Consider the following 115,343-nt stretch of genomic DNA (forward strand, 5'->3'; position numbering starts at 1 on the left):
CGCTACAGGAAAGCCGTTAAATAAGCCCGGTCAGGCTTAACCTACCCATGTATCAGACTGGCCAAGCCAGTGCAGAAGGGATCCCCATCCGCAATGGATACCCAGCGCAGCGGAAAGACGGTCTACAACTGAGATCAGCCGTCCTGAGCAAACTGCTCAACCGCACGCAGCACATCACGGCGACTGATCTGGCCGATCAGTTTACCATTTTTTATCACCGGCAAGCGACGTCTTTTATTAATAATAAACTCTTCGGCCACCGAGATGATGTCGGCGTCATGGGAGATCGTGTACACCTCCGGTGACATGTAATCGCCCACCTTTCCGCCCATCTCCTCTTCGTGGTAGGTCAGAGTCAGAATCGCTTTAAGACAGTCAGCCTCGGACAGCAATCCAACCAACTCACCATTTTTACCAATCACCGGGGCTCCGGTAATCCGGTATTTCAGCAGCAGATTTATCGCTTCAAACAGATCAGTTTCCGGCGTAAATGTAATCAGCTTTTCAGCCATATAATCGCTGGCTTTAACAGATCGCAACATCAAGTATCCTCCAGGCGGACAATCAGTAATCTATCGGCCGGTCCTGCCGGCGCTTTATTGTAAAGTTTTATTACTAACTCATTGATCGGCTTTATCTTAGCCCAGCTGTCAGTAACAAAACACTGTCCGAGATCTATCAATTAGGCGAATATCGCTCACCAGCCCCAGAATGAGTACAGTGGTCAGTTAAACACCACCGTCTTATTCCCATGCACCAATACCCGATCATCAAGATGCCAGCGCAAGCCCCGTGACAGCACGGTTTTCTCCACATCTTTACCCAGTCTCACCATCTCCTGTGGCTGATCACGATGGCTGACACGTACCACATCCTGATCAATGATCGGTCCGGCATCCAGCTCCTCAGTCACATAGTGACAGGTTGCCCCAATCAGCTTAACACCGCGCTCGTGAGCCTGGTGGTAGGGTTTTGCGCCGGCAAAAGAGGGTAAAAAACTGTGATGAATATTGATAATCCGGTGACGATACAGCTCACATACCGTGCTGGGCAGAATTTGCATATAGCGAGCCAGAACAACCGTGTCGGCCTCATGCTCGACTATCAACTGATGCACCCGGTCAAAGTGGGGTTGCTTATCCTCTTTATCGACCGGCACATGGTGGTATGGGATACCGTGCCACTCGACCATGCTACGCAGATCATCATGGTTGGAAATCACACAGGGGATCTCACAATCCAGCTCGCCTTCATGGTAGCGGTACAGCAGGTCTGCCAGGCAGTGAGAATCACGACTGGCCATCAGTATAACTTTCTTGGGCACCGATGAATCGGTAATCTCCCACTGCATTTTGAATGACTGAGCGATCGGTGTGAACTGCTCAATCAGTTGCTCGCGATCAAAGCTTCCAGACGCAGTAACAATTTCAACTCGCATGAAAAACCAGCCAGTAGAACTGTCAGAGTGCTGGTTAGCATCGGCTATAGAACCGCCATGACTGGAGATAAAATTACTTACCATCGCCACAATACCCAATCGATCAGGGCAAGCCAGTATCAGTCTGAATCTGCGTTCCATCGTGTCCTACTTTTCTGTCAGTTTTTAAAGTGAGCGACATTCTATCAGCTATCCGGACTCACGCCACCTGTCTCGTTAACAACCAGTGAAACCACCGGAATAAGTAGCTCTGTCATGTACAGCCCATCCTGTTGTCTGCTATAAACAGATCAAAAGACCATTTAATCTGGCGACCGGATTTAGTCACAACAGGACTCAGATCCGGACAGGGAGCAAAGCAAAGATGATCTCCACCCCCGAACGAGCCACAACACTTCAGGCCCGCAGACTGGGTATTGATACCCGACAGGAACCGATAATCTATCTCAGGGCTGACAGCCCCGTATGCCGCTCAGAAGGGTTCTCTGCCCTGTCGCGGGTGCTGGTGCATACTGAACATTGCAAGATTATAGCCACCCTCAATATCATAACCGGCGAGATGTTACGCCGGGGGCAGATCGGTTTTTCCGAATCGGCCTGGCTGAGATTACAACTGAATACTGATGACAACGTCTGGTTGACTCACCCCCGCCCGGTGCAGTCTCTGTCCCATGTACGGGCAAAGGTGTATGGCCACTCTCTCAGCAAACAACAGTTTCAGGAGATCATTAACGATATCGTTGATGGCCGCTATGCCGATGTGCATATCGCCGCCTTTATCACCGCTTGCGGCGACGATAAGCTCAATGATGCTGAGATCATCGCCCTGACCCAGGCGATGATAGACTCAGGCAGCCGCATCGACTGGGGGCAGCCGATGGTGATCGACAAACACTGTGTGGGTGGATTGCCCGGCAACCGTACCACGCCCATCGTGGTAGCCATTCTGGCCGCCAGTGGCCTGACGATGCCAAAAACATCATCCCGGGCGATCACCTCCCCCGCCGGCACTGCTGACACCATGGAAACGATGACCGAAGTCAGTCTGACACTGGAGCAGATGAAACAGGTCGTGAAACAGGAAGGTGCCTGTCTGGCCTGGGGAGGCTCAGTGCGGCTGAGTCCCTCTGATGATATTCTGATTCAGGTTGAACGAGCGCTGGATATCGACAGTGAAGGACAACTGATCGCGTCAGTACTATCGAAAAAAATAGCCGCAGGTGCCACCCATGTGCTGATCGATATTCCCGTGGGCCCCACCGCTAAAGTGCGTTCGCAGAAGGCTGCCGATAAACTGGCCGCCTCGTTCCAGAAAGTCGGTGAACAACTGGGGATTAAGATTCAGATACTCTTTACCGATGGCAGCCAACCAGTAGGCAACGGTATCGGGCCAGCTCTTGAGGCCAAGGATGTACTGGCAGTATTGCAGAACGACACCGATGCCCCGCAGGACCTCAAACAAAGAGCCCTGACGATGTCCGGCACGATGCTTGAAATGGCCGGAGTTGTTGCACCCGGCGGGGGCATAGAAAAAGCGACCACCATTCTGGAAAGCGGTCTGGCGTGGGAAAAATTCTGCGCAATCTGTAACGCTCAGGGCGGTATGAAGCAGCCCGATGAAGCCCCTTACCTGTTCAAACTGATGGCTGACAGAAAGGGAACCGTAACCCGGGTTGATAACCGTCGCCTGGCACAGGTTGCCAAACTGGCCGGAGCGCCGATCGATCCAACCGCCGGCTTAGAGATCCATGTCAAACTGGGGCAACAGGTTTATCCCCATGAACCCCTGCTAACCATCCATGCGGAAAGCTCCGGCGAGCTCAACTACGCGGTCGACTATCTGGAAAGCCACCCCGACATTATCTGCCTGAACACGGATGAGGGATCAGCAGAGGAGAACACTGATGAAAACCCTACTGATTAATCTGGAATCTGACCCACAACTGGAGGCTCAGCTCCTCAATCAACTGGATGCCCAGAAAGGCGAAACAGAACTGCGTCGCTTTCCCGATGATGAGACCTATCTGCGGGTGCTAACCGACTGCAAAGACCGTAACGTGGTGATCTTTTGCAACCTCTACCAGCCGGATAACAAGATACTCAGGCTTCTGCTGCTCAGCTATACCCTGCGCCAGATGGGCGCCCTGAAGATTGGTTTAATTACCCCCTATCTGGCCTATATGCGGCAGGATAAGCAGTTTCATGACGGTGAGTGCGTCAGCTCACGCCCGTTTGCCAGACTGATCTCTGAAAGCGTCGACTTTATGGTCACTGTCGATCCCCATCTGCACCGTTACGACTCCCTGGATGAGATATACAGCATCCCGTCACGGGTGGTTCACGCCGCCCCACTGATTGCCGACTGGATCAGGAATAATATCCGCAAACCACTGCTGATCGGGCCTGACAGCGAAAGCGAGCAGTGGGTGTCCAGCGTAGCTGAGCTGGCGGGTGCCCCCTTTCAGGTGCTGAACAAGATCCGCCGGGGCGACTACGATGTTGAAGTAACACTGCCCGAAGTCGAGCGCTGGCGTGAGCATACCCCGGTGCTGGTCGATGATATTATCTCCAGTGGCCGGACCATGCTGGAAACCATTGCCCATCTGCAACATGCCGGGATGCCCAGAGCCACCTGTATCGCCGTGCACGGTATTTTCGCTGCCGATGCCTACCCGCAGCTAGAAGCGGTCGCGGAGGTCATCACCAGTCGCTGCATCCCCCATCCCAGCAGTCAGATTGAGATCGCCCCTGCTATCGCCGCCGCAACCCGGGAACTACTGGAGGGATGACAGAGATCCCTATACCTCAGGGGGAGTTAACGCTGGACCCGGGGTTTATTGCCGAAAACGAAGCCCGCACGCTGTTCGATTCACTTGAACAGCAACTGAACTGGCAGCAGGCCCGGATCAGAATGTTTGGCCGGATGGTGAATATTCCCCGCCTGCAGTGTTTTCAGGGAGACCCGGGCATCCTCTATCGTTACTCAGGTCTGAGCCTGCAAACCGAACCCTGGCACCCACTGATCCATGCGCTCAAACAGCGCGTAGAAGCCGCCGCTAAACACAGCTTTAACAGCGTGCTGATCAACTATTACCGTGGCGGACAGGACAGCATGGGATGGCACAGTGATGATGAACCGGAGCTGGGCAGCAATCCGGTGATCGCCTCCCTGAGTCTCGGTCAGAGCCGCCGTTTTCTGCTGCGCCACCGGTTTGACAAAAGCATCTCTCAGCAAGAGCTCTTGCTCAACAGTGGCTCTCTGCTGATAATGGCAGGTCAGTTACAGCATTTCTGGCATCACAGCGTGCCTAAAACCAGCAAACAGCTGGAGGGGCGGATCAATCTCACCTTCCGGCATACTTTCACCACAGATACCCAGATGGAATAACCGATGAACCCCGTTATAGAGTTACTCAACAGTCACCGATCAATCCGCAAATTCACCGATCAGCCTATTCCACAGGAAACCCTCAACACCCTGGTACAGGCGGGGCAAGCCGCTGCAACCTCCAGCTTTATTCAGGCATGCACGGTAATTCAGGTGAATGATCAGGACAAGCGCAACCAACTGGCGGAATGTGCCGGAGGCCAGGCTTATGTCGCTGAGGCGCCTGTATTCCTGGTATTCTGTGCGGATATGCAACGCAACAAACTCGCCTGCGAAATGAACGACGCCGAGATCAACTCAGGCTTCACGGAACAGTTTATTACCGCCACGGTCGATGTCGCCCTGTTCGCCCAGAACCTGACCGTCGCCGCTGAATCACTCGGCTTAGGCATTGTCTATATCGGCGGCATCCGCAACCAGATCGCCCGGGTCTCAGAACTGCTGGAGCTACCTGAACTGGTCTACCCAGTCTTCGGTCTCTGTCTCGGATATCCGGATCAGAACCCGGAAGTTAAACCCCGTCTGCCGGTGGAAGTCGTCCTGAAACAGGACAGCTATAGTGACAGTGGCGATAAGGAAACCATCGCCGAATACGATAAATCCGTACGCGAATACTACCAAACCCGTACCGGCGGCAATAAAGAGATGACCTGGAGCGAACAGATGTCCGGCATGCTGGTTAAAGAAGCGCGGCCGCATATGTTGTCTTTTCTTCAAGAGCGGGGGTTTTTATTGAAATAATTAGGGTCTGCTAAGCCCTAGTTTCGAAGCGGCCAGTGGCTAGAACGCGGCTGCGCCGCTTAGAAAAAAACAGAACGCTGCTTCGCAGCTCGCTAGTCGCTAGACGTCACTTCGTGACTTGCTAGAAAAAGCATGGTTGCCGGGTGTAGGTTTAGGTACGTGGCCTTAAAATAACACCTTTGTAATAGGCCGTATTGCTGTGAAGCAGCACATTTAGCGGTCCAGCCCGAAGGGCGATTATTCACAAGCTTGTTATAAATCATTTCAGGTTTTCTCAATGGCTAAAAGATCTGTAACGCCAGGTTTAAGAGTGAACTCTTTGCATTTAACAAAATCTCCCACTTTGAATTCAAGGCTAACTCCCTCATCTACAGAACATATTTCATAGATATTATCAGGGTGTTTAGCTGCGGTAACACAGGAAAATTTTTTACCATCACGGACGTAAATAACAGTCATAATGGCAAATCCACTTTCCCAATTATCCTGGCCTAATTTGCATTCAGAAATATCAAAGCCATCCGGATAATAACAAAATCCCGGCTGGTCCTTTAAACGCTCTATAGCAAGCAGTGCATCTTCCTCGGAAGCATAGGCACCAATGAATTTTTCATCTTCATTCAAGTCCGACTCGTAACTATGCCAAAGTAGATAAACGATACTTTTCATGAATTTAACGCCGCTAGTTGGTGCGCTGTTAAACGTGTTCCCAGCCTATCCTTATTTATTATGCATTCTCTCGGGATGCAACATTATGAATTAGCTTTCCACGGCATATAAAGTAGTAAGCAGCTACGGAAAATAGGATAAGCTGGGATAACGCAGTAATGCCTTTGGAAACCGCGGCCTTTCGTAGTGAGTCCGCCATTGAAGCAAAATCGGACGATCTACCAGCAGCATCTGCAAGATGAAAATGCGCATAGACAGCACCAATTGCTTCAGGGATCGATATTATTGCTAGTACCAGCAAGTAGATTCCAAATATTCTAATTGCCACCCAAATCCATTCACTCTTACTCATTTTCCATCCTTAGTGCAGTCGTGATAGAGCGCCCCGTTACCGAGGCGACCCCACACAGATCCGGACGTGCGGAACTACCGCATCCGGCTCTTCAATAATATCCTTGCCCGTGTAGAACACAGACCCTCAGTACCAGTCCACGGCTAACAACCTTTTACTCACTCGCATGGGCTGGATTCCAAAATATCTTAACATCTCCTTCATCCCTGACCACGTGTAACTTTTCCGACCACTTCGCCGGTTTAACCAGATATCTAGACGTTAAGTATGAGGCAAGAAAATAAATCTGTCCCCTTTTTCAATTTGGTGGTCAATCCCACGAACGGGTCGGTCGGTGCAGGGCTTTCGTTCGTGCTTGAAAAAGGAGCTAAACCCGGTCTCTCTGGGTTCCGTCATAACCTCGCAACACTATTCCCATAAATAAGCACAGTGTGATGACAGGGCTTGTTCAACAACCGGATAAAGCCGCGGCTGCGCGCGGCCTATCCTTATTTATTAGGCCCGATGCGTGTTAAATCGTTCATTAACTTCACTACAACCCTCTTCGTGAAATAGATCAGTAGTCATCATTATTGAATAAGGTCCAAATTCATCTACAAATTTTTCGGCGTTTATGGATATATCATCTGCTGGCGAGAAATATTTATCATCATAATCTTCGGCAATAAAACCAAGATCTGTACGTTTGATTGTTTGATCAACAAGATATCCAGCAATCTGCTTCTCTTGCGTAATCTCAAGCCAAACCCTTTCTTTTGGTTGAACGATACGCACAGAAACAATATCCGTTTTTAACCACTTTGTGTACTTGGATTGTAATCTTTCCAGGATTTCAATTGCTGAAAACCGGTCTTCTTCTGACGCATTCCCGCTCTTTTGTAATAAACGAATAGCCTTATCAATGGGGTACTTAAAAAATTCACGGCTACTATTTACTCTAAAGTCTGAAATTTCATCATGAATTTTCTTTTCAACACCTTCATAGTCGTCACAAAATACCTCAAAAGCTACTTGGAAAGGAGTGGGGACACCGGTTTTGAACAGCTCTCGCGCTCTACTCCTACTATCCCTTTTTGTTCGGCCAATTTTTATTAAACCAGGCATAGATTCATTAATCAGAATGTATACATAACCAGAATCCAACATGCTCTCCTTTAAGGCCTAACGACCAAGCTCACACGACGAAAACCGCTCAGCGGTTTTTGGTCGGGTGGAGCGCTTGGTTATGCGTTTAGTTTCCGCAGCCACTATAGTCTGACTCCTTACACACAGACAGCCAATATTGAGATTTTGTGTCATTTCCATGCTTTGCATAGAGCTTACTGAGTAAAATTGCTGAGTACCCATAGCCGGACTGCTTGGTGTTCGCATATTTTTCATACCACTTAATTGCATTTTCTTCATCGTTGTATGGTGAAGAGCGCAATACATGCCCAAGCGCCAAGTAAGCTGGTGCAAACGAACCTTTGGCGGCCAAGTTATAATAATAGAGTTCTTTTTCACTATTTCCGGCATATCCAAATGACATGCCTACTGCATATTGGATGTTGGGATTTTCATCATTGGCCGCACTTAAACAATAATTGTTCAAGTGAACTTGTTTTGGGTTTTCCTTGATTGCATTAAGGCAGATTTGACTATCAGAGTCCGCAAATGCTGGGTAACTAAAAACCCATAGAGTAAACATTAACAAACGCACCATGCCAATTTCCTTTTCACGCATAACGCTGCCATAAACGGCGCGAGCTTGCGAGCGTCCGGCGACCGAAGGGAGCGAATTTAATGGCCTTGTTAGCGAATACTTTGGCAGACACTTGGAGCCTCCCAGGCTAATACGTTTATGCAGTAGTTGCAGCCAATGATGAAGTACTCTTTAGAGCCTGTTTTGGCAGCAGATGCAAATCCTTCTCTATCTCTCTCTTGGTCAAGCCACCCGCCACTGTGGATCTCATAGAACCAACCGTTGGACGATGAGCAATTTGGCCAGAATTCTAAAAGATCTCCTTCATCTAATACTCGATATCCCGCAGGAGAATCGAATGAAATGTCGATTTTATCTCCATCGATGAGAACTGTAACTATGAGAGTTTCTATATCGAATTCTATATAGACAATCTCGATATCCTCATCTTTCGATAACGGTGGCTCAAGTGCTTTACATTTCATCGATTAATCCGAATCTATCTGTATCGCTAACGCCCAGATCAGCGGGCAATTGAAGCGCAGCGTAAATTGATCCGCTGCAGCTGTTTGTTAAATTGCATTACTACAAGATTTCCTCTACCTCGCCTGACAAAAATTTCTCAGACTGATTTTCACTGATATCTAGCAGCTTTTCTCTGTACTTATTTATATCAAGGAACCAAAAACCTCTCCCACAAGTCTTGCCGGTACGACCCGGCTTAGTATTAAATGTTGTGGCTAAATAGAATTTTTCACCAACACGGTATCCCGTGGCACCAACAACTCGCGTTTCATTCTCTTTGGAGTATTCATCTATAGTTTCCTGAGTCGCAACTTTCTGGAGCCTTCTTTGAGATAGCCATTTAACAGGCCAAGACTTTCCGGTTTGATCTATTAACTGAACTTTGTATATCTCAGTTATAGAAAGACCGTCAGGTAATGAAATGCGGAATTCTTCTTTTTCACCCTCACTCAATTTCACTTTTCTCTGAGGCTCTTGACTCCATAACCATCGCCCAAATTTATGCTGCCAGTATCTAGTGGCTCTTTGTTTCCAATTTCTTGGGGTAATGAAATACTTAATACTATCAATTGACACCGGCCTTCTTCCCACCGCCCTAACTGTAATTTTATGCTTTGGAGAATTAGGGCCGTCATAGCCAAATGAAGACTCGCATTTTAGTTTTGGCTTGTCCAAGCCGTGCTGCCTAAACCGAAGCCATAAACCAAGTAAACCTGCGACAGTTCCGATAGTTCCTGTAATCGCGCCCCAAAGAGCAAGAGCTTCAGTTTGACTCATATCTTTCCTTGCAATTTAACGCTCGCTTAAGTGGACAAAAATTGTTGGCTAAACTGTGTAGCGCAGCGAAACGTAGCCAACTGTTTTTGTTCCGTTTAAAGCGCTTGTTATAACGGTTTACTTGAAGCCTTGATGAACATTCCCAGTAACTTCAAATTGATTTTGCTGAAACTCTACCGATGGAATATCAACATGGTCTTTTAACCAAGGCCACACTTCATTAGTTTTACCATTAGCCTGATGAGCTACGTAGAAAAATGATATTACGGGCTCTATGCAGTTGATAATATTAAAAATAGAGTCTTTGAAATATGCTTTATAAAACTCAGTTGCATCGATAGATTTCTGGTGGATTATCTCATTTCTGTACTCTTCAAGAGTAACAAAATGTCCCCACCATTTTTGCTTTTCTACAGCCTTAGTTTCGTACAACTCAGGAAGAATGTATTTAATCTTAGTTTTTAAACTAAGCCACCGCTCAATGGCTACTTTATCGTATGACTCTATAATACCTTTCGAGTTTTTCTTAGCTTGGTAAATGTGCCCATGAGGAATACTAAGATTAGCAAATGCTTCTAAAGCAGTATAAGCAAAGACGATTGCAGATTGAATTTCTTCAATGTAGTCGTAAACGTCTTGGGAAATAGCACTTATCGCATCTTTTTTATTTCCGGTTAGCTTAGTAATATCCAATTCGTAGCTACTGCTTTTAAATTTCCGGTCAAAAATTGCTTTTGCTCGACTTGAAGCTTTAGTGCTTACGCTCATTAACATGCCAATGTTGTTTGGAACGAAGTAACTAATCTTTCTCGAACGGTTGAGTTCGACGGTATCGATGTCTTGAATCAACATTGAACCGCTACTATCTTTTGCGAAACGAAACGTAGGCTTCGTCATTCTCAAGTCAGGTATTTTGTACCCTTCGGGTGTCAAACCAACCACTAATGAACTTTTAGATTTATTAGGACTCTTCATATTCGCCTATCGTTATAACGCCGCCAACACAGGCGACCGGAACGTAGTGTAGGCCGTCCAGTGCAATGCTTTTTTTGCATTGCACGATTGTGCTTGGCCTTGTTAAATTTTATTTCCACCATGACTCAGCTGAAACCACAATGCTTTCTTTTATCACAAACGCTCCTTTAGGTTTGTTAGCTTTTGCTTTGCACTGAAAATAAACTGGAAAACTATCGCTAATTGCTACTCCATCGCCTTTGCGTCGATCAGATGATGAGCCGTATTGGAGATCGACGTATACAGTACTCCCTCCCTGGATATATATAAAAGACTCATCAATAGCTGTCACTTGAAAGCCATCAAATTCTAAGTAATCAATAAAAGTATGTGTAGAAAGCTCATCAAGAGACTGCAGAATTTCCTCTAGCAGCTCTTTTTCTACATAATCAGCAAGCTTCTCCGGAATAAATGACAGTACTTCCTCTTTTCCTGATTGGATTATCTCCATTGCCTCATTAAAGGTAATGATAAGCTCTTTTAATTTTTGATACGCCTTTTGGGGACCAAGCCCAAAAGTTGCTTCGCCGACATGCGTGAACAAGTTTAGCGTTTCAATATGGTCTTGGTACTGTGCAATATAGTTTTTAATACCATCTCTGACATGCTCAGACAGAATGTGATCTTGAAGCCCAGCCTGCATACAGTACTTTAGCTTTTGACCACGGTTCGCTTTTTCAGGATCATCGAATGTCGGACTAAACCATATACATTTACTTACTCTTTCATCTGGAGCCTTCCGATTCAAAACATGCCTTAGAAGTTCACGCATCGCGAAGGCAAAGTTATTGAACCTCAATGGATTTGGATATGAGCAAAAATTCCTTAATGCACTAACAAACAGCTTGTCTTCAAACTCAGTTTCTAGGTGAGATCTGAATTCAATTACAAAATTATGCTTTAGTAGATTCTTTAGCTTCAAACTCAGCACCTGGTTGTAATTTTAACGCCCGCATTTGGGGCCGTAGTGAAGCGCAGCGTAACGGAGGTCCCAGCCCCGAAGGGGCGAACAACATGCGCTTGTTATGTTTTTATTTGCTCGAAGTACCATTTTGCTTGCTCCCACTCCATATCTTGCTCCATGTGCCAATCAAAGGGCCGAGGATGCCTATGGTGATCTACGATATATTGAAGATGTTCGTGAGCAATATCTGGATCATAAACCCGCCAAACGAGACGGCGTGTTTTATTCCATGTTTCACGGATTAGAAACAAAGCGTTACCACCTGCTTTTATTTCCTCATCGAGCTTGTCGCAGAAAGGATCAACGATATCTCTTTCTTCTTGAGATGGCATTCCATTTTCAATTAGATCATCGAAGTCAATAATCACGGACAAATGCCAGCTGAATATCTTTTTTGGCTCGAAGTCTTTTAAGGCTGAGTTAAAAACAGCTACACAGGGCAGACCATCCGATTTCCACTCGAGTACACCGTACTCTTCTTCTGGAAGAACCACTCTTACCTCATTGTCTTTGAGTTTTTCTTTTTTCCCGAATAGCTTCTTTAGCACGAAACTCTCCCTGAAACATAACAGCTAATTATAGTGCCGTTTGGCACTATAACTCCCAGGCACTATAAGTCCGAGAATCCGATAAGCCAAAATTCACATTCATTCTATATATCAGCAGGTTAGCGACAATTAAGAGAGGCTTTTTAAAGAATTATAGTGCCTGTAAAGGCTGCGTCCCTGCCATAAACTTGCCTCAATCATAGTATCCACATTCTGTTAAATCAAAGCGTTAGTTCAATATTTACCTTGCTCAAGGGAAAGGGGGTCCTCTGAATTGGGAGAGTTGAGATATAACAACTCCAGTACTGTCGTATATCAAAGCCAATAGTTTGAGGGAGTTATCCACAGTGAATAACGGGAAGATGTGGGTCTGTAAATGAGGGACTTTCTCTGTGACCCCGGTGTTCTTGGCGTGCCCTCACAAGTCCGGCGAGCAACGAGCAACAAAAAGCGTTAATTCAACCTCCTTTTTTCAGCCCGGTTGCTGATGTAGTTGCCGATTAACATCACTAACGCGCCTATTAAAACAGCCCACTCCAACGGTTCGCCGTAAAAAAGAAAACCCACCGCGGCGATCAGGGGCAATCTTAAAAAATCCATCGACACAACAACCGTTGCATCAATCAATTTCATCGCCCGGGTTAAGCAGTAATGGGCACTCATGGCGGTTAGTCCGACCATCAGGATCCATGGCCAGGCGTCAACGGAGGGTGTTTTCCAGTCATACAAGGCCGGGATCAGCCCTAGCGGCAGTTGGATCACCGTCATGTAAAACAGGATGCATAGCGGAGTGTCTATATGGGCTAGTTTTTTGGTCTTTATATGGGAGATCGCGTAACAGATCGCACCGCCCAACACCGCCAGAGCTGCGGGCTTCATTACCTCCAAACCTGGACGTAAAATGATCAGCATGCCCACAATACCCAGCCCAATAGCGGTCATCCGGGGGAGGGTTAATCTCTCGCCTAAAAGGAACACGGCCAGCAGGGCGGTCCACACTGGCACGGTGAACTCAATCGCGAAGACCTCGGCAAGGGGTATGAAGGCCAGCCCGTAAAACCAGCCAAACTGGCCGCAGTAATGGGCCAGATTCCTGACAAAATGTATCGATATCGCTGGCGTACGCACCTGCTGCCAGCCACTACGGTTTAACAAAAAGGAGATCACCAGCAGACCGATAACACTGCGGAAGAACAGGATCTGGAAGGTGCTGAGTTCGTCTGATAGCTCACGCCCCCCGATAGCCATTGTCATAAATGAAACCAGGGTGCCGACCATCCATAATGCCGCAATTGAAGCAGGATGCTTATTATTTCCCAAAGGCTGTTGATCCTTAATCGGTGCTTATTTAGCTCCGTAGTGGATCACGAAGGCTCGTATATGGTCAACTGCTCCCAATCCACTAAGGCTCACCAGAACGCTGCTTCGCAGCTTGCTAGTTGCGTAAAGTCCGGCCTGCCCCCACTGGAAAAACTTCAATGCCTGACGCAAAAAAGCATAGGCAAAGCGTTCACCACAGAGGACACGGAGAAGAGCAACTCATCAGATTCACTCTGTGTTCTTCGTGTGCTCGGTGGCGAGTCTGTTTTAGATTGAGACAGGGGGCTGGAGAATAAAACTCAACCAGTAGCTGCTATGAAGCAATCCTTGCCCTATAAAACACGATAAACCTTAAAGCCAGGCAGGAATATAACAGGAGTTCCAGGTGTTATGCCGCTTGCTCAGTCATTGGTGTGAGTATCCAAAGCCCATGGATGGCATTCAAATACCAGCTGTTGAGAGACGCTATCTCATCAACGCTATCGCAGGATGACAGGATTTCATAGTAGCTATCCGCCAGTGACTGTGTTCTTTCAAATAGTTCAGTTAAGTCCATACGGGTAGGTATGCTCATCGTTTACCTCCGGCGCTGTATTATCGCGCAACAAAAAATTAAGAAGCCGACTCTGCTTAAAACTGAACCCGAATATCCCAAACAATATTCGGTTATTATCTTTGCTAAAATTTTGATTGATCGATATCGCCTGCTCTATTAGCTTAATACAAACAAACAGACTGTATAATTTATATACAACCACGAGAACAAAGTCACGCCTTTTATGCTGCACCGCAGCATAAACAGCAACAATAAACTCTATCCGATTGAAATATAAGACGCTTTAATTATTACAAAATAAGCGCGACGCAACACAAACCTTTTTCATCAGCGTAAAACCAAGCTGTAGATAAGCCCCGAAAACGGTTTAAGAAGCGCATTTCCTCAGCGGGATAGGTCAAACATATTCAGGAGACAGGGACGGTAGAAGTGGATCGCTGGGGGGACTCGCCCCCTGGCCAATATGGAAGAAGCACGACAAATAACTTTATGTTTTTTCCAGCGAATCACGTAGCGACGTTCTAACCACTAGCTAGCGGCGAAGCAGCGGTCTGCTTTTCACACCTTCCCATTTTGGCATATATACAACAGACTCAGCGCTTTGTATTTGTTAGATTTTACGTCTAACAGATCCATTTTTTGTCTGAACACCCGTATTCCAGTCATAAACACAGGGTTCAGCAATCAGTTCGGCGATAAGCTTGTTTTTAAAGGGTGGTAAGAGTTATGAAGTTTGCATACGTCAACCCATTTTTAAAATCCATGGTAAATGTTCTGTCGACCATGGCCAATATAGAGTGCACAGCGGGAAAAGCCTATCTTAAACAGTCTACCAGCGCAGAGGGACATGTAACCGGGATTATGGGGTTAGCCGGACCCCATGCGAAAGGCTCTTTTGCGGTCTCTTTTACTCAGTCTGTGATTCTGGATATTACTGAACGGATGTTGGGAGAAACCCTGACGACGATCGATGAAACCGTCACTGATATGGTGGGTGAGTTGACCAATATGTCTGCTGGCGGTGCAGTGGCACAACTGTCTCAGAAAGGGTATGACCTGAATATGGCGACCCCTGTAGTTGTCAGCGGCGAATCACACCATATCAACCACTCCTCTAAAGGCCCGATTATTGTGGTGCCATTTTCGACCGATTCAGGTGATTTTTTCGTCGAGATCTCCTTTTGCTCCAGTAATTAATCTGAGGGGAATCCGCAGACGTCCTGGCCTAATTGATTGTAGTCCCCTCCCTTCAGAGCTTTTCCGACCAGCGCTCAATCCATTCGGCAGCGACCTCATCGGCGTCCGGCGTTTCACAGCTATCAATAAACAGTGCCTGTCCGACAGGCCTGGCCCCCAGATCGTGCATCAGTTCATTCATCTGTTTTCCCCCTTCAGCAAACGACTCATAGGAACTGTCTCCCAGGGCAATCAGACCAAAACGTACACCGGAGAAATCCGGCTGATGCTGTCGCAGCTGATCATAGAGAGGCTGAAGGTTTGCAGGTATCTCCCCCTGACCGATGGTTGCTGTGCAGATCAGTATCACATCCGGATTTTCGGCCACCTGCTGATAGCTCGGTTCATTCAATAATGTTGCCCGGTGCCCCAGTTGATTTAGCTGTTCGGTGCAGTCGTCTGCAATCAGACTGGCATTACCATAAGTGGAACCCACTACAACCCTGATCTCTGCCATATTCCCCTCTCTTCAACCCGACGATTCAGCTTATAGTCATAAAATCGCTATATAGTAATGAAAACCGACACAGGGTTGAATGTTGATTTTTTTAAATTCACCGTTTACCCGCGTATTTCTGTCAACTATCTTTAATAGGACAGTACCAAAAGGGGAAATAGACCATGCCGAACAACCATGTGGCTCAGCTTATTAAGAAGCTTGAGGATCAATCGACCGAAAAATCGAAACTGGTTGACTGTAATTTTGCGATAAGCGAAGAGGATAAGTTTAAAGTTGAAGCGTTAGCTGAGCTGTTTCATTGCTCCGAAGAACAACTGGTTGCCGACCTGTTGCATGCAGCGCTGCTTGAGATCGAAGAGAAGATGCCTTACCGGGCGGGCACAAAAGTTATTCGGGTCGAAGAGGGAGATCCTGTCTACGAAGATGTCGGACCGATGCCCCGCTATATGGCGATTAAAAGCCGACTCAGCAAAATCACCCAATGTGCCTGATCAGCAGCGGTACGATATAAAACGTTAGTGCAGAAAACCGCGGCGGGTCTGAGCGTTAGCAGAGAAAAGAATCAGCGGGACTTTATCCCGCTGAGTCAGACTTATAACGTTTTCAGATAAGCGATCAGATAATCCTGTTCGGCAGGATCAGTGATCGAAACGTGACGCATCCGGGTGCCCGGAACCAGTTTAGTATTATCAGAAACCCACTTACGCAGATTATCCTCGGTCCAGGTGATGCCAGATTGTTTCAGCGCTTCAGAATAGGCAAAGCGTGGCAGTGAAGCAGCCTCTCTGCCGACAACACCAATAAGACTCGGACCAAAGGCATTTTTGCTGCTATCAGTAGAGTGACATGCCTGGCACCGTTTAAACACTTCTGCACCGGCAGCAGCCATGGCTGCTTCATCGGCCTGCGCAGAAGTAGCTACCATGCCAACCATCGCGGCTGCTGATAGCAACTTAAGCATTACTTTCTTCATGATCAGGTACTCTCATCGTAATTTATACGGGTCTGAAAAGTATACTGACTGAAGCGTCTGGGGAATTTACTACTTGAGTACCCTTTTGTATCGACTGATGACCTAAATCAATGGCCCGGATAACAAAAAACGCGGCCGGAGCCGCGTTTAAATTCGCTATACTAAGTCTGTGACCAGTGCTTAAACCTGTTCAGCGATAATCTGCTTCCACTTCGCCGGCCCCGTGTTATGCACTGAGATACCACTGCTATCTACCGCCACCGTTACCGGCATGTCTTTGACTTCAAACTCGTAGATCGCCTCCATCCCCAGCTCTGGGAATGCCAGTACTTCAGCATTGGTAATCGCCTTGGATACCAGATACGCAGCGCCACCCACAGCCATCAGGTAAACCGCTTTGTTATCGCGGATAGCATCGATCGCAATCGGGCCACGTTCAGACTTGCCGATCATACCCAGCAGACCGGTGCTTTCAATAATCTGACGGGTGAACTTATCCATCCGGGTCGCCGTGGTCGGTCCCGCAGGCCCGACAACCTCTTCCCGAACCGGATCAACCGGACCAACGTAGTAGATAAAGCGGCCTTTCAGGTCAACCGGCAGATCTTCGCCGTTATTGAGCATCTCAACCATCTTCTTATGCGCCGCATCACGACCGGTCAGCATCTTGCCGTTCAGCAGTACTGTTTCACCAGGCTGCCAGCTCAGCACATCTTCCGGCGTGACGGTATTCAGATCAACCCGACGGGTGCTGGCACCCACTTCGAAAGTCACCTCTGGCCACTGATCCAGACTTGGCGGGGTCAGCACTGCCGGACCATTGCCATTCAGTTTGAAGTGAGTGTGACGAGTAGCCGCACAGTTAGGGATCATACACACCGGCAGTGATGCTGCGTGAGTTGGATAATCCATAATCTTTATGTCCAGCACGGTGGTCAGACCGCCCAGCCCCTGAGCACCAATACCCAGCCCATTGACGGCATCCATAATTTCCAGACGCAGCTCTTCAACACGATTTTGCGGGCCACGCTCACGCAGCTCATGGATATCGATCGGGTCCATCAGCGACTCTTTCGCCATCACTGCCGCTTTTTCAGCGGTACCACCGATACCGATACCCAGCATACCCGGTGGGCACCAGCCAGCGCCCATGGTTGGTACAGTCTTCACAACCCAGTCAACAATGCTGTCAGATGGGTTAAGCATCACCATCTTCGATTTGTTTTCAGAACCGCCACCCTTGGCCGCCACATGAACTTCAACCTCATCGCCCTCTACGAGTTCGTAGTGGATCACTGCCGGGGTGTTGTCTTTGGTATTCTGACGCTTGCCCGCAGGGTCAGCCAGGATGGATGCACGCAGCACATTGTCCGGATGGGTGTAAGCACGGCGCACGCCTTCGTTGATCATATCGGTAACGCTCATCTGGGCGTCCCAGGTCACGTTCATACCAACTTTGACAAATACTGTGACAATGCCGGTATCCTGACAAATTGGGCGTTTGCCTTCGGCACACATACGGGAGTTGATCAGAATCTGAGCCATGGCGTCTTTCGCCGCTGGGTTCTGTTCCTTCAGATAGGCTTCATGCACCCCCTGAATAAAATCGATCGGATGGTAATAGGAGATAAACTGCAGCGAATCTGCAATGCTGCTGATCAAATCGTCTTGGCGAATTACGCTCATTATTGACTCCGCAATGTCAGGCTTATGTCATAGGTTGAGGGCTATCTGCGTAACCCTTAACGTGCTCAGTAAAGTGTTGTCGAAGCGGTTACACGCTCATCTGGCAACGGCGGTATACGCTTCTGACTGGGTTATTCTGCAAAGCTGCCGCAGAATTATACACTAAATTAATCGTCAATCGTTGTCCGGCCTTAGTCTAAAGTTCTGTTCTGGTGCTCTGTATGCAGCCCGGCAGGGCCACACAACACAACGGCAGCCGGGTTACAGGCTAAGACAGTAAAGCAGACCAAATAACATGAAGAAACGGCCGCTGGCGGGCGGCAATGACGCTCTGCCCTGCACTTCCTGTTGCTGTTTATAGAGCAACCAGATCAGCGGCACACTGGCAAGCCACCAGATACCGCCTATCACGCCGGTAATCCACAACAGGGAGGTTACCAGCACAACTGACAGCAACAGCAGCAGGTAGAGTGTCCGGGCCCGGGTAATACCAATACGCACCGTCAGGGTGTTTATACCCGCCGCACGGTCACTATCGACATCGCGAATCTCATTCGCCAGCAACAACAGTGAGCTTATCAGGCTGACCGGTATCGAACGCCAGAACAGTGGCCAGTTCACCTCACCTGCGAGAATATAGTAACTGCCGCACACCATCAGTACGCCCATCAGCCAGAACACCAGTATCACCGCCAGCCCCCGGCGCTTGAAGTTGACCGGTTCCACGGTATATCCCAGCGCTCCGGCAAGTCCAACCAGCAGCAATAACAGCAATCCCAGACCAGCATAGCTGATCAGGTAGATACCGATCACTGCCGCCAGCAGAAAACAGACCAGTCCAAGCCTGAAATTACGCACCACCCGGCCCCGGGCAAGCGTGCTGCTGAGACGCTGCAGATCAGCATGGTCATTGATCAGGTTAACGCCGGCCTGCAACAGTAACGCCGCCAGAATAATCAGCACAGCCGCAGAGTAACTGAAGCCCGGCTGTTGCGACGCACTGACAATCCCCACCAGACAGGTGATCAGCGCCACCGAAAAGGAGAAAGGGCGCAACGCCCTGCCAAGGGAATATTTATCCTGCTGCATCAGATCCAACTACACTCATCTGTAAAAACCGGCTAAGGTGCCAGCCATGGCATAAAAAAAGGTATCTCAGGATACCTTTTTTATACATATTATCAATTAGTTACCGCTTTCAAATGCCGGTGCATTGGGCAGATCCCGCATCAGCAGGGCGTATTCCAGGTCAGCATCAATATCCAGTGGCAAACGCACTTTATGGCCCGAGCCCGGAGCACAATCTCTGGCTTCACCCTGCAGGTTCTCCAGATGCTCCAGTTTAAACTTGCGGTTACCAGACGGTGTCATCAGCTCCAGGGTATCGCCCACCATAAAGCGGTTTTTCACTTCGATATCCAGTGTTCCCTTTTGTGCATCACGGCCAATCACCTCGCCAACAAACTGCTGGTGTACACCAACAGAGTTACCGGTCTCATAGTTCTGATACTCGTCATGTACATGGCGGCGATAGAAACCTTCGGTGTAGCCACGGTTGGCCAGATTTTCCAGCGTATCCATCAGCCCCATATCAAACGGACGCCCGGCCACCGCATCATCGATCGCCTTACGGTAGGCCTGCGCGGTGCGTGCAACATAGTAGTGGGACTTGGTCCGGCCTTCGATCTTGAGTGAGTGGATTCCCATCTCAGTCAGTCGGTGAACATGCTGAATCGCCCGCAGGTCCTTAGAGTTCATGATGTAGGTGCCATGCTCATCCTCAAAGGCGGGCATATATTCACCGGGACGGGTCTCTTCCTGCAGCAGATACATCTTGCTGGTTGGTTCGCCCTCACCCAGCGCCGGCTGAACAGGCTCCTCATTCGGATCAAAGCTCTGCACCGGAATCAGATCACCATTATCACTCTGAGTCGCCTCATGAGCATCGTACTTCCAGCGGCAGGAGTTGGTGCAGGTACCCTGATTGGGATCACGGTGATTGATATATCCCGACAACAGGCAACGCCCTGAATAGGCAATACAGAGTGAACCGTGAACGAATACTTCCAGCTCTATCTCTGGACACTTCTCACGGATCTCACCGATCTCATCCAGCGACAGTTCACGGGACATAATAATCCGCTCGATACCCGCCTGATGCCAGAACTTCACACTGGCCCAGTTCATGGTATTACTCTGTACCGACAGATGAATCGGCACTTCGGGCCACTGTTCCTTCACCATCAGAATCAGCCCGGGATCTGACATAATCAGCGCATCCGGCCCCATCTCGATCACCGGACGCAGGTCATCAATATAGGTCTTCAGTTTACTGTTGTGAGGCATGATGTTACTCGCCACATACAGCTTTTTACCCTGCGCATGGGCGATATTAATGCCCTCATGCAGGTTATCCAGATTAAAATCGTTGTTACGCACCCGCAGACTATAACGTGGCTGACCGGCGTAGACCGCATCGGCACCATAGGCAAAGGCGTATTTCATATTGCGCAGCGTTCCCGCTGGCGAAAGGAGTTCTGGTTTAAACATTTTTCACAACATTGAAAAGTTAGGTTCTGCAGCTGGCTCAGGCCATATCCTGCAAGGGAATTGTAAACAGCGGCGTGTAGATAGATCCGCGCTCGCCCGGTTTGCTCTGAAACAGAATCACTGAGTCTGCCAGGCTGAAGAGGTCCACTGTGGGCCACTCTTCGGGCGGTTCAAACTGATTTCGGGCGGGCAACCGTCCCAGCGTGATATGAGGTTTAAAATCTTCCTCTTTAAACTCGATACCCGCTTCCAGAGCGATCTCCATCATCGACCTGTTTAGCGCACTCAGCTCTTCATCTTCCTGACTCATCGCTGCAATAACCGCCAGCTGACGACTCACCGGGTAATACTCTGCAGTATTAATACGCACCTGAAATGAGCGGACTTCAGCCAGCTTATTACGTGCGATATCTTCCAGCTGATCGATCTGTTCCAGAGAGATCTCGCCCAGAAAGCACAGCGTCAGATGATAGGATTCAGCATCAACCCAGTTTACTTCTATCTGCTTGTCAAACTGACACAGGGTATCAGCGTAATCAGCCAGCCATCGGGCCACAGAACCCGGCAGGGCCAGCGCAAAGAACGCACGAATATCCATTAAAGCGTTATCTACCTCATCAAAAAAGACTGACTATTCTGCCCGTCCCCGGGCCGGATCGCAATCACTAACCTGTATAAAAAATCGACAATTTTACCCTCGGCCACGCTGGCGCACTGTTTCCTGCACAGGTAAGGCCTGAATGCGCGAAACCCAGCGTTTCACAGCGGGATAGTCCGCATAGTCAAAACCGGCCACTTCAGGCCATGAGAGAACCGTTGCACCATGAAAATCAGCCACGGTCAGCTTACCAGCCACCAGATACTCTTTATCCTGCAGGTGCGACTCCAGTACGGGTAAGAAACGCATAATGGCCTGCCGTTGAACATCGATAAACGACTCATCGGGTTCACCATCGGCATATTTAACCGCCAGCAGCATATCCAACGCAGGCACTTCGATCTGATTACTGATAAACAAACTCCAGCGATACAGATCCGCCTCCTGCTCAAGGGTATCCACCCACAACAAGCCATCGCCATATTTGCGGGCCAGATAAAACAGAATCGCCTGACTCTCCCACAGCACCAGCTCACCATCCACCAGCGTTGGCAGCTTTCCGGTCGGATTCAGAGCCAGATATTCAGGCGTGCGGGTTGGTTCACTGCGAGGGGCCATAGGAACGTTCTGGTAAGCAACCCCCAGAGATTCGAGCACACACATCACCATATTGGCGCGGGAATAAACACCACCATAAACCGTTATCATCAAATCACCCTGTTAAACTAAGCGTTATCGTGACTGCAACTGTTCGACTTTCAACTGCAGGTTGTTCAGTTTCTGACGGATCTGTAACAGCTCGTTATTCACCACCAAACGGGAACCATCAATCGCTTTTACGGCCTGTTCATTCACCTTAACACGACGTTCGAGTCCGGCCCCCTGCCCCTGACTCTCTTTAAGGGATATCACCTGTTCTGCCAGTAACGCCATTTTCTTCTTCTGATCGGCCTGTTGCAGATCGATCGATTCACTCAATGCCTGAAACTGGGTGCTCAGCGCCGCAGCACTCTGCCTGATAGCGGCCACCTGCTTAGCATTTTCGCTGCCTTTTGCCTCAGATGCGGCTAACTGCTTATCCAGTTTGGTCAGCTCCCCGGTCATCCCCTCAAGGGCTTTCGACTGTTTATCCAGCTGAGCTGAAGCCTCATTTAACTGTTTTTCCAGCTCGGCAATCTTAGGTGTATTACGCTGATGAGCAACCACCCAAAGCTTACCGTTCTCGGAGTTTAACTTGGTAATTTCCGCATCAAGCCGGGAAATAGCTGTACCAAATTTACCGGAGTCGGCCTCCAGGCTGGCGAACTTTTGCTGGTTGATCTCAGCCTGCTTCTTCACCTGATTCTGCAAAGACTCTCCTGTCTGAGCGGCGCTGTCTCCAGCCACCAGAAACAGTTTCTGCAGTTCAATGATCTTCTCATCAACAACTTTGCGTTCGTTCTCTAAAACCTGCAGTTGCTGATGCTGCATGAAGTTCCAGTACGCCAGGCCTGCCACAGCGACCGCCAGTAACAGGATAATCAGATAGCTGAGAGCACCACCACCGGAACTGACCTTTTGCCCCGTATCCGGATGATTCCCCTTCACACCTGTTTTCTGAGGTGTTTCAGTCTGCGGCTTTTCCCCGGGAACTTTGATTGCTGGCTCCCGCTCCGCCGGACCAAAGCTAGGCAGCTCCAGATCTTTATCCTGATCGCGCATTAATGTCTCTCTGTCAGATAGATAATTCAGTTCAGCACTGCCGATATTACACCATCTGACAGTTTTTTGGCCAAAAGAAAAGCCCCGTGCAGAACACGGGGCTTTTCCGAGTAGCGTCGCTTAGGAGCAGATGATCACATCATGCCGCCCATACCGCCCATACCACCCATGCCGCCCATATCAGGCATGCCTGAACCGCCTTCAGATGGCAGGTCAGCAATCATCGCTTCGGTAGTAATCATCAGACCAGCAACAGAAGCTGCTGCCTGCAGTGCGGAACGGGTCACTTTAGCCGGATCAAGAATACCCATCTCGATCATATCGCCGTACTCACCAGTCGCAGCGTTATAACCATAGTTACCTTCACCCTTTTCACGGATGTTAGCAACAATCACAGAGCCTTCATCACCAGCGTTACCAACGATCTGACGCAGAGGCGCTTCAAGGGCACGGAATGCCAGCTCGATACCAACGGTCTGGTCATGGTTGTCACCTTGCAGCGCACCCACTTTGTCCATCGCACGGATCAGCGCAACACCACCGCCAGGTACAACACCCTCTTCAACCGCAGCACGGGTTGCGTGCAGCGCGTCTTCTACACGGGCTTTCTTCTCTTTCATCTCAACTTCAGTGGCAGCACCCACCTTGATAACCGCAACACCGCCTGCCAGTTTAGCAACACGCTCCTGCAGTTTTTCACGGTCGTAATCAGAAGAGGTTTCTTCAATCTGTGCGCGAATCTGGGAGACGCGAGATTCAATCGCAGTATGCTCACCGATACCGTCAACAACGGTCGTATTCTCTTTAGTGATAGCAACACGCTTAGCCTGACCCAGCTGCTCCAGAACCGCCGTCTCAAGATTCAGACCAACCTCTTCAGAGATCACAGTACCGCCAGTCAGAATAGCGATATCTTCCAGCATCGCCTTACGACGATCACCGAAACCTGGTGCTTTAACCGCAGCAACCTTAACGATACCACGCATGTTGTTGACGACCAGAGTGGCCAGTGCTTCGCCTTCAACATCCTCTGCGATAATCAGCAGTGGACGGGAAGTTTTAGCAACCTGCTCCAGAATCGGTAGCAGATCACGAATGCTGGATACTTTCTTATCAACAATCAGCATGTACGGATTTTCAAGCTCAACGCTCATGCTTTCCTGGTTGTTGATGAAGTAAGGAGAGAGGTAACCACGGTCAAACTGCATCCCCTCAACGACATCCAGTTCATTTTCCAGACCAGAACCTTCCTCAACAGTGATAACACCCTCTTTGCCCACTTTGTTCATCGCTTCAGCGATGATGTCACCCACCTGGGAGTCAGAGTTAGCAGAGATAGTACCCACCTGAGCAATCGCTTTACCGTCAGCACAAGGAACAGCCATCGCTTGCAGTTGTTCAACAACTGCAGCAGCCGCTTTATCGATACCGCGCTTCAGATCCATGGGGTTCATGCCAGCAGCAACAGACTTCAGGCCTTCATTTACAATAGCCTGAGCCAGAACAGTTGCAGTGGTGGTACCGTCACCGGCAACATCATTGGCCTGGGAAGCAACTTCCTTAACCATCTGTGCGCCCATGTTCTCAAACTTATCCTGCAGTTCGATCTCTTTTGCTACGGATACACCATCTTTAGTGACGGTAGGAGCGCCGAATGCTTTGTCCAGAACAACGTTACGGCCTTTTGGCCCCAGAGTTGTCTTAACTGCATCAGCCAGAATGTTTACACCCGCCAGCATACGTACGCGAGCATCGTTACCAAACAGTACTTCTTTAGCCATTTTTAAAAATCCTGTGTCTAAAAAAATTCAATCAGAAATTCTTACCAGAGAACCGAAATCAGTTTTCCAGCACACCGTAAATATCGCTTTCATTCATGATCAGCAGCTCTTCACCATCAACTTTAACGGTGTTAGAACCGGCATACTGACCAAACAGTACAGTGTCACCAACCTTAACAGCCAGTGCCTGAACTTCACCGTTACTGGTAATACGACCAGTACCTACAGCGAGAACTTCACCCTGGTTAGGCTTTTCAGCAGCAGAACCTGGCAGCACGATACCACTGGCAGTAGTTGCTTCTTCTTCTTTACGGCGAACAACCACACGGTCGTGAAGTGGACGAATTTTCATTGAATCTCTCTCCTGATCCGTTGATCAAAAAAAGTCAGTTTTGTTTTATAAAGTGCAACCACTGAAAGCGGCTACAAATCCTTGGATGACTCACTAAATGGGGGCAGCAAAAAGCATTTCAACACCCCGGCAAAAATATTTTTTAATCTTCGCGGCGAAAATCGCCATCGATAATATCGCCATTGCGGTCTGTATTCTGAGAACGGGGAGAGTCTGGCCGATGGTTGATGATATCTTCCGGAGCAACACCATTTTGCCGATGAGACATCGCCACCACTGTAAAACGACTCATAACCTGTCGGGCAAGCGCCTTACGGGTATAGGGGATCAAACAGAGAAAACCAATCACATCGGTCACGAACCCTGGGGTAAGCAACAATGCGCCCCCCACCGCCAGTACAATCCCTTCAACCATCTCATTGCCGGGTATCTGTCCCGCGTTCATCCGTTGCTGAGCCCGGGCCAGTGTAGATAACCCCTGATAGCGCAACATATTCACCCCGATAAAGGCGGATAAAAGCACCAGACCGACGGTGTACCAGGCACCAATCGCCTGACCAACATTGATCAGCACGGTAATCTCAATCACCGGGATAATAATAAACAACAGTAGAAGAAAGCGCATAAAGCTCCCATCCTGCATCAGACGACTACGTCCGCACAGTTCAAAAAAATTTCACTCTCTGCTTTTTTGCCCTACAGGGAGCCTGGTTAAAAAAATGCCGAACATTCAACATAGTTAGGGACGAATTTGTTTTTTTCAACCCCCTGTAACCCCACACGCATTCGCAGCATTACGACTAAAATACTATATAACCACATCAAAAAACTTGCACAAATTATTACTTAAAAATCATACACTTACGCAAAATAGGACACAATATTGACAATATAAGCCATTGTTTATTATGAATTTTTAACAATACCCCTTTCAGGCAGTAGACATTTGTGCAGAAGCGTTATAAGTTCTAACGCTAAGCATTTTGCAACGCACAAAAAAGCATAATAAGAAAAAAATAAAATATAGAAGATAAGGTAGTAAAACTGATGGAACTTAAAGATAAAGTAATCGTTATTACCGGTGGTGGTCGTGGTCTGGGTCGCGCTATGGCACTGGAACTGGCTGAAAAAGGCGCAAAACTGGCGCTGGCTGACCTGGACCAGGAAGGCCTGGATGAAACCGTTGGCCTGTGCATGGAGTTCGGCGTTGAAGCCCGTGGCTACATCGCTAACGTATCTGATGAAGATTCTGTAGTTAAACTGTTTAACGATGTTGCAACCGATTTTGGTGCGCTGCACGGCCTGGTAAACAACGCCGGTATCACCCGTGACGGCCTGTTCATTAAAGTTAAAGATGGTGAAGTTGTCAGCAAAATGAGCCTGGACAACTGGAACCTGGTCATCGACGTTAACCTGACCGGTACATTCCTGTGTGGCCGTGAAGCAGCGATCAAGATGATCGAACTGGGCAATCAGGGCTGCATCATCAACATCTCCTCTATCTCTCGTCATGGCAACATGGGGCAGACCAACTACACCGCAACTAAAGCAGGCGTAGAAGCGATGGCGGTGACCTGGGCAAAAGAGCTGGCTCGCTACGGTATCCGCGCAGCGTCTATTGCGCCAGGCTACATCGGCACTGAGATGGTGATGAGCATGAAACCTGAAGCACTGGAAAAAATCGCTTCTGGCATCCCTGCCAAGCGCCTGGGTAAACCTCAGGAGATCGCTAACACTGTCGCTTTCATCATGGAAAACGACTATGTCAATGGTCGCTGCATCGAAGTCGACGGCGCACTGCGGATCTGATCAATCTCTTCGTTGAAAATAAAGCCGGCAGATACGCCGGCTTTTCTGTTTTTCAGGCCCACAACTCATTTCAACCAGTACCAGGCTAACTGACAGCATTGCGACATTTTAAGAACCCTGTAAGCTGAGGCACAAGCCAACACCGGCAAACCATCATGGACGTAAAATGACGATATACAAATCAGCTGAGGGTGAACAAGCCGTTCAGGAGTACTACCAAACGTTCATCGATCACTGGCCAGTGGCTTGCCAACAAATAAAACTGACCACCCGCTTCGGTGAAACCCATCTGCTGACCTGTGGTGATAAAGCACTACCACCACTCCTGCTGATGCATGGTGCCATGGCAAACGCCACCGCCTGGTTTTTCGATGTCGAAGAGTGGTCAAAACATTTCAGGATATATGCCATCGATATGATCGGTGAACCGGGGCTGAGTGCACAGATTCGCCTGCCTATGGACAGTGATGCTTATACCCTGTGGCTGGATGATGTGATGCAGGAGACCGGCCTTACTCACGCTGCAGTGGTGGGAGAATCCCTGGGTGGCTGGCTGGCACTGGATTACGCCTCCCGCCGACCGGAGAAAATTACCCAAATAGCCCTGCTGGTACCAGGCGGTGTAGGCCCGCAACGTAAATTCCTCCTCAAGGCACTGCCGCTGATGTTGTTAGGAAAATGGGGCAAACGTAAAGTGCGGGAGATGATCTTCGGCGCTGAAGAGAACAACCCATCCCCTACTATCCTCAGATTCAGGGAGTTCTTCGCGCTGATCATCCAGCATGTTAAGCCAAGAATGGATAAACTGCCGATCATCAGCGATAAAGCCCTGCAAAATATCCGCGCCCCGATGCTGGCAATTATTGCCGGTAAAGATGTTCTGCTCGATTCCAAAGCCACCCAGAACAGACTCGAAAGCAATGTCGCAGATGTCAGGGTAATCTGCCAGCCGGATGCCCGGCATCTGATTCGGGAGAGGGGAGCCATCTTAGAATTCTTATTAAAAGCAGAGGCGAGACCGTCGCTTGAATAAAAGCAGTGGCTAGACCGTCGCTGCGCGACTAGCTAGACGCGACTGCGTCGCTTGCTCGTGGCTAGGAGAGCCTTCTTAATAAATTGAATACGTTAATTAAAGTTCTCATTTCATAAGTTATGAACTGGTTTTAGCTCGCTTTATACCTTTTTAGCTACTTATGACCAAAGATCAATCTTAAATATAGTAGTAAGCTTGGTCTCATTACAATCCCCCCCAAAACAAGCAACAACACATCATATTGAAAACAAAGCCCATAACCCTCTGCCATAACACCCAATTTTGCGATAAGACTAAAATATTCTTTCTCAGAACTGAAAGGACAACTATCAGATAGTAATGACGTTAAACCTATTAGAAAAACAGCCAATCCGATGCCGGAGAAGGCCAGGCTACGTCCAAAGATATGATTCCTCGTTTTAACATAGCCTGCTTGGAAATAGTTTGAATACCAAATAATTAGTAGCCCCGAAAAAGTTGTGATCAAGGCAAACAAACCTATTTTTGGAATAAAACCCGTTGAGGAATAAAGCAGCAGGAAGCCCCCAAATGAGCTAAACAGACATAGAAAGAATAAAATAAACCACTCATCGGAACTCCATATCCTTAGCGCTCAGCCATTTTTTATTTAAATCTGACAACAGTGACGAAAATTAACTCTATCAAACCTAAACAGCAATAGTAGAGTCTCTTTTATTCTCGTGTTTTCTAGAACGGAAAGCGTCGCTTGCTCGTGGCTAGGAGAGCCTTCTTTATGACTTTAGGGAGGCTCTTAAAAGAATAAGCGTTGTAAGAAGGTTACTGTTGTAAAAATAAGAACCTTCGAATCGATTATTTTGCATCATCCCATTCCATTGGCTGAAATGAGATACCGTCTTTTGTACCTACAGGGCCAGACTCAACAAAGCCAAACCGCTTATAGACCGGCACTGCATAGATAGATGAGCGCAAGGAAAAACGTTTGCTTTGACTAGATTCTTTAGCCTTCAGCCATAAGAGACGAGAGATCCCCCTTCCCTGAAACGCTTGTGCTACAAACAGATGGTAAAGATGACTACCTCCTTTGACAGAGATATAGCCCATCAGTACTCCTCCCTCTTCATAAACCAGATTAAGATACTCGGGACTGGAAACCCTGACAGCAAATGCCGCCTCCGTAATCGACTCCCTAAACCACACCGGCAGTTCTTTGCCTGGTTCGTCGAGGTAAAAATGCGATAGCGAAGCAACCAAATCTGCGATCTGGTGCACATCACTTTCAACTGCTATCCGAATACTCATCTATTATGTAAATTCTGGGTTATTTTCATGAATGCCACAGCAATCGTTTACTCTTTTTCTAAACGAGCAAGTGGCGAAACCACGTCTGGCAGCCGCGAAGCGGCGTTCTAACGAGTCGAACTTGTTCGACGGTCTAGCTCGAAGAGCATCTCTGCTTTCCGCTCTTTATTCGCAAAGCTGTATTCAAAGCTGTTGCGAGCCAGTTCCACTGCTTGCTCACGCGTCATTCCCAGCCCCTTTTCAAGGGCGATGAAGTTTTCGGTAAGGTAACCGCCGAAATAGGCCGGATCGTCGGAGTTTACGGTGACTTTCACGCCCTGCTCCAGCATCTGCAGGATGTTGTGCTGGCTCATATCGTCAAAGACTTTCAGTCGGGTGTTCGACAAAGGGCATACGGTGAGTGCAATCTCTTCCCGGGCCAGGCGCTGGATCAGTTCTGGATCGTCTATCGCCCGTACACCGTGATCAATCCGATCCACCTTAAGTATGTCCAGTGCGTCGATCACATTTTGTGCAGGCCCCTCTTCACCCGCATGGGCAACGGCTAGCAGCCCCATTGCCCGGGCTTTGGCAAAAACCCGCTCAAACTTAGCTGGAGGATGGCCTTTTTCTGAGCTATCAAGGCCTATACCGATAATTTTATCCAGATAGGGTTCGGCCTGTTGCAGAGTTTCGAACGCGGCATCCTCACTGAGATGGCGCAGAAAACACATAATCAGACCGGAGCTAATACCATACGCGGTTTCAGCTTGCTCCAGCGCCCGGCTGATACCGTTAATCGCCGTTGCGAAAGGGATACCCCGGTCGGTATGGGTCTGAGGGTCGAAAAAGGGTTCGATGTGGAGGATATTTTCGGCCTTACAGCGTTCAATGTAGGCCCAGGTCAGATCATAAAAGTCCTGTTCGGTCTGCAGTACTGCAGCACCCTGATAGTAGAGATCGAGAAAATCCTGCAGATTACCAAAATCATAGGCTTCACGCAGTTGTTCAATCGATGCATACGGGAGCTCTACGGCGTTACGCTCGCCCAGAGCGAACAACAGTTCAGGTTCCAGTGAGCCCTCCAGATGCAGGTGCAGCTCTGCCTTTGGCAAGTCGTTCAAAAACTGATCCATCAATCACCCCAATCGCTTAATTCAATACTGTTATTATCATTACACAGTAGTAAAAATGAAGTTCGTCCGGTGCGCAACCACTTAAGGGCTTTTTATTCCTCTCCCTGCAATACCCCTCCTCTCTTTTACCCATGTCCTGGGTTATGGACCGAATATTGCAGCAGACAACACGCTTTACCTTACATTGTCATGAACTGGCCAATGCAACCGTTAACGGCGGGAGAGAACAGGCAGACAAAAAACATTGCAGCAGGCCCTGACAGATAGTTGATCAGAGCATATCAACTGTGACCATCGGGTTCAGGATATACCAGGAGTATTTCATGACAGATCAGCAGGCCCCACAGGAATCTACCGGCACCGATAAGCGCCAGGATAATGTTTTATGGCTACAGTTGTGGAAAGATCAGCGGACCGACTTTCATCAACAGCAGGTGAGTCCGCTGCTGCCGCGCTTCTGGAATAACCAGACCGTCGCCAAAAACGCCAGGGTATTGGTGCCTCTGTGCGGCAAGAGTCAGGATATGCTCTGGCTGGCAGCCCGGGGACACCGGGTGATCGGTGTTGAATTAAGTCCACTGGCGGTAAAAGCATTTTTCAGCGAAAACAATCTTAAGGTTAAAAAGTCCCGTGTCGGTAACTTTACCTGTTGGCAGTCTGGACTGATTACGATCTGGTGTGGCGATTTCTTCTCTTTACAAAAACATCAACTGGGAAAAGTAGATATCGTTTTTGATCGCGCCGCTCTGACTGCCCTTTCCGGGGCTATCCGCCAGCAGTATATCGGCCAGTTGTGCCAGTTGATCGGTATAAACTGCCAGATTTTTCTGCTGACGGTCGAGGATATCGACAATCACAGTCAGCAAAGCCCGGATATGATAGATAGTGAAATTACTGCGTTGTATGCCGGACAGTTTGATATATCGCTGATGCACACAGAAAGCGCCTGCGTCCCTGAAACGCACCCGCAAACAGCAGGTTTTCATACTGAAAGCAAAGTTTACCGACTCACCTACAAGCCTGTTCCGGCTTAGTTATCGCTCTGAGGCTCTGCTACCACCTGATCACCGTTCCAGGGAGCCACTTTCAACAACAGCAACATCCCGGGAATCGCCAACAGGGCACAGATATAGAAAAACAGGTGCCAGCCCACGGCATCCACGACATAGCCTGTAAACGCATTAACGAACGTCCGTGGCAACGCCGCCAATGCAGTAAACAGAGCAAACTGAGTTGCAGCAAACGCAATACTGGTGGAACGGGCAATAAAGGCGGTAAACGCGGCAGTACCGAGCCCAACCCCCAGATATTCCAGACTGATCACCACCGCCAGTATCAGTTTATCAGGCCCTGACTGAGCTAATAACGCGAACCCCAGAATGGTCACCACCTGCACTACGCCAAACAACCACAGCGCCCGGTTGATCCCCAGTTTTATCATCCATAATCCACCGAGAATCCCACCCACAACAGAGGCCCAGAGTGCCGAAGCTTTCGCGATAACTCCGATCTCTGTCAGACTGAAGCCCATATCGATATAGAAGGGCGTCGACAATGCGGTGGCCATGTTGTCACCCAGTTTATAGAGGAACATAAAGCTGAGAATCTGCAACGCCCCGGTCCAGCCCAGACGGGTGATAAATTCATGGAACGGTTCGATCACCGCTTCTTTGAGGGTTTGTGGGGTCCGGGGCGCCATCACCGGTTCCTTAACCACCAGCGTCATGATCACCCCCAATAACATAAACCCGGCAATGATAACGAACACGCTGCTCCAGGGCAGGATATCAGCCAGCACCAGCCCCAGCGCACCCGGCACGAGTCCGGAGATGCGGTACGCCTGCACATGCACCGAGTTGCCCCAGCCCAGCTCCTCTTCAGGGAGCAGTTCCCTACGATAAGCATCCAGCACAATATCCTGACTGGCGCTGAACAGGGCGACCGCCGTGGCCAGATAGGCGATAGTCATGATCGACATAGCCGGATCAAACAGTCCTAAACTGGCAATAGACCCCAGCAGAGCCAGCTGCATCATCAGCATCCAGCCACGTCTGCGTCCCAAAAAAGGCGGCACATAACGGTCCATCAGCGGTGCCCACATAAACTTCCATGTATAGGGGAAAGTGACCAGCGCAAACAAACCGATCTCTTTCAGACCCACCCCCTCTTCACGAAGATAGGCAGGCAGCAGCTGAAACAATACATACAACGGCATACCGGATGAGAATCCGGTAAAGATACAGATCAGTGTCCGCTGGTTTAATACCGCTTCTGACCAGTGTTTACGAGTCGGTGCTTTTACCGCGTCCACTTAATATCCTTAGTGCTAATCCTGGGGTGAGATCAGAGTAACTTACATAAAGTAACGGCAGCTGAATGCTGCCGTATTAATGGAAAATCAGTCTCTGAAATTAGTGTATTGCAGCGGCAGTTCCAGATCTTCACTGCGCAGCATCGCCATCACTTCCTGCAGATCGTCACGCTTTTTACCCGTCACCCGCACCTGATCACCCTGTACCTGAGCCTGAACCTTAAGCTTTTTGTCTTTAATCATTTTGACAATCTTTTTGCTGAACGGCTGATCCAGCCCCTGTTTCAGGGTTACCAGCTGACGGGCGCGCATATTGGCGGTATGCGGCTCACCTACATCCAGGCTTTTAATATCCACTTTGCGCCCCACCAGTTTGGTACGCAGAATATCCATCATCTGTTGTAACTGAAAGTCGACCTCCGCCTGCAGAGTGATCACATCACCTGCAAGCTCAAATTTCGCATCAACTTTATTAAAGTCATAGCGGGTCCCCAGTTCCCGGTTAGCCTGGTCTACCGCATTACTCACTTCATGCATATCCAGTTCAGAAACGATATCAAAAGATGGCATCGAAAATACTCCTTAAAGCAGGTCTGCCGCTTGCCTGCGGCCTAATATGTTTTATCCTGCCTATCATACCGTTATGATGGTGATACACATACCCCATTTCGGCATAGGACTCTGAACATATGCACTGGCATATTCTGGGCGCTGGCGCGATAGGCCTGCTCTGGGCAGCAAAATTACGCACGGCTGGCCATCAGGTCACACTGATTTTACGTACACAGGACAAGCTCTCTCAGTACAATGAAACGGGCCGGTTTTCGATCACCCATGATGACACAATCCAGTGGTTTGATACCCAGGCACAACTGGCTGACTGTGATGATCCTATCGATTACCTGCTGATCACCACGAAGTCGTTTGCGGCAGCCGACGCATTCGCCTCAGTCAAACAGCGCATTTCGGCCGGCACAAAGGTTTTACTGTTGCACAACGGGATGGGGCCGCAGCAACAGCTGAGAGATGAAAACCCTGAAGTGGAGATCTGGGCTGGCAGCACAACTGATGGCGCTTACTTTGATCAGCCCTTCAGTCTGATCAGGGCGGGCATTGGCGAAACCCATATCGGACGGCTGTCTGATGGTGACAATGACTGTCTGTTTCAGGAGCTGCAAGGGGTTGATCATCAGCTGCGCCATGCAACCGACATTGAAACGGTACTGTGGCGTAAGCTGGCGATTAACTGTGCGATCAATCCACTTACCGCGTTGTTTAACTGCCGCAATGGCGAGTTGCTGAAATATGATGACCGTCGGGCCGCAATGGCGCAGATCTGCAAAGAGGTCGATGAGGTCACCAGTGCGCTGGGGATCTCCCTGTTTGACCGCAAACTGATGGAGGAAGCCTGGGACGTGGCAGAACTAACCGGAAACAACCACTCCTCGATGCAACAGGATATCAGCCACAACCGTCCCACAGAGATAGAAACCATCACCGGTTATCTCTGCGAGGTTGCCGATCAGGCCGGTATCGCCACACCCGCTAACCGCTTAGTGCTCGAGGCCGTCCGGGGGCTGAGTGAGGAATAACAGCGCTTCTCTCTGTGCGGTGAGACACTTTAAACTATTTATCGGTTAACAAGGATCTTAACATGGCTAAGAAACATTCAGAGATGAGCCCATCAGAGCGCCGTCTGTCGCAAGGTTTGGGAGAAGACTACCCTTACGATACAAAGCTCTCCAAAAAGAAATATATAAAAGAGAAACAGAAGCTGCAGATCGAGTTGCTGAAAATGCAAAACTGGATCAAGGAGACCGGTCAGAAAGTAGTCATCATTTTCGAAGGACGGGACGCAGCAGGCAAAGGGGGTGCCATTCAGCGCTTTACCGAGCACCTTAATCCCCGGGGAGCCCGTATCGTTGCCCTGAACAAGCCCTCCAGCACCGAACAGGGACAGTGGTACTTTCAACGCTATCTGCAGCACCTCCCCAATGCCGGTGAGATCGTGCTGTTTGACCGTTCCTGGTACAACCGGGCGGGTGTGGAACGGGTGATGGAGTTCTGTTCAGAGGAGGAGTACAAGCTGTTTCTGAAACACACACCGATGCTGGAACAGATGCTGGTCGAAAGTGGTGTACGTCTGTTCAAATTCTGGTTTTCTGTGAACCAGCGGGAGCAACAACGACGCTTCGATGAGCGCCGTGAAGACCCGCTGAAACACTGGAAACTGAGCCCCATGGACCTGGCATCAGTAGAACGGTGGAAGGAGTACACCAAAGCCAAAGAGGCGATGTACCACTATACCCATACAGAGTTTGCCCCCTGGACAACCATCATGTCGGATGACAAGAAACGCGCCCGGTTAAATGTGATGAAAATCGTTCTGAACGCCCTGCCCTATGAAAACAAAGACGCAAAGGCTGACCTGACGCCGGACAGCAATATCGTTGCCGATGCCATGGATCGCACACCTCAGTTCAGCAAAAAACATATACCTGAGATTGATTAGAGAAATAGATTAGCGGCCTTCATAAACACCTGACACATTTTCATTTGACCCGGGCGCAACCGCAACATAGAGTAGCGCCTCGTTCTACTGGTGCCCGACGCTGACTCAACAGCCAGGGTTAATCGGGAAGTCTGGTGCGCTCCTTAACAGAGCAATTCCAGCGCTGCCCCCGCAACGGTAAGTAACTGCGAAACTGACATATGCCACTGTAATGGGAAGGCGTCAGTGACGGATCAGCAAGATGCTGATCAGGTTACCAGCCCGGAGACCGGCCAGTAGTCAGTTCACTCTTTAAGTGCACGGTGGGTGCGCTAAACAGGAAGTACAATGAAAATGTCCCCCCTTTATCCGGCAGTGCTGATGGGCACGTCGCTGATCTCTGCTACGGCTGTGGCGCAGGAAACAGCACAGCAAAACACCCTCGATACTGTTGTTGTATCGGCTAACCTGATTGAACAACCGATTACAGAAACTATCGCCTCAGTATCCGTAGTGACCGCTGACGATATCCAGCGCTCTCAGGTGGATTCTGCTAAAGCAGCAATCAACCTGTTACCCGGTGTTAATTTCACCAGCAGCGGTGCCCGCGGTCAGTCTGCTGCGCTCTACACCCGCGGAACTGAATCCGATCACACCCTGATTCTGGTTAATGGTATCCGCATTGGGACACCGACAGCGGCCGGTACCCGACTGGAACTGATTCCGGTGGATCAGATTGAAAAAATTGAGTTTGTCAGAGGCCCCCGTTCGGCCCTCTATGGCTCCGATGCCATTGGCGGAATGATCCAGATATTCACGAAAAAGGGGAAGCAAAATGCCTCCGGCTCAGTTGCCCTGACTCTCGGTGATCAGGGTACACACAAGCTATCTGGCACCTATTCTCAGCCCTATAGTGACACTGGCAGCATCTCGGTTGCACTCTCAGCCGATCATCACGACGGTATCGATGTTAAGGATGATGCAGAGTTTGATAAAGACGGTTATCGCAATCTGTCCGCGAATATTGCCATTGACCAGCAGTTGACTGAGCGGGTTGACCTGAATCTCCAGGCCATCAAATGGCAGGGTAACAGCGAGTTCGACACAACCTGGGGAGGCAACGAGTCCGATTTTGAGAATGAACTCTACTCTGCCCACATCCAGTATTCGGGTGATAGTTTCGATAGTGCCCTGAGCGCCGCCTATGTCAAAGATGACAACCTGACTTACGGTAACGGCATCAGCCGCAGGAATGGCTCCCGCTATGTCACCGAACGCCAGCAAGTAAACTGGCTTAACACGGTCTACATTAACAACACCTCTATTTCCGCCGGGCTGGATTATCTGAATGATGATCTGGCCGACAGCACACAGAGCTATACAGTGAGCAGCCGGGACACCAAAGCGGCCTTTGTCGGTCTGCTTCAGGAGGGCGATCACTATCAGGCTGAGTTAAGTGGCCGCTTTACCGATGATGAACAGTTTGGCGAGAATACCACCTACAGTGCGGGATATGCCTATCAGTTTGATCCGCTGAAAGTAGCCATAAGCCACGGTACAGCATTTAAAGCCCCTACCTTTGATGACCTGTATTATCCCCTGAGCTTTGGCTATCAGGGAAATCCAGACCTGAAACCGGAAGAATCTGAAACCACAGAGATCAGCATTTCAGGCAACGGCGTCGCCCTCTGGGAGATCAGTGTTTACAAAACCGATATCCGCAACCTGATCAGCATAAATGATAGTTTCACCACGGTGGAAAATACCGACAAAGCAGAGATCAAAGGTGTAGATGCCAGTTACCAGATAAGCTATGGCCACTGGAACCACACTCTGGCCTACCAGTACGTGAATGCCAGAGATGCAGCGACAGGAAAAAAACTGCGTTTCCGACCACAGGAAACCGTTAAATGGCAGATTCACTACGCCGCTGACCAATGGTCCGCAGGTAGTGAAATCATCTGGGAAGGAAAACGCTACAGCAACGCCGACAACAGCAGTTCACTGCCCGCGTTTGCCGTGCTAAACCTCTATACAACCTATCAGGCAACCCCTGAATGGACACTTGGAGGCCGGATTGAAAACCTGTTCGACAAGGCGTATCAAACCAATCCCGGGTATAATAATCAGGATCGCTTGCTAACCGTTTCGGCCCGATATAGCTTTTAATTGAGCTGTTTTTAATTCAGCTTAAGCACGTCACCCGGAGGCTGAATAGTTTTATTCGGCCTTTTTTATTTAAAGGACACTCTGATGGCCAACCGTCTGACCAGAATCTACACCCGCAGCGGCGACAAGGGCACGACCTCGCTGGCCAATGGCAGCAAGGTAAATAAATACCACCCGCGCATCGAAGCCCTGGGGGATACCGATGAACTGAACTGCCTGCTGGGCGTTTTACTCGCCGAGCTTGCCGCTCAGGAACCGTTAAGGATACTGTTGCTACAGTGCCAGAACGATCTGTTTGATCTGGGGGGTGAACTGGCTGTGGCCGATCCGGGCTACACCGTTATCGACACTGAAGTGATAACGCAGATGGAGCAACAGATTGACGCCCTCAACAGCCAGCTGCCGCCCCTGAAGGAGTTTATCCTTCCGGGCGGCAACCGGGCCGCAGCACTGTGCCATCAGGCACGTAGCGTTTGCCGCCGGGCTGAGCGACGGATGGTGGAACTGGCCGACCAGGAAATGGTCAACCCGTTAAGCGCTACCTACCTGAACCGCTTCTCGGATCTGCTGTTTGTCGTTGCCCGGGTACTGGCACGACAGAACGGCGGTGAAGAAGTATTATGGCAGCCGCGCAAACCTGCTCATAAACCTGAGCAACAGGGCGGGTAACATAAGTCCGCAGGGGCCGCATTTTATGATGTGGTTATGATTAGCCAATATAAACAGTAAAAGAGAGAAACCGATATGTTGCGTTTTATCGCTCCACTGACAATTGCCCTTTTAGCCTCGTTTTTAGCACCACTGGCTCAGGCAGACTGCGCTGATGAGCAGACCTGGTGCGAAACGAAGTGCGAAGTTAAACATATGACCGATGACGCTGCCGTGACCGGCTGTAAATCCAAATGCGTCGCTGCGCGGGCAGCCTGCAGCACCAAAGCAGGTGCCGAAACAGCGTGGGATGCGACCAAAAAAGCCGCACAGGACACCAAATCGTTTTTCAAGGGTCTGACAGAGTAATACTCAGACAGAGTACCTGAGACTGCATAGCTACTGCGACTCGACGACCATCCGCGCCTGCTGCAGCACTTCGCACATCTGCTGTGCACCGTCCAGCAAGCGCATGGTTGGCCGGTATAGCAGATCCTCATTGAGGCGATAAAACTGGCCATCCCGGGTAGCCGACAAAGTGGGCCATGCCTGCCATTGCTGCTCCCAGCCATCCGGGAGATTTCTCCCCGTCAGAATCACCTGCGGATCCGTCAGCAGCACCGACTCTACCCCCAGACGGGGAATCGCCTCCCGATGTCCGGCAAACAGATTTTCCCCACCACACAAGCGAATGACCTGACTCACCATCTGTCCCTGGTTAACAGTCATCAGCGGCTGATTCCAGAGCTGATAAAAAACCCGTAGCCGGGTTCTGCCAGAGTATTGTTGCTGTAGCGTTTGCAAACGTTCCTCAAACAGCGTCGCCTGATGTTCGGCTTCAGGCAGCTGTAATAGCTGCCCCAATGCCCGCAGGTTATAGGGAATGTCACTGAACACTTTAGGATCTGAGTAGTAAACAGGAATACCCATCTGCTCCAGGCGTTGCAGCGGAAGATGCGGATTACCTCCCGCCCAGGCGACCACCAGATCAGGCTTGAGGGCGATAATCGCTTCAAGATTAAAGCTCTGAGAATCGCCGATCACCGGTATATTCAACGCTTCAGCAGGATAATCGCTGTGACTGACCACACCAGAAATATAATCCCCAGCACCAATAGCAAACAGGTTTTCGGTAATATGCGGCGACAGCGCGATAACCCGCCGGGCCGGTTGAGCAATATCAATCACCCGCCCCCGGTTATCTGTCACACTGATACCTGCTTCAGATGTCGCAACAGATAAAAGCTGGCTGCATACTAAGAGGATAAAGCTGGATAATTTGAACCGCATACACACTCGCCGGGACAGAGTTTCATTAAGAAGGTCCGATTCTACTCTACCCGGCAGAGAAAAAATGCTCTTGCAGCCATTGAAGCAGCAGATGCCATTATTTTTTATGTTCTTTGAACAGTGAACCAGGGTGAGTAAATTTTTATGCAGATTCAGGAACCCCATCAGGACAAACGCTTTGCTCTGTTTAACCTGGGCTTCAGGCCCTTCTTTTTATTCGCGGCGCTCTCTGGCCTGCTACTAATGCTTCAATGGCTGATGTTGCTGGGATCAGGTCAGGCGACCTACCGCTATTACCAGATCAGTCAGATATGGCATGGTCACGAGATGCTATTTGGCTATGCCGCGGCAGTGATTGCCGGATTTCTGCTGACGGCGGTGCGCAACTGGACCTCGATCCAGACCCCCTTCGGTGCAAAACTGGCAGGACTCTTCCTGTTCTGGCTGGCGGCCCGGCTGCTACCACTGATCTCCGAGTTTATTGTGCCGCTACCTGCGCCATTAATCGCGGTGACTGACCTGTTGTTTCTGCCGCTGGTCGCCCTGTCTATCGGGCTGCCGATCATCCGCTCCGGCAATTACAAAAACCTGATTTTCACGGTTATTCTAATCGCCATGAGCTTTGCTAATCTGTTGATTCACCTGCAACTTCTGGGCATTACTGAATCAACTCTGGCTCAGGGAATGGATCTGGAACTGGGACTGATCGTAGTCGTCATGGTCGTCATGGGTGGCCGGGTTATCCCTTTCTTTACTGAACGGGCACTGGCATTTGAAGCAAAGCGCTTCAGCTGGATTGAGAAATCAGTAATCCCGATGGCATTTGGCTGGCTCATCGCCGACCTGCTCCAGTTCAACTCTGTTGCCCTTCTGCTTGCAGCACTCAACGCAGTGCTGAACCTGATACGCCTGACAGGCTGGTTCAAACCACGCATGATACGCAACCCGCTCATCTGGATTCTGCATGTCGCCTATCTGTTTATACCCCTGGGTTTTGCCCTTGAAGCGGTCAGCGGAATAACTCAGTTATCGCCATATATCACCACCCATGCGTTCGCCGCCGGGGCGATCGGATCGATGACCCTCGGCATGATGGCCCGGGTATCGCTGGGGCATACGGCCCGGCCATTAAAACTGGCTAAAATAACCGTTATTGCGTTTATCCTGATGGTTGCTGCGGGCTCAGTCAGAGTCTTTATGCCGATGATTCCGGAACTGCACAGCCTGGCGATCCATCTCTCCGGTGGACTCTGGATTATCGCCTGGGGGCTGTTTCTGATCCCCTATACACCGATTCTGTTGAAACCCCGATTAGATGGACAGTTTGGATGACCCGATTAAGAGACCTGCCCGGATTAGGACCAAAATCTGAAGCCTGGCTGACAGAGGTTGGCATCAACACTCCCGAAGCGTTGCGAGAGATAGGCGCAATCCGAGCGTTTATACGGCTCAAAAATGAGTGCAGTACCGCTCCCAGTTTGAACTTTCTCTACGCGATGGTTGGCGCCATTGAAGGCGAAAGCTGGCTAAAAATAGCTAAACATGAAAAGAGCCGTTTGCTAACAGAGTTGGAAGGCTACCGGGAATTGGAAGCACTGTTTCAGGCAGAAGGGATAAAACTCACCCCGCCATAGCGCTTTAATAAAAGCTCAGTAACTAAAAAAGGAGACATTTTAAGTCTCCTTTTTTGCTTTTCCTGGCAAGGAAAGCTCAGCTTTCCATCTAACCACTAGCAAGTTACGCAGTGACGTCTGGCAAGCTGCGCAGCGCCATCTCACTTATTGGGATCAACCAACGTACGCCCCTGAATCTTACCCGCCACAATATCCGCCGCAGCCTGGGGCAGATCGGCCAGTCCGATTACACTGGAGATATCGCCTAAAGCGTTGTCAGGCAGATCGGTTAGTAGTCGGTTCCATGCCTGGGTGCGGATATCTACCGGACACATGACTGAATCAACTCCCTGTAAGCGCACATTGCGCAGAATAAACGGCATGACCGTCGTTGGCAGTTTATAACCGCCCGCCAGACCACAGGCGGCAACAGTGCCCCGATAATCGGTCTCAGCCAGCACCCGGGCCAGAATAGTATCCCCGACAGTGTCGATTGCACCTGCCCAGCGCTGCTTTTCCAGCGGCCGCGACGCTTCAGCCATCTCAGCCCGGGTCAAAAATTCGCTGGCACCCAGGCCACGCAGATACTCGTGGCTGGATTCCCGTCCAGTCACCGCCGCGACGGTATACCCCAACTGACTGAGAATCGCCACCGCAACACTCCCGACACCACCTGCCGCGCCAGTAACCACTACGGTCCCACGATCCGGGGTAATTCCCCCCTCCTCCAGCGCCATCACGCAGAGCATCGCAGTTAAACCCGCTGTGCCGATAGACATCGCCTTGGCGGCATCCATTCCCTGAGGCAGTTTTACCAACCATTCCGGTTTCATCCGTGCATACTGGCTATACCCGCCCCAGTAGCGTTCACCAACACTCCAGCCGGTCATAATGACCTGATCACCGGCCTGGTATTGCGGACTACGGGACTCAGTGACAACACCCGCAAGGTCGATCCCCGGCACCATGGGAAACTTATGAACGATTTTCCCGCTCCCCGTGATCGCCAGTCCATCTTTATAATTAAGTGAGGAGTAGCTTACTTTAACCAGCACATCCTCATCGGGCAGATCACTCAGATCAAGCTGTTTGACTGCTGACAGGGTTTTCCCCTCCTCCTGCTCCAACACCAGGGCATTAAACATAATTTACCTCACTTTACCTTGTCATGGTTTATCGGGTGGTTGCTGCCTGCCAGAAGATCGCTTGATGCAGATGGCGAGAAGCATTCCGGACACACGATCCTTTTTAAATCAGGTCAAAAAAGGCATGCGCCTATTTGTCTTACAAATTAACATTAAGACAATTTACACTATATTTATTTGTCTTACAAATTAACAATTAGTCGTTTATGTGAAATAATCGTTCTCTTACTGTAGGAGAGATTCGTGAGTTTAGAAATAGAGCCCGTTGCCCAGCACAGTCTGCCCAGGCAGATTGCTGATCAGATCCGTCAGGCCATCATCGATGGTTCACTGAAGGCTGATGATCGCTTACCCACCGAGGGGGAGCTGGCGGTACGTTACCAGGTTTCCCGCCCGACCATCCGCGAGGCGCTCAAACGACTGGGGGCCCAGAACCTGATCCGTTCCCGCCGTGGCCCGACCGGCGGAACCTTTATCAACCGACCCTCTGCCATGGATCTGAGTGATGCCCTCACCAGTGCTACAACACTGTTAGTCAGCATGGATGCTTTCTCTATGGAGGATATCGCCCAGACCCGTTTACTGCTGGAGAGCAACTGTCTGAGGCTTGCGGCAAAACATATCAGTGAAGCGCAACTTGAACTGCTGCAACGGGAACTGGAGCAGCAACAAGATACTACTCTTGCGCCAGAGCAGTTTTGTGCCTCCGATGTCCGCTTTCACCGTCTGATTGCAGAAGCGGCGGACAATGCCCTGCTGAGCTTTATCATGTTCAGCGTTATTGAGGCGCTGCAACCGATCAGTAATATGGTGACATCGCGCTACATGGAACGCTCTGTCATTATTGACCAGCACACCCGTATTCTGAACGCACTGCAGCAAAAAAACGGCGATCTTGCCTGCGAGGTCCTCGCCGAGCAAGTCAGTTACCTGACTGAAATGACGCATCAGGCAAAACGAAATAAGCTGGGGAGCAGCGCTTAGACCTGCCCCTATGACCCGAACCGCACCGATCCAAATTAACATAGGATTTGCCTGTTATTTGCGTTATTCTTCAGCTGTGAATCAGAGTATTTAAGGAGTTAGCGTGGAAGAGAGCAGCGTCTGGATTATTGGTATTGTGACCCTTCTTGCAGGGACGTTAATTGGCTACCTGATGGGGCGTTCCGGCGACACGTCCAGCCAGCAAAAACTGGTCGATCAGCTCAATGAAGCCCAGCGTGACCTGAGTGAATACAAAGAGAAGGTCAACGGCCACTTCGAGAAAACGGCTGAACTGGTTAACAATCTCACTGAAAGTTACAAGCAGGTTCACCAGCACCTGGCTCAGGGGTCAGAAACACTCTGTATGGGTGAGCACTCACCGGCTCAGCTAAGCAGTCAGCCTCAACCGAAGATTTCCGAACAGGTAAAAGAGGAACCCGAGGAAGAGGAAGCAGCAGAGAAAGAGCAGATTCCAACGGTAACAGATCAGGTTGATACGCCCGAAGATGAGCCGGAAGTGGTTGAACCACCCCGCGACTACGCGATTAAAAGCCCCGACGAAGAGGGGACTCTGTCTGAGAAATACGGACTGAAGAAAAAATCAGAAACCGATGAGGATATAGAGATCCCCCCCCTTGTGAAAGATCATGTTCCCGGTAACAGCTTGCGCGACAGCGATGAAAAACGCTCTGCCTGAACCCCCTCAGTTGAACAGTCAACAGAGTAACTGATTTAGAAAACCGGCTGATGCCGGTTTTTTATTACCTTTTTCATCACTTACCCGGGTGTACTGACAATCAGACCGGATTATCAATATCCACGAAGTGATGTTCCAGATCAAACTGCTGCGCCAACGCTTCTGCCAACGCCTGAACACCGTAGCGCTCAGTGGCGTGGTGACCTGCTGCAAAATAGTGAATACCCAGTTCTCTGGCACTGTGAACCGTGGGTTCCGATATCTCGCCGGAGATAAAAGCATCCAGTCCCAGGTCCGCGGCCTTTTCGATATACCCCTGTGCAGCTCCGGTGCACCAGCCAACGGTTTCAATCTGCTCCGGCCCTCCCTCTATATGCAACACCTCCCGTCCCATCGCCTGTGCTATCTGACGGTTAAAATCGTCCACTGAAAGCGGGCTCGGCAGGCGGCCAGTCAGACCGATACTTAAAGGGTTGTCAGGATCAAGCCCTCCGGTAATCTGTAATCCCAGCTTATCGGCCAGACAGGCATTATTACCCAGTTGCGGATGCCCATCCAGTGGCAGGTGGTATGCCAGCAGGCTGATATCATGACTTAATAGTGTTTGCAGCCGGCGCTTTTTCATACCGGTGATCACCTCTGCCTCACCCTTCCAGAAATAACCATGATGAACCAGAATAAGATCAGCGCCCAGTACCACCGCCCGATCAAGCAGGGCCTGACTGGCGGTTACGCCGGAGACGATACGTCGTACCTGCCCACAGCCCTCAACCTGCAAACCATTAGGGCAATAGTCTCTGTATTTCTCAGGGGTTAACAGTGTGTTGCAGTAAAGAACCAGTTGTTTCAGCGATACAGCCATAATCTTTTCTTTATATTCCCAAAAGCAGTTTATTATCCGTATAATTCTAAAACAGCTGATCAACTTTACCACTGTTTATAAGGCGCCTTTAATTGATTCAACGCTTGGCTTTTCTTATCTGGCCTATTCTGTCCGGGATTATTGCCGCGGTAGCACTGCTTATCTACCTGCCGGATATGTTTACGCCACAGGCAAATACCGTGCAGATCCATGAAGCGGATAACCTCCCCGGCAAGGCACAGGGCCCCTTTTCCTATGCCGATGCGGTTGAACATGCCGCTTCAAGCGTGGTCAACATCTATACCCGTACAGTGGTTCCCAATAACAACCCTCCTCTGTATAACGATCCGAATATTCAAAAGCACTACAACAAGAACAGCAACAAAGAACGGATTCAATCCAGTCTTGGGTCTGGCGTAATCCTAAGCCCGGAAGGCTATATAGCCACCAATAACCATGTTATTTCCGGCGCAGACAGCATTGTCGTGGCACTCAAAGATGGCCGGGAAGCCACGGCCAAGGTGGTGGGTAACGACCCGGATACCGACCTTGCGGTGCTTAAAATCGATCTCCCGGACCTGCCCAGCATCACTATCAGCTCATCGGCTAACCTGCGTGTGGGAGATGTTGCGCTGGCTATCGGTAATCCGTTCGGCGTTGGCCAGACTGTCACCATGGGCATTATCAGCGCCACCGGCCGCAATCAACTGGGTCTTAACACCTATGAAGACTTTATCCAGACCGATGCAGCAATTAACCCCGGTAACTCCGGTGGTGCCCTGATCAATGCCGCAGGCAACCTTATCGGCATCAATACGGCTATATTCAGCCGCTCTGGGGGGTCTCAGGGAATCGGTTTTGCCATCCCCTCGGATCAGGCAAAGCAGGTGATGCAGGACCTCATAGAACATGGTCGGGTGGTGCGCGGCTGGGTTGGGGTGGAAGCCCAGGAGATCACCCCGGATCTGGCTGAATCGTTCGGGCTAAAAGACACTAAAGGGTTAATTATTGCAGGTATTTTCCGGGATGGACCGGCCCATACGGCAGGTTTACTCCCCGGGGATATCCTATTGGAGATCGGTGGCAAAAAGATTATCAACAGCTACAACTCTATGTATAGCGTCGCCCGGATGCCCCCGGGAACAGTACTGCCGGTCAAAGTGTGGCGCAACGGCGAAGTACTGCAACTGGAAATTACCGTCGCCGAACGTCCCAGCGCGACAGAGGTTAGTACCGAGCCGGAAAACACCAACGGCCAGAACTAAGCTTCTGGCAGTTCAGATGAGCACAAAAAAAGCCCCTTAGGGCTTTTTTTCGCTTTCCCATCCGAAAATTACTGCTTAATACGATATTCCGCTGAGCGGGCGTGAGCGGTGAGGCTCTCTCCACGGGCAAGTACTGAAGCGACTTTGCCCATCTCAGAAGCGCCCGCCTCTGAAAACATGATCAGTGAGGAACGCTTCTGGAAATCATACACTCCCAAAGGCGATGAGAAACGTGCGGTGCCTGAGGTAGGCAGTACATGATTAGGACCGGCACAATAATCTCCCAGCGCTTCGGCCGTATAACGCCCCATAAAGATAGCGCCAGCATGCTTGATTAACGGCAACAGCGCCTGAGGGTCCTCGACCGAGAGTTCCAGGTGCTCCGGAGCGATACGGTTATTCACTCTGGCCGCCTCTTCAAGATCTGCAACCTTAATCAGCGCGGCACGGTCTGCCAGTGAACAACCGATAATCGCTTGCCGTTCCATGGTGGGGAGCAGCTTCTCAATACTGGCACTCACCTGATCGAGAAACGCAGCATCGGTGCTGATCAGGATAGGTTGGGCATCTTCATCATGTTCCGCCTGAGAGAACAGATCCATCGCGATCCAGTCGGGGTCGGTCTGGCCATCACAGATCACCAGAATTTCGGATGGTCCGGCGATCATATCGATTCCCACCGTGCCATATACCGCCCGTTTGGCAGTGGCAACAAAAATATTGCCCGGGCCAACGATCTTATCCACTTTAGGGATAGTCTCGGTACCATAGGCCAGCGCCGCAATTGCCTGGGCACCGCCGATAGCAAACGCCCGGCTGACACCCGCCAGCGCAGCCGCCGCCAGCACCAACTGATTCACTTCCCCATCCGGAGTCGGCACCACCATAATCAGCTCTTCCACCCCAGCCACATGGGCCGGAATCGCATTCATCAATACGGATGAAGGATAGGAGGCCTTACCACCGGGCACATAGAGGCCCGCCTTATCCATCGGAGTAACCTTCTGTCCCAGCAAGGTACCGTCTGCTTCCTGGTACTGCCAGGATTCCCCTTTCTGCCGTTCGTGGTAATCGCGTACCCGCTGAGCCGCGATAGTCAGCGCTTTATGCTGATCTTCAGGCAGGTTATCCAGTGCCTGCTGCAGGTCCTGCTGAGTGAACTCAAGCTCCTGCATTGAACTGACGTTAAGCCGGTCAAAACGGTTGGTAAACTCAACCACCGCGGCATCACCCTCGGCTTTAACCCGCTCAAGAATATCCTCGACAGTCCGGTTAACCTCTTTATTGGAAACCGACTCCCATGCCAACAGTTTATCCAACTGATCACTGAAATCAGCCTGTTGACTATCTAATCTTAAAATCTCTGGTTTGGTCATATCTGTTCAGACCTTTCTTTACGCGCATCGACTGCTGCGGCCAGTTGTTCAATAATCGGTTGTATCTGCCGGTGCTTCATTTTTAAAGCAGCCTTGCCGACCACAAGGCGGGAGCTGACGTAGCAGATATCTTCCATTGGTACCAGGCCATTGGCGCGCAGGGTATTACCGGTATCCACGATATCAACGATGCGGTCCGCAAGCCCCATAATCGGAGCCAGCTCCATCGCGCCATAGAGCTTAATGATATCGACCTGACGCCCCTGACGGGCGAAAAACTCCTTGGTGATATTGACGAATTTGGTAGCAACAGTCATCCGGCCTTCCACTTCGCCTGCGTCCTTCATACCGGCAACCATCAACCTGCACCTGGCAATATCCAGATCCAGGGGTTCGTACAGCCCTTTGGCTCCGTACTCCAAAAGCACATCTTTACCAGCAACCCCCATATCGGCACCACCATGCTCAACATAGGTTGGGACATCGGTGGCACGAATAACGACCAGTTTGATGTTGTCATGATTGGTATCGAAAATCAGCTTGCGGCTGCTGAAAATATCCTCAGCCGGAATAATGTCCGCTGCCTCTAACAGAGGCAGCGTGTCTTTGAGAATACGCCCTTTAGATAGCGCAATAGTCAGGTTCTGTTTCATATCAGCTGTTTCGTTACCACTTAAAAAATTCAGTCCAGGCATACAGCCTACACTGTTAATGCGAAGCTCCTGTTAACCCGGAACCCGCCTGATCTTTGCACCCAGTAGCTGCATCTTCTCTTCGATACATTCATAACCACGGTCTATATGGTAGATACGATCAATCACCGTATCCCCTGTCGCCACCATAGCCGCGATCACCAGACTTGCTGAAGCCCGCAGATCGGTTGCCATCACCGGTGCGCCGGTCAGCACTTCACGCCCCTCGGTAATCGCAGTATTCCCATCGATGGTGATTCTGGCGCCCATACGCAACATCTCCTGCATATGCATAAAGCGGTTCTCAAATACTGTCTCTTTGATCACCCCCACCCCTTCGGCAATAATGTTCAGTGCCGCAAACTGAGCTTGCATATCGGTGGGAAATGCCGGATAGGGTGCGGTTGTGATATTCACCGCCTTTGGCCGCTTGCCCTTCATATCGAGGCTGATCCAGTCCGGGCCGCACTCTATCTCAGCGCCCGCTTCCTGCAGTTTCTGCAGTACCGCATCGAGAATATCAGGACGGGTATTTTTAACTTTAACCCGGCCGCGGGTGGCGGCTGCAGCGACCAGATAAGTTCCGGTTTCAATCCGGTCCGCTACCACCGAATAGGTGCAACTCTTCAGCGAAGCGACTCCGTTGACGATAATCGTATCGGTGCCATGGCCCGAAATATCGGCGCCCATAGCGATGAGAAACTCCGCCAGATCGACGATTTCCGGTTCACGGGCGGCGTTTTCTATAATTGACTGCCCCTCTGCCAGCGCAGCTGCCATAAGGATATTCTCGGTGCCCGTCACGGTGACAATATCGAAAAACACCCGACCGCCTTTCAGCCGACCATCGCAGGTAGCACGGATAAACCCCTCTTCAACGGTAATCTCAGCCCCCAGCGCTTCCAGACCCTTGAGGTGCAGGTCGACAGGACGGCTGCCAATCGCACAACCACCGGGCAGGGAAACTTCAGCATGGCCGAAGTGCGCCAGAAGTGGTCCCAGCACCAGAATCGACGCCCGCATCGTTTTCACCAGCTCATAGGGTGCAATGGTCGATGTCAGCGTCCGGGTATCGATCTCAACATTGAGCTTTTCATCAATAGTCAGCTCCACTCCCATCTGCCGCAGCAACTCGAGCATGGTGGTGATATCGTGTAGATGAGGCAGATTACTGACAGTAACCGGTTCATCGGCCAACAGAGTCGCTGCCAGAATAGGAAGCGCTGAGTTCTTCGCGCCGGAAATGCGTACGTCACCTTCCAGGCGGTTACCACCGGTAATAATCAGTTTATCCATTAAAATAGGGTCTCTAAGTACTTCAGTTCTGTTCTGCCCACTGGGCACGGGTAAAGGTTCGGATAGTCAGGGCGTGAATACTGCCATCAGCGATCTGATCCGCGAGACAGGCATATACCATCTGTTGCTTTTTAACTGGCCGCATCCCTTCAAAAACATCCCCGACCACAGTCACCTGAAAATTACAGCCTTCGCCTTCAGGGAATACTTCACAACCTTCCAGTTGTTCTTCCAGAATCTGTTTTACGTCTTCGATTTGCATGCACAATACCAATGAAAATGAGGGAAAATAACAGGCCGGCTATGATAGCGGAAAATGCAACAAAAGGCGATGACTGTGGCGCCACAGCCATCGTTCACCGATGCCGCTGACAGCCTCCGCTAGGGATTCAGGCCGGTGTGTTCAAGCCCCACCAGGCGTACTATGGAGCTCAGTTCATCGGGTATATTGATCGCACTGAGAGTCAGCTGACGCGACCGGGTTTTACGTTCCAGACAAAGCCACAGCGATACCGCAGAGCTGTCAACACGGCCAACACCGGCAAAGTCAACGATACAACGCTTCTGCGCCTGATCAACCGCCTGTTCCAGCGCAGCACGCACGGAGAGAACGGTACTGAACAACAGGTCGCCCTTCAGCAAAAGGGTATCCTCACTGATCTCAACCTGAGCGTTCATCAACTGCCCTTACTGCCATTACCGGCCACCGCCGCTTTCCAGTCCGCAATCACCTTGACTACATCGCCATTGGTGCGAGACACCATATCGGAAAACTGATTTTTAAAGTTGAGGCGCAGATTGATACCATCAACCAGCACATTAACCAGCTTCCAGCCGCTGTCTTCCTTCAGCATGTAGTAGACCAGGGTGTACTGATCTCCCTTAGCTGAGAAAACATTGACACTGACAACCTGTTTATCCGCCTCAGGGCTGGGCTGCCCTTCGGGTGCCACTTCATATCTTACAATATCGAAACCTGTCAGGGATTTAGCATAGGTGCGCACCATCGTATCCTTGAAAACAGTTGCAAAGAGCTGCTGCTGTTTTTCATCCACCCGGTTATAGAACTTACCCATAACCCGCTTGGAAACGTAGTCAAAATCCACCACCGGATTAAGGATTGATTCAATCTCACTGATCAGCTGCTCACTCTGTTCAGGCGCCTTAAGCGTCTCGTTTTCCAGCACTTTCATCATCTCTGCTGAAGCTTTCTCAACAGCATTGCGAGCCTCATCCCATGAAGCCTGTGCTGTCACAGAGGTAAATACCAGGGTCAGTAACACCAGCCAACGATTCAAATATCTCATTTTCACAACTCTCATCTCATTACAACACTATCAACTGACTTTACTCAGAGGCCTGATTGAAAAGAAACTTACCAATCAATTCTTCCAGCACCAGGGATGACTGAGTATCTTCAATAAAGTCACCCTCTTTGAGTATCTCATCATCAGCCGCCCCGGTAGTCACACCGATATATTTTTCACCCAGCAACCCCGCGGTCAGAATAGAGGCCGAGCTATCGGATGTCAGATAGTCCACATCGCCGTCAATATCCATCTCCACCAGAGCCATCAGCTTCTTACGGTCGATGGTGATGTTGCTCACTTTGCCGATAGTGACCCCCGACATTGTCACTTTAGAGCGGGCCGTCAGCCCCCCGACATTCTCAAACCGGGCATATATCTTATAAGTGTCCTGTTGTTTAGTCAGACTCAGACCACTCACATTTATCGCCAGTACAGTAAGAGCAATAGCTCCCACCAACATAAAAATACCGACGCCCAACTCAACTCCACGGTTTCGCATCTGTTACAAATCTCCAAACATCAAAGCGGTCAAAATAAAGTCAAGGCCAAGAATGGCAAGGGACGAGTAGACCACTGTTTTGGTGGTCGCCTGGCTGATACCTTCAGAGGTTGGCACCGAATCGTACCCCTGAAAGACAGCGACCCAGGTCACCACCAGGCCAAACACCAGTGACTTAATCAGGCCATTACCTATATCATCAAAAAAGTCGACCGAATTCTGCATATTCGACCAGAATGACCCCTCATAGATTCCCAGCCATTCCACGCCTACCAATAATCCACCCCAAATACCGACAGCACTGAATATCATCGTCAGAATCGGCAGACTGATAACACCCGCCCAGAAACGCGGGGCAATAATTCGTCGCAACGGATCAACACCGATCATCTCCATACTGGAGAGTTGCTCTGTGGTTTTCATCAGGCCAATCTCGGCGGTCAGGGCAGACCCTGCCCGACCGGCAAATAACAATGCAGTCACTACAGGAGCCAGCTCACGCACCAGACTCAGCGCAACCATCTGCCCCACGGCCTGCTCGGTGCCATAATCAACCAGAATAGTATAGCCTTGTAGCGCAAGCACCATACCAATAAACAGCCCCGAGACTACGATAATGACCATGGATAACACGCCCACTGAATACAACTGACGTATCAGCAGCGGGAAAGCGATCAGCGGCTGAGGCCGGGCGATGATGGCATGCATCAGGATCAAGCCGGAACGACCAATGGCCGCGACTCTGTCGAGTGCAAAACGCCCAAGAAGGGCCAGATTATTGACTATCGCTGCCATCAACGCCCCTCCATCAGTTCAGTCTCATAGTCCCTGGCCGGAAAATGGAACGGCACCGGACCGTCGGGTAAGCCTCGCATAAACTGCCGCACCTGATCAGAATCATTCTGTTTTAGCTGTTCCGGCGTTCCATGCGCGATCACGTCGGCATCAGCAATAATGTAGATATAGTCAGCAATGCTGAGGGTTTCCTTAATATCATGGGAAACGATAATACTGCTGTGTCCCAGCGCCTGATTCAGCTTCTTGATCAGGTTTACCAACACCCCCATCGCGATCGGATCCTGCCCGGTAAACGGTTCATCATACATCACCAGCGCCGGATCCAGGGCAATCGCCCGGGCCAGCGCAACACGTCTGCCCATCCCTCCCGACAGTTCACTGGGCATCAGTTCTGCAGCCCCTCTCAGGCCAACGGCCTGGAGCTTCATCAGGACAATATCGCGGATCATATCCTGCGGCAGCTTAGTGTGTACCCGCAGCGGGAAGGCAACATTTTCAAATACCGTCATATCGGTAAACAGCGCCCCACTCTGAAACAGCATGCCCATTTTTTCCCGAGCATCGAACAGCTCTGAGCGTCCCAGACGGGGGATATCATCACCATCGAGCAGAATCGAACCTGAATCGGGCTTCAACTGCCCGCCAATCAGCTTCAACAGAGTCGTTTTCCCTGTACCGCTTGGCCCCATAATCGCCGTCACTTTACCCCGGGGGATGCGTATATCCATATTTTTACAGATATAGCGCTCGCCTCTGCTAAAGGTAAGTTGTTTAATATCAATAATGATATCGTCAAAAAAATCCATAGTAACGATGACTCAATCAGGGCGGCAAAGAGTTCCTGGTTGATGAGGTTGCCCCTGTATCCTATAAAACCTGAAACCGTTTGACAGAATGCAATTGGCTCAGAACCGCCATATTTCCATAAAAAAAAGCGTGCAGACTATAACACTCTTGCCCTTAAACTTGAATAAAATCAGCGACAGCTGTCGCTAGCGCTTGCACATGTATCAGATTATTCATTAAATAGGCCTCCGTTTTAACCAAAGCTGAACAAACAACCCGATGCTATACCCCATTATCGCTTTATTAGCAGGTTTTATTATTCTCGTCTGGAGTGCCGACCGTTTCGTTATTGGCGCTGCCGGCACCGCCAAAAATGCGGGCATGTCACCCATGCTCATCGGTCTGACCGTGGTATCTTTCGGCACCTCTGCACCAGAAATTCTGGTCTCTGTGATGGCCGCCACCACTGGCGCTGGCGACCTGGCGGTGGGTAATGCGCTGGGATCAAACATCGCCAACATAGGTCTGGTACTGGGTATTACCGCACTGATCGCCCCGCTGCCCGTTCGCTCCAAGGTCCTCAAACAGGAGATCCCCCTGTTGCTGGTTATCACACTTCTGGCAGGCGGCGTACTCTATGATCTCTACCTTGGACAACTGGACGCCATAATCCTCTGCCTGTCACTGGCTGGCTGCCTCTACCTGTTTACCCGTTTCCAACGCAACTCGGAAGGCGATGAGATCCACGAAGAGGAGGATGAGATCCCTGAACTACCGCTCGGCCGGGCCATTTTCTGGCTGATCGCCGGCCTGATTCTGCTGGCGGCCAGTTCCCGGCTTCTGGTGTGGGGAGCCACCGAAATCGCGCTCTCTCTCGGCGTCAGTGATCTCGTTATCGGTCTGACCATCGTTGCTATCGGCACCAGCCTGCCCGAGCTGGCAGCGTCTGTCGCCAGCGCCCTGAAGGGCCACACCGATATTGCACTGGGGAATGTTGTCGGCTCAAATATCTTCAATATTGCCGCGGTGATGGCGGTGCCCGGGCTGCTGGCTCCAATCACACTGGAACCTGTTGTCCTCTGGCGTGACTATGGCACCACACTGGGACTGACCCTGTTATTGACAGCCCTGGCTCTTTATCAGCGACCGCCAAAGATCTCCCGATTTGAGGGGGGCTTGTTGCTGGCAGCCTATGCAGGCTATCTTGCACTGCTATACAATATGAACACTTAATCCATTGGCCGGGCGACAGCCCGCTTTAGCCAGAGCGCTTCGAACCCGACACAGTGTCCCTGGCGCAATGAACACAGAGCGGTAACCATAGCACTATGAATAACGAACTGGACTTTTTAGCATCCGCCAAACGCACCATAGAGATGGAACGGGATGCCGTAAATGACCTGCTCACCTACCTCGATGGTGACTTTGAAAAGGCCTGTAAACTGGCGTTGGAATGCAAAGGCCGGGTGATCGTTACCGGAATGGGCAAAAGCGGCCATATCGGCCATAAAATCGCTGCCACACTGGCCTCCACCGGCACGCCCTCCTTCTTCGTGCATCCGGGAGAAGCCAGCCACGGTGATCTGGGGATGATCACACGATCAGACGTTGTGATTGCGCTGTCGAATTCAGGGGAAACCAATGAGGTGCTTGCGATACTGCCCCTTATCAAGCGGATGAAGGCCCCTCTGATCAGCATCACCGGCAACCCACAATCGACCCTGTCCCGTAGCGCTGATGCCAACCTGAATGTCACCATCAGCCAGGAAGCCTGCCCCCTGGGCCTGGCTCCTACTTCAAGCACCACAGCCACACTGGTTATAGGAGACGCACTGGCCATCGCTCTGCTGGAAGCCCGCGGTTTCAGCGCTGAAGATTTTGCCTTTTCGCACCCCGGTGGAAGTCTGGGGCGCCGCCTGCTGCTGAAAGTTTCAGATATCATGCACAGCGGCGATGATATTCCCAGAGTCAGTGATTCCACCATGCTCAATGACGCCCTGCTGGAAGTTACCCGTAAACGACTGGGCATGACGACTGTCATCAACCGGGACGGAGTTCTTCAGGGAGTCTTTACCGATGGTGACCTGCGCCGTACCCTTGACCATGATGTGGATATGAAAAACACCCCCATCACTGAAGTAATGACAACCCAGTGCACCACGGTCACCAGTGACATTCTGGCAGCCGAAGCGCTGCAGATCATGCAGGAAAAACAGATCAATGCCCTGATCGTGCTCGATACCGAACGACACCCGGTCGGCGCCCTGAACATGCACGACATGCTTAAAGCAGGAGTTATCTGATGCCTGCAACCTTTACGGACAAATTGACTCAGGGGCTGAGCGAAGCGCTGATTGAGCAACTAAAGCAGATCAGACTGGCGGTCTTTGATGTTGATGGCGTACTCACCGATGGCAAACTGAATTTTCTCGCTGACGGCACTGAGGTAAAAAACTTCAACACTCTGGATGGCCTGGGTATTAAGCTACTCGCCCAGGCAGGCATCAAAAGCGCCATTATCACCGGGCGCCGCTCACCTCAGGTAGAGCGGCGCGCCGAAGCGCTGAGCATTGATTACCTCTATCAGGGACGGGAAGATAAACTCACCGCCCTGCAGGAGCTCTGGCAAGACACCGGTTTCAGCGCCGCACAGACCGCTTATATTGGTGATGATCTGCCTGACCTGGCAGCGATTCGCGCCGTCGCCTTTGGGGCGACGGTTAATGGTGGCCACCAGTTTGTTGCCGCACACGCTGACTGGTGCACCAGCCGGACTGCCGGCAAAGGTGCAGGGCGGGAGTTTTGCGAAACCATATTAGCAGGCCAGGGCAAGCTTGAAGCCCTGTATCGTGAGTACCTCTGAATGCTGACCGGACGCGCACGACTGGCCGCCGCGGCCGCCATCCTGATTCCCGCCGTTATCTATCTGGGTATGGATAGTGAACGCCGCCCAGACCGGCTAAAGAAAGAGCCCAATCCTGCCTACCAGTTGGCTGATTACTACATTGTTAATGGCCAGATCAGGGACTATGGCAGCACCGGCATATTGCAACAACAGCTGAAGTCCACTCAGTTGGAGCACCAGCCTGGTTTGCAGCAAACCGTGGTAACCAATCCCGAGATGCTGATCTATAACGCCCACCAGCCCAACCGCAGCGTCAGCAGCCTGAAAGGGATCATCAGCGACAGCGATGATGAAGTTATTCTCGATGGCCAGGTGGTGTTTCAGGATAACGCAGGCACGGAGATGGCAACCACCCTGCAAACTGAATCCTTAACCATCCTGCCACAGCAAAATCTGGCCCGCACAGATGCCCGGGTGGTTATTTCAAACAGCTCCGGCACAACCACCAGTGTTGGCATGACAATAAACACCGACAGTGGCATTCTTAACCTCCTGTCTGAAGTAACCGGGGTATATCATGTTGATTAACAGTCTGACCAAAGCCTTGTGCGCAATGCTGATAAGCTGGCAGCCTATGGCGATGGCCCTGCCTGAAGACGCCCGCCAGCCGATTCACATTACCGCGGATAGTGCCACTCGCAATGATCAGACCGGTATCACACTGTATAAAGGCGATGTCCTGTTAACCCAGGGAAGCATGAAAGTGACCGGTGACAGCATTGAGCTGAGACAGTCAGGCAGAAGTGTCACCAGCATCATCGCCAAAGGCGGTCCGGCAGAGTTCCAGCAACGCCCCGCCGCCAACAAAGAAGTAACTCATGCATACGGAGAAGTTCTGCATTACAATATTCGTACCAAAGAGCTGGAAATCACCGGCCAGGCTAAAGTTTCTCAGGGTAGCGATAGTTTCAGCGGCAACCGGATTATCTATGATATGAACAAAAGCACAGTCAATGCATTCAGTGATAACAGTGCCAACGGACAGCGGGTGCAGATGATTATCCAGCCCAAAGCCCCAGATCAGGAGCCGGCTCAGGATAACACGCCGGCATCTGAAGCGACCTCCGGGGATCTCAATAACCAATGAGTCGATTAGAAGCACTGAACCTGGCAAAAAGTTATAAGGGCCGCGCGGTTGTAAAAGATGTATCCATGAGTATCGACAGCGGCCAGATTGTCGGCCTGCTGGGACCTAACGGGGCCGGAAAAACCACCTGTTTTTATATGATTGTAGGGCTGGTTGATGCAGACCAGGGACGGATTAAAATTGACCACCAGGATCTGACCCGGGAACCGATGCACGGCAGAGCCCGAAAAGGGATTGGGTATCTGCCCCAGGAAGCATCCATTTTCCGCAAACTCAGCGTCCATGATAATCTGATGGCGATTCTGGAAACCCGTAAAGAGCTGAACCGCCAGCAGCGCAGACAGAAAATGGAAGAACTGCTTGAAGAGTTTCATATTACTCATCTGAGCAAAAGCCCGGGGATGAGTCTATCAGGCGGTGAAAGACGCCGGGTAGAAATAGCGCGGGCGCTGGCAACAGAACCGACATTCATCCTGCTGGATGAACCCTTTGCCGGTGTCGATCCGATCTCTGTCAGTGATATTAAACAAACGGTCAAACATCTGCAAAGCAAGGGAATCGGGGTACTGATCACCGATCATAATGTTCGCGAAACGCTGGATATCTGCGAACAGGCATACATTGTTAGTGAGGGTTATATTCTTGCCGAAGGAACGCCAGAGGATATACTTGCGAACCAACAGGTCAGGGAAGCCTATCTGGGTGAGCAATTCAGGCTGTAACAGGTAAAAGCGACTTTCTATGAAACAAGCGTTACAACTAAAAATGGGTCAGCACCTGACCATGACTCCACAACTGCAGCAGGCGATACGCTTACTGCAGCTTTCTACGCTTGATCTGCAACAGGAGATACAGGAGGCTCTCGAATCTAATCCGATGCTGGAAGTCAGTGAGGATGACACTACCACTGACAGCAGCTCGGAGCAGGATGCCGCTGATGCTGAAGTCAGCAACCATGAATCGGTATCGGCAACCGCCAAAACGGCTGAGTCAGAAGAGATCCAGGCCGCTGACAGTGACTGGAACGACGACATCCCCAATGAGCTGTCAACAGATAGCAACTGGGAAGATACCTTTCAGACCGCTTCCGGCTCTTCATCTTCCTCCTCTCATGATTTCTCCGATATGGAGATGGAGTCCAATGATACCGCCGACGAAACTCTGCAGGACCATCTTAACTGGCAGTTGAATCTGACCCCCATGAGCGATGTGGATCAGTTGATTGCCACCAACATTATCGATGGCATCGATGTTGATGGCTACCTGACCGTTGAGCTGGAATCGATTCTCGAACATTTCAACAGTCAGGAAGATGAACAACTAAGCTCTATTGAACTGGATGAGATTGAGGCAGTGTTACGCCGGATTCAACAGTTTGATCCTCCCGGCGTTGCCGCCCGCGACCTGAGTGAATGTCTGGCTATTCAGTTGCAGCAACTTCCTGAAGACACCGAATACCGCGCTGAAGCCCTGAAGGTAGTCACTCAGTATATCCACCTGCTGGGAAGCCATGACTATAAACAGTTGATGCGTAAAGCCCGCATCAGGGAACCACAGCTACTACAGGCAATCGCCCTGATCAGGACACTGAACCCCAAACCGGGTTCTATCATCACCAGCTCGCAAGCCGAATATGTCATTCCCGATGTGCTGGTGTACAAAGAAAAGGGGATCTGGCAGGTCACACTCAATCCGGAAGTGGCACCTAAACTGCGTATCAATGACAGTTACGCAGATCTGATCCGGCGCGCCGACAACAGTCCCGACAACACCTATCTGAAAAACCACCTGCAGGAGGCCCGCTGGTTTATTAAAAGCCTGCTGAGTCGCAACGACACCCTGATGAAAGTTGCACGGGAGATTGTCACCCGCCAGGAGGCGTTTCTGGAACATGGCGAAGAGGCGATGCGGCCGATGGTGTTGCACGACATTGCTGAAGCGGTTGAGATGCATGAATCAACCATCTCCCGGGTCACCACACAGAAGTATATGCATACCCCCAGAGGGATTTTTGAGCTGAAGTATTTCTTCTCCAGCCATGTTACTACGGTGAATGGCGGAACCTGCTCATCCACCGCGATCAGAGCGCTGATCAAAAAACTTGTGAGCGCCGAAAACCCCGTTAAACCCTTAAGCGACAACAAAATTGCTCAGCTGCTTGAGGATCAGGGGATCAACGTTGCACGCAGAACCATTGCAAAATACCGCGAATCGCTTAGCATTCCACCTTCTAATGAACGCAAGCGTCTGGTTTAATGGCTTAATATTTACGGGAACCGGCTATCACACCGGTACAACAACACTAGGAGATTACCATGCAGATCAATATTACGGGTCACCACGTTGAACTGACAGATTCACTGAACGACTATGTTCAGACCAAATTTGAGAAACTTGAGCGTCATTTCGACAATATCACCAATGCACAGGTAACTTTAAGCGTAGAGAAAACCCGCCAGAAAGCGGAAGGCGATGTACATGTAGCCGGTGGACAGCTGTTCGCGTCTGATGAGCAGGAAGATATGTACGCGGCGATTGATGGCCTGATTGACAAGCTTGACCGTCAGATCATCAAACACAAAGAAAAGATGAAAACCCACAAGTAACTATCAGACATGCTAATTTCCGAATTATTAGCGCCCTCCGGAGCACTCTGTGCTCTGGAGGGAGGAAGCAAAAAACGTATCCTCGAAATTGCCAGCCAGGAGATTGTAAAACTCCATCCGGGACTGGAAGCCGAAACCATTTTTGCCGGTCTGTTAGGTCGGGAGAGACTGGGCAGTACCGGTATCGGTGACGGCGTGGCAATTCCTCACTGCCGCCTGGATGAGTGTCAAAAGGCCACCGCCTTGCTGATTCAGCTGATCGAACCCATCGACTTTGATGCGGTGGATGGTAAACCAGTCGACCTGCTGTTTGTCCTGCTGGTCCCCTCTGAGGCCTGTGATCAGCACTTGCAAACACTGGCCAGACTCGCCGAATTATTCAGTCAGGCCAGGGTTCGCGAAAAACTGCGCAGCGCCACCACAGCAGAAGCGCTTTACAACGCCATGACCGAATCAAGCCAGGAATAAACCGGATGAAGCTGATCATCATCAGTGGACGCTCAGGCTCAGGTAAATCCACCGCTCTGCAGGCACTGGAAGATGTTGGCTTCTACTGTATCGATAACCTTCCGGCACCATTATTGCCAGATCTGGTCAATCAGATACTCCGCGATCCGGATCACCCTAATAAGCTCGCCGTCAGTATCGACGCCCGCAACCAGCACAGTAATCTGAAACAGTTTCCGGACATCTATAAACGTCTGCGTGAAACCCATGGACTGGATTGCGAAGTCATCTATCTCGACAGCTCAGAAACTACCCTGTTACAGCGTTACAGCGCCACCCGCCGCAAACACCCGCTGTCGGATGACTCACAGGGACTGCAACAGGCAATCAGCTATGAAAAACAGTTATTAGAGCCGGTCTCAGATCTGGCGGCGATCCGCATCGATACCACCCGTCTGTCGCTCTATGAACTGAGAGACAGCATCAAACTGAGGGTTGCCCGGCGCCAGGAGCAGGAGCTTTCGCTGCAGTTCGAATCTTTCGGCTACAAGCATGGCATCCCTCTTGATGTTGATTTCACCTTTGACGTACGCTGCCTGCCAAACCCCTACTGGGTCCCTGAATTGCGCGGATATACCGGCCAGGAACAGCCAGTTATTGAGTTTCTGCAGCAACAGCCTGAAGTACAGCAGATGCTGGCCGATATTACCGGTTTCCTGGAAAAATGGCTGCCTCTGTTTGAAAAAAATAACCGTAGTTATATCACCGTAGGTATAGGCTGCACCGGTGGCCAGCACCGCTCGGTATTTATCAGTGAACGTCTTGCTGGCCATTTCCGGGCAACTATGGATAATGTCCAGATTAGACATAGAGAGCTCAATTGACCAAGGATATTAACCGATGCTGGAAAAACAGATCACCATCATCAACAAGCTGGGATTGCACGCCCGGGCCGCCGCTAAACTGATCAATGTGACCAGCTCATTCTCGTCAGAGATCCAACTCACCAAGGATGGCCGTCAAGTCGACGGCAAAAGTATTATGTCAGTCATGATGCTGGCCGCCAGTAAAGGCACTGAACTGACGATCACCACCTCGGGGGAAGATGAACAACAAGCGATGGATGCCATCGAATTGCTGATCAATAACCGGTTTGACGAAGAAGAATAACCGCCGCACCCTATTCCTTTAAAACCAATACGCTATAATGCCTCACAAATGAATATGACGCGGTAATTCCGGTCATTACTGTCCGCCTGTAAGGCATTCTGTCTCTATCTGTCTGACCGGGGGTCCGGCCATGAACGCCAGCACAAATGAGAGCGAACTGGATAAGCTGAATACAGCCCTCGAAGAGGGGGCCTTCAGACAGATACGCTATACCCTGAATAAAACCCTGCGCCCCTCTGAAGTTGCGCATCTGATAGAGAAATCGCCACCGAAAGAGCGACGTCTGCTATGGAGCCTGATCCATAAAGATATTGAGGCGGACGTGCTGCAGGAGCTGGGGGACGACGTAAAGTCTGAAATCCTCAGCAAGATGAATACCTCTGAAGTTCTGGCGATCTCTGAAGCGCTGGAAACCGATGATCTGGCCGATATGATGCAGCAACTGCCGGAAACGGTGATGCATGAGCTGCTTAGGTCGATGGATCACCAGAACCGGGAGCGACTGGAGAAAATACTCTCCTACCCGGAAGATACCGCCGGCGGTCTGATGAATACCGATACCATCACCATCCGGCCGGATATCACCATTGAAGCGGCACTGCGTTACCTGCGTCGTCACGCTGAACTGCCGGATATGACTGACTCACTGTTTGTCGTCAGCCGTAAAGACACCTATATCGGCAGTCTGCCGCTCACCCGCATGCTGGTCAGTGACCCTTCCAGCACGGTAAGGGAGATGATGGTGACCGACAAGCCCCCTATCCCGGCGGATATGGAAGATACCCAGGTGGCGAAGCTGTTTGAGCAGGAAGACCTGGTGTCTGCGCCGGTTGTCGATGAAGAGGGGCAACTGCTGGGACGGATCACAATCGATGACGTGGTCGACGTTATCCGGGAGGATGCTGATCACTCACTGATGAGCATGGCGGGTCTGGACGAAGATGAGGATACCTTCGCACCGATCATGAAAACCACCCGGCGTCGGGCGGTATGGCTGGGGATCAATCTGATTACAGCGTTTCTTGCCTCCGCAGTGATCGGTCTGTTTGAAGAGACCATCGGCAAGGTGGTCGCGCTGGCGGTGCTGATGCCGATTGTTGCCAGTATGGGAGGCATTGCCGGCAGTCAGGTACTAACTCTGATGATCCGTGGACAGGCGCTGGGACATGTTGAACGCTCTAATGCTGGCTGGCTGTTAAACCGGGAAATGGTGGTTGGCGCTCTCAATGGTATACTCTGGGCGCTGGTTGTTGCCGTCATCGCCATCATCTGGTTTCAGGACCTGACCATCGGCATCATTATCGCCTGTGCTATTATTATTAACCTGTTCGCAGCGGCCCTGGCTGGTACCATGTTACCCATAGTTCTGAAAGCTTGGGGGATTGATCCGGCCCTGGCCGGCAGCGTTTTGTTAACCACGATTACCGATGTAGTCGGTTTTTTTGCATTCCTCGGTCTGGCAACTTTTTTCTATAGCTAGAGCCGACCACATAAGAGATCTATATGAGTCAGAATGACGATTTTCTCCCTGGCGACGACCACGAATTTGATGAAGAGTGGATATCAAAAACCCGCCGCAAGCGGGAGATGGAAGAGCTGCAGGCACTGGGAGCACGACTGCCTGAATTAAATAAAGAGCAGCTATCCAAGGTGCCGATGAGCGATGTCCTGCGGGCGGCGGTGGAAGAGGCGCAACGCCTGCAGCCCCGGTCAGAGGCGATCAGACGGCAGTTGCAGTATATCGGCCGACTGATGCGGGCTGAAGATGCCGATGAAATTCAAACGGCTATCGACCGCTTTGAAGCCGGTAAACAGGCTCATCTACAGGTGTTTCATAAGCTGGAACGCTGGCGTGATCGCCTCATTCTGGGCGACAATACCGATCTGGAAGCCTACCTGGAGGAGGATTCCGGTGCGGATATCCAGCACCTCCGTCAGTTGATCCGTAACGCGAAGAAAGAAGCCAGCCTCGATAAGCCACCGACCACCTCGAGAAAACTATTTAAATATCTGCGGGAAAGAGCGGGTGTATAGTCCCGAAGAGTAAGGCGGTAGCGTAGCGGTACCGGGCCCTGCGCCCCCTATTTAAGACCTATTTGAGATTGGTCGCCTCTCTGGCGGCCTCAGGCTTCTGCAGCAGTTCGACTTTCGGATCGCTCCAGTCCCCCTCCATCGTGTAAGTCACGGTGGCAAACTCTTTTTTAACCTCATCCCCGATCAGCTTATCCAGCAGAAATGCCAGTCCGGCGATCTGCGGTGCGCCCAACAACACGGCCGCCAGAGGTATGTTATCGGTTACCGGCAGTGTCACTGCCATCTGCTGATTCACTGTTTCGTTTACCAGGTCGATATCGCCACTCATCGCCATATCAACAGAAGGCCCACGCATCACAAAAGGTTCATTGGTCGACGCCACACCATCCGCCATGCGGTAATTCCCTTCCATCCGGTCAAAACTGACACCTTTGGCAAACAGATCAGCGAAATCCAGCTTCAGACGCCGTCCCAGCGCATTCATATTGAGAATACCAAACACCCGCAATATCCCGGTACCACTACCGGCCTCAATTAAGCGCCCATTGCGGGCGACAAACTTCAGACTGCCATCGGAACTGGCAAGCGCATATTCCCATGGAGCACCCGGCCATTGAAGCTGCAGATCAGCCTCGGTTTTTTCCGTTTCCAACACTTTGGCAAATCCGGCACTTTTCAGTGCCCGGCCGAGGTCCCTGGCTTCAATTCTGAGCGTCATCTCGCTTTGACTCGGCTTGCCCGGCCGCCAGACGATATCACCCCGGGCGCTGAGGTCTGTTAGCTGACCCACAATATTCTCGATATAGGTGTTATCGCCCCGGTTTCGCAGATTAAAACGCCAGTCTCCCCAGCGCTTCTCCTTCACAATCAGATCGCGAATATCGATATCCAGATCGGGCAACACCCCCGGCTGAATGGCGGCAACAACCTGCTCCGGAATTAATACTGCCTGTTGATCCTCAGCCTCTGCTCGCTGCGAGAGCAGTGCGTCAAGATTGAGCCGTTCAAACAGCAATTGCGGCGCAATCGCAGCACTATCCGGGACCGTCACCTGCAACTGAAGGTCGGCTCCCGAGACCCCTACACCCCAGCTGTCAGCACGACGATTGAGCGACAGCCTGGCATCCTTCATCTGCAGATCAGAATATCTCAGTTCCGACACATCGACGCCCCCCTGCACCGCAATCATCTGCCGTTGACTATCCCTGGCAACGGCTGAGGCAGAGGCAGAAGCAGAGCCGGTCATAATACCTGCCCGTTGTAGCATGGTATTCAGTTGTTCATAGTCCAGCCGGTTAAGACGGCCTGTGATCTCCAACCCCTCATAAGCGGTTGGTCGTGCATCCCCCATACCCAATACCAGTTGTCCCCGGCTAAACCGCCCCTGCTCAAGTTGCAGCCAGACGCTCAGCTGATCACCGGCTTTGATATTAAAGGTTTGAGGTGACTCAAAATCGGCGCGTAACAGAAAGGGTAAAGCCTCTCCCGGAGGTTTACTGTAGGGAGGAATGAGCTCGAGGGCTACCTGTTTCAGGTCTGACCGCACCGTCAGCCCGGAGCAATCTGCACGGATACAGATATCCAGATCGGCTTCATAGGGCTGATCTCCCTGAGCCACCGCCAGCATATCGATACCGCTCCACTCTCTCAACCGGGCCATCGTAATCGATGATTTTAACCCCACCGTAATTCTCTCAGCCTGCTTTTTCCCGGTTGTTTCAATCGATGCACTCAGTGGATGATCAAAAAACCTCCCCGTCAGCGACTTCGCATACAACCCGGCATCATTCTGATAGCCGATACGCCCCGCCAGTTTACTGATAGTCAGATCACGGCTTGCAGATACCAGTTTCAGGTCAGAAAAATCGCTGCTGACATCAACGGCCGGTTCCCCCCCATTCAAGGGGATCGTAAGCTTCAGACGGGTCTCAGCCGCACCACTGAGCTGCCAGCTCTGCAACTCATCGTTGCCGGCGCCCAGCACAGGGCTTTCCAGCAGGGTTTTGCCAATATCCGCGCTGTCGCCATTAACCGCGGCAATCAGATGCAGATCATGAGACGCAGGCGGCAGATAGACCCAGCCATGCTCTATTTTGCTATCCTGGATCAGCCCGTCACTGACGCTGATCGCCAGCCCCTGATCCCGCAGCAGTAACGAGGCATCGGCTGCACGGACTGCCGGCCAGCCAGGTTGATAATCCACCTCAGCCCCGGCTATATCCATAAACATCTGCACGGTCGGTGGCTGACGCGAGGGGATACTGCGGGTTCCGGTATGCAGCACAAATCCCCCCTGCTTCAACTGCCCCTGTTTAACAGACTGAACCACCCACTGTTTAATCCCCGGATCGATATCATGGTCTGGGATCAGTTCAGGCGCCAGACTGCCATCTGAGTTTGTTACGCCGATCAGCAGCGTCAGCTCACTCTGAATATCATGCTCCAGTGGCAGATAGAGACTCCATCGGCCACTGGCATTGATACCTGGTTTATGCAGTGTGACATGCTCACTACTCAGGTGCAGGGTATTGTTTGCCAGACTGATATGGGTGGTGCCGCGAGCGCTAGTGAACTCCCAGCCCTGATCAAACACCTCTGGAAAGTGTAGCCCCATCCGATCACTCTCCAGATCGATTCGCCCCTGTAAGCCCTCCTGCCCATGCTCCAGTTGCAGCAGTCCCGTCACTCCGGACATAGCCGGAGCACCGTACGCAGCGTTAAAGGCGACATCCTCAAGATCCCCTTGCAGGCTCAGCTGAGTCCAGTCCTGTGCCTTATCGTCAGGAGAAGCTTTCGTCTGCGGCTCTGTCAGCGCCTCCTCCTGCGTCACGATCACTGCTGTTTCCGGAGTACCGGTTTCAGCATTCAGGGTGACTGTACTTTGAGGGGCTGTACTTTGAGTGACGGTACCTTGCGAGACTGTCCTCTGGATTGCAGAACCCTGAGCGTCAACCAGCGGCGTTGCCGGGTTATTAACCCCAGAGCTATCCGGCTTGTCACCCTCTGAATCAGCATCCGCCGTTAGCGCCGATGGGGGTATGGGCCACTCAACCACCAGGTTACGGATTACTCCGGTCGGAGCAACCTCGTCCAGCACCGCTTTAAGAGGTTCCGACAGGAACGGCTGTTTGCCGATAAACTGACCGGCTGCAGTAATATCAAACTCCGCCAGCGCCAGCGAAGCGATCCGCCCCTGCTGACGGTTAACCACCAACTGCGGGAACGCCAGTGGCTGGTCATTAATCAGGGCGGAAAAGTCATCGATCTGCAACTGGAAGTTACGCCGCTCAGGCTGTAACAGAGCAAAGCGGGTGGTCAGGTCCTTTATCGACAGTTCAGGCATCGCCTGTTGCGCGGTGAGCAGCTGTAACCGTCCGGTATCGAGACCGCCAAACACCCGGGTAAGACGCCCTTCAGACCAATTCCCCCAGATCTCAGCTGCCAGTTCCAGTTGCTCAAGTGTCTCAGGTACCGGAAACAACTCCCGGGCAGCATCCAGCAGCGGAGTATCAACCCCTGCCAGTTTCAGATAAAAATCAAAGTTGGTGGTTTTCGGATCAAACTGATAGCTGTCCGATTCAATTCGTAGCGTGGCTGCTGCCTGGCGTTGCTCAAACGTCACCTGCAGTTCCCCGGCGAAATGGTGCTGGCGGCGACTGTTTTCCAGGTTAAACCGTTCACTCTGCAGCAACAGCTGTTTACCCGATGGCAGCGTCAGATCAACCTGAGTATCGTAAAAAAATATATGTGGCTGCAACCAGAGAGCTGCCAGGGGATCTGTGGCGGAATCTGACGCTGCAGAGCTTGCGTCGGTCGTCGCCGGATGAGGCCAGCGAACCAGTTTTACCTGCGTATGCAGCGACCAGATCTCCACCTTGCTGAGCACCGGCTGCCACTTGAGCAGACTACTGACAGGATTGAGCCCCAGCACCAGTTGTCCCAGTTCGATCCGACCAATATTGTGGGAACGATGATCGGCAATCACCACATTCTGCAACAACAGCCGGGGAAAACGGCCCTCCCAACTGGCATTAATTTCGCCAATAGTGACTTCGGTGTGCAAGCGACCACTCAGGTACTGTTCGATATCTGTGCGGTAATCCCAGACCCCGGGCAGAAGCTGTCTGACAACAACGGTTAACAGAGCGATCGTCAGGATGACGATAACCAGGACCCAGCCCAGCCAGCGATTTAACGCCCTTAATATCCGCCCGATAGATGACACAACTATTTCAGCACCACATCATACTGTTCCGGGCCATACATCGGTTCGACCTGAAAACGGATTGTTTTAGAGATGAAAGCCTCAAGTTCAGCCACGTGGTCGGAAAGCTCGTCCAGCAACATCGACACCACCTTGTCTGACGCCAGCACCAGATAGGAGTCGGTCTCATAAGCACGGTGCTGTCGCAGAATCTCTCTGAATATTTCATAGCAGACGGTTTCCGGTGTTTTCACCGACCCCCGTCCCTGACAATGTTCGCAGGGCTCACAGAGAATATGCTCGAGACTCTCCCGGGTCCGCTTGCGGGTCATCTCCACCAGCCCCAGCTCCGACACCCCGGTCACCTTGCACTTCACATGGTCCTTTTCCAGCACCCGTTCCAGAGTGCGTAACACCTGACGCTGATGGTCTTCATCCAGCATATCGATAAAGTCGATAATAATGATGCCGCCCAGGTTTCTCAGCCGCAGCTGACGACCGATCGCCGTAGCCGCTTCCAGATTGGTTTTAAAGATGGTCTCTTCCAGATTACGGTGTCCGACATAGGCCCCGGTGTTAATATCCACCGTAGTCATCGCTTCGGTCTGGTCAAAAATCAGATAGCCGCCGGACTTCAGTTCAACTTTGCGGCCCAGCGCTTTCTGAATCTCCTCCTCAATATTATAGAGGTCAAAGATAGGCCGTTCACCAGGATAGTATTCGAGGATGCCGCTGATCTCGGGCACCAGCGCCTCAGCAAACTGCTGAGAGCGTTGAAAGGTCTCTTTTGAGTCGACCCGGATACGCTCGATTCCGGCATGGGCCATATCCCGTAACGCCCGCATATTCAGGGGCAGGTCTTCATAGATACAGGAGGGTGCATTATACTCTTCAACTTTACGGGAGATCGATTCCCACAGACGGCAGAGAAACAGAATATCCTGCTTCAGTTCAGCTTCTGAAACCCCTTCTGAGACGGTTCGCAGGATAAAGCCCCCCACGCTGGCGTTCTGATCGCCCATCCCGGCCACCACCTCTTCAACCGCTTTACGCAGCCGCTCCCGCTCTTCACTGTCTTCAATCCGCTGAGAGATACCGATATGCTCATTGCCCGGCATATAAACCAGATATCGCGAGGGTATCGAGAGATTGGTGGTCAGGCGGGCGCCTTTGGTACCGAGAGGATCTTTGGTAACCTGAACAATCAGAGACTGTCCCTCACGCAGCAAACGATTGATGGTCAGGTTGCTTTTCCCATTGCCACCATTGCTTTCATCTTCGGGATGCTGCAACTCGTCCACATGGATAAACGCGGCCCGTTCGAGGCCAATATCAACAAATGCAGCCTGCATTCCAGGCAGTACCCGCACCACCTTACCTTTATAAATATTACCGACTATGCCCCGGCGCTCCGCCCGTTCAACATAGATTTCCTGTGGCATACCATTTTCAATAACAGCAACACGGGTCTCTATGGGGGTAAAGTTAATCAGTATCTCTTCGCTCATAATCCATCCCTAGGCGACCCTATCAACAGGCACCATCAGTCATCTCTGGTACTGTACCCTGAACCTGCAAGTACCCTTATCGTCATGAATTTAACAACACACCAATCCAGATACCCGCACAGAAAGCACACAGAACGCTTACCTTAAGAAGTAACAGACAGCACTCATATGATCAGAGCCAGCAGAGGCTGATCTCTACTGCCATACCGGGATACCAAATTTTTCCAGCAGCGCTGCCGTTTCTGCCAGTGGCAGGCCTACCACGGCCGAGTAACTGCCATTAATACTAGCAACAAAAACCGCGCCTAACCCCTGAATACCATATGCCCCGGCCTTGTCACAGGGTTCGCCGGTATCCCAGTAGCGCTCGCACTGAGTCAGACTCAATGTTCGGAACTCTACCTCTGTAGTGACTACCTGAGAGAGAATTCGTTCCCGGTTTGTTACTGCTACCGCCGTCATAACCCGATGCCGGGAACCTGACAGTTGCTGCAACATAACCAACGCATCTTCCCGGTTAACCGGCTTACCCAGGATCATACCATCACTGACGACTACCGTGTCGGCCCCCAGCACTATCGCTCCCTCTGCGGCTTCGGCCAACCCTGCGCAAGCTTTCTCCCGGGCAAGCCGGGCAACAAACTCCTGCGGCAGTTCACCTGGCCGGACAACCTCGGGGATATCAACCGGCCTGACACTACAACTCACACCAATCTGCTGCAGCAACTCTGACCGCCGCGGTGAAGCAGATGCAAGCACCAACTGAGGGGGATGGTTAGTCAAGGCGCCATTTAAAACGTCACCGCATTCGGAAGTGCCGTCGTCAGCAGCCGTATTTTTAATCTCAGCAACCTTAGTATCCGGGTAATCAGAATCAGTCATAGCAAGTATCACCAGCTCAGGACACCCTGAAAGTCCGGCGTAACCCTCTCAGAACAACAAACAGCCAGGGCCACAAAACAGCGCTCATCAGGGCTGGCAGCAGAAAGATCAGGCTGTCGCTGCGAGTTCCCATAAAGCTGTGAACCCAGTTAAAGATCAACTGATTTATGCCCACCAGCACCATCACCATCACCGCTTGCTGCACCAGAGGGAACATCCGCAACCGTTTATATAATAGCAATGTCAGGTAAGCGATAATCAGCAGTGACAGCATATTCAACCCCATCGGGCTGCCCTTGATCAGATCAAGTCCCAGCCCCACCAGGGCAGCAGTCCCCAGTCCCACCCGTTCCGGCAGCGCCATCACCCAGTAGATAAGAATCATCGCTACCCACTCAGGCCGGAACCACTCGGCAAATTGCGGCAGGGGCATCTGGCTGAGCATATAGCCCACCAGAAAGGTGGCCAGGATAATCGATCCGCCACCGCCTCCCTGATTATTCACCCTCACTCTCCTGCACGTCGATACCGGCCTGCTGAGGCTTTAGTTTCTCAGTGTGTAACGGTTTATCTTCGGGAGGCAGCTCCGGCGCTTGCGGCATATCTACCAGCAAGATATGGCGACTCTTATTCAGCATGGCGGCGGGTTCCGCTTTGACCAGCGCAAACGGCTCACCCGGATCTCTTTGTACACTGACCACCTTAGCGACCGGATAGCCCCGCGGGAAACGTCCACCCAGCCCGGAAGACACCAGCAGGTCGCCTTCACGAATATCGGCGGTATCAGGCACATGCACCAGCTCAAGCTGATTCACAGAACCATTTCCCAGCGCAATGGAGCGAAAACCATTGCGATTGACCTCAACCGGGATGGCGTGTCGCGAATCGGTGATCAGCATCGCCCGGCTGGTATAGTGACTCACCTCAACTACCTGTCCCATAATACCACCGGAATCCAGCACCGCCTGACCAACATAGGCATGATCTTCTGAACCCCGGTTAAGGATAATCTGATGTTGAAATGGATCCGGATTGACACCAATCAGCTCGGTGAGGAAAACATCCTGTTCGAGTCGCTGACGACCATTGAGCAACTCCCGCAGGCGAACATTCTCTGCGGTGAGCGCAGACACCTGCTGCACCCGCTGCTTTAACAGCAGGGCCTCCTGGCGCAAACGGCGGTTTTCATCGGCCAGCTGGCTACGGGTCACCAGAACATCACTAAGATCATCAGCCACCTGCGCAGGCGTATCAACAATCCATTGCAGTGGCGTGATCAACAGCGACAGGTAGGAACGAGTCTGATGCATACTGGCCCATTTAAGGTCCAGTACAATCAGCACCAGCGATAACAGTAACAGAACGACAAAACGGGCCCGTAAGGACCCGTTGCTAAATATACTAGCGATGGAACACCTCCAGCCGGAACTGCTCCATCTGAGCGGGTAAATCAACCATTCAGATCATTCAGACTTATTCAAAGGTAAGCAATTCAAAGGCATGCTTATCCAGCAATTCCAGAGCACGACCACCACCGCGGGCAACACAGGTCAGTGGATCATCAGCAACGATTACCGGTAAACCGGTCTCCTCGCTGATCAGCTTATCCAGGTTACGTAATAATGCACCACCACCGGTCAGCACAATCCCCCGTTCTGCAATATCAGATGCCAGCTCTGGAGGACACTGCTCCAGCGCACTTTTAACCGACTGCACAATCGCCGAAAGAGGTTCCTGCAGCGCTTCCATAATCTCATTACTGTTAAGCGTAAAGCTGCGGGGAATACCCTCGGCCAGGTTACGCCCGCGCACATCAATTTCAAGAGTTTCAGAGGTCGGATAAGCAGTTCCGATCTCCTGTTTAATCCGCTCCGCAGTGGCATCACCGATCAGGCTGCCATAGTTACGGCGGATATAGGTTACAATCCCCTCATCAAACCGGTCACCACCGACCCGTACTGATTCCGCATAGACGATACCATTGAGGGAGATAATAGCGATCTCAGTGGTACCACCACCGATATCCACCACCATTGAACCATTCGCCTCATCAACTGGTAATCCAGCGCCAATAGCAGCAGCCATCGGCTCTTCAATCAGATACACTTCGCGGGCACCGGCGCCCATGGCTGACTCTTTGATAGCCCGGCGCTCAACCTGAGTAGACTGACAGGGAACGCACACCAGAACCCGGGGGCTGGGGGTTAGAAAACTATTACCATGCACTTTACTGATAAAATGCTGCAGCATCTTTTCAGTGACATGGAAATCTGCGATAACGCCATCTTTCATGGGCCGGATTGCGGTAATATTTCCCGGAGTACGACCTAACATCCGTTTGGCATCAGTACCGACTGCGGCTACGGTTTTCTGCGCCCCATTGCTGCTTTGACGAATAGCAACAACTGAGGGTTCATTCAGTACAATGTCTTTATCGCGAACATAAATAAGGGTATTGGCAGTGCCCAGATCAATAGAAAGGTCACTGGAAAAAAGCCCTCGAATCTTCTTAAACATCGGTTGTCCGCCTTAGATTGTGCGACTGCACATTCACTTGATCAAAAAAACAGGCCCACTGTAGCAATGGCGGGGATTTTGGGCAAGCTGCAAATGTGTTAACGTAGCGCTTTATTTAGTTATCAGACCAAATTCCATAGCAATGAGAATCCAATAATGTCTTTAGACCGCACAGACGTCGAAAAGATCGCTCATCTGGCAAGATTAAATATCGCCGAGCAAGATATTCAGGAATATGCTGAAAATCTCAGCAATATTCTTGACCTGGTCGACCAGATGCAGGCCATCAACACCGATGATATCGCCCCGATGGCACACCCGATGGACGCCATTCAGCGTTTACGTATTGATGAGGTGAGCGAAGGAAATCAGCGCGATCATCTTCAAACCGTGGCCCCGGCCGTTGAAGCAGGACTGTTCCAGGTCCCTAAAGTGATCGAATAATTTCGGACCAGACACCCGTTTAAGGATTTACACACGTTATGTTAGAAAAGACACTCGCCGGACTGGCGCAGGGGTTAGCCGCTGGTGAATTCAGCAGCGTTGAGCTGACCCAGAGCTACCTGGACCGGATCAAGGCTGAAGATGGCGCTTTAAACAGTTTCATCACCGTTACCGAAGAGCAGGCGCTAAGCCAGGCTCAGGCGGCTGACCAGCGCCGCGCCGCTGGTGAAGCAGGCCCCTTTACCGGTCTGCCAATCGCCCACAAAGATATTTTCTGCACCGAAGGGGTTCGCACCAGCTGCGGATCTCGGATGCTGGATAACTTTATCTCGCCCTACAACGCCACGGTGATTGAAAACTTCAACCGTGCCGGCGCGGTGAGTCTGGGCAAAACCAATATGGATGAGTTTGCCATGGGCTCCTCCAATGAATCCAGTTTTTATGGACCGGCCCGCAACCCCTGGAACACCGAGTGTGTACCGGGGGGTTCATCGGGCGGCTCAGCAGCGGCCATTGCTGGCGGCCTGGTACCGGGTGCCACAGGCACAGATACCGGCGGATCGATTCGCCAGCCTGCCGCACTGTGCGGCATCACCGGACTGAAGCCCACCTATGGCCGGGTCTCCCGTTACGGCATGATCGCGTACGCCTCTTCACTGGACCAGGGCGGCCCGATGGCCCGCACCGCTGAAGACAACGCAATCATGCTGAATGTGATGGCCGGATTCGACCCCAAAGACTCCACCAGCATCGATAAAGCGGTGCCGGATTATACGTTGACACTGAATGACTCTCTCAAAGGGCTGAAAATTGGTCTGCCTAAAGAGTACTTCTCCGATGAGATCGATCCGCAGATTACGGCTCAGGTTCAGGCCGCCATCAAAGAGTTCGAAGCATTGGGCGCAACGGTCAAAGAGGTAAGCCTGCCAAACAGTCACCTGGCTATTCCGGCGTACTATATCATCGCTCCGGCAGAAGCCTCCTCCAACCTGTCACGGTTTGATGGTGTCCGTTACGGCTACCGTTGCAACGATCCGGTTGACCTGGAAGATATGTATAAACGCAGCCGCGGTGAAGGGTTTGGTGAAGAGGTTAAACGCCGCATCATGGTCGGCACCTATGCCCTGTCCGAAGGATTCTATGATGCCTACTATAAAAAGGCTCTGCAGATCCGCCGCCTGATCCAGCAGGATTTCGTTAACGTGCTGGCGGAAGTCGATATCATCATGGGGCCCACCACGCCACATCCGGCGTTCAAACTGGGGGAAAAAACCTCAGACCCGGTGGCGATGTACATGGAAGATATTTTCACCATCTCCCTGAACCTGGCGGGCATGCCCGGCATGTCGATCCCCTGCGGATTTGCCAACGGACTTCCTGTCGGCCTGCAACTGATCGGCAACTATTTTGCTGAAGAACGTCTGCTGAATGCTGCCCATCAGTTCCAGCAAGCAACCGACTGGCACCGTCAGACTCCGGCCCGCTAAGCAGCGGACAGAGGCGAAACAGAATATAACGTAGCAGCGCTCAGGCAATCACCTTAAAGCAGCTGCACTAAGAGGTTTACAAAATGGAATGGGAAGCAGTCATCGGGCTTGAGATTCACGCCCAACTGGCGACTAAGTCCAAAATTTTTTCCGGGGCCAGCACCGCGTTTGGCGCTGAACCCAACACACAAGCCTGTGCCGTCGATCTGGCACTGCCAGGCACTCTGCCGGTATTTAACGCTGAAGCGTTACGGATGGCGGTTTTGTTTGGCCTGGCAATCGATGCTGAGATCGGCTACACCTCGGTGTTCGACCGGAAAAACTATTTCTATCCTGATCTGCCCAAAGGCTATCAGACCAGTCAGCTGTTCCACCCAATTGTGGGTATCGGCCATGTAGATATCGAGCTGGAAGACGGCACCACCAAACGGGTTGGCGTCACCCGGGCACACCTGGAAGAGGATGCCGGTAAATCACTGCATGAAGAGTTCCCCAGCATGACCGGTATCGACCTTAACCGGGCCGGAACCCCCTTGCTGGAGATTGTCTCCGAGCCGGATATGCGCAGCGCTGAAGAGGCGGTCGCGTACGTTAAAAAGATCCACTCAATCGTTACCAACCTGGGCATCTGCGACGGCAACATGTCCGAAGGCTCTTTCCGTTGCGACTGTAACGTGTCAGTGCGCTACAAGGGCGAGGAAAAGTTCGGCAACCGCACCGAAACCAAGAACATCAACTCTTTCCGCTTTATTGAGAAAGCGATCAAGGGCGAGATCGAACGGCAGATTGATCTGCTGGAGGATGGCGGAACCATCACTCAGGAAACCCGCCTCTATGATGCCAATAAAGATGAAACCCGTTCGATGCGCAGCAAAGAGGAAGCAAACGATTACCGCTACTTCCCCTGCCCTGACCTGCTGCCGATCGTCATCGATGACGAGTATGTAGAAAAACTGCGCAGTACCCTGCCGGAGTTGCCGGATGCCCGTAAGGCCCGCTTTATCGAGCAATATCAGTTGAGCGAATACGATGCGATGGTGCTGTCAGCCTATCGGGACCTGAGCCACTATTTTGAAACCACCGCCAACATTGCGGATGATGCCAAACTGGCCGCTAACTGGGTGATGGGCGAGCTGTCAAAACATCTCAACCAGAATGATACCGATATCACAGCATCTCCGGTCACCGCCGAAATGCTCGGTGGTTTGCTGCTTCGGATTAAAGACAACACCATTACCGGCAAAATAGCCAAGCAGGTGTTCGAGGCGATGTGGGCTGGCGAAGGCAGCGCAGATGAAGTGATCGAAGCGAAAGGTCTGAAACAGGTGACCGACACAGGTGCCATCGAAGCGATGGTCGATGAAGTGATCGCAGCGAATCAGCCTCAGGTTGATCAGTATGTCAGTGCTGAGCCCGATAAGCGCGGCAAGATGATCGGCTTCTTTATGGGCAAGGTGATGCAGGCGTCGCAAGGCAAAGCGAACCCGGGGCAGGTTCAGGGCCTGTTGAAACAGAAGCTCGATGCATTAGCCAACAGCTGATCATCAATAACACTCTTGAAAGCCGGTCAGCGCTCACAGTGCTGCCCGGCTTTTTTAATGCAAAAGGCAGAGAAAAAAATACCCCGACATCGCTGCCGGGGTAAAACCAGTTTACGTTAACGACTGAGGAGAGGCGCAAAGCACTCCCTTTAAACCAAACTCTTTAGAACAGATCAAAGCTCTTGCTGATGGTAAAGGTCAGTTTGTCGGTATCACTGACCCAGGCATTGGCAGAGTTATCATCATCCGGGAAGATCGCCGCAACTGACATATCCAGCCCTTCATAGGTCATACCATAGCCTGCTTCAAAATAGGAGCCATCGACATCATCACCGTAAACACCGTACGTCAGATAAGCCCCCTCATACTCACCTGTGATACTGGCAAAGGTGTAATCCACATCAGGGGCGCCGGACTCATCCAGTGTACCAATATTGTATGATACGGAGATCGGCCCATAACCCGCGCTCAGATTGTATTCAAAGTAGTCACCATCATATTTGTCATACAGATAGGCAATAACGCCAACACCATAACTAAAATCTTTATAGGAGCCGTTATAACCACCATACAGGTCATATTCCAGATCACTTGGCAGGGATGCCAGCCAGGTGCCCGCATAGAAGCCCATATCGCTTTCGTAATCCAGCCCTCCCATCATGCTGGCATTACCTCCATCACCGGACTGATCCAGACCGCGGAACCAATAGTCACTCATGGCACCGACGTTTGCCGAAACGCCGGCAAAACTGGTAGCAGAAACGGACAGCAGAGCAGAAGCGATAAGCGTTTTAGTAAACTTGTTCATTGACGTTCCCCTTACAGATAGTCTTTTTGCAGAGCAAAAGAGTTATTAACTGAACAAAGCATAGCAAGCAGCACGCCAATAACGTGCCAATTGATTATTTTTCATAGGGTTACATAAGATCAGTCTGAATCAGCCGCAGAGAAAGAGAACCATAACAGCGCGCCCCATGCTGCGCTGCACCATTATTTAACATGAGTGTCATATTTATTTTTTTTGAAATAAAAATGATCCCAAAAGGTCAAAATCCGTCTAACATCTATCTATAGGTGAAGATCAATCGTTCAGGAATAAACAGGAGCAGTAGCATGCCAACCGCAACATTTGCAGCAGGATGCTTTTGGGGAGTTGAATCACGCTTTGCCAGCACCCCCGGGGTGACGTCAACCGCCGTCGGTTACATGGGCGGTCATACAGAGAACCCTACTTACCGGGATGTTTGCAACAAAACAACCGGCCACGCCGAAGTGGTGCAGCTGGAGTTTGACGATCAGAAGATAAGCTATGACACCCTGCTGGATATTTTCTGGCAGATGCACGACCCAACCACTCTCAATCGTCAGGGGCCGGATATCGGAGATCAGTACCGCTCAGCCATTTTCTATCATAATGATCATCAGCGCATTATGGCGGAACAAAGCAAAGTGGTGCTGGATAAAAGCGGCATTTTTGGTAATCCGATCGTTACCGAAATTACCCCCGCAGCGCAGTTCTGGCGGGCAGAGGAATACCACCAGCAATACCATGCCAAAAACGGCCGCGGTGGCTGTTCTATCTGAGATAAAACCGGGAAACACCCGGTTTTATCGATGGACCTCAGATCGTTGACGCTAACCGGGTGCCCTGATCTATCGCCCGCTTAGCATCCAGCTCGGTTGCCAGATCTGCTCCACCAATCAGGTGATAGGGTTTATCCAGCCCCTGGGCCAGCTCCCGCAGAGACTCCTGGCCGGCACAGAGGACGACGTTATCCACCTCCAGCAGCCGCTCTTCACCGTTCACTTTAAGGTACAAACCCGCCTCGTCGATACGCTGATACTCACAACCGGCGATCATCTCCACCTGCCGCTTTTGCAGGCCCAGACGGTGAGCCCACCCGGTCGTTTTACCCAGTCCATTGCCCACTTTAGAGGTTTTACGCTGTAGCAGCCAGATCTTGCGCGCAGCAGGCTCCGGAGCCGCCTCAATACCCTCCACACCGCCCCGGGCTTGCAGTCTCATATCTACCCCCCACTCGCGCATAAAGGCGGGAATATTCTGGCTGGTTGATACCCCCTGATGGGTCAGATATTCACTGATATCAAAACCGATCCCTCCGGCACCGATCACCGCCACCCGGGCCCCAACTCTTGCTCCCCGGATAACATCCAGATAACTCAACACTTTTGGATGATCCCTGCCTTCAATATCGGGAACCCGGGGGATAATACCCGTCGCGATAATCACCTCATCAAAATCGCTCTGTTGCAGCTCATCTACCGTTACCCGGTGCTCCAGTTTGAGGCGAACGCCGTCCAGCTCAATGCGACGTTTGAAATAGCGCAATGTCTCATTAAACTCCTCCTTACCCGGAATCTGTTTGGCGATATTAAACTGCCCGCCAATCTCTGATGCCGCGTCAAACAGGGTGACCTCATGCCCCCGTTGTGCAGCGGTTGTGGCAAACGCAAGCCCGGCTGGTCCGGCACCGATGACCGCCAGCTTTTTAACCTTAGCCGCAGCCGTTATGATCAGTTCAGTTTCATGACAGGCGCGCGGGTTCACCAGACAGCTGGTCAGCTTGCCGGCAAAAATATGGTCCAGGCAGGCCTGATTACAACCAATACAGGTATTGATCTCATCACTGCGTCCCTCTTCCGCTTTGCGGATAAACTCAGGATCGGCCAGAAACGGACGGGCCATCGACACCATATCCGCATCTCCCCGGGCCAATACCTGTTCAGCCACCTCAGGCATATTGATCCGGTTTGAGGTGATCACTGGCAGCGAAAGGGCCTGACGGACTTTAGCGGTTGCCCAGGTAAACGCGGCTCGGGGCACTTTTGTTGCAATGGTCGGAATCCGCGCTTCATGCCAGCCGATTCCGGTATTGATAATCGTTGTACCGGCCTTCTCTATCGCTTTCCCCAGGGTAACAATCTCTTCATAACTACTGCCCCCCTCCACCAGATCCAGCATCGATAGCCGAAAAATAATAATAAAATCGGTTCCCACCCTCTGCCGGATACGCTGCACCACCTCTACCGCGAAGCGGATCCTGTTGTCGTATTCGCCCCCCCACTCATCATCCCGGTGATTAGTACGGCGGGCGATAAACTGGTTAATAAAATAACCCTCAGAGCCCATTACCTCGACGCCATCATAACCGGCCTGCTGCGCCAGCCCGGCGCAGCGAGCGAAATCCTCGATCTGTTGCTCAATCTCGTCAGTGGTCACTTCATGGGGTGGAAAGGGGTTAATCGGTGCCTGCAACGCTGATGGGGCAACCAGTTTCGGGTTGTAGGCGTAGCGCCCGGTATGCAAGATCTGCATGCAGATCTTACCGCCTTCCGCATGCACTCTGTCGGTGACAATCCGGTGGTTATCTACATCTTTCTGACTCACCATCATCGCCCCACCAGCAACGACACCCCCTTCAGGGTTAGGCGCAATACCGCCGGTGACAATCAATCCAACGCCGCCTTTTACCCGCTCAGCATAAAAGGCCGCCATCCGTTCAAAGCCGTTCGGAGCTTCTTCAAGGCCAAGGTGCATCGAGCCCATCAACACCCGGTTTTTCAGCGTGGTGAACCCCAGATCAAGCGGTGCGAACAGATGGGGATAATCGGTTGAAGGGGTTGTCATGCAGAATTCCTCTCTATTTATTCTGTTTCATCGTTTCAGCATTCCTGCAGAAATAACAGAAAAACCAAACTGGACAGCGTCAAGATAGAGCGATATTTTGACACTGTCAAGATTGATTGATAAATTATCCTGATGAAACCGACCGCTCCCCTACAGCACAACTATCATCATGGCGACCTCTATCAATCACTGCTGCTGACGGCGACAGAGATGATCGCAGAGGGCGGTACCGAAAGCCTTTCGATGCGCAAGCTTGCGGATCGCGTGGGGGTATCCCGTACCGCTCCCTACCACCACTTTAAAGATAAGAATGCCCTGTTGTGTGCCATTGCAGAGCAGGGATTTGAGCGGGTGGAAACACTGCTGCAAGAAGTGAGGACCAGCGCATCATCCGCGCCACTGGCAACGACATTTACCCAGTATGTACATACTTATATCGCCCTCGCCTATCAACACCGGGAGCAATATGACCTGATGTTTGGCCGTGAGATCTGGCGTAACGGCACCCCGACTAACTCACTGCTTGAGCGCTCCCGGCAACACTTCAAAAGCTGGCTCAGCTGGATTGAACAACTGTGTCAGCAGAATGTTATTCAGACAGGTGATTCAGTGCTGCGCACAGCACAGGTATACTGGGCTACGCTACATGGGCTGTGCCGTCTGCTGAATGACGGCATCTACACAGAACAGAGTCAGTTGGAAGAGATGGCCAATACGGCAGTTAATATGATGTTAAAGCATCAGACCGCCGTTTAACGGCCTGTGGCATACCGGTCAGACAGCGCGGAAAAGTGTCTCTTATCCGCCCCTTCCTGGTTGTCAGCTGAAACGGTTCTGACCGATGTGGTTAAACGCTGTTCCGACACCTGCAGGTAACGATGAGTAAGATGCGCTCGATTGTACGATGGCTGCCTTTCATAACCTGGGGACGCACCATCAATGGCCAGACATTAAGGGCCGATCTGTTCGCCGGATTAACCGGTGCGGTACTGGTGTTGCCGCAAGGCGTCGCCTACGCTCTGATTGCCGGGATGCCGCCTGAATATGGGTTATACACAGCGATCATCACAGCCATGGTGGCAGCACTGTTTGGTTCGTCCAGCCACCTGATCACAGGACCCGCTGCACCGATGTCGATCGTCGTCATGAGTGTAGCGTCCGGTATCACCGACCCAGGCAATAGCGACTTATATATCAATACAGTCCTGACGATCACCCTGCTATCCGGACTGATTCAGCTGTCACTCGGGATATTACGGCTGGGTTCAGTGGTCAATTTCATCTCCCACACGGTGATTCTTGGCTTTACCTCCGGTGCAGCGATACTGATCGCAACCAGTCAGTTGAAACATATTACCGATCTGCCGGTAGCCGCTGGCCTCTCTTTCCCCGAGGAGATCCGTACAATCACTCTGCATTTGTCTCAGGCAAACACCTACGCATTGATAATCGGTATTGCCACGTTGATCTCAGCACTGGTGATTAAAAAACTACTGCCGCGCGGGCCCAACCTCCTGATCGCTATGCTGTTGGGTAGTGGCCTGTGTTGGTTAATCGATGGGCAGGGGCATGGCGTCAATATGGTAGGGGCACTTTCCGGTTCTCTGCCCGCTTTCGCGCTACCTGATGTTTCCCTCTATGAGTTCAGCCAACTGGCATCGGGCGCACTGGCAATAGCGATGCTCGGCCTGTTGGAAGCGGTCTCGATAGCGCGGGCGATTGCACTGCGCTCTAATCAAAGAATCGATGGCAATCAGGAGTTTATCGGCCAGGGGTTGGCAAATGTGGTCGGTGGACTGTTTTCCTGTTTCGCCGGGTCCGGGTCGTTCACCCGCTCGGGGGCAAACTTCGATGCCGGGGCCAGAACACCACTGGCAGCCATTTTTACAGCGTTCATGATTACTCTGGTGCTGGTCTCTTTGCCCGACCTGACCGGTTACCTGCCGCTGCCAGCGATGGCGGGGGCGATTATTCTTATCGCCTGGAATCTTATCGATATTAAAAATATCATCCCTATTTTTCGGTTCAGCAGCGAAACCGCCATTTTCATCGTCACCTTGCTGGCAACACTGTTTATTGAGCTGGAGTTTGCCATCTACCTGGGTGTATTAATCTCTCTGGTTGCCTATCTGAAAAGAACGTCCCGCCCCTCCATCATCAATGTCGCGCCGACTCAGAACGAACCCAAGAGGATTATCCGCAACATACAGCGATATAATCTTCAGGAGTGTCCGCAGATAAAGATTCTCAGAATCGACGGCTCACTCTTTTTTGGCGCGATCGATCATATCCAGAGTGTGCTGCAACAAAGCACTGCCGCCGGAGGGCCCACACTCAAATACATCATTATCAATGCGAAAGGGATCAACTTCATCGATCTGGCAGGGATAGAGTTTCTCGCTCAAGAGTCATCAAGGCTGGAAAAGCGGGGAATCCAGTTAGTGATCTGCTCACTAAAAGGAACCATCATTGATGAGATAAGAGCAAAGGGTTTTCTTGACAAACTGGGGCCACAACGCATATTCGACACCGCACATCAGGCCATCAGTTACTGTGTGCCCCGACTGGACCAACAGGTCTGTAAAGAGTGTAGTAAAAAAATATTTACGGAATGCCCGAGGTAACCCGCTGGCCTTGGTTTCCTGTCTGCAGCTCACCGCGCCAGTGACCAGCACGATGTTCCTGCCGGACAACTTCATGAATCAGTGGGATAACCGCGCGTATCAGCGAACTGCGAGGGCGGTTTGCCGCGGTGGAAATATACACATCCCGTTCCATGGAAGGCTCGATAACTTCAAGTGCATGGATCTGCCCTATCGCCTCCAGATGGTAAAAAGAGGAGGAGGGACTGAGAAGCATGCCATAACCATCGGAAACGTACCGCAGGGTTGTCATCAACTGACCGAAAGCAGGTTTCTGTCGCACCTTAACACCTGTCTGCTGTTCGTACTGACGTAACAGATATCCCAGCGAGTCCTGCCGTCCGGTGACAATGACCTCATGCTCAGACAGCTCAGCAAAGGCAATCTGAGACCGATTGCAAAGCGCCTCCTGTGAGCTGTTTCGCGGATTGACGCCCATCGCCAGATAGAGTTTCTCCCGCAACAGAGTCTCCCGGGTCAACTGTTTCATATCACTGCCGTCCGGTGATGAGATAGCCAGGTCAATCTCACCGCTGAGCAACTGTGACGACAGGTTGTAAGACAATCCAGCAAACAGATCCAGTTCTATTTTAGGATAGCGTTGCTCCACCAGTGTCAGCAGCGGCACGGACACCACATTGCCAATCGGCTGAGTCATGCCCAGCGCCAGCCGACCAGCGGGCTCCTCTTCGGTTTGCCGGATATCCAGCTTTGCCTGATCGACCTGGCGTAAAATTGATTCAGCATGAACCCGGAACAGCTGTCCAGTTTCAGTCAACCGGACGCCCCGATAGTCTCGATCAAACAAAGAGCTGCCCAGCTCATGCTCAAGGTTTTCCAGCTGCAGACTGATACTCGGCTGGGCAATATCCAGCTCACGCGCTGCAGCCGCGATGCTGCTTAGTTCAGCAGTTTTAAGGAAATAGACCAGTTGCTTTGTATTCATAGTGAAACCATATAAGAAAAATATAGAGCTGAATAATATTTATTATGCTTTTTATTGCGGTCATTTTAATTAATATATTAATCAAATGCATCCACAATAAATATGAGGAAACAGTATGTCTTTGTCCAATCGTTACTATGAACGCCCTTCCAGATTTAGCGAAGCCGAGTGGAATGCCCGGGTCGACCTGGCTGCGATGTACCGCATTTTTGCCTATCTGAAATGGGATGAGTCGATCTACAACCATATCTCTTTGCGTGTGCCTGGTGAGGAAGGGCACTTCCTGATCAACCCATTTGGCCTGCACTACAGTGAAGTGACCGCTTCAAACCTGGTTAAAGTCGATGTTGACGGTACTATCATCGGTCACTCTGACTGGCCGATCAACCCTGCCGGTTTTACTTTCCACAGCCAGATCCATGACAAAGTACCTGATGGCCATTGTGTGATGCACGTTCACACCACCCCGACCCTGGCAGTTTGCTGCCTGGAAGAAGGTCTTTCCTACAGCAACTTTTATGCGGCCCAACTTCACGATAAAGTTGCCTACCACGAATTCGAAGGGATTACTGTACACCTGGACGAGGGAGCACGTATCCTTGAAAGCGCGGGTGACAAGCCAATTCTGCTGTTACGTAACCACGGTCCTGTCGTGATCGGCGGTAGCCTGGCACAGGCATTTGCCCTGATGTGGCTGGTAAGTCGTGCCTGTGAAGTACAATGTGCTTCAATGGCGATGGGTAAAGTACGCGAGATTCCTGAAGAGATCGTGAAGAAGTGCACCAGAGACTCACTCAACTTTGATCCTAAGTTTGGTGCGGGCGAAGATGTATTTGCAGCGATGAAGCGAATCGTAGAAAAGCAGGACTCATCTTTCAAACGTTAAGCTGATTTGCAGGACTCCCGATATGAATGTATGTGTATACGGTGCAGGTGCCATTGGCGGACTGATTGCAGCGCGGCTTAGCGCTACGGGGATAGCGGTTTCAGTGATTGCCCGGGGCGACACTCTGCAATCACTGCAGCAACACGGAATCGGGCTGACAGAAGATAATCAAACCCGTTTTTATCCGGTGACAGCGATATCCGCACCGGATAATCTCGGCGTTCAGGATCTGATCATTATCGCTGTAAAACAACCCTCGATGAATCCTGTCATCAAACAGCTAAAACCGCTGATCGGAGAACACACCCGTGTTCTTCTGGCGATGAATGGGGTTCCCTGGTGGTTCTTTGATGGCTTGCCGGGAGCTCCTGCTGACTACCTGCTCAACACCATCGACCCGCTTGGAGACCTGAGGGAATTCATCCCCAGCCATCAGGTTATTGGCTGTGTTGTGCATCTGGCTGCAACCGCTCGGTCTCCGGGTATGATCCAGCTGAGCATGGGCAATAACCTGATTATTGGTGAACCCTATGGGGCGCCGTCAGAGCCCACATTACGACTGGGTAAACTCCTTGAGAAAGCAGGATTCAATGTCAAAATATCTCCCAGGATTCAGCAGGATATCTGGTACAAGCTTCTGGGAAATATGACTATCAATCCGGTCTCAGCCCTGACCCGTGCGACAGCAGATCGCATCCTTGATGACCCACTGGTCAATCAACTTTGTTGCAAAGCAATGCGCGAAGCGCTGGAGATCGGCAAGCTAATTGGCTGCATAGTGGAGCAAACACCGGAAGAGAGAAACGTAACCACCCGCAAGCTCGGAGCGTTCAAAACCTCAATGCTGCAGGATGTTGAAGCGGGCCGGCCTCTGGAATATGAGGCTCTTATTGGTGTGGTCTATGAGATAGCCGAAAAGCTCGGCAAAGAGGTGCCCTATATCGCTGCACTTTACGGCTTAATCCGGCAACTGGACAACAGTCAGCGTCAGACTGACTAATACCAAAAAGGGTCTGTCAGACAGTTTCAGATCGAAACAGGCTGGCAGACCCTCATCAACGACGCTCTTTAAAAGCGTCTTTTATATAACCTTACTTAGCCAGTGAACGGAACATCTCCAGTGCAGCAGCACCATCAACGTTTTTCGCCTTTGCCGTTTCAATCCAGTGAGCCGCCATATCGTCGGTTTTTGCTTTCAGTTCCAGCACCATAGGATCGGTTTCACTGAGACGGTTGATTACAATACCGTTCTCTTTGGCTGCAGCATAACCGTTGGCATCGGCTTCACCCCAGGTTTTACCCGCTAAACGGGACAGTTTCTCACCGGAAACGCTCATCAGCGCCTTCTGATCCTTTTCACTCAGCGCAGCAAATGAATCCGGATTAATAAAGAAACTAAAGGTCGTGGTATACATCCCATCCGGGAAGGCGGTCAGATATTTAGACACTTCTGCCAGTCGCAGGTATTTAAGATCCAGTGCTGGCAGAAACACCCCTTCAACCACGCCCTGCTGCATCATCTCATAGATTTTTGGTGCAGGTGCCGCCACCTCGGTGACCTCCAGACGCTTAGCCACTTCAGTTGCAACGCCGCCACCGATACGGATCTTCTTATCTTTCAGGTCCGCCAGTGAGTTAACCGGAAAAGTGGTGTGCAGCTGTCCAGGGCCATGTACAAACAGCCCCAACAGCTTCAGACCATCATACTCATTTGCCTGATTAAAATACTTTTCCTGCACTTTCCACAGCGCGACCGAGGCTTTTTCTGCATCAGAACTTTCGCCCGGAAGTTCAGCGATGCTCCCCAGAGAAAAACGACCCGGCACATAGCCGTTAACCGTAAAACTGGCGTCAATAACCTGATCTTCCACTAGGTCAAACATCGACTTGGGATGCCCCAGACCATACTCAAGCTCAACTTTAACCCGGCCTTCGGTGGCCTCTTCAACCCACTTAGCCCAGGTAGGCCAGACAATAGCATTCTGTGGTGCCGTGGGTGGTAGCCAGGTTCCCACCTTAAGCGTCGTAACAGCAGTTGCACTGAGTGACACAAACATTCCGGCACACACACTTGCAGAGGCTAAGAATTTTGTTATTTTTTTCATCTCTTTTTTCCTGATTAGTTGCTCGTTGAACAAAAAATTCTGGTTCAGATGTCAGCGGAGTAGATTCCTTCCCGTGATGCCCTCCCACCATCACGCATACTGATAAAACAATTCTTTGTTGACATACCAAACAAAATATTAATTAATATGTTAACAAAAAAGAGATATATGAGAATATCGAGGAATGTACTTCCCCTCAATATTTTCCCGATAGGCTGAGGGGGTATCAGCTGTCATTAATAACAGTAAAGCTTAAACACAACCGATCTCCAAAAAGGCGAGAAAACAATGAACACCGCACCACAGATCAGACACTTTGCAGAACTCAAAGTAAAAGTTGATCCTCCGCAGGAGATTGGACATGCACAACACGGCCAACGAAGAGTCATTCCTATTATTGGCGGCACTGTGCAAGGTGATGGCTGGAGGGGAAAAGTTTTACCCGGCGGCGCTGATTATCAGCTAATTCTTACACCACGTATGGCGAACCTGGATGCTCACTATGTATTAGAGATCACGGGTGGTGAACTAATCTATGTTCACAACCGGGCCATTCGGGTCGCAGAACCAGAAATCACTGAACGCCTGATCAAAGGGGAACCCGTCGATCCTGCTGAGATATATTTCCGCTGCTGTCCAAAATTTGAAACAGATGCGCCATCCATGAGATGGATTACTGAACGCCTTTTCATTGGTACGGGGATCCGCAGACCGGACCTGGTAGAGATGAACTTCTATGAAGTGCTATAGAAAAACGAACTCATCAGAATTGTATAAACACCTGAGAAATATTGCCGCCGGCAGAACCTCTTGTCAGCCGGACAGCACATGACCCTAATACCCGGCGACAGCATCCGGACTGCGCACCCAGATCTCTACCCGGCGGTTACGCTGACGCCCGGCACGGGTTATGTTCGAGGCGATGGGCACCGCTTCCCCCATCCCCTCAACAAACTGTACATTGATACCCCGTGCCAGCAGCGCCTGTTCCACCGCCTCCGCCCGCTGCTGAGAGATCTGCCGATTGGCGGCGGGCTCTCCGATACTGTCAGAGAACCCCACCAGAATAGCGGATTGTCCCGGATGGTCTTCAAAATATTTCACCACCCGGTCAAGATCCCGCTGGGCTTTGTTATCGAGCACAATAGTGCCACTGTGAAAGCGGAAATTGAGGGAGAGTCGTTCTGCATTCTGAGTCAGCTGTCTGTATTCTGCAGGAAGCTGACTGCTCAATACCGGTCGGGTTTTATAGACATTTTGCGAGATAAACCCAGCCTCTTTAACCACATCCTGGCCCTTCTCTGACAGCACAAAGCGGATAAACTGATCGATCACAGAGCCTGTCGCCACGGTTGCAGGCTCATACATATACAACCGGCGTACCAGCGGATAATCCTCGGTGGAGATGGTAAACGAGGTAGGATAGATCGGTTGAGCATTGGACTCATCCGAGATCGCCAGCGCTTTTGCCCGCAGAATATAAGGAAGTCCGATGAAGCCGATCGCTCCGGGCTCCTTACTCACCTGATCTGACAACTCGATACTGGACTCAATTCGTTCAGCTGTCGCAGCAAGTGTCTTATGGTGTTTTTTCAACACCATCGATTTGAAGGAATCCCAGGTACCGGAATTTGCATCCCGGGCATACACTCTGACCGGCAGATCCGGCCCACCGAACGCAGACCAGTTATCAACCGTACCGGAAAACAGCATCGCCAGTTGCGCAGTACTCAGATGGCTGACCGGATTGGCCGGGTTGACGATTACCGCCAGCCCATCCATACCGATAATATGTTCGGTACCTTTCGATCTCAGATCGCCATAGCGCCCCGACAACTGCTCATTTTCAACCTCTTTAATCCGCCGGGAAGCCATCGCCAGATCGGCAGCGCCCTGATCAAGCGACCTGAACCCGGTACTGGAACCGTGCGCCTGCATCTCTATCCGCGAGATAACGTTATCCCCCGGCATATGGAACAGAAGATTATTCTCGACATCGATGGCAGTTGTGCGCAGTTGAATATCCTCTGCCCCCTGGTCGGTCAGAAACGCTTTCAGCAGCTCCGGTGCCAGGGTCTCGCCGATGGTATTGGAGCCATGTAAGCGAAACAGCACCTGCTCTTTGAATATCGTTTTTTCAGCAGCCACACGACCGTCCACCTGGTTTGACGCCATCCCCTGAGGCTCTGCTGCCCCACGTTCTGATAGCTGAAAATATTGCCAACCAGATACCAGCGCAACCAGCAGAATCAGCGCCATCAGTCCCGCAACAATTCGGTTACGCCCTTTCGCTTCAGACGTTACATTAACCTCTGCTGGCGATGCAGGCCCAGTGTTTGCTGCCACAAACTTATCCGGGTCATCCACCGCTGCTTGTTGCAGATCGATCTCTTTGGTCAGATCCAGCGCTTCATCTGTCAGCAGATCCTTATAAATGGCCCGGATTCCGGCACTGAACTGAAACTGACTACTATCTGCATTTAACAGAATGGTACGGCGATATTCGCTGTCCTCGGTAAATTTATGCAGATCAATTGGCTTATGCCCCTCTTTCTCAAGGGCACGCTTCAGCTTCCAAATCAGGTCAAACAGGGTAGTTTTCACAACACAACTCCGGCGGAGACACAGCAACAAGACCGGGCATTCTACTCAGAATAGATTTCGTAAATATTACAAAGAGTTAAACACGAAGGAAGGATTAGGCGACTATGTTAACCGGAGAGGGGCTGAGCAGAAGATATGGGAGGCCAGAGACCTCCCTACGGGCAAAACTGTTGCACTTACAAACGGCTGGCACCCGGCGCAAAACTTTCGGTGACCGATGCCTGAGGCCCTGGAACAGCAGATCCATCCTGTTCAGTCACAGGGAATACACAGTTAATCTGTCCGGTGCCTGAACTACCGAAATAAGGTGTCAGAATTTCGGCCTGACCTTCATAATCAGACCAGCCCAGCGCCCCCAGCATCATCGCGGTATCGTGCATAAAGCCTTCACCATGACCTTTGGCCGCATATTCAGGCAACATCTCGCAGAACGTTTTCCAGTCACCACGTTTCCACATATTAACCACTTCAGTATCCAGGGTCTCAAGGAATGGACTCCAGATCTTGTTGGCAAACTCCGGTGCCTGACCGTTCTGAGCAAAGCGATGAGATAGCGAACCACTGGCAAAGAAAGCAACCGTGCCGTCGTAATGCTTTTCAATTGCTTCACGCATCGCCCAGCCAAGACGGGCAGAATCATTCAGATAGTGAACGGTGCATAAAGCGGAAACAGAGATAACCTTGAAGTGGCGGTCTTCATTCATATAACGCATCGGCACGATAGTGCCATATTCCGGCCCCAGTGAGGTCTTATCATGGGCCAGTGTTTCGACCCCTTGCTGACAACACTCATTAGCAAGAATTTTTCCCAACTCAGGGTTACCATCATATTCAAACTCCATATTGGAGATGAAGTGAGGCAGCTCACCACTGGTGTAGTTCCCTTTAAAATGAGGCGCACAGTTAATATGATAATTCGCATTGACTAACCAGTGGGTATCAAACACCACGATAGTATCAACACCCAGCTCCCGACAGCGCTTGCCAATCTCAATATGTCCGTCAATGGCTGCCTGACGGGAACCTTTTTGCGGCCCATCCAGTTCAGACAGATACATACTGGGAACATGCGTAATTTTCGCAACAAGAGCCAGTTTACCCATTTTCAGTTTCCTCTTAACTTTTTTATCTACAGACCGCGTCTAATCAGGGGAGACAACGATCAGTTCAATCTCTCTATTTTGTTAACATATTAACTAAATTGCAACTATTATATCCCACAATATTCTCCATTGGCATTAAAAGCATTGAATTTAAAAGGATTTATAAAAAGACCTTCTTATAGCGCATGTCTCATATCTGGGCTATTGTTTAGCTGCGCAGATATAAACTGCTGACGATCTGCAATGAGAGTTTCTGACATGAATACAGACAATAGAGCAACTGACGCCAGCGCAATCACCTTGGCTGATATGGACCCGACCATCGCCGCATCTCTGCTGGCACAGACAACACCCGACAATATTGAACGTGCGCTTAGCGAGCTTCCAGCGGATGTTGCACTTAAGATAGCGTCGCACCTGGCATCAGAAGCGGATAACGATGATGAAAGAGGTAATACCCCTCATCCACTTGAAGGTCTCAGCGGTACGGTGGAACGGTTAATGACTGAGGCTTTTGGCATCTTATCACCACAGGATACCGTTGCCAGTGCCCTGGATCATATTGTCAGAACAGATCCCTCAATCACCATCACCTATATCTACGTTACCGATGAAGACGAGAAACTACTGGGGGTTGTGGCGATGCGCGATCTCCTGCTCGCAAGTCCCGGGCAGACTCTTGAACAGATCATGACGCACGATCCATTTGCCTTCACACCCGATGTTGAGATGCCTGAAGCGGTGAACGCGGCCCTGTTACAACGCCATCGCCTTTATCCGGTAACCGATGAAGAGGGGACGCTACTGGGACTGGTCTATGGCTGGCGGTTGTTTGAATATGTCGCCACCGAGATCAGTGCTCAGGCAGGATCAATGGTAGGTGTGGATAAAGAGGAGCGCATCACAACCCCCATACTTGAATCGTTTCGCATGCGCCACCCCTGGTTGCAGATCAACCTGCTGACCGCATTTGCCGCAGCCTTTGTCGTCGGGATGTTTGAAGACACCATCGCCCGTATCGTCGTGCTTGCCGTATTTCTGCCGGTGCTTGCCGGACAGAGTGGCAATACCGGCTGTCAGGCGCTGGCAATCACGCTGAGGAGTATGACGCTGGGAGAACTGGCCAACATATCCGTCTCCAGAGTGCTTCGAAAGGAGATTATTCTTGGCGCCATGAACGGCTTCTTTGTGGGTTTAGTCGCTGCACTGGCGATGTGGATCTACGCGGGTATCAGTGGCACAGAAAATTCTGCGATACTTGCACTGGTGGTGTTAGTCGCCATGGTGGGAGCCTGCATCGGCAGCGGAATTTTTGGGGTACTGGTCCCCGTAACCCTGAAACGCTTTGGCGCCGACCCGGCAATGGCCAGCAGTATCTTCCTGACCACCTTTACCGATATCCTGGGGATGGGCCTGATGCTATTCCTCGCCACCAGCCTGCTGATGTAATCAGTAAGCTGGTTGAGTTTTGCAAAAAAGTTAGGGCTGTCTTTCATCAGCATAGGCCACCTTCCATCCATCTCTCCCCCTTAAGGAGTCACTAGTGAAGTTACGTATTTTCCAGGTTGATGCATTTACAGACACGCTATTTGGAGGTAACCCAGCCGCCGTTTGTCCGCTGAAAGAGTGGCTCAGTGACGCGCTGATGCAACAGATAGCGATGGAAAACTCTGTGGCTGAAACCGCGTTTTTTGTTCCGAATAAAGTAGGTTTTGAGATCCGCTGGTTCACGCCCGAAATTGAAATGGATCTGTGCGGCCATGCCACTCTGGCAGCTGCACATGTGATAACAAAGCACTTAGGCTATAGCAAATCAGATCTGATTTTCCAGTCTACAAGCGGCAAACTCCCGGTCAAAATCAATAACGATCTGATTACGTTGATTTTTCCATCCCGAAAACCATTAACCGATAACGCCCCTCAGGCGATATTGGATGCCTTGCATATCCCCCCCATCGAAGTACTTAAAGCCCGTGACTATCTCCTTGTCTTTGATAGCGAAGCAGATATTCGCAGCATACAGCCAAACAGGAATATTCTTGATCAGATCAATCTGGATCCGGGAGGAATTATCGTTACTGCCAAAGGCGATAGTGTGGACTTTGTTTCTCGTTTCTTTACTCCTCAGGCGAGTATTCTGGAAGATCCGGTTACAGGTTCAGCCCACTGCTCTCTTATCCCCTACTGGGCCGAGAAGCTATCCCGTAACCAGATGACTGCATTGCAGTTATCATCCAGAGAGGGGACGTTATTCTGCCAAAACGCAGCCGATGAAGTCCACATATCAGGTAAAGCGGTAACCTATATGGAAGGCATAATAACGATTTAGTAACCCAGTAGATCGTCAGCCGAACTGCAACCATAGAAACGCGATAGCATTGCCATCAGATGACACAGGATGGGCTTGGCAGCCAGTTGTCCACAGCCTCTTACGCTACTTGCTTTGCAAATTGGGAAAACTGGCTGGGGGCATTTAGGGCTTTGAGATTTGGCTCGCCCGCTCTTTCCTCACCTCTTCCCCCAAAGAAATAAGCACAATAAGCGAATTTTGGCACAACACAATAAGCGAACAACAGCACATAGAAGCACCTCTAAAAAAGCAACATATATGCTTCTTTTTACAATTAAAATGCTTTAACCACGTAAAAGCAACTTATATGTTGCTGAAGCCAGAAAAAGAAACTAATATGTTTCTTAATGGTAAATAGCAACATATACGTTTCATTATGAATTCACTACTCGAACAGATCAAAAAACGCCGTATCGCACTAAAACTCAAGCAGCACGATATGATGCTGCGCGTTGGTATATCGCGCCAGCAATATCAGCGTTTGGAATCCAAAGGCAACCCTCGGCTTGATACTCTTGAGTTAGTCGCTAAGGGGCTTAAAAGTGAATTGCTGCTGATACCACAGGAAAAAATAAATGCTGTGCTGGCGGCACTGGCCGACGATACTATTTCAAACTCTGGGCCATCAACTGGGGCACCAACCAAGCCAAGCCAGACGGGAAAAGAACAAAGCAACCCACTGGCGGATGATCCATGGAAGGGTTTGTTGGGAGAAAACGAATGAGCGCAGATGCCAGAAATGAAGTGGGCGATGAAATGAATGTATTACAGCTCTCAATTCATGGCGTATTAATCGGCTATCTCGCAGGGTTTAAGAATGGCCGCAATGTGTTGAGCTTTGCAGATTCATTCAGGAACAACCCTGATCGTCCAACATTCAGCCTGATTACCCACCCGAAGTTTCCGAATGCAGCCAGGCTCATGGCAGAGTCATGGGCAAGAAATCAGCGACTACATCCTGTGCTTTCAAACTTGCTGCCAGAAGGATCTTTGCGAGAACTAATCGCTCAAGGCCTGAAGGTGCACGTTGATAATGAATTTCATATTCTCTCGTATCTTGGCGAAGACTTGCCCGGGGCTATCGAAGCCACGCCAATGGAGCCGGATGATGTTCCCGATTACGTACTGAACACGCACGGAAAGGCTAAGGCGATTAAGTTCGATAAAGATGCTCTTCACAAGAAAGGAAGAGAAAACAAGTTTTCCTTGGCTGGCGTGCAAATGAAGTTTTCTATGAAGGAAAAGGATGGACGCTATAACTTATCCAAAGGTGATGTACTGGGCGACTGGATTATCAAAACGCCCTCAACCAAGCATAAGTTCGTACCTCTGAACGAATACACTGCCATGTCGTTAGCCGCATTAGCTGGAGTTGATATTCCCGAAATCAAGCTGGTTGAACTGGACAAGCTGGATAATCTGCCACAAATTAACCTGCCAGATGAAAAGCAAGCCTTTGCTATTAAACGGTTTGATCGTGACCCTGTAGATCAAAACATGAGCCAGCGCATCCACATGGAAGACTTCGCGCAAATTCTGGTGAAGTACCCGCACGAAAAATACACTTCCGCTAATTACGAGAATATCGGCAAAGTCATCTATGACTTTTCTGGCGACGGGCTGGCCGACGCTCAGCAGTTCGCAAGGCGGTTACTGGTGAATATTCTCTTGGCGAATGGAGATGCGCACCTTAAGAACTGGAGCTTCCTGTACCCTGATAAGGTTACGCCTCGACTTTCTCCTGCATACGATATCGTAACAACCAATGTCTATATCGAGAATGAAACCCAATACGCGCTCAATTTAGGTAAAACAAAAGAGTGGTATACAGTCACCATGGCACACTTTCAGTCGTGGGCAGGCAGGTCTGACATTCCGTGGCGAGTGATAAAGCCTCACTTGGACGATACAATGAGCAAGGCAAGAGAGTTATGGCCTGAGACTCTGAAAGCGTTACCGATGAACGAAGTGCACAAAGAAGGCCTTAGATCGCATTGGGCTAAGCTTCAGCAAGACTTTAAGATTGAAGTCACAAAATAAAGGCTATCTCAGTTAACGAATAATTAAGATACGACACGCTTGACTTACATCAGACATAAAAAGGCATACCCTTTCGATACACCTCTGATTATTACGTTGGTAGCGGAGCCAGATCTAAGCCGACGACCTTCCTGCCCTTATTAAGAGCCGAGCCCGACGCCTGATCTCAAATTCCAGACGAAAAAAAAGCCAATCTTTCGATTAGCTTGTCTTTCCGTTGTGGTAGCGGGGGCCAGATTTGAACTGACGACCTTCGGGTTATGAGCCCGACGAGCTACCAGGCTGCTCCACCCCGCATCAACGTGGGGCGTATACTACAGATGAGTTACCCTCTTGGCAAATGATTTAGCTAAATAATTTAAATAACGTAGCAAACTGCTGTTTTTACAAAAACCGACCGCTGCCTGGCATATTCCTGAACTGCGGGAGCCACATGCTAAAAATGAATATCCTCTGCAATCAAAAAAACTTCAGTTGAAATTGCTGACGATTAAATCGCCTGCTGATGTCCGATGCCTGTTGAATTTAAAAGAAATACGGGTATTTACCTACAAAAAAATAACAGAAAAATAATCTGCTAATTAAACTTATGACCATAGATAATATCTATTTCTTACGTATCTGCATCACTTTCCTTGGTTGACTTACGCCATCCTCCCGGATTAATGTTGGTCGCCAGCGCACCCCAAAAAGGTATCGCTGCAACAGAAACCGGCCTATCCGCCGGCACAATAACAACAATATTCAAACCTGGCTGTGATCCGGCTAAGGTAAAGGGTAATAACCATGACCTACCGTTTTTTTCTGCGGCACACACCGTTGTGCCATCCCGATCTCACAGACCTGCTGTCTGCTGATAGTTCAGTTGTATTCCTACGCTCCATCATCCAAAGACCGAAAGACCAACTCAGGAATATTTCGCCCCCCGGCGTCTGATTCACCGTTTTCTATTCATCCATTGTCTGATTCGTTCTGAACCGGAGCGCATAACTGTTGCCGTTCAGAACCGGGAGCTATCAACATGAAAAATGCCGTTTCACTGCAGGATAAGTGGGAAAAACAGAGCGGACGGGTCTACCTGACCGGTAGTCAGGCGCTGGCTCGCCTGCCGATGCTTCAGGCCGCACGGGATAAACAGGCTGGACTGAATACAGCCGGATTCATCTCGGGCTATCGGGGCTCACCTCTGGGTAACTTTGACAAAACCCTGTGGCAGATCCGCGATTACCTGAAACAGAACAATATCGTCTTCCAACCCGGCGTTAATGAAGATCTGGGGGCAACCGCCGTGTGGGGATCACAACAGGTCAACGTATTTGAAGGTGCCCGCTATGACGGTGTTTTCGGCCTCTGGTATGGCAAAGGTCCGGGGGTTGACCGTACCGGTGATGTACTGAAGCATGCCAACGCTTTCGGTACCTCAGAGTATGGTGGAGTACTGGCGGTTGCCGGTGATGACCATGCCAGTAAATCCTCGACCCTTCCCCATCAGAGCGATTACGCCTTTATGGATGCGATGATTCCGGTACTCTATCCCTCCGGGATTCAGGAGATGCTGGATTATGGCCTGTATGGCTGGGCAATGTCCCGCTTCAGCGGCTGCTGGGTGGGGCTGAAAGCGCTGGCCGAGGTAATGGATTCAGCCATCTCAGCCAATCTTGATCACCAGCGACTGGAGATCAGCCTCCCCGAACACTTCGAGCGCCCCGCAGATGGCCTGAATGCCCGCTGGCCGGATAAACCACTGCAACAGGAAGCGCGACTGCACCGCTACAAAATCGCGGCAGCACAGGCGTTCTGCCGCCACAACCGACTGGATAAAATCGTTATCGATACCGCTCAGCCGCGCCTGGGTATTGTCACCACCGGCAAGTCTTATCTTGATGTCCTGCAGGCGCTGGAAGATCTGGGTATCAGCCACGCGCAGGCCGCCGGGTTAGGTATCCGGTTATACAAAGTCGCGATGCCCTGGCCGCTGGAACCCGAAGGGGTCTATGAGTTTGCTGAGGGTCTGGAAGAGATTCTGGTCATCGAAGAGAAACGCGGCCTGATCGAAGATCAGCTGAAGGAGCAACTCTACAGCTGGCAGGACCGGCATCAGAGTGCTCGTCCCCGGGTGGTGGGTAAGAAAGATCAGTTGGGCAATGAGCTACTAACCAGTCTGAGCGAACTGACACCGGCGATGATCGCCCGGGCGATTGCGGCACGTGTCGCCCCCTTCCACAACAGTCAGCAGATCGCTGACCGCCTCACCTTTCTTAGCGAAAAAGAGTACCAACTGGCACAGCCGCGTGCCCTGCTGGAGCGCACTCCGCACTTCTGCTCCGGCTGCCCCCATAACACCTCTACGGTGGTGCCTGAGGGCAGCCGCGCACTGGGCGGTATCGGTTGTCACTATATGGCCACCTGGATGGACCGTGGCACCGACACCTTTACCCAGATGGGCGGCGAAGGCGCGACCTGGATCGGTCAGGCCCCCTTCACTGATAACAACCATGTGTTCCAGAACCTCGGCGATGGAACCTACTTTCACTCGGGCCTGCTGGCGATTCGTGCGGCGATCGCCTCCGGCGCTAACATCACCTATAAAGTGTTGTATAACGATGCCGTCGCCATGACCGGGGGTCAGCCCATTGATGGCCAGTTGACGGTGCAGCAGATTACCCACCAGCTCTATGGTGAAGGTGTTCACCGTATCGCTGTGGTCAGCGATGAACCGGATAAATACCCCAGCCGTTCTGAATTTGCCGATGGGGTCACCTTCCACCACCGGGATGATCTGCAGGCGGTGCAGATGGAGCTGCGGGAGATCCCTGGCTGCACCGCGATGGTGTATGACCAGACCTGTGCGGCGGAGAAACGTCGGCGCCGTAAACGCAGTGAGATGACCGACCCGCAAAAACGGGTGGTTATTCATCAGGAGATCTGCGAAGGCTGCGGTGACTGCGGCGTGCAATCCAACTGTTTGTCTCTGCTGCCCAAAGAAACCGACCGTGGCCGCAAACGCGCTATCGATCAGTCCGCCTGTAATAAAGATTTCAGCTGCATCCGTGGCTTCTGTCCCAGCTTTGTTACCGTCAAAGGGGGCAAACTGCGTAAACCCGAACCACTGGGTAAAGAGAGTCATTTCCCGCAGCTGCCCATGCCGCAGCTACCCGGTTGTAGCACGCCCTACAACATCCTGCTGACCGGTGTCGGTGGCACTGGGGTGGTGACCGTCAGCGCCCTGCTGGGGATGGCGGCGCATATCGAAGGTAAAGGTACTGGGGTGCTGGATCAGATAGGCCTGGCACAGAAATTTGGCGCGGTAATGAGCCATATCCGCATCGCCGAGTCTCAGGAACAGATCCATACGGTGCGTATTCCGGCGGGTGAAACCGATCTGATGATCGGCTTTGACCTGATGGTAGGGGCCAGCGAAGAGGCGCTGGGCAAGCTGGATCGGCAGCGCAGCCAGGTGGTGATCAATAACCATGAAACCATGCCTGCGGCGTTTACCCGAGACCCCGATCTGCAGGTACCCACCGCAGAGATGCAGCAGGTAATCCGTGACAGCGCCAAACCTCTGAGCAGCTTCTGTCTTGATGCAACCACCCTGGCCACGCAGCTACTCGGTGATGGTATGGCGGTTAATCTGTTCTGCATCGGCTATGCCTGGCAGAAAGGGCTGATTCCCCTTGAGATGGATTCAATCGAGCAAGCGATCGAACTCAATGGTGTGGCGGTTTCGGCCAACAAAGAAGCGTTCCTCTGGGGACGCCGTGCAGCGCACAACCTGCAGCAGGTTGAACAGATCACTTCCCCGGCCAGTGATGTTCAGACGGTGCGGATAATGCCCGGGCTGGAAGAGGTGATTCACCGGGAGATGCAGCACCTTAACCAATATCAGGGAGCTGCCCTGGCGCATCGCTATCAGTCACTGGTGCGTCACGTCGCAGACGCGGAAAAGCAACTGGGCAGAGGGAACACCCTGAGCCTGGCCGTTGCGGAAAATTACAGCAAGGTGCTGGCCTATAAGGATGAGTATGAGGTTGCCCGACAGCTGACATCCAGCCACTTCCGGCAGCAACTTGAAAGCCAGTTTGAAGGAGACTTTGAACTCGAATTCAATCTGGCACCGCCGCTGATCTCGCGGATCAACCGCGCTACGGGGCGCCCGGTCAAGCGCCGCTTTAGCGAAAAAATCATGCCGCTGTTTCGTCTGCTGGCCAGCCTCAGACCTTTGCGGGGCTCCCCCCTGGATCTGTTTGGTTACAGTGCTGATCGCCGTCTCGAACGACGACTGATCCGCGAATATGAGCAGGATATTCAGGCGCTACTGCAGAATCTCAGTGTGGACAATCTGCAGGATGCGATTGAGCTGGCCCGGCTACCCTCTGTGATTCGCGGCTATGGACCGGTCAAGGAGCGCGCCTATGAGCAAGCGCAAATCCAGCGACAACTGCTTCGGGAGCAGATCCTTGAAGCGCACAGCAGCGCATCCCAGGCAACTGTTTAATAACAATAAAACCCAGCATTATTCAGGAAAACCGTTATGTCCGTTTTTAGTCATGCCGAATTTGATAACCATGAGCAGGTTGTCTTCTGTCACGATGAGATCACTGGCCTGAAGGCCATTATCGCCATCCATAACACCAACCGCGGCCCCGCATTAGGGGGCTGCCGGATGTGGCACTACAGCAGCGATGAGGAAGCCCTTAACGATGTGTTGCGCCTATCCAAAGGGATGACCTATAAGTCGGCCCTGGCCAATCTCGACCTAGGCGGCGGTAAGTCGGTGATCATCGGCGACCCGCGCAAACATAAAACCCCGGAGCTGCTGGCAGCGATGGGACGTTTTCTGGAGCACACCGGCAACCGCTATATTGCGGCAGAGGACTCCGGCACGTCGGTACCCGACCTGCAGGTGATGGCACAACACACTGGCAATGTGGCCGGCATCACCGAACGTACCGGTATTGATGGTCTGCCCTGCAATGGCGATCCCTCCCCTGCTACCGCTTATGGCACCTTTATCGGTCTGAAAACGGCGGTGCAGTATCAACTGGACCGCACCGATCTGACAGGTCTCAAGGTGGCGATTCAGGGAGTGGGTAATGTCGGCTACCGGCTTGCCGAACAGCTCCATCAGGCGGGTGCACAGCTGTTTGTTACCGATATCCATCAGCAACAGGTAACCCGTGCAGTCGAAGAACTGGGTGCTATCGCCGTCAGTCAGAATGAGATTCTCTCTCTGGATGTGGATGTGATCGCCCCCTGCGCCCTGGGTGCCGTGCTCAATGATGAGTCGATTCCGCTGATCAAAGCAAAAGTGATTGCCGGTGCGGCCAATAATCAGTTGGCGTCGCAACGCCATGATCTGATGTTGCGTGAGCGTGGCATTCTCTATGCCCCGGATTACGTCCTTAACGCGGGCGGCATCATCGATATTTTCTATGAACGTATCGGTCATCAACACACTCAGGTGCGCGCCCATATCGAGACCATCGCCGACACCCTGTGCGAGATATTCCGTCGGGCCGATGCCCAGGATCGTCCAACCGGGGAGATCGCCAATGAGCTGGCCGAAGAACGCATTAATCAGCCACGTGCGGCACACTAACCTGTAAAAACAACTCAGCCCATCACCGATGGGCTGGCTCTCTCTGACATAAAAATAAGATCTGGAGAAAATCAATGACTGAACTGGTTCAGAACCCGGCACTGGATGCCACTGCCGACAACACCGGCAAAGACCACCCGATGTGGTCATCCCGCATGGCGTTTATCCTGGCTGCCAGCGGCTCGGCCGTAGGGCTGGGAAATATCTGGAAATTCCCCTATATCACCGGTGAAAATGGTGGCGGAGCATTCGTTCTGGTATACCTGCTGTGTATCGCCCTGATCGGTATTCCAATTATGATTGCGGAGGTGATGATCGGTCGCCGTGGCGGTCGCAGCCCGATCAACAGCATGCGCAACCTGACCCGGCGGGATGGTCTCTCCAACCGCTGGATCTGGATCGGGGGAATGGGGATGCTGGCCTCGATTCTGATCCTGTCTTTTTACTCGGTGATCGGTGGCTGGGCGCTGGCCTATATTGGCAACTCCGCCAACGGCCTGTTTGTCGGCGCCAGCACCGCAGCGATTGGCACGATGTTCAGCAGCCTGCTGGCCGATCCCTACACTCTGCTGTTATGGCATTCGGTGTTTATGCTGCTGGTCATTTTGATCGTCGCCCGCGGTCTCAGCTCTGGTATGGAGAGAGCGATCAATATCCTGATGCCGCTGCTGTTTGTTCTGCTGCTGGTGATGGTGGGTTATGCCATGAGCACCAACAGCTTTGCCGAGGGTTTTGCATTTCTGTTTCAGCCAGACTTCTCCAAACTGACCACCGCCGGTGTGCTCACAGCACTGGGACACGCGTTCTTTACTCTCAGCCTGGGGATGGGGGTAATGATGGCTTACGGTTCCTACCTGCCGAAACAGGTTTCCATCGTGAAAACAGCAGTCACCGTCTCCGTTGTCGACACCCTGGTGGCCTTGCTGGCAGGTCTGGCGATCTTTCCGCTGGTGTTTGCCAACGGTCTTGAAGCGGGGGCAGGCCCGGGACTGATCTTCCAGACCCTGCCGATTGCGTTTGGCCAGATGAGTGGCGGTATATTGTTTGGCAGCCTGTTCTTTATCCTGTTGGTTGTCGCAGCCATTACCTCGGCAATCTCGCTACTGGAGCCTCTGGTAGAATGGTTTGAAGAACAACAGGGAATCAGCCGTCTGAGCGCCACCCTGATGGGCGGCATCAGTATCTGGGCGCTGGGGATCCTTACCATTCTGTCGCTGAATGTCTGGGCAGATGTTCATCCGCTGGGCATGTTTGAACGCTTTGCCGGAAAGACCTTCTTCGATCTGTTCGACTACGCCACCGCTAACCTGATTATGCCGTTAGTCGGCCTGGCAACTGCGCTGTTTGTCGGCTGGTTTATGGCAAAACCGGCCGCCGAAAATGAATTTGATATGGGCAACGGCCTGGCTTACCAAAGTTTTATGTTTGTTATCCGTTTTATCACGCCGGCAGCAGTACTGGTGGTGTTTATCTACAACCTGAGTTGATAGTCCCGCTATCACCGCCAAAAGCCCTGCCGACGCAGGGCTTTTTTGTTCATACCCCGGTATTTTTCACACATCTCTCCCCATTTATCCCGGGCCTGATAAATAACCATAAAAAAAATATTGAATTATTTTGCCCCGTTCAGATTCATGTCAGCTTTGTCAGCAAGAATGTCCCTGACACTTAAACAGGGGACAGCAAATGTATATCTTGCGCTACCAGGAAAACGATCTGAATACAGCGAATCTGTATCTCAATCAGGGCCTGATCTCAAAGATCAGTTCGCTGAATCCCTCAGTTATCAGCATCACCGGTGCCTTTGAACCTGAGCGTCAGCGGGTCGTTGATTTTATAAAGAATATCTACAAGCAGAGTTATAACGCCGATATCAACGTTACCTACCCGATGATTATGTCGGTGCGCAATGCGGATGATGAGATTCTGGCGGCTGTCGGTGTCCGTTATGCCGATAAAGAAGCGTTGTTTCTTGAACAGTATCTGGACCAGCCGATTGAGACCGTGCTGGACTGCGAGCGTGCGCAAATCATCGAGATAGGCAATCTGGCATCCGCCGGTAAAGGTGCATCGGCCTTCCTGTTTGCCGCGCTGGCGTCCTATCTGGAAAACCAGAAAATCCGCTACGCCACCATTACCGGGACACAGTTCCTGCACCGTTATTTCAAACGTACCGGACTGAATCCCAAAGAACTATGCCGCGCCCACTTAAACAATATCAGTGAGCAGGATACCGATTGGGGTACCTACTACGATACTGAACCCCGGGTACTGGTGGGCAATGTTGATACAGGCGTTGCACGCCTGAAAGCACTGTTCGGTGCTGATTTCAGGGAGTGCCGACCACGTTTATTTCCCCGTCTCCACTTCAAAGCGGAACACTAAACCATGATATTCAATAGCATCAACCAACATGCACCAGGCAAAATCGCCCTGCAGGACGAGCAGCAAACGGTGTATTACCGTGACCTGAAAGCAGAGATTGCCGACCGGGCAGAACAGCTTAGCCAGGTGTCGACTCTGGCCATCGCTCTGGATAACAGCGTTGACTGGGTGCTCTGGGATCTCGCAGCCCTCAGTGTCGGGGTCGTCTGTGTACCGATTCCACCGTTCTTCAGCCCGGAGCAGAGAGACCATACACTCTCCCAGGCGGCGGTATCTCACATTATTTCACCTGATGGTCTGGTGGCAACCGGAATACAGCACACAGTTGCATTGCCCGAAACAACAGCCAAAGTCACCTTTACCTCGGGTACCACCGGCCAGCCTAAAGGGGTTTGTCTGCCGCAGCGGGCCATGGAAAATGTTGCCCACAGTATCGAGCAGGTGCTGGGGCAGGACTTTGTTGGCACCCATCTGTGCAGTCTGCCGCTGGCGGTATTACTGGAAAATGTTGCCGGGGTGTACGCTGCGCTGATCGCCGGCTGTACCATCCGTCTGCCATCCCTCACGGCGTTTGGCCAGAACTATGACTGCCTGCATCAGCAGATTGCCGAAACCGCAGCGACATCGATCATTCTGGTGCCTGAAGTACTGCGTATCCTGCTGGCTCAGATTGCGCAAAAAGGGCCGCTTCCCTCGCTAAAATTCATCGCTGTTGGCGGTTCAAAGACCGATGCCAATCTGATTCAGATGGCGCGTCAGATGGGACTACCGGTGTATGAGGGGTATGGCCTGTCAGAGTGCGCTTCGGTGGTGTCACTGAATACACCGGACAATGACCGTCCAGGCAGCGTGGGCAAACTGCTCCACCATGTAGCGGCAAGCGTTGAAGCGGGAGAGATCAGCATTCATAACCCCGGTTTTCTCGGTTACATCGGTCAGAGCACGACTGGCAGCTTCAACACTGAAGACCTTGGTGCACTGGATGCAGAGGGTTTTCTCTCCATCACCGGACGTAAAAAGAACGTTCTGATCACCTCCTATGGCCGCAATATCTCCCCGGAGTGGGTAGAAGCCTCCCTGCTGTGCCAGCCGGAGATCGCCCAGACGGTTGTCTATGGTGATGCGCAACCACATCTGAGTGCGCTGATCGTGCCGGTGTCGGCAAACGCCGATATCCAGCAGGTCATTCTGAAAGCCAATGCCGGGCTACCGGAATATGCACAGATCAGGGATTACAGTCTGGCGGAGCCGTTCACCCTTGCCAACGGCCTGCTGACCGGCACAGGCCGCCCCCGGCGGGCAAAAATATTAGAACGGCTTAACCAAATCTAATTTCAAATCATTAACTTATGCGCACAGAAACCTATTCTCGCAAAAACTTTCGTACTCAAAAACGTACAAGGAGATACATCATGACTTTTTTTGATCTGCTGATTCAGGAAACCGAAGCCGAACGTGCAGAGCTCTATCAGGTACCCCAGCTAGCCAACGCTCTGCAGGGTAAGATCACCCACGAAGCCTACCTGGCTTACCTGACCGAAGCCTTTCATCATGTGTCTCATACGGTGCCATTTCTGATGTCGATGGGCGCTAAACTGCCCGCCAATAAACTGTTTCTGCAAAAAGTGATTGCCGAATATATCGAAGAGGAGATCGGCCACGAAGAGTGGATTCTCAACGATATTGAAGCAGTCGGCGGCGACCGGGAGGCGGTTCGCAACAGCACCCCGGCACTGGAGACACAGGTACTGATCGCTTACAACTACGATTATATCAACCGCAAAAACCCGGTTGGTTTTCTGGGTATGGTGTTCATGCTGGAAAGCACCTCAATCGCCATCGCCAACAAAGGTGCGGATGCGGTTAAACAGTCACTGGATCTGCCAGAGCAGGCGTTCTCCTATCTTCACTCCCACGGTGATCTGGATATCAGTCATATGCAGTTCTTTGAAAAAACGCTGGAAAAAATAACCGATCCGAAAGACCAGGCAGCCATCATCGAAGTGGCCAGAAACACCTTCCGCCTGTTTGCCAATGTGCTGCGCACTATCCCGGCTGAGGGGGTGAAAGATGTCGCTTAAAGGGAAAAGCATCTTTATTACCGGGGGTACCGGAGGTATCGGTGCTCCCCTGGTCAAGCTACTGCGGGATGCGGGCGGTGACGTCATTGCATTCAACCGTCAGGAGTCTGGCGATCTGAGTGACAATATCGACAGCATCTGCCACACCCTGTCCCATCTGGCGCCGGATATTCTGATCAATATGGCAGGCTACAATGAATGCGCGCACTGCGAAGACCAGCATCTGAGCGAACTTATCGCCCTGAACCTGACCGTGCCAATGCGTCTGTCACAGGCAGTGCTGCCGGCAATGAAACAGCGCAACACCGGGCAGATCATCAATGTGGGATCAATGATGGGCATTATTCCCCTGCCCTATTATTCCGGCTATGTGGCCGCCAAAGCAGGCATCAAGGCGTTTTCCGATTGCCTGCGGCGAGAACTGTGTGACACAGGGATCAGGGTAACGCTGATCGCCCCACGGGCGGTGCAAACCCGAATGAATCAGGGGATCAGTAGCGAGATTAACAGTCAGACAGGCACTGCCTATGATCAACCGGAGGAAGTCGCTCAGCGGATTTTCAACGCCATCCTGCTTGGCGAAAAAGAGGTCCGTTTTGGCAAGCCTGAACGTTTCTTCGCCTTTATGAATGCGAACTTCCCTTCGGTTGTGGATAAGGGATTACGCAAGAATGTCAGGGTTGGCGAGGCGATTTTTAAACATCACAAGACAGAATCAGCAAAAAAACTATCAACTGAGTTAAATAACGCAACCTGACTGTATCTTTTGGGTTAGCGCAACAGAGCTGCAGCCCGATAGTCCAGACAGATAACCTTTGAGGTCAACATGATGAAACATAAACTCCTGATATCGGTTGCGGTAATGAGCCTCTACCTGCCCCTCTCTACCTCGTTTGCCGCTCAGGCGGGCCAGCAAGAGATGATGCAGGATGTGGCAGCACTGCAATCTGAATGGGCCAGAATCAAATACCAGGTAAGTGATGAAAAACTCCAGCTATCTGCTATCGAGAAGCTGGAGCAGCAGGCTGAACAGACCTCAGCCAAATATGCTGATTTTGCCGAACCCAAAATCTGGCAGGGTATTATTCTCTCCACTGATGCAGGTATCGTGAAGGGTTTGTCTGCACTGGGTAAAGTAAAAGAAGCTAAAAAACTGTTTGAAGCCTCTCTGGAACAGAATCCAACGGCACTGAACGCTTCAGCCCACACGTCGCTGGGTTCACTCTACTATCAGGTGCCCGGCTGGCCCATCGCCTTCGGTAGCGACGACAAAGCGGAGCAGCATCTTAAGGCGGCCCTTGAAGTGAACCCCGATGGTATCGATGCCAACTATTTTTACGCTGACTTCCTGATGGAAAACAAGCGCTATGATGAAGCCAAACACTATTTTGAGAAGGCTCTCTCAGCCAGCCCCCGCGCCGACCGTCCGGTGGCTGATGCCGGGCGTCGGCATGAGATCGAACTGGCCATGGCAAAACTCGCCGGGCTGAAAAAGTAGTATCCCCCTCTGCTATTTATCATTTCCCCATGATAAGCAAAAAATCCCGGCCAATACCGCCGGGATTTTCATAGCTCTTTTCATAGTTTTTTATTGCTTGATACAATCTGACACACGCCTGTCTTCGATGCTCCTGATGACCCGGCCTTCACGCTGAAGGGAACTGAATCACCACTTCAAAACCATCGCTACGATGACGAGCGGGGGAGTAAAATGTCAGCGTTCCCGAGCCGTGTTTGACAAAGGTATCGACAATTGCCAGCCCCAGCCCGGTACCTTCAGACTGATAACTACCGCGCTCAAAACGGTTGGTCAGACGCTGTAACTGATCCTTGGGCAAAATATCGCAACTGTTGACCACATGCAGGGCATGATCGCTATCACTGAAGATCTCAACCGGGTGCTGTGGCGAGCCATAACGCAATGCATTTTCGAGCAGGTTGCGCAGGATAATGGCGGCCGCATCCATATCCACCGGCCACTCAAGAGAGTGCAGGCTGGCTTCATCACAGATTATCGTCTGGTCGGTTTGAGTGCCCCGCTGATACTCCTCTATCAGAAAGGAGAGCAGCGTCATCACACTGGAAGTTTCGCCACTACGGAGTACTGACGCATCCGCCCGGGACAGTTGTAGCAGTTTTTCCGACAACCGTTGTAACCTTTTTAAGCCCTGTTCCAGCTCTGCCGCCCGCTGCCGGGTATCGTTATCCTCAGAGACGGCGATCAGGCGTTGGGTCTGCGCCAGCAAAGAGGCTACGGGCGTGCGCAGCTCGTGGGCACTATTGGAGGCAAACTCCCGCTCGGCATAGATCGCCTGGGATATCTTCTGCATCAGACCATTCAGCGACGCAGTGATTGGTAGCAGTTCCTGCGGCTGATGACGATGCTCGAACAGAGTCAGGTTATCGCTACCCCGTTTGCTGATATCGCGATTCAGCCTGAACAGGGGCATCAGAGAGTTGCCCACCAGCCACCAGACCATAAAGCCGGTCACCGGTATCACCAGCAGTAACGGAATCAGAAATCCCCACAGGCTCTCCATTACCGCTTCTTCGCGGTGATCGAGAGGTTCTGCGACCTGGACAAAAAAATCACCGTTGTGGATGCTCTCGGTATAAACCCGAAAGCCTTCAAGATCCTGAAAACCATCCACCAATAGCTCACTGAAGGGCCGTTTAACGATATCATGGGAAAAATGGGTTACATGGCCATCTTTAGCGCGGATTTGATAGAGAAAATAGCTTTCATTTTCAGCCTCGGCAACCGGAGGGGTCTGATCACTTTTTTTCGCTTCATCGCCATCGCTGTCATCCTGAACCGCCAGAGGGATCAGACGTTTGGCATTCTGCACCAGCGCGTCATCCAGTACTTCATTAATTTCATCATTGAAAACATAGGCTGAATAGCCGCTGGAAGCCAGCCAAATCAGCGTTACAATAGAGACAATCGAAACCACCAGCCGGCGTTTAATACTGCGATGTTTCATCGGCTTAAACCTTCATTCTATAACCGATACCACGGATGGTTTCGATACTGGTTTTGCCAATTTTTTTCCGTAGCCGGCTGATATAGACCTCGACGGTATTACTTTCAACCTCTGCGCCATACTCATACAGCGCATCCTCGATCACCGACTTGGCGACTATTGAGTTTTTATGCCGCAACAGCCGCTCCAGTACCGCCCACTCACGGGAGCTAAGGTTTGCAGGTGCACCGTCATTCAGGATGATCTTATTGGTCAGGTCGATGCTCAGGCTCCCCAGTGTCAGCATACCGGTACCATCAGCATAGAGACGCCGCTGAATAGCGATAATTCGCGCCGATAGCTCCCCCAGATCAAACGGTTTAACCAGATAGTCGTCGGCACCTGCATTCAGCCCTCTAATCCGGTCCGAAATCTGATCAAGTGCGGTGAGGATAATCACCGCCACACTGTTTTTAGCTGACCGGATCCGGGTCAGAAGATCCAGCCCATGGCCATCGGGCAGAAGAAGATCAAGCAGAATCAGATCATAATTGGTGGTCGTCAGACTGGCTGATGCATCAGAGAGGGTCTCGAACCAGTCCACCGCGTGCCCTTCACTGGCGATATGTTCCCGTATCGCCCCCCCTAAACCCTTCTCATCTTCAACCAGTAAAATACGCACCCGTAATCTCCACAGTTTTCCTCCATTAAAAAACATAAACCTGACAGCAACCTGAACAGTCACTGTTAGCGGTGGACACTCAGCTTCCCTTACACTAATCGAAAACCGCGTTAAACACAGCTGCTCTGACTGGCAAAATGGCCCCTGAAACGGAATTCCACAGCCCCGCCAGCGGCAAAGGGTTGCCCATCACAACATCATCACTCTGATTAAGAATAAATCAAGCTATTGTTTTTTATGACTTTAAATTCCATCACCGTTAATGGCACGAAATCCGCTTGGTAGATCTATCAGCCTGTTTAACAAACCGGTGTTTTGCAAACACCCAAGGGATTGCCCGGGAGAAACCTATGCAGACCAGCTCAGTTACCCCATTTCCAGTGACGGCTCAACACGCCGCACAGCCAGCCAGCTCCCCCTTCAGTCTGGTTCAGACCGACCTGTCTGGTGGCTTTGATAAAGTTATCAGCGATGCAATGCAGCGCGGTGCCAGCGATGATTTTGTCAGTCGTCTGTTTAAAAACCAGGAACGTTTTATACAACTGGCAGAGATGGCATCGCAACAGCAACCTATCAATAGTAAAACATTTCTGAAGAACCTCAGTTATGAGGACCGGGAAGTACTCAGAGAGGTGCATAGCCTGGCTGACTTTATTGATGACAGCAAGATCGATCAAATGAGCAGCGAAGGGGCAAATAATCTTCTGCGCCTGCCCCACACAGGACTGGATTCGGACAACGATGGTTTTACCGATATCGGGATTGGTAAAACCTTTATGTTCCCCAACTCCAATACGCCACCTGAGGTCGCTGAAGCCTGGCATAACACCACTGACGGAATGAGTTTTAAGGACAAGATGATGGCAGAGGGCCATCTGATGAGTTCGCTGATCATGGCGAATATTGAGGTGGATGAAAATGGCCGGTTTGTAGCCCGTCATGAACCAGGCGAACCCGGCTATGTTAATCCATTAGCCTCTGCGGATTTTTCCTATAAGCAGTGGTCGACCGACTGGCTGCGCTATCTGGAAGATTTCAAACTACAGATGAGTAGTGACCAGTATAACCGTGACAAACGATTCTTTGAGGGGTTTCTGCAGAATTTGCAGCAAACCGGGGCGGTTTAACGGAAACGATTAAGAATGTTCGGATAACACAGAAAAGGGGTATCCTCAGATACCCCTTTTCGCTTAGCCGCAGCCATTCAGATCTCTGCATTCGCCTCGGGAGACTCGGACAAAATCTGACCGCCATCAACAATGATCTGCTGACCGGAAGCCAGAACCCGGGTATGGCAACAGCTCTGTTTGAGCCCCCCTTACAATCCGGTTTAACTCCTCAGTAAGACTATGGATTGCGCTGCTGCATCTGATGCTGACTAAACTCGTCGGCATCCAGCATCTGATCATGATTGCTATCCATCTCCTCAAATGATTTCATATTGGCGAGATTGCGCATGGGATACCCCGCCTGAGCCCGCTCAGTGATGCGCGCATTCCGGAAGGTATTCATCTCCTCCTGGCTGATGAAACCATCACCGTTCTGATCAACATCACTGAAGGATGGCTGATTGCGGCCAGCGCCCATCATGCCGTTTTTGCCGGTACCCATCGGTTGGTTCTGGCCCTTCAGGTTTCGCTGAGCGGTCTGCCCCGCCTGCAGTTCAGCGGCGCTGATCTGACCATCGCCATCCCTGTCAAAATCCCGGAACATCGGTGCATTCGCCATCCCCCGCATCGGAGCACCGGCTGCAACATTGCGCTGCCTGCGCTGGTTACGGATATCATCAAACTCTTCCTGACTAATAACGCCGTTTCCATCCTGGTCATAAACAGCAAAGGGGATAGGCCCCCGTGCCGGAATATCGGCAGCCTGTGCTGCCAATATCATCATACAACCGGCAAAGATCGACAGTAGGGCTGAGATCGGGGATAACCTGACTCTGAGTCGTGTTTTCATGATAAGCCTCTACAGTATGAATTATGTTTCAAATAACTGCTCTACGCTGCATTCTCATACAACGCCGATCAGTTTTTACCACCTCTTTAATCTACTCTCTTTGAGCGACAAACGAACCGCAACAGATCAATAAACAAACAACTAAAAGGAAGAACAGCATAGCGAGACAGGGCTGACCAGGCGATTATAATATTTACTTCCTGCCGCAGTATAAATTAGCCAATATGGATAAAACTGGTTCGATTATTGCTGTAATAAAAACCAATAGCTTGTCAGCTATTGGTGACCCGGGTTTCCATGACCGCAGTAACCATAGTCCACCAGAATATTTTGGATATCCAGGGGTAGTAAATGAGCGGAAATGAATCTCGCGTTAAAGCAGTCCATGAAATCACCAGAGCAAACCCTTTTGCAGCTGAAATGACAGCTCCACTGAAAGAGATCTGGGCGTGCGATGTATTTGGCTTACAGCAGATGGAAGAATCCCTTTCAAAATCTGCCTTTAAAGCGATTAAGAAAACGGTACAAACCGGTGCCGAGCTGGACCCTGCCGTTGCTGACGTTGTTGCTGCTGCGATGAAAGACTGGGCGATGTCTAAAGGCGCCAAGTTCTTCTCTCACATCTTCTATCCAATGACCAATGCGACTGCAGAGAAACACGACGGTTTTGTTGTAACCAACTCAGATGGCGGCGCAATCACCGAATTTACCGGCAGTTTACTGATCAAAGGGGAGCCAGACGGCTCTTCTTTCCCGAATGGCAGCCTGCGTATGACCAACGCTGCCCGCGGCTATACTGCTTGGGACCCAACCAGCCCTGCCTATATTATGCATACCGCAAACGGCGCTGTGCTGATGATTCCAAGCGTATTCATGTCATGGACTGGCGAAGCGCTGGATAAGAAAATTCCGCTGCTGCGCGCCAATGCAGCGATGGACAAGGCAGCCAAAAAAGTCCTAACACTGATGGGCGAAACTGAGATTGCTCCACTGAACTCCAGCTGTGGTGCCGAGCAGGAATATTTCCTGGTCGACGAGCTGTTTGCTAACACCCGCCCCGACCTGCTGTTAGCAGGCAGAACACTGTTCGGTGCTCCCCCAGCAAAAGGCCAGCAGTTCGATGATCACTATTTTGGTGCAATCCCAGAACGCGTTCAGGTCTTTATGCAGGATTTAGAGGATAAACTCTACCGTTTGGGCATTCCCGCCAAGACTCACCATAACGAAGTTGCGCCCGGCCAGTTTGAGATTGCACCCTACTTTGAAGCCGCTAATGTTGCCTCTGACCACCAGCAGCTTCTGATGACTCTTTTGAAAAAAACCGCTAAAGAACATGGCTTTATATGTCTTCTGCATGAAAAACCTTTCGCTGGTGTGAACGGTTCAGGTAAGCATGTTAACTGGTCTGTTGGTAACGCCACACAGGGTAACCTGCTGGACCCAGGCAGCACGCCTAATGAGAACCTTAACTTTTTGCTCTTTTGTGGTGCAGTGATTCGCGGTGTGCACAAATTTGGACCACTTCTGCGCGCTGCGATCGCCTCAGCAGCCAATGATCATCGTTTAGGTGCCAACGAAGCGCCTCCAGCTATCCTGTCTGTCTATCTCGGTAGTCAGTTGGAGAAGGTGTTTGACAATATTAAAACGGGCGAGCTGCATGTACCGACCACTGGCGGCCAGATGGATCTGGGACTGTCACAGATTCTGAAGTTTGAACGTGATCCGGGTGACCGTAACCGTACTTCACCTTTCGCCTTTACCGGTAACCGCTTTGAGTTCCGCGCGGTTGGTTCATCTCAGTCGGTTTCTGGCCCGCTGGTCGCCATGAATACTATGCTGGCAGACTCTCTGGAGTGGATTGCAGAAAAGCTTGAAACCGAACTGAGCAAAACTTCAGACAAAGCGGTGGCGGTTTTTGCTGTTCTGAAAGAGCTGATGGAGTTGCACGGTAATGTCGTATTCGGTGGTGACGGTTACTCTGCTGAGTGGCACAAAGCAGCAGTAGAAGAGCGTGGTTTGCAAAATATTCCAACCACGGCTGACGCACTGCCAGCATTTAAGTCACCAGAAGTGATTGAACTGTTCTCCAAAACCGGCGTATTAACACCGGTAGAACTGGCCAGTCGTTTTGAAGTCTATGCTGAGCAGTATGTGTTGTCGATTGAGGTTGAAGCCAAACTGGTTGCGGAGATGGCCACCACGATGATCTATCCTGCGGCAATCAAATACCTGTCACAGATCGCCTCTACCGGTATTCAGCTGGACTACTCACCAGCCGGTGCCGTGGCTGAAACCGCGTCGGCGATGATGGCTTCCGTTGAAAAGCTCAACGCCGCACTGGAGTCAGAACACTTTGATAGCACAGAAGCACATATGAGCTTCCTGGCTGACGAAGTCCGTGGTCTGATGGATGAGGTACGTGCAGCAGCTGACAAACTGGAAACGCTGGTTGCAGATGACCTGTGGCCTCTGCCTAAATACCGTGAGATGCTGTTTATTAAATAACCGCGTTAAAGATCTCATCGGCCCTTTCGCGGGGCATGAAAAAAGCACTGACCGTAAGGCCAGTGCTTTTTTATTTTCAGTTGCAGCCGGTGGTTATCGTACCCGTATTTAATAGCGTTCGAACGGCACGGCATCACGCTCCTGCCAGGCTGAACACGCTCTATCCATAATAGGATTTTATCTTCGGATCGCTGGCCACCCGATTAAGGTGAGCAAGTAGTTCCGGGGCGGTATCTTGTATCAGTGTTGTGGGGATATGATCCAGCATGCCAGACCCCAGCCACTGAACCATCACAAACACTTTCAGATCAGCGATGGTTAACCGGTTATCGGCAAAGTATTCCCCGCCCTGTTTTGTAAGGCGCGCAGCCAGCCATTTGAGATAGGTGGTCAACGGTGCCACTAACTGCTCACGCGCGCTTTTCAGCGTTTCTCCGGTCATGGTCATAGTGGCTGAGAGTTTATGACTGATATCCTCGACCACATCCATCACTTCATCACACAACAGCGCCTGGTAATCATCCTCAGGATAGAGACCCGCCTGCTTACCAAAATAACGGCATAGCGCATTGGACTGCGTAATCTGCTCGCCATCCAGTTCGACAACCGGAACCTGCCCAAAAGGCGTGCCTTTGCGTATCTCTGCAAACTCGCTGAACTGAAAGCGATGATCTTCAAAATCCTGCCCAAGGCAGTGCAATGCCAGACGAATGGGCTCTGCCCGTCCGCCATTGATATCAAAATAGGTAACCTTAATGTTAGCCATGGATACATTTCCTGCTCTGTAACAAATAGGTAGATGGGATTTAAAACAGCAAGGCCCGACTGTGTTTTATAGTTTAACGAAACGCAAACGCAGATGACCTGTTGGTATGACTGGTAAAGGGGTAACAAAGTTCAGGGGCAGACAGGAAATGGAACTCTGCGTGTTACAAATGACACCGCTACGCTCACCTATTTTAATCGCAGCCCTGTTCAGGCTCGCTCATCAAAGATGAACCCCTCGGCAAAGAGTTTCTTAAATACACCGGCATCGATCAACCGCTGGTTAATTTCGGCAAACTTCTGATTCACCGCCTCAAGCTGCTTATTGAAGTCCTGCAGCGTTTCTGTTCGGGTATCACTCTGCTCCTGCTGATCTTTAATGCGTTGCTGCAACTCTTCAGTGCGGCGTTCCTGACGCAGTTTCTCGGCCTCCCGAGGGCTGTCACTGCTGTTGTCTGATGGCTGATTCTGCCTGGCCAGCTCTGCCCGAGCTTCGTTTGCCATCGCCGCCGCCCGGGCTGCAATTGCCCGATCCTGAGGTGAAGGGTCGGCCACCGCCAACGCTGCTCTGAGAATCACTTGCGCTTTTTCCAGGGTCGCTTCAGGATCATTCGGCACAGGAGAGGTATCGATGCTAACCTCGCCTCCCACCGCATAGAGGCGGCCGTCAGGCCCCCGTTGGTACTCAAAGCTTGGCGCACCAGCATACTGACCACCCGCAGCCGCATGGCTCAGTTCATGCTGCCGCACTTCCTGATCACGGGCTGCCAGTTCACGCAGCAGTTGTTGCTCTTCACTCTTCGAGTCTGTTTGTGATGGGGAGTCGGATTCACCACGGGATTCAGATTTATTGCCCAGTGGCTGTTTCTCTGCGGTTTCGCGGTCGACGGAGGCACCGGCAGAGGACGGTACTACAGATCGGATGACGGGTGACACAGGTGAGGTTTCGAGGGGTGCGGTGGCAGAGACAGAGGCGGGTAATAGTGTCCCCGTGGCCGCAGATTGATTCCGGCCAGCACGGCTCTGTGACTGATCTGTATTCAGCGTTAGTGAATTCGCAGTTATCTGTAACTGCATCACTCTCACCTCCTGTACTTTATCTCCGACTCCTTACTACTGGAAATATTGCTCTGTTGATAACACGGTGCCCGGCAACGCAATATAGCGGTCAGGCACGAATATCGATCAGTGTACCCAGGGTCTCATCTACTGACTGCACCACCTTAGTGGAAGCCGCCACGGCATTTTTCTCAACGGCCAGATTTTCCAGAGATTCGTTGAGATCTTTACCTGTAGCCTCTTCAGGGGTATTGGTTTTTCCCGCACCGGCAATATCAGATGCAGCTTTTTGAACCCCATCTAGCCCCCGGTTTATCCCCAGAACACCTGTACTCAATGCTGAAGTAACATTCATAAAACACCCGCTAAATAATTGGCCAGTCTGCTGACGTCCTTTCAGTCAGGCCGACAGATTCTGTCGTCATAAAATTTCACTTAGCGCTAGTATAAACCAGATTCGGCCATAGTTCATTTATTGATCAGCGAGCAGAGGCGCCAAATCAATATATTTGGCCACATTCTGAGCAGTAATGTCCTCAATATGAGGTACTTCGCCCAGGAGGGGAGCGGACAGCATCGATTTCAGTGTTTCCAGATTTTCACTGTAACAGCTCATCTGCGGCTCTGCCCGGTTGGCAACCCAGCCTGCCAGCCGTAAACCATCTTTGACAATCGCTTCCACCGTTAGCAGGGTATGGCTGATACACCCCAGCTTCATCCCCACGACCAGAATCACGGGAGTATGCAATAGTTTCGGAACATCAGCGAGCGTCTGGCGGTGATTAAGAGGCACTCGCCAACCACCCGCCCCCTCAATAACCATAAAATCAGCAGGCTGCATCATAACACCGCGACACAGCGCCGCAATCCGGTCTGCATCCAGTCGTCGTCCCGCTTGTTGGGCGGCAATATGGGGTGCTATCGGTGGCTCCAGCGAAATCGGGTTAACCTGTTCATAGCTCAGTTTTATCGACGCGGCCTGCTGCAGTTGCAGGGCATCGCTGTTACGCAACCCGGCTTCGGTCTGCTCACAACCGGCCGCGATCGGTTTCACCGCAACCGTTGACAGCCCGCGCTGATTAGCCGCTTCCAGCAAGCCGGTTGAGATCAGCGTTTTACCTACATCGGTGTCGGTGCCTGCCACAAAAAACGTACGTTTAGCCATTTCGCCTATCCCTTCATAAAATCGCCGTAAAACACCTGATAAGTCGCCGGTAGCTGACCGTCCGCGCGGCGAAACCGTTCATAAGCCTGCTTAAAAGCCATGATACGTGCCTTTCCTGTCAGACCATTCTGCCGCCCGGCACTGATATTGTGCGCACCGATCCCTTTCAGCTCAGAGGTTAGTCCCCGCAGCTCGTCATACAGCAATAGCTCCGGTGTCTCCGTGAGACTCAGCTGTTGC

The 115,343-nt window shown here is 51.2% G+C and carries 115 protein-coding genes, 1 tRNA gene and 1 riboswitch (1 of these 117 cut by a window edge); of the genes, 55 read left to right on the plus strand and 61 right to left on the minus strand.

The features are described from left to right. Positions 1-134 precede the first annotated feature (134 nt). Both BMY09_RS10320 and purU read right to left on the minus strand, forming a co-directional pair. The gene (locus BMY09_RS10320; RefSeq protein ID WP_091357527.1) at positions 135-542 is read right to left on the minus strand and encodes a CBS domain-containing protein; all 408 of its coding nucleotides are present in this window, start codon (positions 540-542) and stop codon (positions 135-137) included. 182 nt (positions 543-724) lie between these two features. Further along, on the minus strand, positions 725-1,579 hold the full coding sequence (purU, locus tag BMY09_RS10325; RefSeq protein WP_091357529.1) for a formyltetrahydrofolate deformylase: 855 nt from the start codon (positions 1,577-1,579) through the stop codon (positions 725-727). 223 nt (positions 1,580-1,802) lie between these two features. On the opposite strand from purU, the gene BMY09_RS10330 reads away from it, so the two are divergent. Genes BMY09_RS10330 through nfsA form a run of 4 tightly spaced genes read left to right on the plus strand, consistent with a single transcriptional unit; the run spans position 1,803 to position 5,567 of the window. Then, on the plus strand, positions 1,803-3,362 hold the full coding sequence (locus tag BMY09_RS10330; RefSeq protein ID WP_091357532.1) for a thymidine phosphorylase family protein: 1,560 nt from the start codon (positions 1,803-1,805) through the stop codon (positions 3,360-3,362). Continuing rightward, positions 3,343-4,227, plus strand: a complete 885-nt coding sequence (locus tag BMY09_RS10335; RefSeq protein WP_091357535.1) for a ribose-phosphate diphosphokinase — start codon at positions 3,343-3,345, stop codon at positions 4,225-4,227. Before BMY09_RS10330 ends, BMY09_RS10335 begins: the two co-directional genes overlap by 20 nt. Next, complete coding sequence (locus BMY09_RS10340; protein ID WP_091357536.1) at positions 4,224-4,826, plus strand: alpha-ketoglutarate-dependent dioxygenase AlkB family protein; 603 nt, start codon at positions 4,224-4,226, stop codon at positions 4,824-4,826. Before BMY09_RS10335 ends, BMY09_RS10340 begins: the two co-directional genes overlap by 4 nt. Positions 4,827-4,829: 3 nt before the next feature. Next, positions 4,830-5,567 (plus strand): oxygen-insensitive NADPH nitroreductase, encoded by a 738-nt coding sequence (nfsA, locus tag BMY09_RS10345; protein ID WP_091357539.1) that lies wholly within the window; start codon positions 4,830-4,832, stop codon positions 5,565-5,567. 264 nt (positions 5,568-5,831) lie between these two features. On the opposite strand, the gene BMY09_RS10350 is transcribed toward nfsA, so the two are convergent. The 11 genes from BMY09_RS10350 to BMY09_RS10405 all read right to left on the minus strand — a co-directional run bounded on the left by BMY09_RS10350 (position 5,832) and on the right by BMY09_RS10405 (position 13,991). Further along, positions 5,832-6,236, minus strand: coding sequence for a DUF7336 domain-containing protein (locus BMY09_RS10350; protein WP_091357541.1), 405 nt, complete (start codon positions 6,234-6,236; stop codon positions 5,832-5,834). Between the two features lie 58 nt (positions 6,237-6,294). Then, entirely contained in the window at positions 6,295-6,588 is a 294-nt protein-coding gene (locus BMY09_RS10355; protein ID WP_091357543.1) for a hypothetical protein, read from the minus strand. 495 nt (positions 6,589-7,083) lie between these two features. Next, positions 7,084-7,734 (minus strand): GIY-YIG nuclease family protein, encoded by a 651-nt coding sequence (locus BMY09_RS10360; protein ID WP_217647423.1) that lies wholly within the window; start codon positions 7,732-7,734, stop codon positions 7,084-7,086. 85 nt (positions 7,735-7,819) lie between these two features. Continuing rightward, a complete protein-coding gene (locus tag BMY09_RS10365) occupies positions 7,820-8,311 on the minus strand; it encodes a hypothetical protein (RefSeq protein ID WP_139203180.1) in 492 nt (163 codons plus the stop codon). Positions 8,312-8,379: 68 nt separating this feature from the next. Continuing rightward, positions 8,380-8,754: a hypothetical protein gene (locus tag BMY09_RS10370; protein WP_091357549.1), complete on the minus strand. Its 375-nt coding sequence runs from the start codon at positions 8,752-8,754 to the stop codon at positions 8,380-8,382. 100 nt (positions 8,755-8,854) lie between these two features. Next, positions 8,855-9,571, minus strand: coding sequence for a hypothetical protein (locus BMY09_RS10375; RefSeq protein ID WP_091357551.1), 717 nt, complete (start codon positions 9,569-9,571; stop codon positions 8,855-8,857). Positions 9,572-9,688: 117 nt separating this feature from the next. Further along, complete coding sequence (locus BMY09_RS10380; protein WP_139203181.1) at positions 9,689-10,546, minus strand: hypothetical protein; 858 nt, start codon at positions 10,544-10,546, stop codon at positions 9,689-9,691. A gap of 109 nt (positions 10,547-10,655) precedes the next feature. Next, positions 10,656-11,507: a pPIWI-associating nuclease domain-containing protein gene (locus BMY09_RS10385; RefSeq protein WP_091357555.1), complete on the minus strand. Its 852-nt coding sequence runs from the start codon at positions 11,505-11,507 to the stop codon at positions 10,656-10,658. Positions 11,508-11,608: 101 nt separating this feature from the next. Further along, on the minus strand, positions 11,609-12,097 hold the full coding sequence (locus BMY09_RS10390; RefSeq protein ID WP_091357558.1) for a DUF695 domain-containing protein: 489 nt from the start codon (positions 12,095-12,097) through the stop codon (positions 11,609-11,611). 453 nt (positions 12,098-12,550) lie between these two features. Next, positions 12,551-13,417, minus strand: coding sequence for a DMT family transporter (locus tag BMY09_RS10395; protein WP_175483506.1), 867 nt, complete (start codon positions 13,415-13,417; stop codon positions 12,551-12,553). Positions 13,418-13,805: 388 nt separating this feature from the next. Further along, positions 13,806-13,991 (minus strand): hypothetical protein, encoded by a 186-nt coding sequence (locus BMY09_RS10405; protein WP_091357565.1) that lies wholly within the window; start codon positions 13,989-13,991, stop codon positions 13,806-13,808. Positions 13,992-14,699: 708 nt separating this feature from the next. On the opposite strand from BMY09_RS10405, the gene BMY09_RS10410 reads away from it, so the two are divergent. Beyond that, the gene (locus BMY09_RS10410) at positions 14,700-15,170 is read left to right on the plus strand and encodes a chemotaxis protein CheX (protein WP_091357568.1); all 471 of its coding nucleotides are present in this window, start codon (positions 14,700-14,702) and stop codon (positions 15,168-15,170) included. A 52-nt stretch (positions 15,171-15,222) separates the two neighbouring features. On the opposite strand, the gene BMY09_RS10415 is transcribed toward BMY09_RS10410, so the two are convergent. Continuing rightward, positions 15,223-15,666: a flavodoxin domain-containing protein gene (locus BMY09_RS10415; protein WP_091357571.1), complete on the minus strand. Its 444-nt coding sequence runs from the start codon at positions 15,664-15,666 to the stop codon at positions 15,223-15,225. A gap of 164 nt (positions 15,667-15,830) precedes the next feature. Between BMY09_RS10415 and BMY09_RS10420 the strand changes: the two genes are divergently transcribed. Further along, positions 15,831-16,160 (plus strand): hypothetical protein, encoded by a 330-nt coding sequence (locus BMY09_RS10420; RefSeq protein ID WP_091357574.1) that lies wholly within the window; start codon positions 15,831-15,833, stop codon positions 16,158-16,160. 101 nt (positions 16,161-16,261) lie between these two features. Here the strand turns inward: BMY09_RS10420 and BMY09_RS10425 are convergent, their stop codons facing one another. From BMY09_RS10425 to BMY09_RS10470, 10 genes are all read right to left on the minus strand, one after another. Beyond that, positions 16,262-16,642 carry a c-type cytochrome gene (locus BMY09_RS10425; RefSeq protein WP_175483507.1) on the minus strand — a complete coding sequence of 127 codons (381 nt, stop codon included), beginning with the start codon at positions 16,640-16,642 and terminating at the stop codon, positions 16,262-16,264. A 180-nt stretch (positions 16,643-16,822) separates the two neighbouring features. After that, entirely contained in the window at positions 16,823-18,328 is a 1,506-nt protein-coding gene (locus BMY09_RS10430) for a fumarate hydratase (protein ID WP_091357579.1), read from the minus strand. A 261-nt stretch (positions 18,329-18,589) separates the two neighbouring features. After that, positions 18,590-19,417: a prenyltransferase gene (locus BMY09_RS10435; protein ID WP_245756559.1), complete on the minus strand. Its 828-nt coding sequence runs from the start codon at positions 19,415-19,417 to the stop codon at positions 18,590-18,592. Between the two features lie 96 nt (positions 19,418-19,513). Further along, a complete protein-coding gene (gene trhP / locus BMY09_RS10440; protein ID WP_091357585.1) occupies positions 19,514-20,878 on the minus strand; it encodes a prephenate-dependent tRNA uridine(34) hydroxylase TrhP in 1,365 nt (454 codons plus the stop codon). 37 nt (positions 20,879-20,915) lie between these two features. Next, positions 20,916-21,476: an RNA 2',3'-cyclic phosphodiesterase gene (thpR, locus tag BMY09_RS10445; protein WP_091357587.1), complete on the minus strand. Its 561-nt coding sequence runs from the start codon at positions 21,474-21,476 to the stop codon at positions 20,916-20,918. Positions 21,477-21,569: 93 nt separating this feature from the next. Next, the gene (locus BMY09_RS10450) at positions 21,570-22,184 is read right to left on the minus strand and encodes a glutathione S-transferase family protein (protein ID WP_091357590.1); all 615 of its coding nucleotides are present in this window, start codon (positions 22,182-22,184) and stop codon (positions 21,570-21,572) included. A 24-nt stretch (positions 22,185-22,208) separates the two neighbouring features. Next, the gene (locus tag BMY09_RS10455; protein WP_091357592.1) at positions 22,209-23,177 is read right to left on the minus strand and encodes a coiled-coil domain-containing protein; all 969 of its coding nucleotides are present in this window, start codon (positions 23,175-23,177) and stop codon (positions 22,209-22,211) included. A gap of 134 nt (positions 23,178-23,311) precedes the next feature. Beyond that, on the minus strand, positions 23,312-24,958 hold the full coding sequence (gene groL / locus BMY09_RS10460; protein WP_091357595.1) for a chaperonin GroEL: 1,647 nt from the start codon (positions 24,956-24,958) through the stop codon (positions 23,312-23,314). Positions 24,959-25,016: 58 nt separating this feature from the next. Continuing rightward, positions 25,017-25,310, minus strand: coding sequence for a co-chaperone GroES (locus BMY09_RS10465; protein WP_091357596.1), 294 nt, complete (start codon positions 25,308-25,310; stop codon positions 25,017-25,019). A gap of 142 nt (positions 25,311-25,452) precedes the next feature. Then, positions 25,453-25,935 carry an FxsA family protein gene (locus BMY09_RS10470; RefSeq protein WP_091357599.1) on the minus strand — a complete coding sequence of 161 codons (483 nt, stop codon included), beginning with the start codon at positions 25,933-25,935 and terminating at the stop codon, positions 25,453-25,455. A 422-nt stretch (positions 25,936-26,357) separates the two neighbouring features. Here BMY09_RS10470 and BMY09_RS10475 point away from each other — a divergent pair, with 422 nt between their 5' ends. Further along, the gene (locus tag BMY09_RS10475; protein ID WP_091357602.1) at positions 26,358-27,119 is read left to right on the plus strand and encodes an SDR family oxidoreductase; all 762 of its coding nucleotides are present in this window, start codon (positions 26,358-26,360) and stop codon (positions 27,117-27,119) included. 166 nt (positions 27,120-27,285) lie between these two features. Beyond that, the gene (locus BMY09_RS10480) at positions 27,286-28,152 is read left to right on the plus strand and encodes an alpha/beta fold hydrolase (protein ID WP_091357604.1); all 867 of its coding nucleotides are present in this window, start codon (positions 27,286-27,288) and stop codon (positions 28,150-28,152) included. Between the two features lie 831 nt (positions 28,153-28,983). Here BMY09_RS10480 and BMY09_RS10485 read toward each other — a convergent pair. Together BMY09_RS10485 and BMY09_RS10490 are read right to left on the minus strand one after the other, a co-directional pair. Continuing rightward, positions 28,984-29,433 carry a GNAT family N-acetyltransferase gene (locus BMY09_RS10485; RefSeq protein WP_091357606.1) on the minus strand — a complete coding sequence of 150 codons (450 nt, stop codon included), beginning with the start codon at positions 29,431-29,433 and terminating at the stop codon, positions 28,984-28,986. A gap of 107 nt (positions 29,434-29,540) precedes the next feature. After that, positions 29,541-30,548 (minus strand): adenosine deaminase, encoded by a 1,008-nt coding sequence (locus BMY09_RS10490; protein WP_091357609.1) that lies wholly within the window; start codon positions 30,546-30,548, stop codon positions 29,541-29,543. 323 nt (positions 30,549-30,871) lie between these two features. Here BMY09_RS10490 and BMY09_RS10495 point away from each other — a divergent pair, with 323 nt between their 5' ends. Further along, positions 30,872-31,582, plus strand: a complete 711-nt coding sequence (locus tag BMY09_RS10495) for a thiopurine S-methyltransferase (RefSeq protein WP_091357612.1) — start codon at positions 30,872-30,874, stop codon at positions 31,580-31,582. Here the strand turns inward: BMY09_RS10495 and BMY09_RS10500 are convergent. Both BMY09_RS10500 and BMY09_RS10505 read right to left on the minus strand, forming a co-directional pair. Then, the gene (locus BMY09_RS10500; protein WP_245756555.1) at positions 31,579-32,859 is read right to left on the minus strand and encodes an AmpG family muropeptide MFS transporter; all 1,281 of its coding nucleotides are present in this window, start codon (positions 32,857-32,859) and stop codon (positions 31,579-31,581) included. The two genes, BMY09_RS10495 and BMY09_RS10500, sit on opposite strands and share 4 nt — an antisense overlap. Before the next feature lie 87 nt (positions 32,860-32,946). After that, entirely contained in the window at positions 32,947-33,429 is a 483-nt protein-coding gene (locus BMY09_RS10505; protein WP_091357615.1) for a YajQ family cyclic di-GMP-binding protein, read from the minus strand. A gap of 119 nt (positions 33,430-33,548) precedes the next feature. On the opposite strand from BMY09_RS10505, the gene BMY09_RS10510 reads away from it, so the two are divergent. From BMY09_RS10510 to BMY09_RS10530, 5 genes are all read left to right on the plus strand, one after another. Further along, complete coding sequence (locus BMY09_RS10510) at positions 33,549-34,451, plus strand: ketopantoate reductase family protein (protein WP_091357618.1); 903 nt, start codon at positions 33,549-33,551, stop codon at positions 34,449-34,451. A 62-nt stretch (positions 34,452-34,513) separates the two neighbouring features. Beyond that, positions 34,514-35,371: a polyphosphate kinase 2 gene (ppk2, locus tag BMY09_RS10515; RefSeq protein WP_091357621.1), complete on the plus strand. Its 858-nt coding sequence runs from the start codon at positions 34,514-34,516 to the stop codon at positions 35,369-35,371. 71 nt (positions 35,372-35,442) lie between these two features. Further along, positions 35,443-35,662: riboswitch (cobalamin riboswitch) on the plus strand. Positions 35,663-35,698: 36 nt separating this feature from the next. Continuing rightward, positions 35,699-37,519, plus strand: coding sequence for a TonB-dependent receptor domain-containing protein (locus BMY09_RS10520; protein ID WP_091357625.1), 1,821 nt, complete (start codon positions 35,699-35,701; stop codon positions 37,517-37,519). Positions 37,520-37,603: 84 nt separating this feature from the next. Continuing rightward, positions 37,604-38,188: a cob(I)yrinic acid a,c-diamide adenosyltransferase gene (locus tag BMY09_RS10525; RefSeq protein WP_091357628.1), complete on the plus strand. Its 585-nt coding sequence runs from the start codon at positions 37,604-37,606 to the stop codon at positions 38,186-38,188. A 75-nt stretch (positions 38,189-38,263) separates the two neighbouring features. Beyond that, entirely contained in the window at positions 38,264-38,536 is a 273-nt protein-coding gene (locus BMY09_RS10530) for a hypothetical protein (protein WP_091357630.1), read from the plus strand. A gap of 30 nt (positions 38,537-38,566) precedes the next feature. Here the strand turns inward: BMY09_RS10530 and BMY09_RS10535 are convergent, their stop codons facing one another. After that, a complete protein-coding gene (locus BMY09_RS10535; RefSeq protein ID WP_175483508.1) occupies positions 38,567-39,376 on the minus strand; it encodes a cobalamin-binding protein in 810 nt (269 codons plus the stop codon). A gap of 225 nt (positions 39,377-39,601) precedes the next feature. Here BMY09_RS10535 and BMY09_RS10540 point away from each other — a divergent pair, with 225 nt between their 5' ends. Then, complete coding sequence (locus tag BMY09_RS10540) at positions 39,602-40,789, plus strand: NnrS family protein (RefSeq protein WP_091357634.1); 1,188 nt, start codon at positions 39,602-39,604, stop codon at positions 40,787-40,789. Then, on the plus strand, positions 40,786-41,091 hold the full coding sequence (locus BMY09_RS10545; RefSeq protein ID WP_091357637.1) for a TfoX/Sxy family protein: 306 nt from the start codon (positions 40,786-40,788) through the stop codon (positions 41,089-41,091). Before BMY09_RS10540 ends, BMY09_RS10545 begins: the two co-directional genes overlap by 4 nt. 140 nt (positions 41,092-41,231) lie before the next feature. On the opposite strand, the gene acuI is transcribed toward BMY09_RS10545, so the two are convergent. After that, on the minus strand, positions 41,232-42,215 hold the full coding sequence (gene acuI / locus BMY09_RS10550; protein WP_091357638.1) for an acrylyl-CoA reductase (NADPH): 984 nt from the start codon (positions 42,213-42,215) through the stop codon (positions 41,232-41,234). A gap of 243 nt (positions 42,216-42,458) precedes the next feature. Here acuI and BMY09_RS10555 point away from each other — a divergent pair, with 243 nt between their 5' ends. Both BMY09_RS10555 and BMY09_RS10560 read left to right on the plus strand, forming a co-directional pair. Beyond that, positions 42,459-43,199 (plus strand): FadR/GntR family transcriptional regulator, encoded by a 741-nt coding sequence (locus BMY09_RS10555; RefSeq protein ID WP_091357641.1) that lies wholly within the window; start codon positions 42,459-42,461, stop codon positions 43,197-43,199. Between the two features lie 103 nt (positions 43,200-43,302). After that, positions 43,303-43,896: a Z-ring associated ZapG family protein gene (locus BMY09_RS10560; RefSeq protein ID WP_091357642.1), complete on the plus strand. Its 594-nt coding sequence runs from the start codon at positions 43,303-43,305 to the stop codon at positions 43,894-43,896. 100 nt (positions 43,897-43,996) lie between these two features. On the opposite strand, the gene BMY09_RS10565 is transcribed toward BMY09_RS10560, so the two are convergent. Beyond that, on the minus strand, positions 43,997-44,758 hold the full coding sequence (locus BMY09_RS10565; protein ID WP_091357645.1) for a Nif3-like dinuclear metal center hexameric protein: 762 nt from the start codon (positions 44,756-44,758) through the stop codon (positions 43,997-43,999). Positions 44,759-44,853: 95 nt separating this feature from the next. On the opposite strand from BMY09_RS10565, the gene BMY09_RS10570 reads away from it, so the two are divergent. Beyond that, on the plus strand, positions 44,854-46,023 hold the full coding sequence (locus BMY09_RS10570) for a S1C family serine protease (RefSeq protein ID WP_217647427.1): 1,170 nt from the start codon (positions 44,854-44,856) through the stop codon (positions 46,021-46,023). 68 nt (positions 46,024-46,091) lie between these two features. On the opposite strand, the gene hisD is transcribed toward BMY09_RS10570, so the two are convergent. The 9 genes from hisD to BMY09_RS10615 all read right to left on the minus strand — a co-directional run bounded on the left by hisD (position 46,092) and on the right by BMY09_RS10615 (position 52,800). After that, the gene (hisD, locus tag BMY09_RS10575; protein ID WP_091357651.1) at positions 46,092-47,399 is read right to left on the minus strand and encodes a histidinol dehydrogenase; all 1,308 of its coding nucleotides are present in this window, start codon (positions 47,397-47,399) and stop codon (positions 46,092-46,094) included. Continuing rightward, positions 47,396-48,052, minus strand: coding sequence for an ATP phosphoribosyltransferase (gene hisG, locus BMY09_RS10580; protein WP_091357914.1), 657 nt, complete (start codon positions 48,050-48,052; stop codon positions 47,396-47,398). The genes hisD and hisG overlap by 4 nt, the downstream gene beginning before the upstream one ends. A gap of 72 nt (positions 48,053-48,124) precedes the next feature. After that, positions 48,125-49,387 (minus strand): UDP-N-acetylglucosamine 1-carboxyvinyltransferase, encoded by a 1,263-nt coding sequence (gene murA / locus BMY09_RS10585; RefSeq protein WP_091357653.1) that lies wholly within the window; start codon positions 49,385-49,387, stop codon positions 48,125-48,127. 22 nt (positions 49,388-49,409) lie between these two features. Beyond that, positions 49,410-49,649, minus strand: coding sequence for a BolA family protein (locus BMY09_RS10590; protein WP_091357656.1), 240 nt, complete (start codon positions 49,647-49,649; stop codon positions 49,410-49,412). Between the two features lie 119 nt (positions 49,650-49,768). Beyond that, positions 49,769-50,065: an STAS domain-containing protein gene (locus BMY09_RS10595; protein WP_091357659.1), complete on the minus strand. Its 297-nt coding sequence runs from the start codon at positions 50,063-50,065 to the stop codon at positions 49,769-49,771. Beyond that, entirely contained in the window at positions 50,065-50,694 is a 630-nt protein-coding gene (locus BMY09_RS10600) for an MlaC/ttg2D family ABC transporter substrate-binding protein (RefSeq protein WP_245756556.1), read from the minus strand. Before BMY09_RS10600 ends, BMY09_RS10595 begins: the two co-directional genes overlap by 1 nt. A gap of 40 nt (positions 50,695-50,734) precedes the next feature. Continuing rightward, positions 50,735-51,196, minus strand: coding sequence for an outer membrane lipid asymmetry maintenance protein MlaD (mlaD, locus tag BMY09_RS10605; protein WP_091357664.1), 462 nt, complete (start codon positions 51,194-51,196; stop codon positions 50,735-50,737). A gap of 3 nt (positions 51,197-51,199) precedes the next feature. Continuing rightward, the gene (gene mlaE / locus BMY09_RS10610) at positions 51,200-51,991 is read right to left on the minus strand and encodes a lipid asymmetry maintenance ABC transporter permease subunit MlaE (RefSeq protein WP_175483509.1); all 792 of its coding nucleotides are present in this window, start codon (positions 51,989-51,991) and stop codon (positions 51,200-51,202) included. Then, positions 51,991-52,800, minus strand: a complete 810-nt coding sequence (locus BMY09_RS10615) for an ATP-binding cassette domain-containing protein (RefSeq protein WP_091357667.1) — start codon at positions 52,798-52,800, stop codon at positions 51,991-51,993. Before BMY09_RS10615 ends, mlaE begins: the two co-directional genes overlap by 1 nt. A gap of 259 nt (positions 52,801-53,059) precedes the next feature. Here BMY09_RS10615 and BMY09_RS10620 point away from each other — a divergent pair, with 259 nt between their 5' ends. The 13 genes from BMY09_RS10620 (at position 53,060) to yjgA (ending at position 63,029) form a co-directional block, all read left to right on the plus strand. Continuing rightward, complete coding sequence (locus BMY09_RS10620) at positions 53,060-54,013, plus strand: calcium/sodium antiporter (protein WP_091357670.1); 954 nt, start codon at positions 53,060-53,062, stop codon at positions 54,011-54,013. A 95-nt stretch (positions 54,014-54,108) separates the two neighbouring features. Continuing rightward, positions 54,109-55,083, plus strand: coding sequence for a KpsF/GutQ family sugar-phosphate isomerase (locus BMY09_RS10625; protein ID WP_091357673.1), 975 nt, complete (start codon positions 54,109-54,111; stop codon positions 55,081-55,083). Beyond that, entirely contained in the window at positions 55,083-55,643 is a 561-nt protein-coding gene (locus BMY09_RS10630) for a KdsC family phosphatase (RefSeq protein ID WP_175483510.1), read from the plus strand. Before BMY09_RS10625 ends, BMY09_RS10630 begins: the two co-directional genes overlap by 1 nt. Continuing rightward, complete coding sequence (lptC, locus tag BMY09_RS10635; protein WP_091357676.1) at positions 55,644-56,213, plus strand: LPS export ABC transporter periplasmic protein LptC; 570 nt, start codon at positions 55,644-55,646, stop codon at positions 56,211-56,213. It begins immediately after the preceding gene. Next, positions 56,203-56,772, plus strand: a complete 570-nt coding sequence (lptA, locus tag BMY09_RS10640) for a lipopolysaccharide transport periplasmic protein LptA (RefSeq protein ID WP_091357679.1) — start codon at positions 56,203-56,205, stop codon at positions 56,770-56,772. Before lptC ends, lptA begins: the two co-directional genes overlap by 11 nt. Further along, complete coding sequence (gene lptB, locus BMY09_RS10645) at positions 56,769-57,494, plus strand: LPS export ABC transporter ATP-binding protein (RefSeq protein ID WP_091357683.1); 726 nt, start codon at positions 56,769-56,771, stop codon at positions 57,492-57,494. The genes lptA and lptB overlap by 4 nt, the downstream gene beginning before the upstream one ends. A gap of 19 nt (positions 57,495-57,513) precedes the next feature. Then, entirely contained in the window at positions 57,514-59,028 is a 1,515-nt protein-coding gene (locus tag BMY09_RS10650) for an RNA polymerase factor sigma-54 (protein WP_091357686.1), read from the plus strand. A 59-nt stretch (positions 59,029-59,087) separates the two neighbouring features. Continuing rightward, complete coding sequence (hpf, locus tag BMY09_RS10655) at positions 59,088-59,378, plus strand: ribosome hibernation promoting factor (RefSeq protein ID WP_091357689.1); 291 nt, start codon at positions 59,088-59,090, stop codon at positions 59,376-59,378. 9 nt (positions 59,379-59,387) lie between these two features. Continuing rightward, entirely contained in the window at positions 59,388-59,846 is a 459-nt protein-coding gene (ptsN, locus tag BMY09_RS10660) for a PTS IIA-like nitrogen regulatory protein PtsN (RefSeq protein ID WP_091357692.1), read from the plus strand. Positions 59,847-59,851: 5 nt separating this feature from the next. Next, positions 59,852-60,709 (plus strand): RNase adapter RapZ, encoded by an 858-nt coding sequence (gene rapZ / locus BMY09_RS10665; protein ID WP_091357695.1) that lies wholly within the window; start codon positions 59,852-59,854, stop codon positions 60,707-60,709. 16 nt (positions 60,710-60,725) lie between these two features. After that, complete coding sequence (locus BMY09_RS10670) at positions 60,726-60,995, plus strand: HPr family phosphocarrier protein (protein ID WP_091357698.1); 270 nt, start codon at positions 60,726-60,728, stop codon at positions 60,993-60,995. Between the two features lie 130 nt (positions 60,996-61,125). Beyond that, positions 61,126-62,475: a magnesium transporter gene (gene mgtE, locus BMY09_RS10675; RefSeq protein ID WP_091357700.1), complete on the plus strand. Its 1,350-nt coding sequence runs from the start codon at positions 61,126-61,128 to the stop codon at positions 62,473-62,475. Positions 62,476-62,498: 23 nt separating this feature from the next. After that, positions 62,499-63,029 (plus strand): ribosome biogenesis factor YjgA, encoded by a 531-nt coding sequence (gene yjgA / locus BMY09_RS10680; protein ID WP_091357703.1) that lies wholly within the window; start codon positions 62,499-62,501, stop codon positions 63,027-63,029. A gap of 58 nt (positions 63,030-63,087) precedes the next feature. Here yjgA and BMY09_RS10685 read toward each other — a convergent pair whose 3' ends face one another. The 6 genes from BMY09_RS10685 to BMY09_RS10710 all read right to left on the minus strand — a co-directional run bounded on the left by BMY09_RS10685 (position 63,088) and on the right by BMY09_RS10710 (position 72,140). Continuing rightward, a complete protein-coding gene (locus tag BMY09_RS10685) occupies positions 63,088-67,254 on the minus strand; it encodes a YhdP family phospholipid transporter (RefSeq protein ID WP_091357705.1) in 4,167 nt (1,388 codons plus the stop codon). A gap of 2 nt (positions 67,255-67,256) precedes the next feature. Continuing rightward, positions 67,257-68,741: a ribonuclease G gene (gene rng, locus BMY09_RS10690; protein ID WP_091357708.1), complete on the minus strand. Its 1,485-nt coding sequence runs from the start codon at positions 68,739-68,741 to the stop codon at positions 67,257-67,259. A 195-nt stretch (positions 68,742-68,936) separates the two neighbouring features. Continuing rightward, positions 68,937-69,623 carry a Maf family protein gene (locus tag BMY09_RS10695; RefSeq protein WP_091357711.1) on the minus strand — a complete coding sequence of 229 codons (687 nt, stop codon included), beginning with the start codon at positions 69,621-69,623 and terminating at the stop codon, positions 68,937-68,939. A 16-nt stretch (positions 69,624-69,639) separates the two neighbouring features. After that, positions 69,640-70,128 carry a rod shape-determining protein MreD gene (mreD, locus tag BMY09_RS10700; RefSeq protein ID WP_091357713.1) on the minus strand — a complete coding sequence of 163 codons (489 nt, stop codon included), beginning with the start codon at positions 70,126-70,128 and terminating at the stop codon, positions 69,640-69,642. Continuing rightward, positions 70,121-71,077, minus strand: coding sequence for a rod shape-determining protein MreC (mreC, locus tag BMY09_RS10705; RefSeq protein WP_261832947.1), 957 nt, complete (start codon positions 71,075-71,077; stop codon positions 70,121-70,123). The genes mreD and mreC overlap by 8 nt, the downstream gene beginning before the upstream one ends. A 19-nt stretch (positions 71,078-71,096) precedes the next feature. Next, entirely contained in the window at positions 71,097-72,140 is a 1,044-nt protein-coding gene (locus tag BMY09_RS10710; protein ID WP_091357716.1) for a rod shape-determining protein, read from the minus strand. A gap of 156 nt (positions 72,141-72,296) precedes the next feature. Between BMY09_RS10710 and gatC the strand changes: the two genes are divergently transcribed. From gatC to gatB, 3 genes are all read left to right on the plus strand, one after another. Next, the gene (gatC, locus tag BMY09_RS10715; protein ID WP_091357718.1) at positions 72,297-72,584 is read left to right on the plus strand and encodes an Asp-tRNA(Asn)/Glu-tRNA(Gln) amidotransferase subunit GatC; all 288 of its coding nucleotides are present in this window, start codon (positions 72,297-72,299) and stop codon (positions 72,582-72,584) included. Between the two features lie 38 nt (positions 72,585-72,622). Then, positions 72,623-74,071: an Asp-tRNA(Asn)/Glu-tRNA(Gln) amidotransferase subunit GatA gene (gene gatA, locus BMY09_RS10720; protein WP_091357720.1), complete on the plus strand. Its 1,449-nt coding sequence runs from the start codon at positions 72,623-72,625 to the stop codon at positions 74,069-74,071. An 83-nt stretch (positions 74,072-74,154) separates the two neighbouring features. After that, the gene (gene gatB / locus BMY09_RS10725; RefSeq protein WP_091357723.1) at positions 74,155-75,612 is read left to right on the plus strand and encodes an Asp-tRNA(Asn)/Glu-tRNA(Gln) amidotransferase subunit GatB; all 1,458 of its coding nucleotides are present in this window, start codon (positions 74,155-74,157) and stop codon (positions 75,610-75,612) included. 163 nt (positions 75,613-75,775) lie between these two features. Here gatB and BMY09_RS10730 read toward each other — a convergent pair whose 3' ends face one another. Then, complete coding sequence (locus BMY09_RS10730; protein ID WP_091357725.1) at positions 75,776-76,420, minus strand: TorF family putative porin; 645 nt, start codon at positions 76,418-76,420, stop codon at positions 75,776-75,778. Positions 76,421-76,725: 305 nt separating this feature from the next. On the opposite strand from BMY09_RS10730, the gene msrA reads away from it, so the two are divergent. Further along, complete coding sequence (msrA, locus tag BMY09_RS10735) at positions 76,726-77,196, plus strand: peptide-methionine (S)-S-oxide reductase MsrA (protein WP_091357728.1); 471 nt, start codon at positions 76,726-76,728, stop codon at positions 77,194-77,196. A 37-nt stretch (positions 77,197-77,233) separates the two neighbouring features. On the opposite strand, the gene BMY09_RS10740 is transcribed toward msrA, so the two are convergent. Then, on the minus strand, positions 77,234-79,261 hold the full coding sequence (locus BMY09_RS10740) for an NADPH-dependent 2,4-dienoyl-CoA reductase (protein WP_091357731.1): 2,028 nt from the start codon (positions 79,259-79,261) through the stop codon (positions 77,234-77,236). A 132-nt stretch (positions 79,262-79,393) separates the two neighbouring features. Here BMY09_RS10740 and BMY09_RS10745 point away from each other — a divergent pair, with 132 nt between their 5' ends. Continuing rightward, positions 79,394-80,017 (plus strand): TetR/AcrR family transcriptional regulator, encoded by a 624-nt coding sequence (locus BMY09_RS10745; protein WP_091357734.1) that lies wholly within the window; start codon positions 79,394-79,396, stop codon positions 80,015-80,017. A 122-nt stretch (positions 80,018-80,139) separates the two neighbouring features. Next, the gene (locus BMY09_RS10750) at positions 80,140-81,885 is read left to right on the plus strand and encodes a SulP family inorganic anion transporter (protein ID WP_245756558.1); all 1,746 of its coding nucleotides are present in this window, start codon (positions 80,140-80,142) and stop codon (positions 81,883-81,885) included. Here BMY09_RS10750 and BMY09_RS10755 read toward each other — a convergent pair. Next, positions 81,866-82,849, minus strand: a complete 984-nt coding sequence (locus BMY09_RS10755; RefSeq protein WP_091357736.1) for a LysR family transcriptional regulator — start codon at positions 82,847-82,849, stop codon at positions 81,866-81,868. The genes BMY09_RS10750 and BMY09_RS10755 overlap by 20 nt on opposite strands. Positions 82,850-82,964: 115 nt before the next feature. On the opposite strand from BMY09_RS10755, the gene BMY09_RS10760 reads away from it, so the two are divergent. After that, on the plus strand, positions 82,965-83,735 hold the full coding sequence (locus BMY09_RS10760) for a class II aldolase/adducin family protein (protein ID WP_091357738.1): 771 nt from the start codon (positions 82,965-82,967) through the stop codon (positions 83,733-83,735). A 22-nt stretch (positions 83,736-83,757) separates the two neighbouring features. Beyond that, a complete protein-coding gene (locus tag BMY09_RS10765; RefSeq protein ID WP_091357740.1) occupies positions 83,758-84,735 on the plus strand; it encodes a 2-dehydropantoate 2-reductase in 978 nt (325 codons plus the stop codon). A 91-nt stretch (positions 84,736-84,826) separates the two neighbouring features. Here BMY09_RS10765 and BMY09_RS10770 read toward each other — a convergent pair whose 3' ends face one another. After that, positions 84,827-85,840, minus strand: a complete 1,014-nt coding sequence (locus BMY09_RS10770; protein WP_091357743.1) for a TRAP transporter substrate-binding protein — start codon at positions 85,838-85,840, stop codon at positions 84,827-84,829. A 288-nt stretch (positions 85,841-86,128) separates the two neighbouring features. Between BMY09_RS10770 and BMY09_RS10775 the strand changes: the two genes are divergently transcribed. Further along, positions 86,129-86,590 (plus strand): DUF3237 domain-containing protein, encoded by a 462-nt coding sequence (locus BMY09_RS10775; RefSeq protein WP_091357745.1) that lies wholly within the window; start codon positions 86,129-86,131, stop codon positions 86,588-86,590. Positions 86,591-86,674: 84 nt separating this feature from the next. On the opposite strand, the gene BMY09_RS10780 is transcribed toward BMY09_RS10775, so the two are convergent. Next, a complete protein-coding gene (locus tag BMY09_RS10780) occupies positions 86,675-88,444 on the minus strand; it encodes a substrate-binding domain-containing protein (RefSeq protein WP_091357747.1) in 1,770 nt (589 codons plus the stop codon). 176 nt (positions 88,445-88,620) lie between these two features. Continuing rightward, positions 88,621-89,547 (minus strand): 3,4-dihydroxyphenylacetate 2,3-dioxygenase, encoded by a 927-nt coding sequence (hpaD, locus tag BMY09_RS10785; RefSeq protein ID WP_091357749.1) that lies wholly within the window; start codon positions 89,545-89,547, stop codon positions 88,621-88,623. Positions 89,548-89,805: 258 nt separating this feature from the next. Between hpaD and BMY09_RS10790 the strand changes: the two genes are divergently transcribed. The 4 genes from BMY09_RS10790 (at position 89,806) to BMY09_RS10805 (ending at position 93,937) form a co-directional block, all read left to right on the plus strand. After that, positions 89,806-90,996 (plus strand): magnesium transporter, encoded by a 1,191-nt coding sequence (locus BMY09_RS10790; RefSeq protein WP_091357751.1) that lies wholly within the window; start codon positions 89,806-89,808, stop codon positions 90,994-90,996. 94 nt (positions 90,997-91,090) lie between these two features. Beyond that, positions 91,091-91,876, plus strand: a complete 786-nt coding sequence (locus BMY09_RS10795; RefSeq protein ID WP_091357753.1) for a PhzF family phenazine biosynthesis protein — start codon at positions 91,091-91,093, stop codon at positions 91,874-91,876. Positions 91,877-92,273: 397 nt separating this feature from the next. Then, positions 92,274-92,621: a helix-turn-helix domain-containing protein gene (locus tag BMY09_RS10800; protein WP_091357756.1), complete on the plus strand. Its 348-nt coding sequence runs from the start codon at positions 92,274-92,276 to the stop codon at positions 92,619-92,621. After that, positions 92,618-93,937, plus strand: coding sequence for a type II toxin-antitoxin system HipA family toxin (locus BMY09_RS10805; protein WP_091357758.1), 1,320 nt, complete (start codon positions 92,618-92,620; stop codon positions 93,935-93,937). The genes BMY09_RS10800 and BMY09_RS10805 overlap by 4 nt, the downstream gene beginning before the upstream one ends. Before the next feature lie 220 nt (positions 93,938-94,157). Here BMY09_RS10805 and BMY09_RS10810 read toward each other — a convergent pair. After that, positions 94,158-94,234: transfer RNA gene (locus BMY09_RS10810), tRNA-Met, on the minus strand. A 724-nt stretch (positions 94,235-94,958) separates the two neighbouring features. On the opposite strand from BMY09_RS10810, the gene BMY09_RS10815 reads away from it, so the two are divergent. From BMY09_RS10815 to BMY09_RS10850, 8 genes are all read left to right on the plus strand, one after another. Beyond that, positions 94,959-98,435: an indolepyruvate ferredoxin oxidoreductase family protein gene (locus BMY09_RS10815; protein WP_091357761.1), complete on the plus strand. Its 3,477-nt coding sequence runs from the start codon at positions 94,959-94,961 to the stop codon at positions 98,433-98,435. A gap of 36 nt (positions 98,436-98,471) precedes the next feature. Then, positions 98,472-99,539 (plus strand): Glu/Leu/Phe/Val dehydrogenase dimerization domain-containing protein, encoded by a 1,068-nt coding sequence (locus BMY09_RS10820; RefSeq protein WP_091357764.1) that lies wholly within the window; start codon positions 98,472-98,474, stop codon positions 99,537-99,539. 74 nt (positions 99,540-99,613) lie between these two features. Further along, positions 99,614-101,026 carry a sodium-dependent transporter gene (locus BMY09_RS10825; protein WP_091357766.1) on the plus strand — a complete coding sequence of 471 codons (1,413 nt, stop codon included), beginning with the start codon at positions 99,614-99,616 and terminating at the stop codon, positions 101,024-101,026. Between the two features lie 199 nt (positions 101,027-101,225). Then, the gene (locus tag BMY09_RS10830) at positions 101,226-101,924 is read left to right on the plus strand and encodes a thermostable hemolysin (RefSeq protein WP_091357768.1); all 699 of its coding nucleotides are present in this window, start codon (positions 101,226-101,228) and stop codon (positions 101,922-101,924) included. A 3-nt stretch (positions 101,925-101,927) separates the two neighbouring features. Further along, a complete protein-coding gene (locus BMY09_RS10835) occupies positions 101,928-103,256 on the plus strand; it encodes an AMP-binding protein (protein ID WP_091357771.1) in 1,329 nt (442 codons plus the stop codon). A gap of 80 nt (positions 103,257-103,336) precedes the next feature. Further along, the gene (locus BMY09_RS10840) at positions 103,337-104,005 is read left to right on the plus strand and encodes an iron-containing redox enzyme family protein (RefSeq protein ID WP_091357773.1); all 669 of its coding nucleotides are present in this window, start codon (positions 103,337-103,339) and stop codon (positions 104,003-104,005) included. After that, positions 103,995-104,762 (plus strand): SDR family NAD(P)-dependent oxidoreductase, encoded by a 768-nt coding sequence (locus BMY09_RS10845; RefSeq protein WP_091357776.1) that lies wholly within the window; start codon positions 103,995-103,997, stop codon positions 104,760-104,762. The genes BMY09_RS10840 and BMY09_RS10845 overlap by 11 nt, the downstream gene beginning before the upstream one ends. A gap of 72 nt (positions 104,763-104,834) precedes the next feature. Beyond that, positions 104,835-105,503 carry a tetratricopeptide repeat protein gene (locus BMY09_RS10850; protein WP_091357928.1) on the plus strand — a complete coding sequence of 223 codons (669 nt, stop codon included), beginning with the start codon at positions 104,835-104,837 and terminating at the stop codon, positions 105,501-105,503. Positions 105,504-105,651: 148 nt separating this feature from the next. Here BMY09_RS10850 and BMY09_RS10855 read toward each other — a convergent pair whose 3' ends face one another. Further along, positions 105,652-106,989 carry an ATP-binding protein gene (locus tag BMY09_RS10855; protein ID WP_091357778.1) on the minus strand — a complete coding sequence of 446 codons (1,338 nt, stop codon included), beginning with the start codon at positions 106,987-106,989 and terminating at the stop codon, positions 105,652-105,654. 4 nt (positions 106,990-106,993) lie between these two features. Beyond that, the gene (locus BMY09_RS10860) at positions 106,994-107,650 is read right to left on the minus strand and encodes a response regulator (protein WP_091357930.1); all 657 of its coding nucleotides are present in this window, start codon (positions 107,648-107,650) and stop codon (positions 106,994-106,996) included. Between the two features lie 350 nt (positions 107,651-108,000). On the opposite strand from BMY09_RS10860, the gene BMY09_RS10865 reads away from it, so the two are divergent. Then, the gene (locus tag BMY09_RS10865; RefSeq protein ID WP_091357781.1) at positions 108,001-108,777 is read left to right on the plus strand and encodes a hypothetical protein; all 777 of its coding nucleotides are present in this window, start codon (positions 108,001-108,003) and stop codon (positions 108,775-108,777) included. Positions 108,778-108,997: 220 nt separating this feature from the next. On the opposite strand, the gene BMY09_RS10870 is transcribed toward BMY09_RS10865, so the two are convergent. Next, complete coding sequence (locus BMY09_RS10870) at positions 108,998-109,609, minus strand: EF-hand domain-containing protein (protein ID WP_217647424.1); 612 nt, start codon at positions 109,607-109,609, stop codon at positions 108,998-109,000. A 351-nt stretch (positions 109,610-109,960) separates the two neighbouring features. On the opposite strand from BMY09_RS10870, the gene BMY09_RS10875 reads away from it, so the two are divergent. Then, on the plus strand, positions 109,961-112,114 hold the full coding sequence (locus BMY09_RS10875; RefSeq protein ID WP_091357784.1) for a glutamine synthetase III family protein: 2,154 nt from the start codon (positions 109,961-109,963) through the stop codon (positions 112,112-112,114). A gap of 160 nt (positions 112,115-112,274) precedes the next feature. On the opposite strand, the gene BMY09_RS10880 is transcribed toward BMY09_RS10875, so the two are convergent. The 5 genes from BMY09_RS10880 to bioC all read right to left on the minus strand — a co-directional run. Next, entirely contained in the window at positions 112,275-112,880 is a 606-nt protein-coding gene (locus BMY09_RS10880) for a glutathione S-transferase family protein (protein ID WP_091357787.1), read from the minus strand. A gap of 209 nt (positions 112,881-113,089) precedes the next feature. Next, a complete protein-coding gene (locus BMY09_RS10885; protein ID WP_091357790.1) occupies positions 113,090-113,956 on the minus strand; it encodes a putative metalloprotease CJM1_0395 family protein in 867 nt (288 codons plus the stop codon). Positions 113,957-114,047: 91 nt separating this feature from the next. Further along, on the minus strand, positions 114,048-114,293 hold the full coding sequence (locus BMY09_RS10890) for a hypothetical protein (protein ID WP_091357793.1): 246 nt from the start codon (positions 114,291-114,293) through the stop codon (positions 114,048-114,050). A 117-nt stretch (positions 114,294-114,410) separates the two neighbouring features. Further along, the gene (gene bioD, locus BMY09_RS10895; RefSeq protein ID WP_091357796.1) at positions 114,411-115,103 is read right to left on the minus strand and encodes a dethiobiotin synthase; all 693 of its coding nucleotides are present in this window, start codon (positions 115,101-115,103) and stop codon (positions 114,411-114,413) included. A 5-nt stretch (positions 115,104-115,108) separates the two neighbouring features. Continuing rightward, positions 115,109-115,343, minus strand: partial view of a malonyl-ACP O-methyltransferase BioC gene (gene bioC, locus BMY09_RS10900; protein WP_091357800.1) — the 3' end only. Its footprint extends 551 nt past the window's final position; the window shows 235 of its 786 coding nt (coding positions 552-786); its start codon lies off the right edge, out of view; the stop codon is at positions 115,109-115,111.

This window comes from Amphritea atlantica (genome assembly GCF_900111095.1).
In the GTDB taxonomy this organism is placed as follows: Bacteria; Pseudomonadota; Gammaproteobacteria; order Pseudomonadales; family Balneatricaceae; genus Amphritea; species Amphritea atlantica.

Coding starts and splice junctions, on each gene's coding strand:
- hpf (WP_091357689.1), top strand. CDS start 59,088: ATGCAGATCAATATTACGGGTCACCACGTTGAACTGACAGATTCACTG.
- BMY09_RS10865 (WP_091357781.1), top strand. CDS start 108,001: ATGCAGACCAGCTCAGTTACCCCATTTCCAGTGACGGCTCAACACGCC.
- BMY09_RS10355 (WP_091357543.1), bottom strand. CDS start 6,588: ATGAGTAAGAGTGAATGGATTTGGGTGGCAATTAGAATATTTGGAATC.
- BMY09_RS10750 (WP_245756558.1), top strand. CDS start 80,140: ATGAGTAAGATGCGCTCGATTGTACGATGGCTGCCTTTCATAACCTGG.
- BMY09_RS10620 (WP_091357670.1), top strand. CDS start 53,060: ATGCTATACCCCATTATCGCTTTATTAGCAGGTTTTATTATTCTCGTC.
- gatC (WP_091357718.1), top strand. CDS start 72,297: ATGTCTTTAGACCGCACAGACGTCGAAAAGATCGCTCATCTGGCAAGA.
- BMY09_RS10480 (WP_091357604.1), top strand. CDS start 27,286: ATGACGATATACAAATCAGCTGAGGGTGAACAAGCCGTTCAGGAGTAC.
- BMY09_RS10625 (WP_091357673.1), top strand. CDS start 54,109: ATGAATAACGAACTGGACTTTTTAGCATCCGCCAAACGCACCATAGAG.
- BMY09_RS10815 (WP_091357761.1), top strand. CDS start 94,959: ATGAAAAATGCCGTTTCACTGCAGGATAAGTGGGAAAAACAGAGCGGA.
- acuI (WP_091357638.1), bottom strand. CDS start 42,215: ATGTTTAATGCCCTGGTGTTGGAGCAGGAGGAGGGGAAAACCCTGTCA.
- groL (WP_091357595.1), bottom strand. CDS start 24,958: ATGGCTAAAGAAGTACTGTTTGGTAACGATGCTCGCGTACGTATGCTG.
- nfsA (WP_091357539.1), top strand. CDS start 4,830: ATGAACCCCGTTATAGAGTTACTCAACAGTCACCGATCAATCCGCAAA.
- ppk2 (WP_091357621.1), top strand. CDS start 34,514: ATGGCTAAGAAACATTCAGAGATGAGCCCATCAGAGCGCCGTCTGTCG.
- BMY09_RS10890 (WP_091357793.1), bottom strand. CDS start 114,293: ATGAATGTTACTTCAGCATTGAGTACAGGTGTTCTGGGGATAAACCGG.
- BMY09_RS10360 (WP_217647423.1), bottom strand. CDS start 7,734: ATGTTGGATTCTGGTTATGTATACATTCTGATTAATGAATCTATGCCT.
- rng (WP_091357708.1), bottom strand. CDS start 68,741: ATGAGCGAAGAGATACTGATTAACTTTACCCCCATAGAGACCCGTGTT.
- BMY09_RS10670 (WP_091357698.1), top strand. CDS start 60,726: ATGCTGGAAAAACAGATCACCATCATCAACAAGCTGGGATTGCACGCC.
- BMY09_RS10825 (WP_091357766.1), top strand. CDS start 99,614: ATGACTGAACTGGTTCAGAACCCGGCACTGGATGCCACTGCCGACAAC.
- BMY09_RS10485 (WP_091357606.1), bottom strand. CDS start 29,433: ATGAGTATTCGGATAGCAGTTGAAAGTGATGTGCACCAGATCGCAGAT.
- BMY09_RS10475 (WP_091357602.1), top strand. CDS start 26,358: ATGGAACTTAAAGATAAAGTAATCGTTATTACCGGTGGTGGTCGTGGT.
- lptA (WP_091357679.1), top strand. CDS start 56,203: ATGTTGATTAACAGTCTGACCAAAGCCTTGTGCGCAATGCTGATAAGC.
- BMY09_RS10595 (WP_091357659.1), bottom strand. CDS start 50,065: ATGAACGCTCAGGTTGAGATCAGTGAGGATACCCTTTTGCTGAAGGGC.
- BMY09_RS10590 (WP_091357656.1), bottom strand. CDS start 49,649: ATGCAAATCGAAGACGTAAAACAGATTCTGGAAGAACAACTGGAAGGT.
- BMY09_RS10630 (WP_175483510.1), top strand. CDS start 55,083: ATGCCTGCAACCTTTACGGACAAATTGACTCAGGGGCTGAGCGAAGCG.
- BMY09_RS10775 (WP_091357745.1), top strand. CDS start 86,129: ATGAACACCGCACCACAGATCAGACACTTTGCAGAACTCAAAGTAAAA.
- BMY09_RS10545 (WP_091357637.1), top strand. CDS start 40,786: ATGACCCGATTAAGAGACCTGCCCGGATTAGGACCAAAATCTGAAGCC.
- BMY09_RS10540 (WP_091357634.1), top strand. CDS start 39,602: ATGCAGATTCAGGAACCCCATCAGGACAAACGCTTTGCTCTGTTTAAC.
- BMY09_RS10565 (WP_091357645.1), bottom strand. CDS start 44,758: ATGGCTGTATCGCTGAAACAACTGGTTCTTTACTGCAACACACTGTTA.
- BMY09_RS10410 (WP_091357568.1), top strand. CDS start 14,700: ATGAAGTTTGCATACGTCAACCCATTTTTAAAATCCATGGTAAATGTT.
- bioD (WP_091357796.1), bottom strand. CDS start 115,103: ATGGCTAAACGTACGTTTTTTGTGGCAGGCACCGACACCGATGTAGGT.
- BMY09_RS10425 (WP_175483507.1), bottom strand. CDS start 16,642: ATGAAGAAAGTAATGCTTAAGTTGCTATCAGCAGCCGCGATGGTTGGC.
- mlaD (WP_091357664.1), bottom strand. CDS start 51,196: ATGCGAAACCGTGGAGTTGAGTTGGGCGTCGGTATTTTTATGTTGGTG.
- BMY09_RS10835 (WP_091357771.1), top strand. CDS start 101,928: ATGATATTCAATAGCATCAACCAACATGCACCAGGCAAAATCGCCCTG.
- gatA (WP_091357720.1), top strand. CDS start 72,623: ATGTTAGAAAAGACACTCGCCGGACTGGCGCAGGGGTTAGCCGCTGGT.
- BMY09_RS10495 (WP_091357612.1), top strand. CDS start 30,872: ATGACAGATCAGCAGGCCCCACAGGAATCTACCGGCACCGATAAGCGC.
- BMY09_RS10855 (WP_091357778.1), bottom strand. CDS start 106,989: ATGAAACATCGCAGTATTAAACGCCGGCTGGTGGTTTCGATTGTCTCT.
- BMY09_RS10615 (WP_091357667.1), bottom strand. CDS start 52,800: ATGGATTTTTTTGACGATATCATTATTGATATTAAACAACTTACCTTT.
- BMY09_RS10820 (WP_091357764.1), top strand. CDS start 98,472: ATGTCCGTTTTTAGTCATGCCGAATTTGATAACCATGAGCAGGTTGTC.
- BMY09_RS10885 (WP_091357790.1), bottom strand. CDS start 113,956: ATGCAGTTACAGATAACTGCGAATTCACTAACGCTGAATACAGATCAG.
- BMY09_RS10765 (WP_091357740.1), top strand. CDS start 83,758: ATGAATGTATGTGTATACGGTGCAGGTGCCATTGGCGGACTGATTGCA.
- BMY09_RS10600 (WP_245756556.1), bottom strand. CDS start 50,694: ATGAGATATTTGAATCGTTGGCTGGTGTTACTGACCCTGGTATTTACC.
- murA (WP_091357653.1), bottom strand. CDS start 49,387: ATGGATAAACTGATTATTACCGGTGGTAACCGCCTGGAAGGTGACGTA.
- BMY09_RS10470 (WP_091357599.1), bottom strand. CDS start 25,935: ATGCGCTTTCTTCTACTGTTGTTTATTATTATCCCGGTGATTGAGATT.
- BMY09_RS10520 (WP_091357625.1), top strand. CDS start 35,699: ATGAAAATGTCCCCCCTTTATCCGGCAGTGCTGATGGGCACGTCGCTG.
- mlaE (WP_175483509.1), bottom strand. CDS start 51,991: ATGGCAGCGATAGTCAATAATCTGGCCCTTCTTGGGCGTTTTGCACTC.
- BMY09_RS10760 (WP_091357738.1), top strand. CDS start 82,965: ATGTCTTTGTCCAATCGTTACTATGAACGCCCTTCCAGATTTAGCGAA.
- BMY09_RS10405 (WP_091357565.1), bottom strand. CDS start 13,991: ATGAGCATACCTACCCGTATGGACTTAACTGAACTATTTGAAAGAACA.
- BMY09_RS10450 (WP_091357590.1), bottom strand. CDS start 22,184: ATGATAACGGTTTATGGTGGTGTTTATTCCCGCGCCAATATGGTGATG.
- BMY09_RS10340 (WP_091357536.1), top strand. CDS start 4,224: ATGACAGAGATCCCTATACCTCAGGGGGAGTTAACGCTGGACCCGGGG.
- BMY09_RS10740 (WP_091357731.1), bottom strand. CDS start 79,261: ATGACAACCCCTTCAACCGATTATCCCCATCTGTTCGCACCGCTTGAT.
- mgtE (WP_091357700.1), top strand. CDS start 61,126: ATGAACGCCAGCACAAATGAGAGCGAACTGGATAAGCTGAATACAGCC.
- BMY09_RS10650 (WP_091357686.1), top strand. CDS start 57,514: ATGAAACAAGCGTTACAACTAAAAATGGGTCAGCACCTGACCATGACT.
- BMY09_RS10695 (WP_091357711.1), bottom strand. CDS start 69,623: ATGACTGATTCTGATTACCCGGATACTAAGGTTGCTGAGATTAAAAAT.
- hisG (WP_091357914.1), bottom strand. CDS start 48,052: ATGAAACAGAACCTGACTATTGCGCTATCTAAAGGGCGTATTCTCAAA.
- BMY09_RS10530 (WP_091357630.1), top strand. CDS start 38,264: ATGTTGCGTTTTATCGCTCCACTGACAATTGCCCTTTTAGCCTCGTTT.
- BMY09_RS10830 (WP_091357768.1), top strand. CDS start 101,226: ATGTATATCTTGCGCTACCAGGAAAACGATCTGAATACAGCGAATCTG.
- trhP (WP_091357585.1), bottom strand. CDS start 20,878: ATGTTTAAACCAGAACTCCTTTCGCCAGCGGGAACGCTGCGCAATATG.
- BMY09_RS10370 (WP_091357549.1), bottom strand. CDS start 8,754: ATGAAATGTAAAGCACTTGAGCCACCGTTATCGAAAGATGAGGATATC.
- hisD (WP_091357651.1), bottom strand. CDS start 47,399: ATGACCAAACCAGAGATTTTAAGATTAGATAGTCAACAGGCTGATTTC.
- BMY09_RS10880 (WP_091357787.1), bottom strand. CDS start 112,880: ATGGCTAACATTAAGGTTACCTATTTTGATATCAATGGCGGACGGGCA.
- BMY09_RS10790 (WP_091357751.1), top strand. CDS start 89,806: ATGAATACAGACAATAGAGCAACTGACGCCAGCGCAATCACCTTGGCT.
- BMY09_RS10415 (WP_091357571.1), bottom strand. CDS start 15,666: ATGGCAGAGATCAGGGTTGTAGTGGGTTCCACTTATGGTAATGCCAGT.
- BMY09_RS10730 (WP_091357725.1), bottom strand. CDS start 76,420: ATGAACAAGTTTACTAAAACGCTTATCGCTTCTGCTCTGCTGTCCGTT.
- BMY09_RS10875 (WP_091357784.1), top strand. CDS start 109,961: ATGAGCGGAAATGAATCTCGCGTTAAAGCAGTCCATGAAATCACCAGA.
- BMY09_RS10430 (WP_091357579.1), bottom strand. CDS start 18,328: ATGAGCGTAATTCGCCAAGACGATTTGATCAGCAGCATTGCAGATTCG.
- BMY09_RS10365 (WP_139203180.1), bottom strand. CDS start 8,311: ATGCGTGAAAAGGAAATTGGCATGGTGCGTTTGTTAATGTTTACTCTA.
- hpaD (WP_091357749.1), bottom strand. CDS start 89,547: ATGGGTAAACTGGCTCTTGTTGCGAAAATTACGCATGTTCCCAGTATG.
- BMY09_RS10320 (WP_091357527.1), bottom strand. CDS start 542: ATGTTGCGATCTGTTAAAGCCAGCGATTATATGGCTGAAAAGCTGATT.
- BMY09_RS10375 (WP_091357551.1), bottom strand. CDS start 9,571: ATGAGTCAAACTGAAGCTCTTGCTCTTTGGGGCGCGATTACAGGAACT.
- BMY09_RS10510 (WP_091357618.1), top strand. CDS start 33,549: ATGCACTGGCATATTCTGGGCGCTGGCGCGATAGGCCTGCTCTGGGCA.
- thpR (WP_091357587.1), bottom strand. CDS start 21,476: ATGGATATTCGTGCGTTCTTTGCGCTGGCCCTGCCGGGTTCTGTGGCC.
- BMY09_RS10710 (WP_091357716.1), bottom strand. CDS start 72,140: ATGTTTAAGAAGATTCGAGGGCTTTTTTCCAGTGACCTTTCTATTGAT.
- BMY09_RS10455 (WP_091357592.1), bottom strand. CDS start 23,177: ATGCGCGATCAGGATAAAGATCTGGAGCTGCCTAGCTTTGGTCCGGCG.
- msrA (WP_091357728.1), top strand. CDS start 76,726: ATGCCAACCGCAACATTTGCAGCAGGATGCTTTTGGGGAGTTGAATCA.
- ptsN (WP_091357692.1), top strand. CDS start 59,388: ATGCTAATTTCCGAATTATTAGCGCCCTCCGGAGCACTCTGTGCTCTG.
- BMY09_RS10745 (WP_091357734.1), top strand. CDS start 79,394: ATGAAACCGACCGCTCCCCTACAGCACAACTATCATCATGGCGACCTC.
- BMY09_RS10840 (WP_091357773.1), top strand. CDS start 103,337: ATGACTTTTTTTGATCTGCTGATTCAGGAAACCGAAGCCGAACGTGCA.
- rapZ (WP_091357695.1), top strand. CDS start 59,852: ATGAAGCTGATCATCATCAGTGGACGCTCAGGCTCAGGTAAATCCACC.
- BMY09_RS10420 (WP_091357574.1), top strand. CDS start 15,831: ATGCCGAACAACCATGTGGCTCAGCTTATTAAGAAGCTTGAGGATCAA.
- BMY09_RS10525 (WP_091357628.1), top strand. CDS start 37,604: ATGGCCAACCGTCTGACCAGAATCTACACCCGCAGCGGCGACAAGGGC.
- BMY09_RS10770 (WP_091357743.1), bottom strand. CDS start 85,840: ATGAAAAAAATAACAAAATTCTTAGCCTCTGCAAGTGTGTGTGCCGGA.
- BMY09_RS10755 (WP_091357736.1), bottom strand. CDS start 82,849: ATGAATACAAAGCAACTGGTCTATTTCCTTAAAACTGCTGAACTAAGC.
- BMY09_RS10490 (WP_091357609.1), bottom strand. CDS start 30,548: ATGGATCAGTTTTTGAACGACTTGCCAAAGGCAGAGCTGCACCTGCAT.
- BMY09_RS10800 (WP_091357756.1), top strand. CDS start 92,274: ATGAATTCACTACTCGAACAGATCAAAAAACGCCGTATCGCACTAAAA.
- BMY09_RS10330 (WP_091357532.1), top strand. CDS start 1,803: ATGATCTCCACCCCCGAACGAGCCACAACACTTCAGGCCCGCAGACTG.
- lptC (WP_091357676.1), top strand. CDS start 55,644: ATGCTGACCGGACGCGCACGACTGGCCGCCGCGGCCGCCATCCTGATT.
- BMY09_RS10870 (WP_217647424.1), bottom strand. CDS start 109,609: ATGAAAACACGACTCAGAGTCAGGTTATCCCCGATCTCAGCCCTACTG.
- gatB (WP_091357723.1), top strand. CDS start 74,155: ATGGAATGGGAAGCAGTCATCGGGCTTGAGATTCACGCCCAACTGGCG.
- BMY09_RS10850 (WP_091357928.1), top strand. CDS start 104,835: ATGAAACATAAACTCCTGATATCGGTTGCGGTAATGAGCCTCTACCTG.
- BMY09_RS10435 (WP_245756559.1), bottom strand. CDS start 19,417: ATGCAGCAGGATAAATATTCCCTTGGCAGGGCGTTGCGCCCTTTCTCC.
- BMY09_RS10465 (WP_091357596.1), bottom strand. CDS start 25,310: ATGAAAATTCGTCCACTTCACGACCGTGTGGTTGTTCGCCGTAAAGAA.
- BMY09_RS10845 (WP_091357776.1), top strand. CDS start 103,995: ATGTCGCTTAAAGGGAAAAGCATCTTTATTACCGGGGGTACCGGAGGT.
- BMY09_RS10505 (WP_091357615.1), bottom strand. CDS start 33,429: ATGCCATCTTTTGATATCGTTTCTGAACTGGATATGCATGAAGTGAGT.
- BMY09_RS10350 (WP_091357541.1), bottom strand. CDS start 6,236: ATGAAAAGTATCGTTTATCTACTTTGGCATAGTTACGAGTCGGACTTG.
- purU (WP_091357529.1), bottom strand. CDS start 1,579: ATGGAACGCAGATTCAGACTGATACTGGCTTGCCCTGATCGATTGGGT.
- BMY09_RS10380 (WP_139203181.1), bottom strand. CDS start 10,546: ATGAAGAGTCCTAATAAATCTAAAAGTTCATTAGTGGTTGGTTTGACA.
- yjgA (WP_091357703.1), top strand. CDS start 62,499: ATGAGTCAGAATGACGATTTTCTCCCTGGCGACGACCACGAATTTGAT.
- BMY09_RS10335 (WP_091357535.1), top strand. CDS start 3,343: ATGAAAACCCTACTGATTAATCTGGAATCTGACCCACAACTGGAGGCT.
- BMY09_RS10805 (WP_091357758.1), top strand. CDS start 92,618: ATGAGCGCAGATGCCAGAAATGAAGTGGGCGATGAAATGAATGTATTA.
- lptB (WP_091357683.1), top strand. CDS start 56,769: ATGAGTCGATTAGAAGCACTGAACCTGGCAAAAAGTTATAAGGGCCGC.